Genomic DNA, 115,343 nt, shown 5'->3' with positions numbered 1-115,343 from the left:
TCAAATCGTTTCGCTTCTCATCCGTGTTGTCATACGCCCCTAAATAAATGGTTTTCACACGAACTTGACGCAGTAATCCTAGCAGTCCACCGACGTGATCGTGATCAGCATGTGTCACGATGAGACCGTCGATTTCTGCTTCTCCTCGTGTGAATAAAAAGGGCGCGACGATATGACCACCCGGATCAAACGGACGAAGCAGTGGATGCGTCGTTTGCTGATAAACACCACCTGTGTCTACGACGAACGTCTCTCCTGCTTTCTCAAGTACGATACTATCCCCTTGCCCGACATCTAAAAACGTGATTTGTTCAGGTACGTGCCACTCCGTGTAACCCCATGCCGTAAGCAAAAGGACCAATGGGAGAGCATGCCCCCACCATCTCCGTTCAGCAATGAACCAAGCGATTCCCGTTCCGACAACGACGATTGTCAAGACGATCGGAGAAAATGTTGGAACGGCAACCATTGCTAACGGCAGATGTTCCGCTAGCTGTAATGCTTGGTCCATCCATTGAATCGCGTACTGATGCGCAATCTGAAACGTCGAACTGAGCGGTAAAAATGGAAGCGTCGCAAGGAGGAACGATCCTGGCAGAATCACCCACTCAATCCAGCTACCAATTAATAAATTCAACAACGGAGACCAGATTGAAACCGTTGTTTGTTCAATCCCCTGTAAAAACAAAAGGGTTCCGAATTGTGCCCACGCACTGATAAGTAGCCAGTTCCAAGGACGACGAACCGAACCCATGAGTCGTCTCGACAGCACAAGAAACAGCGTCAGTCCGACCGTCAATTGAAATCCGATATCGTAAATGACAGTTGGTTGAATCGCTAATTGAAAAGCCGCGACCCCCGCAATGACCTCGACCGGATCTAACGGTTTGTGGAAACGACGACCGAGCAACAGAATGATCGCGACGAGCACAGCCCGAGTGACTGGAGGACTCCACTCCGTCAACCATCCGTAAATCGGCAGTAAAATCAGAACGATATCAAGTCGTTTTTCTTTTGTCATCCTGATTTTTCGTAAGACGTACAGCAGACTAAACACTAAAAAAGCGATATGTGATCCTGAGATGACGATCGCATGTAATAAGCCGAATTTCTTAAACCGTTCGAGCGTCACTTGATCCATTAATCGATCCTCACCAAATACAAGTGCTTCGACGTAGAATGCTTGCTTTTGTGGTAACAAGTCTTCTATCCGTTTCAACCATGCTTCACGTACCCGTCTTCCTTCTGCCGCATATCCAAGTGTCGGATGACAGGAATCAAACGAACGTACTTCCCACTTTCCAGCGTAACGATTCGTATGCATGAATTGCAGTTCGTCAAAACCTCCCGCATTCGATTGTTGACGGACATCGAGCGGTTCCGTATCGACGTGACAGGAGTAACCAATTCGTTCGTATCCTGTCTCATCTTCTGCAATCGTTGCCGTCAATAGAATCGATTGACCGTTGCTCTCCGCCTCATAGCGAATTCGATCCCCATTACGCTTACCTGATAAGATGTCAACAGACGAGACGTCGTGCGGTTCAGGTGACAGATGACACATTCCGATGAATAGACAACTCAGAATGAACAAAAAGAAAAGACGACCGATTGAAAAAGACCATGACTTCATGACAGTAAATAGCATCAGCGTCACTAACCACCAGATCGATTCTTTAATGGCGACAATGAGTCAGAGAACGAACAGCGCATGAAGTGGCATCAGTAGACGATCAGGTAGGATTTAAGCGATTCTAACGTCTTTTCCCCAAAGCCCTTCACATCTCCGAGTGATTCATACGTCGCAAATCCCCCCTTCTCCTCACGATAGGCTAAGATCGCTTCTGCTTTGGCAGGACCGATTCCCGGAACCTCCATCAACTGTTCCACCGTTGCCGCATTGAGGTCAATCAGTCCTTTTGGTATCTCTGCTTTTGAGCGTTTCGTTGGTTTCGGCTGATCTTTCGTCTTTTTTACCGGCACGATGACTTCCTGTCCATCAATGAGACGTGCCGCGAGATTCATTTGTCGAATGTCAGCTTTCTCAGTCGTCTTTGCTTTTTCGATTGCATCCTTCACTCGATCACCGAGGTGAAATTGATAGGGTCCAGGTGCTTCTACCGCCCCTTTCACATCGACCATGATGAGTTTGTCACGAATCGAGGTATCTTTTTCTGCTGGCTCTGCTTTTGCCTCTTGTTGTTTATCCGTTAAGGACGGTTGATCGACCATCGCTTCATTCGAACAAGAGGGTAATGGTACGAACAATAAAATGATGAGTAGCAGGACGACGACGAGACCTGCGATCTGTTGCAAACGTGGAACGGTCAAGACGAATCCCTCCTTTTTCCACGACTCTAACAGGTCGCTACGGACTTCAGGAAACGAAGGAATACGTACTAACCACTCTTTTACAACATGATACGGTGTGTTATGTCGGATAAAGGTCATATCATCCATACCGTTACTTTGAATTAGCATCTGTTTGACGAACAAAAAATCCGTCTTCTTTAAGCAACACGAACGTGTATCGCTTAAAGAAGACGGATGAGATCACTTTTACATTTTTTCAGCAACGAAGAAAATCCGCTCGGCTGTCTCAGAAGGAGCATCCGGTCCAAAATCGCCTGTGACCGCAAGAACCCGGAATCCGGCGTCGCGTAACCACGTCACGTACTGTGCTGGAGGATACGTCCGCTGATGATGCGTTTCATCGACACGCTCATAGCGACCGTCCTCTTCCTCGATGAAGAAAGTCAGTTCATGGACGACAGAAAGCGGTGCTTCACCAGGATCCGCGAACCAGATATACGAACTTTGCTCCGCATGTGTCGCATATGTCTTTCCATTGAACAATGTTTCCATCTTGTATGGAGAGTGTGTATCAAATAAGAGACGTCCACCCTCTTTGAGGATTGCTGCTACATGTGTAAACGTCTGTTTGACATCCTCTTCCGTCCGGAGATAGTTCAAGGAGTCGCATAGGATCGTCGCGGCATCGACAGGTGTCGGCAATTCGATTTCGCGCATGTCTTGCGCCCAGAATTGAATGTGTAATCCCTCTTCCATCGCTTTTTCCTGCGCGACTTCGAGCATCTCTTCCGATAAATCGATTCCGAGCATCTTATAGTGTGCCGCTAATGCAAGCGTCGCCGTACCCGTTCCACATCCGATATCAGCAATCGTACTGCCAGTCGGAACGTATGCTTTGACCCAGTCGACCCATTGATCGTACGGGACGTCTTGCATCAATTCATCATAGATGTAGGCGAACTGTTCGTATGCCATTAGTTGACCTCGACTTCAACCTTTGGAGCATCTGCCCAGAGTTTTTCGAGATTATAGTAATCACGATCGTCACGGTGGAAGACGTGAACGACGACGTTTTCAAGATCCGCTAACACCCAACGTGCCGCATCGAATCCTTCGAGACGTTTGATCGGCAGGTTATGTTCGTGCGCGACTTCTTTGAGTTCACGTGCGATTGCCTGTACTTGTTTTTCTGAATTCCCTTCACAGATGACGAAGTAGTCGGCAACTGGTGAGATGCTCGACATATTCAGGACGACGATATCTTCAGCGCGTTTATCGTCGATGGCATTTACGATTAATTGTAATTCTTGTTCGACTGTCATAGGACGGTCCCCTTTCGTTTGGCCGCGACGAAGGCATTATAAGTCTCAATCGTTCGCGGAAAGATGATGGCTTGTTTTTTACATAAAAAATGAATCGTCTGACTGAGTGTTGCAATGACGGCGTCCGTCAAATCCTGCTCCGCTACTTCACGAAGCGCTTCGACACCTGGATAACTGCGATTTGGTTCAATCGCATCCGCGACGAAGATGATTTGATCGAGCAACGGCATATCGGGTGCCCCCGTCGTATGATTTGCGATGGCCTGATAAATTACATCTGAATCAAGACCAAGTTCTCGACGGACAAGCTCCGCACCTACTGGCGCATGAAGCAGTTCGTCATCGTAATCGAGTAAAACACGTTGATTCAATTCAACGGCAATCGAACGCATCTCATTCGTATCGCGGTATTTCGCATAATCATGAAGCATAGCAGCAAGTGTTGCTTCTTCTTCGTCAACACCATATTTAAGAGCTAAGTGTCGCGCTGTTTCGACGACACCTAATGTATGCACATAGCGTCGCTCAGGCAACGTACGCTCAATGATTTGACGTGCTTCTTCAAGGCGCATATAGATTCCACTCCTCAATCCGTTGTCGAACGGCTTCCGGTACAAGGTAGCGAATGCTCCGTCCGCGCGCGACCCGTTGCCGGATATCCGTCGAAGAAATTTCTAGCAATGGCATATCGACCGCTTTCACACGGGCACCGCGCGGAATCAGATACCGACTGCCTGGTCGAGCGACGGCACCAAAGACGACTTCCTTGTATAACCGTTCGGCTTGATACCACGTATCGAGACTCACGAGTGAGTCTGCTCCAACGAGAAACAGAAACTCATGCTCCGGGTACCGGTGCTTGAGTGCACGAATCGTATCATACGTATAAGAAGGCTCTTCGCGCTCAAACTCGATTGCTGAGACGGAAAAAGCAGGATTCAATGCAATTGCTTCTTCTACAAGGCGTAAACGCTTGGTTGCGTCTGTGACTGTACGTTGTTTATGCGGTGGCACATTCGCTGGTACGAACCAGACCGCATCGAGTTCGAGTTGTTCCTGCGCTTGTTCGGCAATCAGGAGATGACCGATATGCGGAGGATCGAACGTTCCGCCCATCAGTCCGATTTTCATCGTGGCAATTCGAGCGTCTTGTTCTCTTTTGATTCTTTATAGAGAACGATGACTTTTCCGATGACTTGAACGAGTTCAGCATTCGTTCCTGCGACGAGTTCTTGTGCGACATCCTTTGGTGCGTCCGCACAATTTTGCAATACTTGTACTTTCAAGAGTTCCCGTTTTTCGAGCGCATCCATCAAATCAGCGCACATCGCTTCGCCGACTCCATTTTTACCGACTTGGAAAATCGGGTTTAAGTCATGAGCTGTCGCGCGTAAAAAACGTTTTTGTTTACCTGTTAACATGATTAAAATTCCTCCAATTGCTTTCGTATCACCTGCTCGCCAAGTGCAAGATCAGGCGCTTGTCCGGTGAAGCGTTCAAATGCTTCAGCCGCTTGTAAGACGAACATCGGGACGCCGTCAAGTGTGTCGAGACCTTTTTCGGTCGCTTCACGCAATAGACGGGTCGGCGTCGGTCGATAAATAATATCACAAATCAAGGCGTGCGTCTCCGTCAATTCGATCGGACGTGCCTCGATATGTGGCGCCATCCCGACAGAAGTCGTATTGATGATGACGTCGTAACTCGTTAAATCAAATGTTTCTTGCCATGGTAGAACGGTTGCTCCGAATTCATCGGCAACTGCCTTAGAGCGTTCTTCTGTACGATTCGTGATCGTCACATCTCCGGGCAACGCAGCAATGATGCCTCGCGCCGCACCGCCCGCACCAAGAACGAGCGTCTTTTGAAATGACGGACGACGTTCTATCAATGCGCGGACGAATCCGATTCCATCTGTATTCGCACCAATCAACTGCCCATCCTGCCGATATACCGTATTCACGGCGCCTGCTTTTTGAGCTGCCGGCTCTAGCCGATCCAGATACGGGATAATTGCTGTTTTATGTGGAATCGTCACATTGATTCCGTCTAGCTGATGTGTGCGTAATTTCGTAATGATTTGCGGCAATTGCTGCTCCGTTACATCGATGAGGTCATAACAGCCGAAAAGCCCAGCCGCTTCCAGCCAAGCTGTATGCAGCTCAGGTGAAAGTGAATGGGCAATCGGATGACCGATGACGGCAAAGCGCATCAGACGAGCGCCTCACGTAAGGATACAGCGACACCTTTCGGGGCATAAGCAGCGACACGTCCACCTTTTCCGTGAACCGCAACCCACCCGAGTCCACTGAAGACGATATCCGTCTTCATGTTGTCGCGGAGGCTGAATTCATGACGGACAAGCGGCGGTAGCATCTCCCGCGTCTTTTCGTTTGGCGGAGACAACAGCTCACCGTTGTGGTTCGCGTATAAATCGTCTGCTTTTTCAAGCTTCGTCCGGTGAACTTTCAATTCGTTCGACATGTAGATGACGAATGAACGCTTGTTCCCTTCCATATAGTCCAATCGTGCAAGACCTCCGAAGAAGAGTGTCTGTTGCGGATGGATTTGGAAGACTTGTGGCTTGATCTCTTTTTTCGGTGTGATCAGCTTCAAGTCCTTTGCATCAACATAGTGAGCCATCTGGTGATGATTGATGATCCCCGGTGTATCATACAGGTTACAGTTATCGTCGAGTGGAATGTCGATCAAGTCTAGTGTCGTTCCTGGGAAGTGACTGACCGTGATGACGGCTTCATCTTCTTCACCGAAGCGTTTGATGACTTGGTTGATCAGTGTCGATTTCCCGACGTTCGTACAACCAACGACATAGACGTCGCGACCTTTTCGATAATAATCGATTTTTTCAGCGAGTTCATCGACTCCGTGCCCTTTTTTCGCACTGATCAGATGAACGTCGACTGGACGTAATCCAAGTTCTTTCGATGCTTGACGCATCCAGTTCATGAGGCGGTTCGGGTTGAGTGACTTCGGTAATAAATCGGCTTTGTTCCCGACGAGTAAGACATCGTTTTTACCGACGAACCGATGTAAGCCCGGTAACCAACTTCCATTAAAATCGAAGATATCAACGATTTTAACGACAAGTGCATCTTTTTGACCGATTCCGTCTAAGATTTTAACGAAATCATCGTCCGATAACGATACATCTTGAATTTGATTGTAGTGCTTTAATTTAAAGCAACGTTGGCAAATGACCATTTCACGATCAAGTGCAGATTTAGGTGCGTATCCTGGTGCTTTCGTGTCTTCCGTTTGAATGGCGACACCACAGCCAGCGCAGTGGATTTCTTCGATCATATTATGTTGAGCCGCATGCGGGAACGATATCCCTTCTCTTTTCACCGTAGCGCCCTGCTCGCTACTCCAAGAGCGTAACTTCCGACCTCTCGCCGTACATGTTGCGACTGCTGCCTTCCCTTTCATCTACCGATCTGACAGGGTTATTGTTGCTTATCCTGACGAAGTGTTTCGATCGGATGCTCCAGTGCAGAAGGATCTTCCTTGACGCGTTGTGTCAATTTATAGATTCCTTTGCGTTTCATCCGGCGGAAAATGACACGTTCCATCAGGCGATTGAATTTCGTGACGACACCGTCCGTCTTAACGACAGGTTGAACGTGGATGACTTCGATTCCAACGGAGTTTGCACCGAGTACATCCGTGAAAAGTTGGTCTCCTAAGAAGACAACTTCCTTCGCGTGATAACCGAATTCCGTCAATGCCCGTTTAAACCCGATAGGAAGCGGTTTTCGAGCAGGCGCAATATAATGCAATCCGAGTGGATCCGCAAACTTCTTGACGCGGTCTCCGTTATTGTTCGATACGATGATGACGTCGAAACCATATTGATTATTCACCATATCCAGCCAAGCAACCAATTCGTCTGGAGCATCTGCGATATTCCATGCGACGAGCGTATTATCAAGATCGGTCAAAATCGCTTTGACACCGTTTCGTTTGAGCATTTCAAGGTCGATATCGTAGATCGAAGCCACGAAATGTTTCGGATAAAGTCGTTTGAACAAGAATAAAACCTCCAGATAATGGTCTAGCTCTATAGTTAAGTTTAAGAAACAGTTATGCTCTTATCGTTCGATTATAGCACAATCAGGTAGTAAGAGCGACGCACAAAAGAAAACGGAAGGCGAACCTTCCGTTTTCTTAGTAATACCGAATCCACAAATAGAGTTGGGATAGAATCAACGTTACGATCGTGATCGGTGCTCCGTAAATCAAAAAGCGCATATAGGTGAATTTTTCACCTTGTCGTGTCGCGAGACCCGCGACAATGACGTTCGCCGATGCACCGATCAATGTTCCGTTACCACCGAGACAGGCACCGAGTGCGAGGGACCACCATAATACGTCCACTTTCGCATCTGCTGGTGATAATCCAATTCCAGCAGCTACATCATTGATGAGTGGAATCATCGTCGCAACGAACGGGATATTATCGATCGTCGCACTGGCGATACCAGACAACCAAAGTACAGCAGTCGCTGTCGTCTGAATGTCACCGCCTGTCAGATCAATCGTCTTTTCAGCAAGGTAGCGAATGATACCTGCTTCTTGAATCCCGCCGACGAGCACGAATAGTCCAGCGAAGAAGAAAATCGTCGTCCATTCAACACGAGCAAAGATTCCTTCTAGCTGATGATCGTTTTCAATCGTCAGCAACATCAGGATTGTCGCTCCAAGAATCGCGATCGCCGGTGCTTCGAGATGGAGTCCGATGCGATCAAGCACCGGATGCAGTACGAACAGCGCAATCGTACTGACGAGGACGATACTGCTTCGTGCGACCAATTTTCGACTGACGATATAACTCTTCTCATCGATTTCCATCAGTTTCTGCCGATCTTCCGCTTCAACATGTAGTTGCTTCCGGAAGACGAAGTAAAGAATGCCGATCGTTACGACCGTGATGACGAGGATGATTGGTGCGAGATTCACTAAAAAGGCATTGAACGTCAAGTGTGGATTCGCAGCACCAATCATGATGTTCGGTGGATCCCCAATCAACGTTGCTGTTCCACCGATATTCGCAAATAGGACTTCTGCGAGCAAGAATGGAAACGGCGCGATCTTCAGTATCTTCGTAATCGAAAACGTGATTGGAACGATCAATAGAACCGTCGTGACGTTATCAAGGAATGCAGATCCGAGTGCTGTCAATGCGGACAGTAAAACCAATACCTTGATCGGATCACCTTTTGTCGTCTTCGCAGCGCGGATCGCGATGTATTCGAACAAGCCAGATTGATTGGCAATCGTGACGAGAATCATCATCCCAATCAATAAGACGATTGTTCCCCACTCGATATATTCAAACAATGCAGTCTCGAGATCCACAATGCCGATGATGACCATCGCGAGCGCTCCAAGTAAGGCAACGATTGCTCGACTAATTTTTTCACTGATGATGAAGCCATAGGTCACTAAAAAAATAATGAGTGCGATATACGTTTGGACCTGCGTACTTCCGATTTCTGCTAATGCCAGTGCCGGCATGATTCATTCCTCCTAAATGTAAGGAGACGCCCATAACGGGCGCCTCGCTGTCATGAATGCCATTGTCCGAGGCGTTGCCCCATTAAAACCGGTCCAATCGCTTGGCTGTCTAACGTCAATGCATCTTTCGGACAAATCAGGACGACCGTCGAACCGAATGAGAAGTATCCAAACTCATCCCCGCGACGAAGGTCCTTCGACTCGTTCGTCCGAACGATCGAGTTAACGTTCAGTGCACCGACCATGACATGTTCAAGTGCATGTTTCCCTTGGACGATGCGCGTCACGCGACGGTAATTACGTGTCAACGGGCGAAGCGCATGTGTAAGACCAATCTCATTCACCGGTGCCGAATCGCGACCGAGCGTATAGCTCGTCCGGACTGTTCCATCCATCGGCACATGAACCCGGTGATAGTTTTGCGGACTTAAGTAAAAGATCATCACACGTCCACCAACATATTGCTGTGCTTCATGATGGGAACCGAGTAACTCGGATACCGTATACGATTGTCCTTTGACAGTAAAGCGGCTATCAGCCGTCAAATCGTCAACGACAGACAATACACCGTCACACGGACTGACGAATGCACCTTCTGCTTGATCGATCGGTCGCATTTCCGGTTTGACATGACGAATGAAAACGTCATGTAAACTCGAATACGCTTCTAAATTCTGAGTCGCTTCTGTCATATTTAAATCGTATGCCTGAACGAACGGACGGATGAACGGACGACTGATACGGCTCATCGCAAACCGTTTCAGTTGTTTAGCAACAAGCGGGTGTCCATTTAATTCGAACACGCGAGAGTAAAACCATTTTTTAATCATTGAGATCACCAGATGATTCTTCTTTTGAGTCCTTTACGTCTTTTCCAGCGAAGAACTCTTTATAGCTGTCTTCTGTTTGTTCACCTGCTACGCGTCCGACTTCCTTACCGTCTTTAAAGTGAACGACCGTCGGTGTACCCTCGATGCCAAACGTGTCCCAAGCCGACTGTTCGACAGCAAGATCGATCTGTTCGAATGGAATGTCTTGTTTTTCACCAAGCGGAACGAGATATGGTTTTACTTTTTCACAGTGGACGCATCCCGTTTGATAGAAATACGTATAGAATTCATCACCGGATTTCACTTTATCTGCGACTTGTGTAGCCGTTAGATTGCCATTCTTCGATGCAGAATCTTCTCGATCCGTGAAGACGAGCAGTAACCCCCCAACCAATACGATCAAGGCGATGACTCCCGCTGTAATCCAGTTTGCTTTGGATTGCGGTTTTTTCGTGTTTTTTCGTTTCGACTTCTTTGACACGTCTATCCCTCCGTCATTCTGGTATTAGCCATTTTTTCTGAATCATTATAGCATGACCATTCGCAAGAATCGTATCGATTTGCAAAGCGTCATCAATCAGTAACAGATCCGCTCTTTCTCCAACCGCGATTCGCCCGCCCGGTATACCATATGCATCCGCGACATGCCGCGTAATCGTCGCGATTGCCTGATCAAAAGCAACACCCTGCTCCACTGCATCGCGTACGGCTTGCATCAAGGAAGAGGGTTTTCCTGTATCAATTCGCACTAATCGACCTGCCTCATCAAACGCCGGAAGACTTGCGCCAGCATCGCTCGACATCGTGATCTGCTCGAGTGGAATTCCCGCTGCTAAAGCACGGGCGACAGCCTGTCCTGCTGGAATCTCGCCTTCCGCAATGAAAGTTTCCGTCGTACACGTCGTGAAATCGATCCGTCCTCCTCGTTTCGCCCAGCCAAGTCCCGCTTCAAAGATTCGTTCACTTCGGTTGATATGCGTCGGAAGGAATTGTCCGATGGGGAGGTCCGTCGTATCAATCACCTCATGTAACAGATCGAGCCCTTGTTTCCCGTCTCCGATATGGACGTTCATCGTTCCCGACACTCCTTTGACCATGCCGGCAATTCGGGCTTCTGACGCTAATCGCGCGAGTTCATGAGCCGTCGGTTGTGTCGATCGGTGATCGTTGATGGCAATCTCTCCGATGCCAATCACTTCATTGATGAGGACGATATCATGTCCTGTCGATTGCGTCAGGAAGACCGGCGGAACCATATAACTTCCGCTTAATAGAAAGGGACGGATACCAGATGCAGCATATCCCCGTATATGTGCCAGTAGATCGATTCCAGTTCGCGTCCAGCCGTCCGTTCCGAGCAATCCGACAACCGTCGTGACACCACCTTCGAATATGTCACGAACAGTCAGCGGAGCCGTTCGTGTGGCAAATCCCCCTTCTCCTCCTCCACCGATCGGATGTAAGTGTCCATCGATGAATCCGGGGACTAGCCGTTTGCCGCGACCATCAATCCGGTGCGTAATCAGTGCTTCATCTATGGTGTAGGAACCGATTCCGATGATCTGGTTTCCTGCGATGTAGACATTTTGCGGCATCTCTTGCCACAGAACCTGTTCGATGACGATCATCAATCATTCCTCCTTAAGACAAAAAGCGAGCCTATCGCCCATATGACGACATCTCGCTTTTCCTTATTCTGCCTTAGTCCCTTGACCAAGACCTAAATCTTCATTGACGGCATCGAGTGCGAAGACGACAAGTGAAGTGACGACAGACATAGCTGTCGCGAATCCGAAGCTATACGTTACTGCATCAACTGCCGATACGATGAACACAGCCGTGTTCACGAGTAAGAATGACCAAAAGAATGTAACGAGAAAACGCATGATTTCCCCTCCGTTTCCATAACGTACTATAGAGTTATCCTACGATTTGTAGTATACCATTTTTTAATCCAAGCAACAGCTTTTCTCTAATTTTTTCAAGCGCTTTCTTTTCCTTGAAAAACTTAATCGTTTCATACGAAGGACAATCGCTTCATATGCTACAGTAGAATTAACGAAAAGAAAGCGGAGGATTTCATTATGACCCGTCACTTAATTGCTGTCGATCTCGACGGCACCCTTTTAAAAGATGATAAGACAATCAGCGCTGCGAATATCGCTGCGCTCCAGCGTGCGCGTGCGAACGGTCACGAAGTCGTCATCGCAACTGGACGACCATTTCGTCACGCCAGGAAATATTACGAACAGCTCGGTTTGACGACACCGATCGTTAATTTTAACGGTGGTCTCGTTCATCACCCGCAAGATAATCACTTTGAAGTCCAGCATCATCCGATTCCATTAAAAACTGTTCAACATATTTTAGAATCCGTCGCTGAGACGAAAACACAAAATATTGTCTGCGAAGTCACGGATCATGTCTATTTTCAATATGACCCAGTCGGCATTTACGAATTTTATACCGACCATGCCTTATCTGTCACGACCGGAGATTTACGAAAGCTGCTTCTTCACGAACCGACGTCTCTCTTGATTCACGCCAAAGGAGAACACGTCGACGAGATCCGCTCCGAACTATCTGGTATCCATGCTGAGACGGTACTCAATCGTCAATGGGTGAAGCCTGAATTCATGGTCGAAGTGATGCGAAAAGGTACAAGCAAAGCGGTCGGTCTTGCTCATATCGCACACCACCTTGGAATTGATTCGCGACAGATCGTTGCGTTCGGTGATGAGGAAAACGATTTAGAGATGATCGAGTATGCTGGACATGGTGTCGCGATGGGTAATGCCATCCCCGCGCTGAAGCATCTGGCAAACGGCACGACGAAGCGAAATGAGGATGACGGGATCGCGTATTACTTGAGACACGTTCTTGGACTCGCATGATAACAGATAAAAGGCACTTGCTGCATATCGCAGAGCAAGTGCCTTTTTCATTATCCTTTTCGGAAGTATCCGACGACCGAGTCCGTTGCGACGACGTTGATGAATACTGTCTCGTCCGCTTCCCGGCAAATTCGTTCAATGTCCCGCAATTCGTGACGCTCGATGACCATCATCAACGTCGCTTTTTCAGCTCGCGAATACGTTCCAATCGAAGGAATTTGCGTGATTCCTCGGATGATATGCTGATGCAAAGCCGTCGTGATGTCATCCGCATGATTCGTGACGATGAAGATCGTCAGGCGCTGATTGCTCGTATGAATCTCATCGACGACCTTAGACGTCACGTAGATGAAGACGATCGTGTATAAAGCAGTCGACCAACCGAACAATGCGCCTGCTAATAATGCGATTAAGAAATTCAAGACGAACAGATACAAGCCGACACTACGATCGGAGAAACGAGCAAAGATGAGGGCAACGATATCGAAACCACCTGTCGAAGCACCGAACTTAATCGTTATACCGGTACCGATCGCAAGCAAGACCCCTCCAAACACTGCATTCAGTGTTTGATCACCTGGTATGACAGCATATTGAGGAATAAGACCAATGAAAATCGTCGTTGCCAATACCGAAACCAACGTAATGATTGTAAAACTCCGACCTAACATGATCCATGCGAGCACGATCAAAGGGATGTTCAACGCCAAGAACCAGACGTTTTCACCAAACGCAAATGCTGTATTTTGAAGGACTTGCGTCAAGATTTGGGCAAGTCCTGTAAATCCAGTCGAATAGACCCCACTCGGAATCAAAAACCAGTTCATGGCAACGGCAATGACGAATCCCCCAATCGAAGCCACGATCACTTTTAACATACTTTCCTTTACTACTGCTGTCACACGCCGTTCTCCTCTCATTCATAACTATCTTGAAACACTTTAGCACATTCAAATGTCGTCGGATAGTCAAGATTTCCAAAGATTGATGTTCTTTTTCATGATGGCGTTTTCATTTGTGACAAAGGTGTCCTGCTTCTTGTTACACACAAAAAAAAGAACCGACTCAAAAATCGGTTCTTTTTTCTCTCTTATACTGTCATCGAAGCAGGAACTGTAATCTGTCCTCCTGCCGGAACTTCAACAGTTGTTCCATGAACGTTTAAGCTGAATGCTTCGCCTTCTGTTTGGGCGATTTCGACGGCATTCGGCTGTACATGGACATGGATATGATGACCGCGCCATTGCATCCGGAACGTATAGCTCGTCCAGCCTTTTGGCAACATCGGCTTGAAGGATAACGTATCGTTCGCCACCCGTAATCCAGCGAATCCGTGGACGATCGACATCCATGATCCAACCATCGACGTGATGTGTAACCCGTCTTCCGTATCATTGTTGTAGTTATCGAGGTCAAGTCGTGCTGAGCGTTGGTACAGTTCGACCGCTTTTTCCTCATAACCGACTTCCGCCGCAATGATTGAGTAGATACATGGTGATAATGACGATTCATGAACCGTGCGTGGTTCATAGAAATCGAAGTTCGCTTTTTTCTCTTCTACACTGAAGCGATCCGTCAAGAAGTAAAGACCTTGTAAGACATCTGCTTGTTTAATGAAGACAGAGCGAAGGATCCGGTCCCATGACCAATTCTGGTTTAGCGGAAGATGTTTTGGATCGAGGTCAGCGACCAAGATTTGTTCCTTATCCATGAAGCCATCCTGTTGCATGAAGATTCCAGGGGCTGCCTCATCTTTTGGATAATACATCTTCGCGTCGATATCTGCCCACTTCGCCAGCTCCTCATCCGTCAACGCTAATTGATGCATGAGTTCTTGCAGACGTTCTGGCTCTTCTTTTGCCAAATGACGGTGGACGGTCTGCGTATATTCGAGACACCATGCCGCAATCAGGTTCGTATACCAGTTGTTGTTGACGTTGTTCTCGTATTCGTTTGGTCCCGTCACGCCAAGAATCATGTAAACGTCCTTATGCGCGACGTAATTGACACGACTTGCCCAGTAGCGGGAAATCTCGACTAACACTTCAAATCCGTATTGTCCGAGGTACGACGTGTCTCCCGTGTAGTTCGTGTAATTATAAATCGCATGCGCGATTGCACCGTTCCGGTGAATTTCTTCATGTGTGATTTCCCACTCGTTGTGGCACTCTTCTCCGTTCATCGTTACCATCGGATAAAGTGCACCCTTCATTCCGACATTCTTATCCGCATTTTCTTTCGCTTGCGGTAATTGATTGTGACGATACTTGAGTAAATTCCAAGCAACTTCCGGTTTCGACGTCGCAAGGTAGAAGTTCAAGCAGTACGCTTCTGTATCCCAATACGTCGCACCACCATACTTCTCGCCCGTGAATCCTTTTGGTCCGATATTCAGGCGTGAATCTTCACCTGTGTAGGTCTGGAACATATGGAAGATGTTGAAACGAATCCCTTGCTGTGCCTCGACATCTCCTTCAATTTTCACGTCCGCTTCTTCCCAGTGGTGCAACCAAGCTGCTTCATGTGTCGCAAGCAATGGTTCAAAGCCTGATTCGAATGCGACGTGAACACGTTTCATCGCTTGCTCCAGTAGCGCATCGATGTCATGGTCGCGATTCGTTACGAGTGCGACGAATTTTTCGACTGTGACACCCTCACCTACTGCGGCTTGTTTCGTGAAACGATTCGCGACGTACTGCGTATTGCCATCGACGACCTCACACCGTGCGCCTTCGACGTCCGTGATCATCGCTGCCGTCACATGCCAATCGAGCTTTTTCGTTTTTGATATGACATAACCAAACCGTTCTTCAATTCCGTGTTCGACAGGAAGCCAGAACTTCTCGTCATAGTTCGAGTCTTCATTTTCAACATCTGCATCGAGATACGATTCAATGACGATTTCTGCTTCAAAATTGACAGGCGTCACCGTATATTGCAAGGCAGCGATTTCTTTATCAACGATCGAGAAGAAACGCTTGGATTCGACTTTCGTTTCCTCTACCCCATTCTTCAATAGCATCGTCCGTGTCAACACACCGTGTTGCATATCAAGTTCGCGTTTGAAGTCGATGACTTCCCACGTGTTCAAATCGACAGCTTTTCCGTTGACGGATACTTTCAATCCCATGATATTGACAGCATTGAGTACTTTCGCAAAGTACTCTGGATAACCGTTTTTCCACCAGCCGACACGTGTCTTATCCGGATAGTAAACACCTGCGACATACATGCCTTGATGCGTGTCCCCTGTGTACTCTTCTTCAAACGTCCCGCGCATTCCCATATGACCGTTTCCGATCGATGTCATCGATTCTGCCAATCGATTATCTTCTGGATGAAAACCAAGCTCTGTAATTTTCCACTCATTGACCTCAAAAAGTCGTTTCATCGTCAAGTCGCTCCTTTTTATGCTACGCATGTCGGTCACCCTGATCATGTAAGCGTTTCATCTATACTATACATTCTTTATTGTACACATAAAAAGCATCAATGCAATCGTTTGCACGAAAATAAATTTCTTTTTCTGCAACCGCTTCCTTTTACTAGAAATCGATATCCATTTGAATCAAAAAAAGTCTATTTTCAAACCAATCGGCTTAAAAATAGACTGTCATTTCATGCTTCAGATTTTCCGCCACAAGACTGACGAACGACGAGATAATGCGGAACGATGACGCGTTTCCCATAAGGGGTCGCATCTTCATTGATTTGTTCAATCAAACAATTCGTCGCTTCAAAACCAAGTCCAAAAATATTGATTTCAACAGAAGTCAACGGTGGGCTTGAGAATTCTGCGATGAACAAGTTATTGAAACTGACGACGGCCATTTGATCCGGCACACCAATCCCCATCTCATTCAGTGTACTCATGACACCAAGTGCCATCATATCGTCACTAACGACGACAGCCGTCGGCGGATGTTCAAGCGACATCAGTCGCTTGACTGCCTCGGCTCCTCCTGTCGTCATGAATGGTGCACTGACGATGTAGGATTCTTGAATCGGAATGCCCTCTTCCATGAGAGCCGTCTTGTAGCCACCGACACGCTCTTGCGTCACAGCTAGGTCCTGTGCGCCTCCTACGAATGCGATACACTCATGCCCAAGTTGATGCAAGTACTTCGTCACTTCGCGACCGGCTAGATAATTATCCGTATCGACATACGTGACATGTGATGAATCACTGAATGGTTTTCCGACGACAACGAACGGAAACTTCGAGTCTTGTAGAAATTGAACGACTTTGTCATCCGTACGGGAATACAGTACGACGACACCATCGACACGACGGCCCTGAACCATCGAGACGACACCTTCATATACTTCTTCTTCCGAGACACCTGTCGTCATATAGAGCGAATATCCATTTTGATGCGCTTTTGTACTGATTCCTCGAATGACCTCCGAAAAGAACGGGTTTTGTAGCGTTTTTGTTGCAGCACTTGGCATGACGAGACCGATCGCTTGTGTCGTTCGATTCGCTAGACTGCGAGCATGAACGTTCGGATAATATCCGAGCTCATCCATCGCCTGGCGCACCCGTTCCTTCGTCTTTTGACTGATGCGTGAACTATTCGCAATGACGCGTGATACCGTCGAGGGTGCGACATTCGCTTCCCGTGCTACATCCTTGATTGTTACCTGCATCCCCTTCACCTCACATTTCCCCTAGTTAAGTATTTTATTTTGTTTGACGTTGCATGCGTTTACGGTGAACGAGAAGAAGTATGAGCGCTAAAATCGGAGCGATCGCACCAATGGCAATGATCGACCACCAGTTGACTTGTGACTTTTCGATGACATAGCTATTCGCACTATTTGCATCAAGTGTGATCTCATAGGCGTCACCATCTTGACGCACCAAGTCTGAGAATAAAAGTCCTCTTAAACGCTGGTCATCACCGATTTCTTTCGCAGACACGCGTAAGCTCGTCTTTTTTTCTCCAAGATTGATCGCGTAAACGACTTGTTGTTGTTTCGTCTCCCGTGAGTAGACTGCCATATGATCGGTTTTTGCGATCAAGCGTTGCTTCCCTGTTGCAAACGCTGGGTAATCCTGACGCATCTCGTTCAACGTTTTTACGTACTGTTGCATCTTCTTGTTTTGATCAAATGTCATCATCATCCGGTTTCCAGGATCCTCGCCACCTGGCATCGCTACCTCTGTTCCTTGGTAAACAATCGGCATCCCCGGGGCAGCATAGAGTGCGAACAGCGCCAACCGAAGCTGCCGCTCCTCTTCGTCTGCTCCACCAATCTTTGCTTCCGTGATGAAGCGTTTGACATCATGATTATCAATGAAGGTTGCAAGTCCCTTGGCATTCGGATTAAACGTAGTATCTCGATTATAAACTGAATCGAGCTCTTCCGCTGAACCATTTTTGCGGGCAAACTGATCCTTGACTCCATAATAAAACGGGAAGTTCGTCACGGAATCAAAACCTAATTTCGAATAGGACGCGATTTTTCGCGGATCTCCATCGAATACTTCAGCCAACAAGAATAAGTCTGGATGCTTTTCTTTGACTGCTGGGATAAACGTTTCCCAAAATGAGGCTGGCACATGGCGAACTGTATCGAGCCGGTATCCGTCTATACCCGTTTCATCGACCCAGTAGTTCGCGACATCAACTAAATAATCGACGACTTCTGGATTTTCCGTATTGAAGTCCGGTAAATCGAACAGCCAGTTATTCTCGACTTCCGACGGGTTATTCCAATTCATGATCGGTTGATTTTTATGGAACCACTCCGGTTTTTCTTTCACCATCGGATGATTTGGTCCTAAATGATTGACGACAAGATCAAGGACGACCTTGATATCCCGTTTATGCGCTTCTTTGACGAGACGTTTAAACTCTTCCTTTGTTCCGAAGTGCGGATCAATCTCGTAATAATCATCCGTCCAGTATCCATGATAACCGTTCGGACGGTTCTTAAAGATCGGCGTTAACCAAATCGAAGTGAATCCCTTTTCCTTGATGTAATCGAGACGTTTCGTCACGCCTGCTAAATCGCCACCTTGGAACGCTTTTGGATTTTCAGGATCCGCCTCTTTATCATTACTCGGATCGCCATTCTCGAACCGGTCGACCATGATGAAATACATTCGTTCTTTTTCCCAACCTGCTGCTTCACCCGTCATCGGTTGAAGCCCGATAGACAAGAGAAGCGGCAAGAGGAGAAGCATTATGCCTCGTCTCATGCCGCTGATTTCCCCCTTATGATTATCCTTTTGTTCCACCAGCCGTCAATCCAGACACGAAGAAGCGCTGGAATGCGAAGAAGAGAAGAACGATTGGAACTGCTGATAATACGGCACCTGCCGCAAATAACGTGAAGTTATTGTCGAACTGCTCCGACACCATGTTGTACAACCCGACCGCAAGTGTCTGTTTCTCAGGAGAACGCAGGACGAGCGATGCTAAAATGAAGTCGTTGAATGGTGCCATGAAGTTGAACAACGCGATGACGGCGACCATCGGTTTTGCGAGCGGTAAGATGATTTGCCAGAAGATTCGTAAGTGACCGGCACCATCCATCCGTGCCGCCTCATCGAGTTCTTTTGGAATCGTATCAAAATATCCTTTTGCAAGATACGTATTCATTGGAATCGCTCCACCCGAGTAGAGTAGGATAAGCGCCAGATGCGTATCAAACAATTCTAACATATTAAGCAAGACATAAATCGCAATAATGGCAACGAATTGCGGTACCATCTGCAACACGAGGAACAAGATCAGTGAATTTTTCCGACCGACGAAGCGATAGCGTGAAAAAATGTATCCTGTTAACGTGATTAGAGCGACGGAGACGACCATCGTGATGACGGCAATCTTGATTGTGTTTAAATACCACATGCCATAATCCGTTTTTGATGGATCGAACAAATCGAAGTAGTGAATCAAAGTCGGATTACTTGGGAAGATATCCGATGTAATACTTTTCCCTGGGTTAAGTGAAGTACCAACGACCCAAAGGAGTGGATAGACGATAATGATGGAGGCGACCGTCAAAATGAGATATGACAACGCCATGTTGATTCGGTTTTGTTTTCTCATATTAGATCATATCCTCATCTTTGAATGATTTTGAACGCTTGAACTGAATGACGGCAATCGTCATGATGAAGAACGACAACACAAGCGTGATCGCTGCTGCGAATCCATACTGCGGGTTCGCACCAAGCGACAATTTGTAAATCCACGAAATCAAGATATCCGTTCCACCAGCCGATTGACCTGGTACTGCCGGTCCACCGTTGTTGAAGAGATAGATGATATTGAAGTTATTGAAGTTGAACGTATACTGCGTGATCAAGATCGGTGCTGTTGCGAAAAGAATCATCGGCAATGTGATCAAGCGGAACTTCTCTCCTGCTGTCGCTCCGTCGATTGTTGCTGCCTCATAAAGATCTTCTGGTATCGACTGCAAGATTCCCGTCGTCAGTGTCATGATGTATGGGAAACCTAACCACCACTGAATCCCGATCAAAGCAAGCTTCGTATACGTCGGATCTGTCATCCAGTCGACACCGTCAGTAAGACCGATCGCTGGTAACAATGTCGTATTGAAGACACCGAATGTCTCATTGAACATCGAGCGGAAGATCAAAATCGTGATGAAGGCTGGTACTGCCCATGACAGGATCAAGATGGAACGGAAGAACCGCTTTCCTTTGAGTCCTTTTTGGTTCAGCAAGACTGCAAGTCCGATACCGATCGCGATGACACCTGTCGTCGAAGCGACGGTCCAGACAAGCGTCCAACCAAGAACGCTGACGAATGTATCGCGGAAAATATCAACCGTAAAGATATTCAAGAAGTTTTGAATCCCGATCCAGTCGACCAGCTTTGCTGGAGGCGAGTTGTTGAACTTATAGTTCGTAAAAGCAATTAAGAAAGTAAAGATCAACGGTAAGACGACTGTGAACACTAAAAGTACTAACGAAGGAATCAACATCGCATACGGGAATCCATTATCGCGGAAGTTCCGTAGTTGCATCTTCAAGGAAGGTACTTCGAGGTTCATGTCGCGCAACTTACCGATTCGATACGCATCGATAAAGTTCCAGACGTAAATGGCGATACCAAAGACAAGTAAAATCAAGGCAATGATGCCCTCGACCATTAGAAAGATCGAGTGATCCCCCCTTACGCCTGGTACCTCACCGAGTGTAATCAAGCCCCAGATCGCTCCGCGATCGCCAGGACCATTTCCGGCTCCTTTGAAGAACAGTTCAAAGTTGACGAGAAAATATGATAGTACGACGACAAAAAATGTCGCGCCTTTAAGGAATTGTTTATTGTATAGTTGTCCTACTCCTGGAATGATCGACATCAGCGCCGCAATCGTGCGGTGGTTCGTCTTTTTTTCAGGCGTTGGATTCGTCGGGTGTGGTGTTGCAATCGCAGCCATCGTCCGTTCTCCTTTCCAAAGGTCATGTCTGACCTCAGGCTTCTCTTCCAACCATAAAGATGAGGGGGAATCCAAGATCCCCCTCTCTTTATCTCTTTTTCATGGATTCACGCGTTCCATTTACGCTTATTGATTGTTAGCTTCGATTTGTTGCTTGATTTGTTTGACAGCATCATCAGCTGATTTTTGTGCGTCTTGTTTGTTTGTTGCAACAAGCTGGAGTGCTGCTGCCATTGGTTCCCAAACTTGACCCATCTCAGCGATGTTCGGCATTGGCACACCGTTTTGTGATTGTGCGAAGACTGCTGCTGCGACTTCGTTATCCTTGATTGCTGCATCTTCTTGAAGCGCAGTGACTGGTGGGATCTCATTGTATTTTTCGAACATTGCTTTCGCGTTCTCTTCACCAGTGAGTGATGCCAAGAACTTCTCAGCCCACTCTGCATTTTCCGAGTATGCTGAAATCGCGTATGTTTTTACACCAACGAATGTTTTAATCGGCTCACCGTTTGGAAGTTTCGGAAGAGCTGAAGCTCCGAGGTTGATGCCTTTTTCTTTATAGCTCGCAACTGCCCATGGACCGTTCATGACAGCAACAGCTTTTTTATCGCCGAAGAGTTGGTCAAGTGCTTGACCACCGCCACCACCGATAAGACCTTTCGGGAAGAGACCTTCTTTGTACCACTTGCCGATGTAATCCATACCTTCGACAGCACCTTTGTTGTTCAAGCCGATATCTGCTGGATCCAATTTGCCACCGTTGTCTTTGAAGACATATCCGCCGTAGCCACCAATTGGACCGTGTGCGAAGTAGAAGTTATCCCAAAGCGCGAGGAATCCGTATTTGCCGTCTTTCTTTTGCTCTGTTGAGATCTTGTACAGATCGTCCATTGAAGCTGGTGCTTCTTTTAATTCATCTTTATTGAAGAGGAGGATTGGTGTTTCAACTGCTTTCGGATATCCGTAGACTTTACCGTCAAACGTTACTGCTGATTTCGCTGTATCGATGAATGGCTCAAGTGCTTTTTCGCCATCCTTGAGCTCTGCGATCAAGCCTTGGTCAACGACTGTACCGATTTGGTCGTGTGGAAGAAGCATGATATCCGGTCCTTTACCTGCTGGTCCGTCAAGTGCTACTTTCTTCTGCTGATCTGTCATCTTAACTTCTTTGACTTCAACTTTGACGCCTTCTTTTTCTTCGAACGCTTTAGCTGCTGCTTTAGTCGTTTCAGCTTTTTCAGTGTCTTCCCAGATGACGATCTTGCTTGGTTTTTTACTACCTGAATCTGAAGATGATGATTCAGAGTCTGATCCACCGCCACATGCTGCAAGTGCACCGATTGCCATGACAGATACAGAGAGACCTGCTACGAATTTTTTCATTTCCATGATTGAAATTTCCTCCCCAAGTTAACTTATGAATGATAAGTTTTAATGCACAACGTTTGCATAAAGGCACAACCATTTTCTCATGATAACAACCGAGTGGTTGTAAGCGTTTTATGAAAACGTTTGCATCACCTTTACATTTTTATTATACAATCTAAAATCCTTTTGACAAGTCCTTTTATTCAATTATTTTCTTACATTTCAAAAACTTTTTATTTTTGATTTCATTATTTGAATCAAATGCTAGATAGAATAAGTGCATAAAAAGAAAACGTTTTCATTTTTATTGTTTGCACAACATGATGCAAACGATTGCATCATACTCTCGACTTTTATCAGGAATCCTTGATTTCACGGGATTGGAATTGACTTTAAGAAAGCGCTTTACTATTCTTAGGTCGAAGACATAATCAATATGATGCAAGCGATTGCGTTAAGGAGTGACTGCCATGTTCAAAGAAGCTGTGTTTCACCGTGCGATGTCTCCGTTCGTCTATAAATATGATGAGCGAACAATCCACATCCGTTTACAAACGAAAAAAAATGACGTTGATCGCGTCGATTTGATATGGGGCGATCCATACGATTGGCATACTGAAAATCCGGATGCTGCCGATTGGAACTTCGATCCCTCAAAATCAAACTACTGGAATACATTTGAAACACCGATGAAGCGAAGTGGATCAGATGAGTTATACGATTATTGGTTCATCGATGTCGTACCTCCCTTCCGTCGTCTACGATATGGTTTCCGTCTCCATGACGGTTCAACGAGTCATGTATTCACGGAACGTGGATGGTTCGACGAAAAACCGCTCGATGATACTGGCTACTATTTCTGCGTTCCTTTTCTTAATGCAGTCGACGTATTCACTGCACCAGATTGGGTCCAGGATACGGTTTGGTATCAAATCTTCCCAGATCGCTTCGCAAATGGCGATACGACGAATGATCCAGCTGGTACACTCCCATGGAATAGTACAGCACCGACGACGACGAATCTTTTCGGTGGAGATTTCCAAGGGGTCATCGATCACATCGATTATCTCGTTGAACTTGGTATCACTGGTATTTACTTCTGCCCGATCTTCTTGGCGAAATCGAATCATAAATATGACACAATCGATTACTTAGAAATTGATCCACAGTTCGGTACGAAAGAGAAATTCAAGGAAATGGTCGATTTGTTACACGCACATGGCATTCGTATCATGCTAGATGCCGTTTTCAATCATGCCGGCTTCCACCACAAAGCATTCGCTGATATTCGTGAACATGGTAGTCGTTCCACCTATAAAGAATGGTTCCATCTGCGCGATTTCCCACTCGTGACCGAGCCGCTACCGAACTACGATACATTTGCTTTTGTACCTGAGATGCCAAAATTCAATACCGAGAACGATGAAGTAAAATCATACTTACTCCATGTCGCCCGCTACTGGGTCGAAGAATTCGGAATCGATGGCTGGCGACTCGACGTCGCCAACGAGGTCGATCACGCATTTTGGCGTGATTTCCGTCAAGTCGTCAAGGAAGTCAACCCTGACACGTATATCCTTGGTGAAATTTGGCATGACTCACAGGAATGGTTGCTCGGTGACCAGTTTGACGCCGTCATGAACTATCCATTTACGAATGCCGCTTTGAACTTCTTTGCCTTAGATAAGACTAAAGCAAGCTCGTATGCGAACGATATGTCGCATGTGTTGTTCTCAAACACGATGAATGTCAATGAAGTGACCTTCAATCTAATCGGATCACACGATACACCGCGTGCGTTGACACGTGCTGGGAATAACAAACAGAAGCTTCGTCTTCTCTTGTTATCGATGTTGACGTTCTCGGGTAGTCCCGTCATCTATTATGGTGATGAGATCGGTCTCGATGGCGATCAAGATCCAGGCTGCCGAAAATGTATGCCGTGGGATCCAGAGGAGCAGGATCAGGAGTTATTCGCCTATACACGACACTTGCTACAGCTTCGAAAGCAACATAAGACGCTTGCGAACAAAGGACATATCTCTTTCGTTCACGCGAATGATGAGACGAATACAATCATCATGCGTCGCATGAGCCCGGAAGGATTATATTATATCTACTTCAACAATTCAGATGCTCCCGTTTCGTTGACCGCTCCACAAGCTGGTCGGGGGCTTGATTTATTGACGAACACGCACCAGCAGACGCTTGATGTCTCTCTCCCTGCGTATTCTGGAACGATCGTTCAAGTCTTATAACCATTTAAAAGCCTGTACACTCACCTTCTGAAAAAGAAGTTTTGTGTCCAGGCTTTTTTCTGTATCCGTTCTCCAGGAGAGAAACGAGTTAATGAATGCCAGCGAATTAGGGTATAGGGTACAGAAAGGAGGACATCCTCCATGGAAATTTTCTTTTACGCCGGTCTCATCCTCATCGGCTTATTTACGATCAGTTATTTGAGTGAACGATTCCATGTTCCGAGTATTCTGGCCTTCATCTTGATCGGAATCGTCCTTGGATTTTATTATGACCCTCCCGAAGAGCTGAAACTCGGAGGAGAAGCGGGCATCATCGTCCTGTTCTTTTTACTTGGTCTAAAATTTTCAGTGGCGGACTTGCTGATTCAGCTCCGTTCCATTTGGAAAGCAGGAGTCATCGATATTCTACTTTCGTTTGGTGGGACTATCCTGTTGACCCTATCGTTTGGCTTTTCAGTCGCCGAATCGTTTTTGATTGGCTGTGTCTTATATGCGACGAGTTCTTCGATTTCTGCTCGGCTGCTCGATCGGGAACCGGATAAACATCAGGATGTGAATCGCTTCGTGCTGTCCTTACTCGTCTTCGAAGATTTGATGGCACCAATCCTACTGACGACGGCCCCGTTCGTTTTAGGGACTGAGACGTTCTCGGTAGTAAAAATCAGCATCATCTTTCTCGGATTTGGCTTCTTCTTCATTGCTTTAATCATCATGACGTTATTCATCCGAAGACGGAAACGTCTCGTCGATTCACTCTACCGTCATCCTGATGCCGGCATCGGAATCATCGGGTTAATCTTGTTATTTTCCGGTATCGGTATCTTATTCGGATTGTCAGAAGTACTTGGCGCCTTCATCATCGGTATTCTGTTAACCGAACTGGATGAGACGCGTTATCTTAGACGACTAGTCACTCCGTTCCAAGACTTATTATTACCATTGTTCTTTATCATGTTCGGAATGTCATTCGAGTTGACTGACGGATTACCGATTGATCTATTTTTCTTCGCTCTTGTCATTTGGGGAGTCGTCTCTAAATTCTTAGTCGGTTACCTCGGCGGAAGGTCCTTTGGTTTATCGAATTATCATGCGATCGAATCTGGCTTTTGTCTGGGTCCACGTGGTGAATTTTCGATACTTTTCATCACGCTCGCTAGTGGTGCATTCGTGACGTTGACCGGGATATACATTTTTGTTTCTGCTTTTCTTGGAATTCTACTATTCCGTATCTCTACAGGATTGACGAACCGTACACATGCGACCGCACGAAAAATCAAAAAGAAATTGAATTAAAAAGACGTCGGCGCATCGTGCGTTTCCGACGTCTTTCTTCTATAAAGTATGCTTGATTCATCGTCCGACAAAAACAGGGCGTTTTTTTTCGATGAAGGATTCAACAGCATGGCGATGGTCTTCCGTTTTTCCAGCACGTGACTGATAGATGATTTCTTGAGCAAGCATTTCCTCCAGGTTATTTTCATAACTCGCTGCTTGCAGCTGCTTGATGTACCCGATCACTTTTGTCGGACGATCTGCCAGCTGACGAGCAAACGCTGTGACCTCTTCTACAAATTTCTCTGATTCGATACTTCGTGTTGCTAGGTTGAGCGAAACGGCTTCTTCTGCTGAAATCGTGTCACCGAGTAACGCAAGCTCCGTTGCTTTTGCCGCACCGATTAGCCGGGGTAAGAAATACGGCGCTCCTGCATCCGGGACAAGACCGATATTGATGAATCCGAGCGACAATTTCGCTTCAGCGTGGACGAGCCGGAAATCGCAGGCAAGCGTCAATGACAAACCGGCACCTGCCGCTACACCATTGATGGCAGCGATCGTCGGTTTTTTCGATTTAGCGAGTGCCCGAACGACAGGATGATAATACTGTTGTAGATATTCACCGTGATCGAGCTCAGGCGAGACGGTTTTCAAATCTTGTCCTGCACAAAAACCACGTCCTTCACCAGTCAAGACGATGACACGTACTTCCTCATCCTGATTCGCTTCTTCTAGAGCGTCTGCCAACTCTTCTAGTAAATTCGACGTTAATGCATTCAGTTGTTTGGGTCGAGCTAGCGTTAGCGTTGCGATTTGATCCTTGACGACATAATGCATTTCTCGTTTCATCGGATTCCCCTACCTTTAAAAAATGAATGATTGTTCATTATGATATATTCGTGATATTTTATGAAAATCCTTTTAAATCTCTTTTTTTTCGATGAAAGACAAAAAACCCTCTTTCATTATGAAAATCGAAGGCGTATAGTTTCAAAAAGATAAAGAAACACTATTCGTTTTATGAAACAAAGGGGATTTATTTATGAAAACAGTCAAGCAACCAAGCTTATTCCACATTACGTGGCCATTATTCATTGAGATTGCATTGCATATGAGCCTCGGGATCATTGCAACGTTGATTTTAAGTTATTACTCGGATAGCGCTGCTGCAGCAGTCGGTGTATCCAATCAAATTTTGAATATCTTCATTATTCTCTTTAACATCACCTCGGTCGGTGCAACGATCATCATTGGTCAGTACCTCGGTGCAAGAAAGACGCAAAACGCTCGTCAAACGGCTCGTTCTGCTTTTGCGATTAACTTGTATACCGGTCTCATCGTTTCTCTGACCGTCGTGTTGTTCGGAAGACAACTTCTTGGATTTTTCTCGTTAGAAGGAGAGACGCTCGTCTATGGCGAAACGTTCATTAAGATCGTTGGTCTATTCCTTTTCTTAGAAGCCATCTCATTGACACTGGGTGCGATTCTCCGGAGTCATGGATTCACTAAAAATGCTATGTACGTCACGCTACTCATGAATTTCGTTAGTGCTTTTGGTAACGTCATCGCTGTTCTTGGACTCTTCGGCATTCCCGTTCTCGGTGTTGCTGGTGTCGCTTGGTCGATTGTCGTCGCCCGGACAATCGCTGTCCTTGTGTTGTTCTTTGTCGTTTACCGCAAACTTTCTTTACGTTTTACAGTAAAAGACTTGATTCATTTTAATCGTGAAGATGTGAAACGAATCATGAACATCGGAATCCCATCTGCTGGTGAAGGGATCTCCTATCAATTCTCACAACTCATCATCACAGGATTCATCGCAACAATTGGTGAAGCAGCGTTGTCTGCTCGTGTTTATGTATCAAACATCACGATGCTTTGTTTCCTATTCACGCTTGCCATCGCTCAAGGAACGCAGTTACTCGTCGCACGCCAAGTTGGTGCGCAACAATTTGAACAAGCATATGGACGTGCTGTGAAAACATTGAAGATTGCTGTTTTCGCAAGCTTTATCTCAGCTGTCGCTCTTGCTTCATTCGGTTCATCGATTCTATCAGTGTTCACATCGAGTCCTGAAATCATTGCAATCGGTATCCCACTACTCTGGGCAAGCGTCATTCTTGAACCAGGTCGCGCGATGAACATCGTGCTCATGGGAACTCTTAAATCGGCAGGAGATGTTCGTTTCCCTGTCGCCATCGGTATTCTATCGATGTGGGGAATCGCGGTCGTCCTCAGTTATACGCTTGGTCTTGGTTTCGGTCTTGGATTACTTGGAATCTGGATTGCCTTCTCTGCTGACGAATGGTTCCGTGGCATTTTCGCCATGAAGCGTTGGCATGGACGGAAATGGGTCCAATACTCACTCGTCAAAGGAGAAACACATGAGCAAAACGAACGTCGAGAGGCTTCTGAAGCAGTCTAAGATTGACTTCGAATCCCTCAATTATCCTGTTGATCTTGATGATTTATCTGCTGAAGCCGTCGCTAGAAAGATTAATTACCCCCTTTCGACCATTTTTAAAACCCTTGTTTTGAAAATGGTCGAAAATAAATATGTCTTCGTCGTCATTTCGGGGGAAGAAGAACTCTCTCTAAAGGCAGCGGCTAAAGCATTGCATTCGAAAAAAGTCGCGCTTGTTCCGATGAAGGAGTTAGAAGGCCTGACTGGCTATATTCGAGGCGGTGTCTCTGCAATCGGTGCTAAGAAGAATTTTCAGGTTCTCTTATCGGATCGTGCTATCCATGAACCATTCATCATCATATCCGCTGGAAAACGTGGACATCAAGTTCGGTTGAATCCTCATGATTTTTTATCTTTCACTCAGGGGATTCTCTTTACGAACGGCTGAATTCCATCTCCTAATTATGGTATGATGAGTAGTATCGATGAAGTGGCAGGAGGAATCATTTTGTGGAAAGATCGTGTTCGTAATTCAATACCCAACCTATTTACGTTCGGAAATCTGTATTGTGGTTTTTTAGCCATCGTCATGGCAGCAAAAGGTGATTTTCAAAATGCCACCTTACTAATCGTCATCGCGATGATGCTTGATAGTCTGGATGGACGTCTTGCTCGGATGCTTGGTGTAGCAGGCGACTTCGGAAAAGAACTGGACTCATTAGCAGATATCGTGACATTCGGTGTCGCACCTGCAATGATGGCCTACTATACGTATTTCTATGAATTCGGAGAAGTTGGTTTACTAATCTCTGCTCTGTTCCCGTTGTTTGGCGCATTTCGTCTTGCTCGGTTTAATTTATCGGCAACGAATGTGGCATCTGCTTATTTTTCAGGTGTACCGATTACAGCGGCAGGTGGTATTTTGGCCGTCGTCACGTTGTTTAGCGGACGAATGAACGACTTGATGGTCCCACTCGTTTTTACAGGTCTTGCCTTCTTGATGGTCAGTCGTGTCAAGATTCCAAGTTTTAAAGACATTCCCGTTCCGCGCCATACGTTCGTCATCACCTTTACGTTGCTATACGTGACGTATGTCATGATTGCGCGTAGCAATGAGTGGTCTACGTTTTGGTTCGTTGCTGTTCCGTTGTATATCGCGTTTCTCCTTTTCTCGTTCATCAAAAAGAAGAAGCAAAAACAACATTCAAACGGATTATGATAGGAAGTGGTTCGGTTTCTCTTACGAGAAGCCGGACCACTTTTTTTATAAGACCGCTTCTCCCTCGCTCGTTTTCAAGATATATGGGTATACTTATGACAGAAGCTATTTTGGAAATGGAGGAATGTCACGCATGGAGCAGTTTCATAAACGTCTTTGGATTTTCTTTTCGATTTGGTTCACCATCGGCTTGATCTTAGTCGGTTTTTCGTTACTTCCCCCTTGGCTCGAGTGGGCCAATGCCGTCTTTTTATTCGCTTCCGGCTTATACGCAGCTCTCTATTTTTGGCATGTCTTACCGAAGGGGCGTCTTGTCATCCCCTTTATCTTCTTTGGTTCGATCATCATTGAGTCAATTGGGGTCCATACCGGTTGGCCGTTCGGAACATATCGTTACGAGTCGGATTTCGGTGTCCAATTATTAGGTGTACCGATTACAATCGGGGCTGCATGGCTATCGGTCATGGGGGCGAGTCTCGCTTTCTCCCGTTTGTTCTCGTTTCGCTATAGTACATTGATTCTCGTTCCATTGTTTGCCGTCTGGCTCGATTTAGCGATCGATCCTGTTGCTGCTAACGTGAAATCGTATTGGCTTTGGCAAGACGGTGGCTGGTATTACGATATTCCGACACAGAATTTCTTCGGGTGGTATGGAACGGCGCTCGTCTTTTCCTTTTTCATCAATCGATATCAAGTCAAGGCGACGGATGCCGCACTCGAACAAAACAATCAGTATCTCTTTTTGATGTTGCACACTTTATTCGGTGTAACAGCAGGAGTTGCTGGTCTCTATGGCGTCACTTTGGTCAGCTTAAGTGCATTCATCGTCTATTTCATTGTGAAACGAGGGGTTATCGTTGAAAGAAGCAAACAAAAGCAAATTAGCTGAATCCGTATTTCATACGTATGTCGATCATGCTTTGATCCGACGTCATTTCCACCGTGTCTTATATCGAGCAGACGATTTACCTGTCCCGGGTCTCATGCTTGCTACACACAGTTCTTGGTGGGACGGTATGATTCTTTTTCATTTGGATCAGACCTGTTTCCATCACGACCCCTATGTCATGATTGATCAAGCAGGGCTTGCTCGTTTCCCGTTTTTCTCCCGTCTCGGAGCATTCTCTGTTGACCGGACATCATTCGCTGATATCAAGACAAGCCTTCATTATGCAAAAGAACGACTTCAAAATGGCAGCAGCGTCTGGATGTTTCCTCAAGGCGAAGAACGTCATCAAGAGGACCGTCCGCTTCGCTTAGCAAGTGGTGCCACACATTTGACGCGTCATACGGATCACGTGTCTCTCGTCGCCTTTTATTATTCATATGGTCATGAACAGCAACCGGACGTCTATATCCGGACGCGTCGCTTTCATCCATTACCTGACGAACGGTCAAGTGCTCAGGCAAAACGACTGACAGCAGAACTAACTGATTTATACGACGACATTCGAGCAGATGCAATTGCGGAACGTGTTGATTTGTATCGCTGTATCTCTACCCGAAGGGAACCACTTCCTGCACGAACGGAGCGCTGGTTACGGGCACTCCGCTCATGAGTTGGTTCTTTCTCTTCTTCGCTCTAGCTGTCTGTCTCTATACATGGATCAATTTAGCTTTTCTACCACGATTAACGGATCCCGTTCAACCAGATAGTCTAGCAATCTGTATCCCGTTACGGAATGAGGAACGTAATGTACGAAAATTATTAGACGCATTAGAACCTGCTCTGACACCAGGGATGCACGTTTACTTATATGAAGACCGCTCGACCGATCGGACGCGTGAGTTATTGCTCGATCGGATTGGTCAAGACGACCGTTTTACAGTGATTGATGGTCTTCCCTTACCAGCAGGCTGGGCAGGAAAGGTTCATGCATGTCATCAACTCGCGAAACGAACGACAGAGGACTATCTGTTATTTCTCGATGCTGATGTAACACTGACACCTGATGCGATTTGTCGCTTATACGGAACGTTACGAACAGAACGAGCCGTTTTCCTTTCCGGTTTCCCGTCCTTTCCTGTACCGACGTTTCTCGGAAAGTGTTTGATTCCAATGCAACATGTTCTTATCGCGCAACATCTTCCGATTCCGTTTCGCAAAGTGAAGCATCCAGCTTTTGCTGCAGCCAACGGCATGGTCGTTCTCGTCGAACGACACGCGTATGACCAAGTCGGTGGACATGAAAGCATCCAATCGGCTCTCGTTGACGATTTAGAACTTTGTCGTACGTTTAAACGACATGGGTTGACGACGACGCTCGTCGAAGTCGCCCCAGCAGTCTCTTGTGATATGTACGCCACGAACGAAGAAGTCTGGCAAGGTTTTCTAAAGAATGTCTTTCGTGGGATGAACGATTCTTATATCGTCGGATCATACTTTCTACTCTTTTACTTGGTTCAAGCAAGTGTCCTACCTTATCTCATCCTCCACCCATCCTGGCAGATGGGTTTCGCACTGATTCTTCTTTATTTAGCACGATTCCGGATCGATCGTGCGGCACGAATCCGACATGTTTGGTGGCTCCATCCACTGGCGGTATTCCTTTATGTCATCTTGCTAGCAAGTGCGATGATTCGAAGCTTTAGGAAACGGGAAATCACATGGAAGGGTAGGACCTATTCATAAGGAGGAATCAGTAGCATGAAACATATAGCTGTCATCGGAGCCGGTCTTGGTGGACTCAGCGCTGCTATCTCATTAGCAGCAAAAGGATTTCGCGTCACGGTCATCGAGCGCAATACACATATCGGCGGCAAAATGATGCCGATCGTCACAGAAGGACATCGCTTCGATTTTGGTCCGAACACGATCACGATGCCGGAAGTTTTTCAGTCTGTCATTCTTGAATCCGGTGCGGATCCCGATGAGTACTTTACATTCACGAAACTTGAGCGTCATACGGTCAATCACTTTTCCGACGGAAGAACATTAACATTCTCGTCTGGACGCGAAGCGATGCGGACAGAAGTAGATCGTTTCACGAACGGTCAGTTGGCGAAGAACGATATTACAGGTTACCAAGAAGAAGTGGCGAAGTTGCATACGATCGCAAAACAACAATTCTTTACGAATATTGATTCGTATATCCGCCCCTCCCTCTGGCGAGACATGTTGAAAGTGCATCCCTTTCAAAACCTTCATGGGTTGCATAAGCACTACTTTAAGGATAAAGGGTTAATTCAGGCACTCGATCGTTATGCGACGTATATCGGGAGTAGTCCGTATCAAACACCCGCTACCTTCAGTTTAATCGCTCATTTAGAACTAAATGACGGTGTCTACTTCACAAATGGCGGTAATACAGCAATCGCAGAAGGGTTCGCCCGACGTGCAAAAGAACTAGGTGTCGTCTTCCGTCTTGGCGATGAAGTGACACAGATCGAAGTCGTCGATGGACAAGCAACGGAAATTGAATTGAATCACTTGGAATATCTACCGGTTGACTTCGTCGTCATGAACGGTGATTTGTTGACACAATATCCACGTCTGATCTCAGAAACGGCACGACCTGATTTTAAAAATCCGACACCTGCTCAAGTCGAACCGTCGATTTCTGCCTATGTTCGATGTATCGGTCTCTCACGTCGGATCGAAGGGCTGGCTCATCATAACGTCTTCTTCTCTTCAGATTACGAAGCTGAGTTCAAGGCACTCTTTGATGAAAAACGTTACGCTGAGGAGCCGACGATCTATATCTCGAATTCTTCCGTCACAGCACCAGAAATGGGACAAGCGGGTGATAACTTATTCGTGCTCGTCAATGCACCTGCAACGGATACTGGACATGCGATTGATTTTGATACGTATGATCAACTGATCAATCAACGATTGCAGTCCTTTGGGATTGATATTTCGTCCGATGTCGTCTTCGAGCAACGGGTCACGCCACAGGATATCGAACAAACCTTCTTTGCCTATCACGGCTCATTGTACGGCTTGTCATCCAATGGCATCCGGTCGTCTTTCCTCCGTCCGAGCAACCGTTCAAAGAATGTTCACAATTTGTTTTTTGCCGGTGGATCAACGCATCCTGGTGGTGGTAGTCCAATGGTGACGCTTTCAGGAAAACTAGCAAGTGAACGAATCGTCTCTGCTGTCGCCGCTACCCTGTGAAAGTTATGTGAATTGCATATCAATCACTTGTACGGACAACTAAGATTTGATACGATTACTTCGAGTTCAAGAGGTAGTGATTGACCCCACATCCTCAATCAAGCGCAAGGTGACTTCCCCGAGTCAAGAGCGTTGAAGAACTTACTTTTTCTAACCAGCGAAATCAAATGGGACCCACCCATTTCATCACGTGACTCATCGTGTGTCCATTCGCATGACTTACGACGTTCCCCCTTAGATCGTCTCATCCGTTTGGTCCACAGATAGCTCGATAAAGAAAAGACCATCCCCGTGGTCGAAACAGACCTATCTCGTAGTCCAGATGTTCGCTCTGGTGTAGAAGTAATCTGAGACTCCCCGGTCTCAGACCATAGAAAAAAGACCTTGGTCCCCGCCAAGGTCTTTTTTCTATGGTCATGTATTAAATCGTAGCAAGTAACTTCATTTTTTGCCAACGGCTGACGTATGCCCGTTTTGTAAAGACGTCATAGTGATTATCCCGCGCTGCATCGAGTATACCACGGTACAGGAAGGCAGCAGCCTTAAGAGCACGCCGACTCTCTCGTGGATACCGTTCAAACGATGGAATCGCCGCGTCATACAGATGCTCTGCTCGAAGTGCAACCTCTTCCCAGAGACCGATGAAGTCTCCTGAAGGACGACCAGCGAGTAACGACTCCGCTGTGACACCGTATGTCTCCATCCATGAATGAGGCAAGTAGATACGGCCGCGTTTTGCATCTTCACCAACATCTCGTAAAATATTCGTTAATTGCATCGCGATTCCAAGATCGATAGCAGACTTACGGAGATCAGGCTGTTGCGGTGCAAGGATGGGCAACAACATCAAACCGACCGTACTCGCTACGTAGTAGCTGTATTGCTCTGTCTCTTCAAGCGTCTGATAACGATTTTTCTCGATATCCCAACGCATCCCTTCCGCGAGCTCAAGGAATGGTGTCTCATCCATTTCATAACGTTCAAATACGTCTGCCAACGCAATCCATAACGGTTTATCTAATACTTCGCCATCACGGAATCGTTTGAATTCATTCAAGAAAGCTAGTAAACTCTCTTTCGGCGTATCCGACTCATCGACGGTATCATCGAGGAACCGGCAAAATGTATAGATGGCATAAACAGCTTGTCGATCTGCTTTTGGTAAGAGTGAAAAGGCTTTATAGAACGTCTTAGATCCGGACTGAATGACTTCCTCACATTTGATATACGCGTTCTGGATCGTCACTGAATTCATGTTTCCACCCCATCTCTTGTTCCATTCGGTTTACGAGTATCGTTGCGCCCATCATGACGACTGGTACTCCTCCACACGGATGCACCGATGCACCGACGGCATATAATCGATCGATATCCGGATACGGTTTTGCCTGTGTCTTTAAGGCAGCCGATTGGCGAATCGTCGGCGCAATCCCAAAACTACCTCCCTGATATAATCCAAAGGCCTGTGCATCATTCGGTGTACGAATCTTCATTTCTTGTATCTTTTCCCGGAATCCCGGATGATGATGCTCGATTTTTTCAAGTACAGTCTCAATGAAGTCTACTTCTTCATAATCTTCTACACCATAGCCTCGCGGAGAAGGAATTAATGAGTAGACGACACTATCGTCTGTTCCTGTTAAACTACGGTCAATCCGACTCGGATGGAACAGATAGACTGCCGGATGTTCTGGTAATCGTCCTTTTTTAAAGATATTCGTCATGAGCGGTTCCAAGTCGTTTGGCATCAAAAAGCGATGCACCGGTAAATCGACTTTCCCTTTCATCTTGAAATACAGCAGTAGCGTACCGCCTGAAGGCGTATAGGTCTTAGGTTGTTTACCTTCTACAAGACGTTCCATCAATGGAAACTCTCCGTTTAATACGATTTGATCGAATGCTTCCTGTGTGCCATCTTGTAAGACGATTTCCTTCGCCTGTCCTTGGTCGATGACGATTCGTTCAACGGGTGCTTCGAAGACGAATCGGACACCACGTTCGACTAATGTGTCGTACATGCGTTCAGCAAGCGAGAAATAGCCACCTTTTACATACCAGACACCTTCTGCTTGTTCCCGGTACGGAATCAAACCGTAAATCGATGGTGTTGTATAAGGGTTTCCGCCGATATAAAATGTCGGAAAACTGTATGCCATGCGCAAATATTTACTCTTGAAGTATCGCTTCAAATGGTCATGTGCAGTCTCTAGAGCATGCATCTGTAATAATGGACGCATCATGTCTGGGTGCAACAACTCCGTCTTCCGACGATAACCACGTTCTAAAAATTTCGATACACTCGTCTCATAATCCTTTTCTTTTTGATGCATGAATTCATAAAATCCACGACCTTCACCGAATTGACGTTCGATCGCGATCGCTTGATCCACGACATCGGCTACTTTCGTAACGACCGTACCATCGTCGAAGTGAAGGTCATACAATGGATCGACCCGTTCAAGTTCTACTCCCGTAACTCCGGCTTCTGCCAACTGCTCTTTTAACTTGCCTGGCATCAGAACGATCGTCGGACCTTCATCGATGCGGCCACCCGATTCAAAATCGACGGATCGTAATCGACCACCGACATGCGCTTCTTTTTCAAAAATCGTAATCTCGACTCCAGGATGTCTTGCTGTCAGCAAAAGCGCTGCATGCAGTGTACCGACACCGGCTCCTACGAATCCTATCTTCATGTCCGCACCCCTTCTTTTTTGAGCACGAGTTCTGCCGTAATACGCGCGGATTCGAAAATCGTCGGTAATCCGCTACCCGGATGTGTGCCACCTCCGACGAGATACAGATGATCGAGCTCTTCAAATTGATTATGCGGTCGGAAATACATCATCTGTGTCAACTGATGACCGAGATTGAATGTCGCGCCTTGATGGATCCCCATCGCTTCCCAGTCGTCTGGCGTGAACATCTCTTCGACTTCGATTGCCGCTTCAATCCCTTGATATGGTGAACGCGTTTCAAGAGCGTCCAGAACACGGCGACGTAGCTTTGGTCCTTCGATCGACCAATCAAGTTCCGAGTAATTGTTCGGTACCGGCACTAGGACATACATAGCAGACTTGCCTTCAGGTGCTAGCGTTGAATCAATCACGGATGGATTTTGGACATAGAATGAAAAGTCATCCGACAATTCTAAAGTCTGCGTCATCTCGCGAACGTTTTTTTCATAATCCTCTGCAAAGTAAATCGTATGGTGTGGTGCATCGAACGTCCGGTTGACACCAAGGTATAACATGAACGTCGAACACGAGAATTTTTTGCGGTCAATTTTTGGTCGGGACCATTTTTTCAAAATCCCTTCCGGCACCAGATGATTCATCGCATGTGCGAAATCGGCACCGATGATGACTTCATCGAATAACTCATGTTGACCTGACTCGAGGATGACTCCTTCGACAGCTTTTCCGTTTAAAATCAATTGTTCGACGCCCGCACCCAACTGTACGGTTCCGCCTAGCTCCTCAATCGCACATTGCATTGCAAGCGGTACTTGATGCATCCCACCAATCGGATGGTGGACACCGTAAGCATGTTCCATGTAAGACAAGATCGAAAAACCACCCGGACATTCCCAAGCTGACATGCCTAAGTATTTCGCTTGGAATGTAAAGGAATACTTCAATTCTTCGCTCGTGAAGTAATCGGATAAAACATCATAAAGCGATCGTCCGAGCGATAGGCGTGGAAGTGCCGTTAAGACACGCGGTGATAAGTAATCCGTCAGCCGATCGTGACGTGTCTGTAAGATTGGCATGAGTTTTCCAAGCTTAAGTGCTTGCTCTGCCATGAATCGATCGTACCCTTCCCCGTTTCCAGGAAATTGCCGTTCGATTGCCTCTTTCATCCGGTCCCGATCCGTCGTCATCGTAAACTCCTCTGTTCCGCCTTTGAAATAGAGTGTATACATCGGATCAAGCGCCTTTAAATCTAAATAATCTTCTAATCGTAAACCGGCTTCGTGAAAAACGTTTTCTAAAATATGCGGCATATTAAGGAATGTTGGTCCTCGATCGAACGTATAGTCACCTAGCTTGACGGCAGAAGTTCGTCCACCGACTTGCGTTTGTTTTTCGTAAACGGTGACATCTACTCCTTTTCCTGCTAATAACAAGGCACATGCAAGTCCCCCAGGTCCTGCTCCTATCACTGCTACGCGTCGCTTCACCCAAATCTCTCCTTTTTATCTCTCATCGTTTCAACTATTATACTAAGCACATAGTGAAAGCAACAAATTTGAACTGTCTTCTAACTGTAAAAACGCCAGACTTCGCTTAGGAAGTGGCGTTTGCAGTGACGATATACCAGGCACCTTCTTTTAAGAATGGTGTGATCGAAATGTTTTCAAACCCAGCTTTCGTTAGATCTTCTTTCAATTCTTCCTTACTTGGTAATGGATACAGATTCTCATGCAACGTCATGAAGGCATTGAATGCTGCTGAGAAAGGTGCACCATGTGAACTGTCACGTAATGGTGTGACGAGAATGACTGTTCCATCATCCTTGACGAAACGACGAACTCCTTTTAATAGTGCAAGGCGTTCCGGTTGCGGGAAGTAATACAAAATATTATTCATCATGACACCGTCATATGTCTCTTTCACATCAAACGTTTTAATGTCTCCAACGACAAAATCAATCTCTCCGCTCGTATCTCGTCGTTTTGCTTCTGCGATGACGGATTCTTCAATATCGATTCCGGCAAGTCGTAAGTCCGGCAATGCCTCATGGATTTTACGGAGATACCCACCATAAGCACAACCAATATCAAGTAGTGAGGTCAGATTACGACTCCGAATGATATGGCGTACTGCTGGGAAAGCAACAGTCTCAACGAGAGCTGAAGTTTCAGCTACGATGTCTCCATGTTCCTCTCCATTAAAAGTCTTTTGTTGACCCTCTTCTAAAAATTGAGGATAAGAGAATAGTGCTGGCAAGTGCAACTCCATCATTTCCGATAACATGAATCCGATACTCCGATCGTCTGATTGAGAGAGTTCCGGAAGAACATGGCGAGTCGCTGTATAGCGTAAATCTTTTTTCTTCAAGTGACCGACTGCAACGCCGACTTCGAACCAGCGGGATAACGCTTCCTGTGTCAGCGGACGCTGCATCCGTAGCTGTGCCTCTGCTTGTGTTGCTCCTGTTTGAAGAGCATCGAATAATCCATATTTATAACCGATATACCCATGCCAAAGTGGTAACACCGGTTCTGCGCGTTTCATCCATTTTCGTGCTCGGAAAACTTTCGTCCATTCCTTCAACTGTGCCACAAGCGTTCCCCTCTCTACTGTTTAATACATCCCTTTTCCCAAATAACAACCACTTGTAAACAAAAATTACTAACGAACATGACAAAAAGAGTCCTTTTCAACCTATGAGGTCGAAAAGGACTCTTTGATCCCGCATGAACTTAGAAGAATTTCATACCGTATGGGAGTGAATAGCCTAGGAATACTGTCACAAGGACGAGCACGATGAATCCGATGACGAAACCGGAATAAGCTTTTCCTTTTTTAAGTCGAACAAGTGTCAACTCTCCGAAGATGAGCGACAATAAGCCAAGTGTAATCTTCGCATGGTAGAGTGGGTCTGGATTTTCAGACATCCCCATAATTTTGATGTACAGATAAAGACCTGTCGCGAACGTCAATAAGAGCAACAGACGGAACGCCATATGAATCCCTTTTGCAGCTTTTTTGTTGTTCTTGTACATCGAAAAAGCGACGAAGAACGTAACCAATAAAAGTACCCAAAGTAAGACGTGTGTGTGAACGAATGCTGTGATTGGCATTTCATTTCCTCCTTTCTTTTCCTATTTCATCGTATCTGATTTCAGGACGAACACCTAGTGTTATTTTGTTGATATATGGTTTTTTCAGGAGATTGTCACATGTGTAGACTGGACAAGTGGGAATTTGACGGTAAAAAGACTACCTTCCTTCACGACTGACTCGACATGAATTTCTCCACCATGACCCGTGACGATTTCCTTACAGATAGCTAGTCCTAGACCAGTCCCACCAATTTTTCGACTATCCGAGTTATCGACGCGATAGAACTTTTCGAATAGACGACTCAGCGATTGTTCTGGAATCCCGATTCCCTCATCTCGAACTTGAAGAATGACTTGATCAAGTGATGTCGTGAGTACGACATCGATCGCACCACCAGATGGTGAATATTTCACCGCATTATTCAATAAATTATTGAGCAACTGTCTGATTTTTTCTTCGTCTGCTTCAATGACAGGCAACTGATTTCCCTCGTGACGGAACGTAATCCGATGAGCCTGTGTCGAAGCCGCATAAAATTGTGTCGTTTCTTCAGCAATCGTATAGATGTTCACGGATGCTTTTTTATACGATTGTGTGCCCGACTCCATGCGCTGGACATCTAAGAAATCATTGACGAGATTCGCAAGACGTTCCGTTTCGGAATGGATCGTCCGCAAATATCGATCTTGGCGCGACTCTTCGATGTCTCGGTTGAGCATGAGTTCTGTAAATCCGTAAATCGAAGAGAGTGGCGTCCGAAGTTCATGAGAGACAGTTGAAACGAGTTCTGATTTCAAACGATCCATTTCAGTCTCTTTCGTCACATCACGCATGACGAGCATCGTTCCTTTATGTACGTGATGGATGTGGATCACCTCGACATAAAATTGAATGAATACCGTTTCGTTTCGAATCGAGAACTGTAAACTATCAGTCGGTAATTCTCCACGCAGAACTGCATCAACATAACGTCTAAAGACTTCTGGTTCGTCGACGACGGATCGAATGACTTCTAAGCACGTTTGCAATGTCTCCTGTTCAGTCTGGACATCGTAACGCAACTCCGGGAATAAATCGTATAATGGTCGATTGACGAAGACCTCTTCTTTACCCGGTTCAAGATAGATGACGGCCTCTCGAATCGAATCGAGAATCCGCTCCGTCTTCGTTTTCTCTTTCGTCATCTCGTCAAACAGCCGCATCCGTAAAAGCGATAGCGATAATTGGCGGGAGAAGGACATGACATCACGCATCTGTTCGTTCGTAAACTGATCGCGGTAACGGACAAGGTAGATGTACGCAATGATGTCATCTGCAGTGGGGTCGAGAATCGGTACAGCTGTTTCGTACATATAGTACGGATATGGCAATGGATGATTGCTTGCGACTTGTTTAGAAGAATGAACAGGTGACTTTAGTGACTCAGCTCGTTTTAAGAGAGACGCATCGTTTTGAAGCAGCTGTTCTGCCAATTCATCCGTCATTCCATACGTAACGACAGAATAACTATCTTCTTCATCAACAAATACTAATGCACCAATCTCAGAATCCGTGATCGTGACGAGCTTCTCGATGATTTCCGGATAAGCAGTCAACGACTCACGCGCCGCGAGCGTTTCTGTCAAATCATTCCGATACTGCAGATGTTGCTCATTCCGCATCGTCAGCTCTAATGCTTCTTCGAGTTCTTCTTGCTGTGCTTGTAATTCTTCCTGCTGTGCTTGCAATTCTTCCTGTTGCGCTTGTAATTCTTCATTTTTCGCTAATAAATGCTGCTTGTTCTCGGAAATTGAACTTGCCATCTGATTGAAGGATAACGCCAGAATTCCGATTTCATCTTTACGATTCGGTACTTTGACGCTCGAAACATCTTCACCGTTCGCAAGCCGTTGACTGTTCTTGACGAGAGATAATAATTCCATCGTGATGCGGCGGATAAACGGATAAATAAAGAAAATCAAGACGGCAAGTAAGACGACGATATTCGCTAACCAAATCAGCTGTGTCGTCCGGATTTCCCGTTCCAGTTGGTCACTCGTCCGTTGTGCCCAATCCTCTAAAAATTCACGATAACCGCCGAGTGCTAGCTCGCTCTTATTGATTTCCGAGAGTACATCAATGTTTCCTTGAGCATCTAATTGAATCTTACCTTCAGCTAATAATCGCTGACCAAGTGGCAGTTCAGCAAGTGTTGTTCCTTTTAAGAAGGATTCCGTGACATCTCCAGATTCTTTCGCTTCGACATACGATTGAATAAGCGGCAAAATCGCATCGAAATAATAACCATACAATTCTCTCGAGGACTGGGCGAATGCCTTTCCTTGATCATAAATCGCATTTTTTTCGAACCATTCTGTTTGCTGATCAATCTTATCTTGTTGAGCCATGACTTGATTGTATAGATCACCATTCCCCATCAAGGCATAACCGCGCATGTTGAACTGGACATCCTGCCACTCTTCCCATAAAGCACCCGCACGTGCACTCCGGTCACGGATATCTTCTAATTTCGCCCGAGTCGCCTGCAGTTTCGTATCGGTGTAGTTGTAGACGATCAATGATGAAATCATCAATGTAGCTAATACGACATAAAAGGAGGCCATGAGTTGACGTCCGATTTTTCGATTAATCCACTTGGTGATCACTCAGTATTCCTCCCACGACATCAATCAGTTCTAACGGACTAAAGGGCTTCGAGAAAAAGTAATTCGCTCCGATTTCTTCTGCTCGTTCGCGGTCTGATTGTTGACTTTTAGCCGTCAACATCATGATTTTTAAGTGTTGCTTATCTGGATGTTGTCGGACTTTTTCGATGACTTCAATCCCTGTCATTCCAGGCATCATGTAATCGAGTAAAACGAGATCATACTCAGCGTTCATGATTTTTTGATACGCTTCGTCACCGTCCGTCGCTTCGTCAATCGTATATCCTTCATCTTCTAGTGTATCGAGTACTAACATGCGTAAGACATCTTCGTCTTCTGCTAATAAAATACGCGCCATCTATTAAAACCTCCCAAAATTATCCATCATCAAAGTGACATATCTTCTTTATTTTACACAGTTCCTTCACAATAAGAAACGGAAATCACTTCAGAAACTGATTTTACCTCCTTCTTCTTCATCCCTCTTTCGACCCATACTAAAACCTCCCTCATCTCTACCTAAAGTAGGAGGATGAGGAAGGTCTCAGTAATTTAAATTAAATCAATCGTTTCTTCTAAAGCAAACGCATAGATGACCTTGCGTGAAATTCGAATATGAAGAATCGCTTCTAACGCTTCTTGATACAGATTCAACTGAGTTGCGTACCGATCCCGTAACACATCAGCAGGTGTCTGTCCGACTTCTGTCGTGACGATTTGATCCGATTTATAATCGAGCAAGATATATGACTCCCCATCCTGAATCAAACAGTCGACGATTCCTTGCATGACTGCGTCATCCACTGGACCTGTCCAGTCTTTCCGGAAACGCGATGCCCCGATCTTATATGTGAACGGCAACTCCCGATAGACGTGGTTCGTCCGTAATCGTTCGCTGAACAATTGTCCGATTTCAGAGTCGAGGAACCCTTGTAACTGTGCTGTCGCTTCCCGCATCGTCGTCGCTTCAATCGGCGTAATGCGTTCCGTTGCTTCCCACTGATCAATTTGTTGCGAAATCGATTCGTCCGGTTCATACAATTGCATCGCTAAGTGTAAGACCGTCCCTCGTTCCGCTCCACTTAAAACAGGTCCGAGGAATTGCGGCGTTCGGTAATACGTCGTCTGGCGATATGTCGTTTCGAATGCTGCACGTTCGAGCTGTTCCGCCCGCTTCAGTTCCGTGACGGTCTGTTTTGCTGCCGTCTCTATCGCAAGTGCATGCGGATACTGATATGAAAATGCCGCTTCGACGATTTCTTTGACTTGCGAATTAATCGGCACATCGATTTTTTCAAGCTTCTGGACGTGTTCAAGTTGCTCCACGAGTGTTGAGATTTCTTGATACGGTGCTAACTCCTCTAACGACATCACACGAAGCGACCAATCCGTCTCATCCGGACGTAGTAAACCACTGCGTAAGACTGCCGGAACGACCCATTCCGCATAACTCTTCGCTTGGCGCCGGTCATTTTCAGGTAGTAAGACTTCATCTGGTGGCGTCATCTGCCAAGTCGTCATTTGATTTTCTAAGTCCTTGACTGTTCCGACGAGAATCAACTTTTCCTTCGCTCGAGTCATCGCAACATACAAGACGCGCATCTCTTCTGCCTTCATCTCTCGATCCATTTCCCGGCGGATGACTTCTTTTAAGAGTGTCCCAGATCGCAAACGACGAATCGGATCAATCGCATCCAGGGCAATACCATACGTCTTATGCAACTGAATCGCCTGCATTTGATCCTGTTTGTTGAATTGCTTCGTCAATTGGCTGACGATCGTCACGGGGAACTCGAGTCCTTTTGATTGGTGGATTGTCATGATGCGAACGACGTCCTCGTCTTCTCCAAGCGAACGGGCTTCTGCGAAGTCTTCTCCTCGTTCAATTAATCGATTGATCAGACGAAGGAAACGATAGAGACCACGATAACCGGACGTCTCATATTGCTTCGCTCGCTCATATAAAGCGTTTAAGTTGGCTTGACGACTTTTGCCTCCGGCGAGACAGCCGACGTATTCAAAATAGCCGGTCTGATCAAAGAGCGATCGAATGAAGGCAGGTAGGGCACTCCCACGCGCTTCAGTTCGCCATGATTGAATCTGACGGATGATTTCATCCATTCGAATTCCGAGTGATGATTCCTCTGCCGCCATTGCGAGCGCTGCCTCATAAAAGCTTCCTTCTTTTTGTTTTGCTCGAATCCGTCCTAAATCTCGATCTGCCACCCCAAAAATCGGCGATCGTAACAGACTCGCGAATGGGATGTCTTGAAGCGGATTATCGATCGTCTTGAGCAATGCCATCATGATTTGAATTTCCGTCGCTTGGAAGTATCCGCCCGTCGTATCCGCATAGACCGGAATCTCATACTGTTCGAGCACTTCGACAAGCGCTTGGACACGCTTACCACGCGACCGTGCTAAGACGACGATATCGCGGTATTCACACGTTCGGAATCGGTTCGCTTTCGCATCGTAAATCAGATGTGGATGCTTCGAATCAACGAGTTCTAAAATTCGCGTTGCAATTGCTCGTGCTTCAACCTCTTCCTTTTCACTATCAAGTGGATCAATCAAAAGTAATTCAGGTGCCACTTGCTCCGATTCGAGATAACTCAGATTCCCAAGTCGAAGGTGCGCGGCTTCATCGTAATCAATCTCCCCGACCGTCTCATCCATCACTTGGCGGAAGATTTGATTCGTTCCATCCAGCACCTCAAGACGACTCCGAAAGTTTTTTGTTAAATCGATTCGTGTTCCAACGTCGGTCTGTTGGAATCGTTTGAATTTCTCAAGGAACAATCCTGGCTCTGCATGACGAAATTTATAGATGGATTGTTTGACATCACCGACCATGAATAGATTTCCTGTCGCCTCATCCGTTTTCGAGACCAATTGGATGATGCGTTCCTGAACCTCGTTCGTATCTTGATATTCGTCGACCAGTACTTCAACGAAGCGTTCCTTCAGAAGTTTTGCCACGTCTGACGGGTGTCCTTCGTCCGTCAAAATCTCTAATGCAAAATGTTCAAGATCCGAAAAATCGACGATACCACGTTGTTGTTTCGCTTCGAGATAATCGCTTGCAAATTGACGTACGAGTGTCACGATCGTCTCCACGTGTCGAAGCTGCGACCGCAAGTCCTCCAAGTAATCAACACCAGTCTTTTGGACGAACAGCTCTTTCATTTTCTTGAACTCCGCTACGAGTCGCGTCCGCTCTGCTTGAAACGGTTTGATTCCTTCATCCCCGCGTGGACTCTTCCAGCGACCGAACTCTACTGCTTGAAAAGCAAGCGCAACCATCGACCAGTGGCGTGCCGACGTCTCAAGCGAGGTAAAAGGAGCAATGTCCTGAAGCATCATCTGTCCCATTTCCGTATAACCAGACTGCTCCAGCTCAAAAGCAAGTTCTCGGTAACGTCCTAATACATTCGAGAGACTTTCCCACTCTAATTCGACTAGTCGTTGCATGAGTGGAGAATCATCCGGGTCAATCGGCTGATCGTACTGACTGATTAAATGTGCATAAAAAGCTTCCGGATCCGGTAAGGAACGGGAAAACCGATAGAGATTCGAAATCAGTGTCAGCATCGCTTGATCATCGCGATCTGACGTATAACTATCAATCAAATCATAGAATCCCGGGTCCTCAGAAGCATAAAAGGACTCAAAGACCGCTTCTAAGACATCGTCTTGCAATAACAGTAATTCAGATTCATCGGCAATTCGAAACGCAGGATCTAAACCAATCCGGTAATAATTCTCGCGCAGAATCGACAAACAGAACGAATGAATCGTTGTAATTTGTGCCCGGTTCATCAATTGACGCTGTTTTTTCAAATACAAATCATCAGGTGCCTCTTTGATGCGCTGGTCCATGACCTCGATGACCCGCGTCTTCATCTCACGTGCTGCCGCATTCGTAAAGGTAGCGACGAGAATCCGATCAGCCGACAGCTCATCTTCGGGATCAATCAATCGTTGCGTCAGCCGTTCAACGAGGACCGCTGTCTTCCCTGATCCCGCTGCCGCTGAGACGAGGATATGTCCACCTCTAGCTGAAATGGCTTGTTGTTGTTCTTCCGTCCAACGCACGCTCATTCTTCTTCCTCCTTCAACCGTTCCAGTACCTCTTTTTCAGACATCGGTTTTAATGGGCGATACTGATTCCCAAGCGATTCATCGAACTGACAGACTGAACGATACTCACAAAAACTACACGGTGTCCGTTCCTGATAATCGAATGGATTGATGGCGATATCCCCATCATAGATATCTTGACTGCTGTCTTTTAATGCCTCCCATGCATGATCCATCAGCGCTGATAAATCTTCCTCTTGTACGACACCTTTCGTCTGCGTCTTATGCAGTCCGTTTTTTGTGAATGTCACTTTGACGAGCGGTGATTTTTTTCGTTCATCGTACGCAATATGATCCATCGCTCGTAGTACCTCGTCATTCTCGAGAATGACGCCTTGCATTTGATAGGACTCGAGTAACAGTTGGTTGCGCTCTTCTTCGTCAGCCGATAAATCGCCCCGTAACATCGGGTTTTTGACGTGGAAATATAACGCACCAGCTGGTTTTGCCTGCCGCTGATAGAGCAACTCCGACTGCTCCACGACCGTCTTCAAATACAACAACATCTGAATCGCAAGCCCATAATAGATTTCCGCAAAATCCAGTCCTCGAGCACTCGATTTGTAATCAATGATTCGAACGTATAGCTGATCACCGATCGTCGCCTGATCAATCCGGTCGATGCGACCCGTGAATTCAATTTCTGTTCCATCCGGTAACGTAAAGCGTAATGGTGGGAACGTCGCGTTCCCAAAACTGATTTCAAATAAGTCGGGTTCAAAATCTGTTCGTTTTGCTTGTTCAACAAGCATTTTAGCTGTTTGCTCCACGACATCCGTCAATTTTTTCTTGATATACCCGAACCGACTCGAACTCATCAAAATCGCATTCTGAATTTCCGGTGTCACCTTTTCGACAGCTTCCTTCGCAAGTGTCCCGCACGTCTCGCCATCGACCTCTCGCCAGTGTCGTCCGGAAGCTTTAATACTGAGCGACAGATCATTTAATGCACCGTGGAACAGATTTCCGATGTCTGGTGCTTCAAATTTATACAGCTTTCGCTCGCGTAAGCGAAGTCCGTATCGGGCAAAATGCTTATACGAGCAGGCGTTATAGGTCTCAAAACGCGAAACGCTCGCTTGCAGTGAATCACCATATAAACGATGCGCCAACCCTTCCGGCAAGGCTTCCGCTTTATTTTGATAGAACAAGGCACTCGAGAATAACCCCATCCGTTCACGTCCCTGTCCATTTTCGAGAAGCGTGTTGTACACTTCGAACCAAATCGGTTGAATCGGATAACGTCGTTGAAGACGCCGGAGTTCAATCGCTGTCGCTGCTGCCGCGCGATATGGACTCGTCACAAAATCAAGTTGTTCTTGCGGTGCGTGTTCCCCAGCTTCTGCAAAGTGTGTTTTGATCGGACGATCGAGCAACAGTTGTCGCTTTAATTGTTTGGTGATCGCTGCCGGCTGAAGCGCCTTTCCTTCTTCATCGACAAGTGCGTAACTGACATACAAGGCTTCACTTGGAGCCATCATCCCTTGATACAGGTAAAACAGCTCATCATCAAACACATCAAGAGACGCTTTCCCAACCGGAATACCATGTTCATGTAAAAAGTCATGATCATTTTCGGACAGTAACTTTGATTGATTTTGAACGAACGGAATCAGACCATCATTCGCTCCCAGTAAAAAGACGACTTTTACTCGTTGTAATCGTCCACGGACATAGTCCGTCGCGATCACTTGATCGAGCGATGGCGGAACAAGTGCAAAACGAAGGCTCTCAAGTCCTGTCTCGACCATCTGAACGAACAGCTCCGTCGATAACGTATGCTCAGGCGCAGCAGCTTCTAGCTGTTCGAATAGATGAAGTATCGCTTCGTATACTTGATCATGTTCTCGGGCAACAAGTAACTGATCCTGCTCTAGTGCCTGCTTACGCCATTCCATTAAACGCTCTGCAATTTTTTGTTCTTCGAGGAATTGATAAAGACCTTTCGTATACGCGCTCATCGTCTTCGCCTGCTTTAACCTACGGTGCAACGGTTCAATCAAGTCGACGACGAATGTTCGTAAATGGTTCAGTTCTTCTTCTTGCGCAAGCTCCTCTTCCGTTAAGCGAACTTCCTCTGCTAAGCGTCGCTTTAATTGCCACGGTTGTTGCCACATCGATCCTTTGATGCCGCGTTCGAGCACGAACGTCTCGAAACGATCGAGCGCTAGACGCGCATCTTCTGCGGGAATCGGCAAGAGCTCCGTCTTCAGTAAACGAAAGACTGTTTCTTCCCGATAACCTGATGTCACGATGTCTAAAGCGGATTGAATCAAGTCAACAAGCGGATGATGAACCATCGACTCACGTTGATCCAAGAAATATGGAACATCATACATGTGGAAGGCTCGTTCCAAGTGATCCGCATACGGCTCAAGATGTCGCACGACGAATGCCATCTCATGAAAGCGATACCCTTTTTGTCGAACGAGTTGAATCGCTTTCCGCACGGCTGATTCTGCTTCAACTTGACGGTTAACTGCAGCTGTCATCTGAAAGCCGTCAATGTCATGATCGACAGGAGGATATCCCGGCTTCAACAAGGCCTGCTCCAAATGTCGTAGCCCTTCTGATTGAAACTTGATTGGTTGATCATACAAGATTTCTTCGTATGGAATCGACAGCTCCTGCATTTGACCGATCAACTGCATGTAGCATCGCTGAGACACACCAAAAGAAGTTTGTTTCGCATAAGGATCCGTTGCGTCCATTGTAAAACTAATATGCATTTCAGCCACTTGTTGCATCAAGGCGAGTAAAACTTGTTGTTCCTGGAGCGAAAATTCATAAAATCCGTCGACGATGATCGTCGCTTGATCAAGTCGCGCTTTGGGAAGTAATTCGAGTAACGTCGTATAGTAATCGTCTGCATGGAGTGCTTTATCGACAATTCGTTCCGTAAAGCGCTCATAAATCAACGCAAGGTCGTTTAATTTCGGTGACCGTTCGAGAGAGCGATCACTCACTTGACGCAACATGTCTGGCTCAATCAACGAACGTTTAAACGACGCAATGAGCTCATCAAGTCCTTGGAAAAATCCTGGCATGTTTTTAGTTCGTTTAAAAATCTTCAGTTCGTCTTCTGATTCCTCAACGACCTGTCGCAGTAATAGCTGTGTCCCCGTCTCATCAAGAAATGGAATCGCTTGATTCCCGTAATCGCGTAAAATATGAAACGCAAAGCGCCGTAGACTCATGACCTCAAGACGAACAAGACCTGCTATCCGTTCATCTGTCGCAATCCGCCGCTCCATTTCAAATGACATCTGATCTGGAACGATGAAATACATCTTCTCCCCTAATGGTCGTTGCTCGAGTTCTTGTACGACGCGCTCGATCAATTGTGTCGTTTTCCCACTACCGGCACGACCAATATGCATATGGTTCATCAAGAAAACCTCCTCCTCGTTTTTCTTTACTCTTAGTATCTCACAAACAAGAACAAATGTACTGTTTTTGGCGCATGTCTTCTACGTATAAATTTGCTATAATCAGGACACATCCTATGTAAGGCAGGTGATGCTCCTTGTCACTTTACGAAACCATCGGAGGCGAGCATGTACTCACATCCTTGGTTCGCTCGTTCTATCATCAAGTCTACCATGATTCACTGTTGCGACCGTTGTTCCCTGACGATCGACAACGTGTCGAACAGGCACAACTCGTCTTCTTGACCCAATTGACAGGGGGACCGCGCGACCCGGATCAACCGCCGGCGAGTTTAGCGATGATTCACCGGTTATTACCGATTCAAAAAGAACATGCCATCCGTTGGTTGGAACTGATGGAAGTAGCTGCTCTTGATACAATTCCAAATGAAGAAGCACGACTTCAACTACTCGATCGATTACGAATTGGCGCGATGAATGTACTACGCGTTTGTGAAGCACACCAGATGGACTGAGGGATTTTTCTTTCTCATCTGTCCATTTCCATGTAAAATAATAAATGGAGGCGATAAAACATGACGGAAGAACAAGAACAACGACCTGAACTCGTAAAGAATGCGATCGAGCAAGCCGAAGCATCGACGAACGAGGATGACACGCTCGAGGAAGAGCAAACCGAAGAACAAAAAAAATTGGATCACATCAAAGGTCTCGTAACCCTTGAACGCGGATCTGATTACTATCGTGTCGTTTTTTATGACGACCATAAACACTTGATTTTCAAGGAACTCGATTACGACCGTGTCGACTTCGTAGGTCGTTTCTACAATGATAGCTTTGATCCGACAAACTTGACGGAACTAGAAGAAATCGCAGAAAAAGCACTCTCGACTTCTTTACGAAAACGATTCTTGTAATGCATGAAATAAGCCGTCCTCCGATTGGAGAACGGCTTATTTTTATTGATCAGATTGTTTTTTCTTCCGACGAAGGACGTAAGCAAGGACCCCACCTGCGACAGCGATCCCTGTTGCCGCTAAGATCGGTAATAAGACCTTTTTGTTAGATGCTAGTTTTTGTTTGACTTGCTCTAGGCGCGACTCATTCGTCTCCTTCAAGGCGATAGATGTCCGACGGTTCATCGTGACGTGTTTCGCAGCATCCGTCACGACGATGCGTTTCGTGACCCAACGGCGATTTCCAGCATCATCGACGACCAATTGTCGTGCCCGTTTAATTCCTTTGATTCGTTTACCCGGTGTATTTTCCGGACGTACGATGCGGGAACTGATAAAGCGTCTGCCTCCAGTCGCACCAAATCCAGGCTGTAGTTTTCGGCGATTTAACCATTCGTATGATTCATTCATCGTGTCGCGGTAAAAGTTACCGCTTCACCTCCCTATGATTTCTCTCTCTACTGTTTCTCCTTACGTAAGTAAGATTCCTGTTATGTGTTTCCACTTTTCACCGATTCTTAAACTCCGGCAATTGAAAACGACGTTGCATTTCATACGCCAGTTCCAGCGTTTTAATCCGTTGTCGCTCGATGCTGTATGCCGAGGCATCCGTATCGATACATTGCCCGGTCTGAAATTCGACTTGTACTTTTCCCGATTTTTTCTGAACAGTCTTCATCTGTTTAAAATTAATCCAAATACATTCTGCCTTTTCTTTTGCGGTCGTTGGAAAGAAAATCGTCTGTGCTTGCCAATCCACTAAAACAGGTGTCTTTCGGTTCGGACCAAGAATATGCCGCGCTGCTTCAATTCTTCCACGCATCGACGAACCAAAATACAAACAGGATTCTTCAATTAATTTAATCGGATGACCATCTAAAATGCTCTCAGAATGTTCCTTGATAACGAGTGTCTGCGGCTCTCCGTACTGACCATATTGCGGGATCAAGGCTAACGTTTCTTCCGTAACTGGGTATGACATATTCTTCGCTCCCTTCCTGGACTACATTGGTTATATCAAATAATCAGTTATGTTGTTTAGTCCTGCTAGTTATTTCCTAATGAAAAAAACGAGATCCAAAGATCCCGTTTTTAATATTTCTCTGTCTTACTTTCATTTTGATTCTCCATTTGTTCGATGAAGTGCCTTGGAAAATTAAAAATCACACAAACTTTTCCGACTCCATTTCCCGCAGAGCGATTCTCGATTGCGACCGTCCCGTCATGACGCTCGACGATCCGTTTGACAATATAAAGACCTAAACCGAACTTCCCTTCCTTACCACGTGAGAATTGATGGAACAGTGGTGAGGAGGCGTCAAGCGGTGGTCCATCATTTTCGATTTCAATATGAACATGATCCGATGTTCCGGACAATCGGATATCGATTCGTGTTTCGGCATAACGAATCGCATTGTCCATGACATTTTCGAGCGCAACACGCAACTGCTCTCCTTCACCAAGAACGATTCCTGCTTCCCCACTGACATGCCACTCGAGTGACTTCGTCCCGGAAAAGCGATTTTTCAACAGATGCACCATCCGGTCGATGTCAACATTGTCCCACGTCGAACGATCGAGCTCGAAATAGTCGAGCTTCGTGACGTAGAGTAAAGCCGCGACTTTTTTCTCTAATCGTTCCGCTTCTTCATCAATGACGGATACGGATCCGGTCAAATCACCATCAGGATAAATCCCGTCTGAGATAGACTGGGCATAACTTCGGATGACCATGATCGGCGTCTTCAAATCATGGGAGATGTTTTGAAGTAATGATTTTTGTGCCTTATCTTGTTTTTCAAGATCCATTCGCATCGCATCGACCGATCGTGCGAGTCGTCCAATCTCATCCCCACGGTCAAGCGGAAGTGGTGTGTCCCACTTTTGAGCCGCAATTTTCCCAACCGCTCCCTCGATCTCAACGAGTGGATGTGTCAAACGTCGCGCTAACCAAAAGGCAATGAATAACGTAAAGATACTCCCAATGATGACGACGAATCCGATTTTCGAGAACAACTGTGTAATCAGTTCTTGCCGATACGCATCCCAAACATAAGAGACACGATAATAGGTTTCGCCGCTAACCTCGATTTTTCGAATACTGTAATAGACGTCTTCTTTATCAAGACGAGTTGTATACTTTGCTGTAACGGTCTTTTGATCAATTGCATCACGGTACATCTGATTGATCAGTTGTTGTGGCGCTCCACCGTAGTAGAGTTTGCCGTTTTTAGAAAGGAGTAAGATGTTAACAGAACGAGACTCCTGTTTTCGGCGGTCGAATTCGATCGGATTATCCTGTAACATCTCGATGACAGAAGCATCTTTCGAGAAGAAGACTTCACTATTCTCAAGTGTCGCATAGACCTGTTCATCGATGAAATTTCCAATCGATGAACGGATGACCAGGAGAATGACCGCAGAAAGCGTGACGATGACGAGCAGAAACATCGCCCAAATCTGGAATCCGAGACTGCGGTTTTTCATGCAGACACCAAGCGATAACCGATGCCGTAAATCGTTTCGAGCTCAAGCTTCGATAATTTTTTACGGACGCGACGAACGAGATCATCGACGACTCGGTCTGAACCGAAATAATCGTCACCCCAGACGCTGACAAGAATCTGCTCGCGTGACATCGGCGTCCCGATTTGTGTAGCGAATAAAATCAACAAATCGTACTCTTTCGACGTCAAATCGATTTCTTGACCATTCTCTTCGATGATTCGTTTCTCTGGATAAATCATATAATCGCCGTATTGGATGACACCACTCTTTGGTGTCGCATACGTTCGTGCCAAAATCTTTTTGACGCGGATGACGAGTTCTCGCGGAAGGAATGGTTTTGCGATGTAATCGTCTGATCCCATCTCAAGACCAATGATTTTATCGATGTCCTCATCCCGAGCCGAGATGAAGATGACAGGTGTCGTCTCATCATGTGCCTTGATCCGTTTAATCAATTGAAAACCATCCATATCCGGTAGCATGATGTCTAAAATCCATAAGTCAGGCTTTTCAACGATGGCAGAGGCCGCTGCCTCACCAGACGTAAATGATTTCACTTGCCATCCTTCTTGCTCCAAATATTTCACGAGTACACGGTTCAAGTTCACTTCATCATCAACTAAATAGATTGTATGCATGGCTCTCACTCCTCGACTAATGTGCTTTGTTTCAGTGTATCAAAGGAATTCCGCAAAATTATGGGAGAGTGGATAATAATTCAAAAAAACCTTTCTTTTCAAAAGAAAAGAAAGGCGAAGTCATAAATTTTCTATTATTTGACGAGACGGAGCGCTGGATACGCTACTTGCTCGTTCTTTGAAGTCACAGGTGTTGCCTGTTGACGACGTTCCATTTTTACGACGTGCGTCAAAAATCCAACGCCGCCTCCTAGCAATACCGTTACACCCGTCATTAATAGAATCTCCATTTTCTTCGCCACCTTTTCCATCGCAATTGATAATCAGTATCATCCTCAAACTGACTATATCATGCTCAAACGAAAATGAGAAGCGTTCTCATGAAATTAATCGTCTAAAAACTTTTGTTGTTCCAGTTCATGGCGTTTTCGAATGATTTCCTTCCAATCAAATTGTCCTTGTTCGAGTCCATTGATTAAAATTTCAGCAGTTCCGACATTCGTCGCAAGCGGCAAATCGTATACGTCACATAATCGAATGAGTGCCGAGACGTCCGGCTCATGCGGTTGGGCCGTCAGTGGATCGCGTAAAAAAATCACGATATCGATTTTTCCTTGTGCTACCAGCGCTCCGATTTCCTGATCTCCGCCAAGCGGACCTGACTTACAGCGATGGACGTGCAGATCGGTTGCTTCCATGATCCGTTGTCCGGTTGTTCCTGTCGCGTATAATGTATTTTTCTTAAAGAATGCGGCGTAAGCCCGTGTAAAGCCCATCATCTCATCCTTTTTCTCATCATGTGCAATCAAAGCGATATTCATTCGTATCCCCTCCTTCTTGTCTATGCACAGAAAAAGAACTTCAGAAACCTGAAGTTCTTGAGACAGTCATGAATTCGTCGGTTGTTTCTTCAACACGGTCCGTAAAATCTTCCCGGTCGTATTACGAGGTAATTGATCGATGAACTCAATCTGTGTCGGACATTTATATTTCGCGAGTGATGTAGCACAGAACGCCTGCGTTTCCTCTTCCGTCATCGTCTCACGAGCAACAACGAATGCTTTGACAGCTTCGCCCATCTCCTCATCCGGTATGCCGATGACGGCGGCTTCGATGACGTTCGGATGCTGATAGAGGACTTCTTCGACTTCACGCGGGTAGACATTGTACCCACCGACGATGATCATATCTTTTTTGCGATCGACGATATAGAAATACCCGTCTTCATCTCGACGAGCCAAATCACCCGTATATAACCAGCCATCGCGTAACGTCGCTTGCGACTCTTCCGGCATCTTGTAATAACCGGTCATGACGTTTGGTCCCCGAACGATCAATTCTCCGACTTGACCATCTGGTAATTCTTGTCCGAGTTCATCGACGACTTTGTTTTCGACATCGACGATCGATGTTCCAATCGAGCCTGGTTTTTGAACACCATTGACCGGATTGAAACAAGTGACGGGTGATGCTTCCGATAAACCATATCCTTCGAGGATATGACATTGGAATGTTCGATCAAATGCTTCAAGAAGCGGCACTGGAAGACTCGCTCCCCCTGAGACGAACAAACGTGTTGATTCAAAATAGGTCGCATATTCCGGATGAGCCTTCACGGTTTGCAGTAAAAAATTATACATCGTCGGTACACCCGCAAAAATCGTCACCTGTTCTTTTTTCGCTAACTCAAACGTCTCTTGTGGTGAAAAACGTGAAGCAATGATGATTGACGCTCCATGTGCGAGTGACGCATTGACGACGACCGTCAAACAAAAGACATGGAACATCGGTAATACGGCAAGTGTCCGGTCGTTACTGGATACATGTAGATAATCCCCAATCGAGCGCGCATTCGACGTCAGATTACGGTGGGATAACATCGCACCTTTTGGTTTTCCTGTCGTTCCACTCGTATAAAGAATGACAGCGATGTCGTCCAGTTCATTCGTCACTTCGGTCAAGGGATGTTCGATTTCGAGCCAGCGATCGAGCGTGATGAACGTCACTTGTTGATGTGTTTCGTTTGGTCCTTCCTGATCCGCGTAAGGAACAGAGACGACAATCTTGAGATTCGGTAAATGCACGAGACGATCTTTTGCAGCTTCGACGAGTGGTGCAATGCCTAAAATCCCCTTCACATCACCGTTCATCAGGATATACCCGATTTCATCCGGTGTATATGTAGGGTTGATTGGAATCGCGATTGCCCCTTGTTTCATGATGGCGTAATATGCCACTAGGAATGCTGGGCTATTCCCTAAAATCAGCGCGACATGATCATCTTTTCGGATTCCGTTCGCTTCGAGTGCGCCGGCTGCCCGATGAAACTTCTCGACAAATTCACGATAGCTGACTTGCGTGTCCTCAAACACATACGCCGTTGAATCCGGATGTGTTCGAGCGGTTTCTTCGACGGATTGAATCAATCCAAGCATGAGCAAAATTCCCCTTTCGAATGAATGACTATTCATTTTTTACGTAAAAAAAATCCATACGTAGTCAAAAGCGACCGTATGGATAGTGTAACACTTTTTGGAAACGTTTTCACAGAGTTTCTTTTTAACCGTTGACGATGACGCCACCATTCAAGTGAAGGACTTGTCCTGTCATATAACTTGAATCGTTACACGCGAGGAAAACATATGCTGATGCCATCTCAGCCGGCTGCCCTGGGCGATCCATCGGTGTATTTTTCCCGAATGTCTTGACTGATTCATGCGGGAACGTTTCCGTGATGAGCGGCGTCCAGATCGGACCCGGTGCGACAGCATTGACACGAATGCCTTCCTTCGCTAAGTTCATCGAAAGACTTCGTGTGAAGCTGACGATTGCACCCTTCGTCGCAGAATAGTCAATCAAAAGCGCGTTTCCTTCGTATGCCGTCGACGATGTCGTATTGATGATGGCAGAACCGAGTGAAAGGTGCGGGAGCGCGGCACGGGCAAGACGCATCATTCCGAAGATATTCGTCTTGAACGTCTTTTCCATCGACTCGTCTGTGATGTCCTTCAGACTATCTTCTGGTTTTTGCATACTCGCATTGTTGACGATGATATCTAAGCGACCGAAACGATCGATTGTTTTTTGGACGAGTGTTTCACAGTAATCTGCATCTCCGATATCCCCTTTAGAAAGTAGGACTTCGCCGCCTAATTCCTCAAGTCGTGCTTTTGTTTCTTCCGCTCCTTCTTGATCACCGTAGAAGGCGATGACGACTTTTGCTCCTTCTCGGACATAAGCAATTGAGACAGCACGCCCGATTCCAGAGTTGCCGCCCGTGACGATCGCGACTTTTCCTTCTAATTTTCCTGCTGCCTTATAATCATCACGCTCATAATATGGTAACGGCTGTTCATCCTCCGTTTTTGGTAATCCTTCTGAAATCCGTTCAAAATCAATAAAGTCCGTCAACGAACCTTCTAAAAAATTATCTTTATTATAGCCCATGAAAAAAACTCCCCCTATGCAGTTGATAGAAGGAGTTTTCCCATAAAGACTTACGCTAAAACGTCTAGCACTTCATCTAGTTCGACAGCGCCGAAGTATTTTTTCAATTCGTACCGACCGAGCACTTCGCGAAGAGACGCGCGATCATAGCGTGAACCTTCGAGCGCCCGCGCAATTTCTTCTGCATCCTCGACACCAAAGAAGTCGCCATAAATCTTCGCTTCTTCAATGATGCCTTTTTTGACGTTCAGCCGGAAATCAATCGTACCAATCGGGAAGCGTTTTTTATGAATGACATCAAATTTCGGCGATTTTCCGAAATTCCACTCCCAGTTGCCATAACGTTCTGCTGAGATGGCACGTACTTTATCCCAGTCCTCTTCGGTTAAGATATACCGTTCAATCTCTTTTCCTTCATAGATCGAAGCAAGGAGATGATCGACGAATTGTTCCATCGTCAGCGGTTCTGACAGGAATTCCGAGATATTCGCGACACGACTTCGGACCGATTTAATGCCTTTAGAGCGCATCTTTTCTTCACTGACGACAAGCGCATTGACGACTTCTTCGATGTTCGAATCGAGCATCAATGTACCGTGACTAAACATCCGTCCTTTCGTCGTGAACTGGGCATTCCCACTGATTTTCCGACTTCCGACATGAATATCGTTTCGTCCGGATAGCTCCGCTTCGACACCGAGTTTATGCAGCGCTTGTACGACTGGCTCCGTGAACTTTTTATAGTTGTTGAACGAATCACCGTCATCTTTTGTCAAGAAACTGAAGTTCAAGTTTCCTTCGTCATGATACACAGCGCCACCACCTGAAAGACGACGGACGACGTGGATCCCGTTTTCCTCGACATACTTCAAATTGACTTCTTCGTTCGTGTTCTGGTTTTTTCCGACGATGATCGATGGACCGTTGATATAAAACAAGAAATAGTCTTCTTCATTGACGTTCAGGTTGTTCAAGATGAATTCTTCGACAGCGAGATTGATTCGCGCATCGCGAATCTCAGGATGGAAGATGAATTTCATAAGGGTTTCGTGCTCCTTTGTGATGGAATCATAATGTGATCAGTTACAGCCGTCAACACCACACGCATCACCTTCAGCGATGACTTCAAGTGTTTGTTCTTGGCGGATCTTCGCGAAGACTTGTTCGAATGCTTCCACTGGTTGTGCGCCTGAAATCGCATATTTCCGGTCGAAGACGAAGAACGGTACACCACGAACTCCGAGTTGTTGTGCCATCGCTTCTTCTTCTCGAACATCTGTCGCCAGTTCTTCTGACGCAAGAAACGCTGTGACGTCTGCTTCAGCAAGTCCAGCATCTACTGCGATCCGTGTCAAAATGGCTGGGTCATTCAAATCTTCTCCATTCATGAAATACGCTGTAAACAAGGCTTCTGATACTGCATTCATCTTACCATGTTTTTTAGCGAATTGAGTCAGACGATGAGCCTCGAATGTATTGGCTGGGATGACACGATCCATCTCGTAGTACAAACCTTCCTGACGTGCCGTATCAACGACACCTTGCGACATATTCCGTGCTTGCTCGAGAGTCGTTCCATATTTTGACGCAAGAATTTCGTATAAGCCTTGTGTCGGTACTGCTGGTGCATCTGGATCGAGTTCAAAGCTCTTGAATTCGACCTCGACATCTAACTTTTCGTTCGCAATCGCTTGTTCTAAGCGACGCTTCCCAATATAACAAAACGGACATGCGTAATCCGACCATACTTCTACTTTCATCTGTGTTCTCTCCTTTTGTGTAATTTCATACATTAAGCATAGTCGCCTCTAGACAGAGTTGCAATCTTTCCGCCCGCGCCAATACGAATATGCAAAAAAGGAATCAAGATCATATTGATCTTGATTCCTTGATGAGTTAGAGAGCTTATTCTGTCACGAGTGCATGTGCTGCATCTTCGATTTCGATATCGAGTTCTTTCGTATAAGCATCTGTTTGTTCTGCTGTCCAGTTCAAGACAGATTTCATTTCTTCGATGACGGCATCTTTGTGCGCACGAGCCCAAGCGATGTCGAAGAAGACAGCACCTGTACGGCGGATGAAGAAGTCGATTGGACGAGCGACCATTTCATGTTCGATGCTGTAGTGGAGTTGTGCATAGACAGAACGTGGAAGAGCTGTCGTTGCTGCATCGAATGCTGCTGCATATTCCAGTACTTTCGGTAAGTTCGAACCGTAGCGTTTTGCTAGGAATTGAACTTCTTCTGTCGTTAGACCGTTCGTTGCTGTTTGAGCTTTTAAGAATTCAGCAAATCCTTTTGCTCCGCCGACGTGTCCACCAGACATTGGCATGTTTTTCGTCGAACAACGTGCATACGCGACGTTCTCTTCTTTTTTCAAAAGTTTAGCGACGAGATCAACGACGTGCTCACCCATTTTACGGTATCCAGTCAATTTCCCACCCGCAATCGTGATGAGACCTGACTCAGACTGCCATACTTCATCTTTACGAGAGATTTCAGAAGGGTCTTTTCCTTCTTCATAAATCAATGGACGTACACCAGCCCAGCTTGATTCAACGTCTTCTGCTGTCACTTTAACCTCTGGGAACATATAGTGAATCGCGTCTAAGACGTAGTCTTGGTCTTCGACTGTGAACTTCGGATGTGCAGTATCTTTATCGAAGAACGTATCTGTCGTACCAACGTATGCTTTTCCATTACGTGGAATCGCGAAGATCATCCGACCGTCTGGTGTATCGAAATAGACCGCTTGTTTAAGTGGGAATTTCGATTGATCGATGACGACGTGGACACCTTTTGTCAAACGAAGTTGTTTCCCGACTTTAGAGCCATCTTTTTCACGTAATTCATCAACCCATGGACCTGTCGCGTTGACGACTTTTTTCGCACGGATTTCATGTACGTCACCTGTCAAGAGGTCTGTCACACGCATGCCGACGACTTTTCCAGCATCGTAGATGATTTCTTCCGCTTTTGTATAGTTGACGACGCGTGCACCGTGTTCAACCGCTTCTTTCATAACTTCGATTGTTAGACGGGCGTCATCTGTACGGTACTCAACGTAATAACCGCCACCTTTGAGACCTTGTTGTTTGACGAGTGGTTCTTTCGCTAATGTTTCTTTCGCAGATAACATCGTACGCCATTCCGAACGTTTAACACCTGCTAAGAAGTCATAAACACGAAGACCGATTGACGTACTGAACGGTCCGAACGTACCGCCTTTGTGCATCGGAAGCAACATCCACTCTGGTGTCGTGACGTGTGGTCCGTTTTCGTAAACGATCGCACGTTCTTTACCGACTTCCGCGACCATTTGAACTTCGAATTGTTTTAAATAACGTAGACCACCATGGACTAATTTCGTTGAACGACTAGACGTACCGGACGCGAAATCCTGCATTTCGACGAGGCCAATCTTCATACCGCGTGACGCTGCATCGAGGGCAATCCCCGCACCTGTGATACCGCCACCTACGACGAGTAGATCGAGTTCTTCACGTGTTAATCGATTATAGACATCTGCACGGTTTTTGCTTGAGAATGGTTGGTTAGCCATGAATAGTTCCTCCTGTTTAGGTTCGAAAAAAAAAGAGACCACAACAAACACGCTGACTATGTCAACTGCTGCTGTGGTCTCTCCATATTCTCCGACCGATTTATTAACTTGACCTTACTATAACATACGTCACATCATTTGAACAACATCGTAGCTTGAACAGCTTTTTGCCATCCACCGTAGAGCGCATCCGTCTCTTCTTTTGCCATGCTCGGCTCGAAGCGACGTTCTTTTTTCCATTGCGTCGCAATTTGTTCACGGTTCTCAAAGAATCCAACAGCAAGACCTGCGAGGTACGCTGCACCTAATGCCGTCGTTTCATTGATTTCCGGACGCTCTACTGGTGCTTGGATGATATCACCTTGGAACTGCATCAAGAAGTCGTTTTTAACTGCTCCACCATCAACACGGAGCGTTTTCATCTCGATGCCTGAATCTTGCTCCATCGCAGATAGGACGTCGCGTGTCTGATAAGCGAGTGATTCAAGTGTCGCGCGGATGAAGTGTTCTTTTTCCGTACCACGTGTCAAACCGAAGACGGCACCACGAACGTCTGAATCCCAGTAAGGTGTACCAAGACCAACGAATGCTGGTACGACGTAGACACCGTCTGAAGACGTGACGCGTGTTGCGTATCCTTCTGATTCTTTGGCATCATCAATGAGACGTAATCCGTCACGTAACCATTGAATCGCAGATCCTGCGACGAAGATACTTCCTTCTAAAGCATACTCCACTTTTCCATCGACGCCCCACGCGATCGTCGTCAGCAATCCGTGATCTGATTTAACAGCCTCTTCCCCTGTGTTCATCAACATGAAGCAGCCTGTACCGTATGTGTTCTTCGCCATTCCTGTATCAAAACACGCTTGACCAAACAATGCGGCTTGCTGATCGCCCGCTGCTCCAGCAATCGGAACTGATTCTCCGAAGAAGTGATACCCTGCTGTCTCTGCGTACACTTCAGAAGATGGTCGTACTTCTGGAAGCATCGCTTTCGGGACATCTAAGATGTCGAGTAACTCGTCATCCCATTTTAATTCATGAATGTTATACATCAACGTACGACTTGCATTCGAATAGTCGGTCACATGTGCTTTTCCGCCGGATAATTTCCAGATGAGCCACGTATCGATCGTACCGAACAATAGTTCACCACGTTCAGCACGTTCCCGTGCTCCTTCGACATGATCTAAAATCCATTTGACTTTCGTACCAGAGAAATAAGCGTCAATCAATAGACCTGTCTTCTCACGGAAGAGCTCGGCATGACCGGCTGCTCGAAGCGCTTCACAGATTTCAGCCGTTTGTCTCGATTGCCACACGACTGCATTGTGAATCGGTTTCCCTGTTTCTTTTTCCCAGACGACAGCTGTTTCACGTTGGTTCGTGATTCCAATACCAGCAATCTGCGACGGCTTTACGTTCGCCTCCGTCAGACAAGTCGCCACGACAGCAAGGACACTTCCCCAAATCTCGTTTGCGTTGTGTTCGACCCAACCTGGTTTCGGAAAATACTGCGTGAATTCCTGTTGTGCTGAATGGACGATCTCGCCGGCACGATTAAACAGGATCGCACGTGTACTCGTCGTTCCCTGATCCAATGACAAAATGTAGTTCTCCATCTCTTCCCCATCCTTTTGTATCTAAATAAGTTAAGCTGACTTTGACTCCACTGACGTTGTTTTGTTCGGACGAACACCGAATCTATAGCATAAGCCTAATATGACGATTGTCACAAGTCCTACAATCCAAAAAGCCGGTGTATCTTTCCCTGTGAAGACCGAACGATAAAACAATCCGCCAAGACTTCCACCGAGAACTGGTCCGAGAACCGGAATCCAAGAGTACCCCCAGTTCGATGATCCTTTTCCATGAATCGGTAGGATGAAGTGGGCGATACGTGGACCAAGGTCCCGCGCCGGATTCATCGCATATCCTGTCGTTCCTCCGAATGACATACCGAGGCTGACGATCAAGAAACCGACGATCAATGGATTTAGACCATCTGAGAACTTATTTGCTCCGATTGATAACAACCCAATGACAAGCAAGAATGTCGCGATCATTTCACTCATTAGATTGGCAAATGTATGTGGAATCGCTGGTGACGTCGCAAAGACGCCGAGTTTCGTTGCTGGGTCTTTCGTCTCTGCCCAGTGTGGTAAGTAATGGACGAAAACAAGACTTGCACCAAGTATCCCGCCGGCAATTTGAGCGACGATATAGCCTGGTACGTCTGCCCATGCAAATGAACCGTCAAAGGCTAAACCAAGCGTTACTGCTGGGTTAAGGTGTGCTCCACTGAATTGACCGACGGCATACGCTGCAATCGCCACGGCAAAACCCCATGCAAACGTGATGACAATCCAACCTGCATCCTTCGCAAACGATTTCGTCAAACTAACGCCTGCACCAACACCGTTCCCAAGCGCGACAAGCAAAGCTGTGCCTAAAAATTCCGCTAAAATGGGTGACATATGTGTTCCTCCTTTTGGTTATGTGAAAAAAGCAACATAAAAAGGAGATCCACGTCAGTTCATACTTGAATGTTCTTCAAGCAGGACTCACACGTGAATCTCCCTTTTCTCCGTCACTTTGTATCAACTTGATATCACTATAACAATCAGTGAAAACGCTGTCAAATAATCCGAATGATTTTCCTCACAATCAACTTAAGAGCGTGGTTCAAAATGACGCCACAAGTCCTTATTCGATGTAGTGATACTTGAGGCACCTGCTTCAATCGCTTGTTCCACTTCCTCGACCGTATCGATGAGTCCACCGGCGAATACGAGACGCCCTGTCTTTTCTTTCACTTCTTGAATATACTTTGGCATTAACCCTGGTAACACTTCGATGTAATCAGGTTGCGTCCGTTCCATGAGTTGATAACTTTTTTCGAGTGAACTGGAATCAAGTAAGAACATGCGTTGCATCGTCTTGACCTTTTTTTGACGTGCTTTCAAGATGACGCTCGCCTTCGTCGAAATGACACCATACGGCTTCAATTCTTGGCAGACGTATTCTGTGGCATATTCATCATTTTTTAACCCTTGAACGAGATCCATGTGCAAAAACATTTTTTTGTCGTAACGATGCGCCATCTCATAGACCGCTTTTAAACGCGATACATGCATTTCGAGTAAGACCCCATATTCATATGGACTCTTCAGCATCTTTTCAAAGTCTTCTAATTTTCTAACGGAAGGCAGGATCTTCTGTCCAAAATATGTCATATGTTCTCCCCCTGATTCGTAATGTGTCCTAAGTATGTCGTGAAACATAAGGAATAGGCAATGCTCTTTTCATGAAAATAAGTGAAAAGAGCGCTACGATTAGGGTATAGCTTAACGAAACGATTTCTTTTCAGGAGGTGAACGCGCAGTCCTACCGTCTGTGCACGTCAATGAGTCAGCAAAAACGGATTGTCATCTATTTATTCTCTATTTTAATTAACGCCTTAGGAAACAGCTTCATGGTGACCGCCTCGATCGGGAGTGCACCTTGGACATCAGCGAGTGAAGCCGTTGCGACCATCTCCCCTTTAACTGTCGGACTAGCGATCATCGTCTTACATGTGCTCGCTTTGATTGCGGCACTCTCTCTTGGGAGTCGATTTAGTTGGTGGACGATCGTCCTCAGTTTCGCACTCGTCGTCCTGTTCGGCGCTGCGATTGATTTCTTCTTATCGATCCATCAATTGATTTATACACCACAGGGACTTTGGATGCGCGTTGTGTACATGTTGATCGGCATGCCATTGATTTCACTTGGACTCGCTCTCTATCTACAAATCGGATTCGTATTGATGCCACCGGATTACTTGATGAAGTCACTGATCAGTCGCTTTAAAAGTACCTCGCTCGGGGCAACAATCAGCCTCGGCATTCCTTTTTTGATTGCTTGTCTCTTTTCACTGATTGAACGCGAACTGATCGGCATCGGAGTCGGAACTTTCATTTTTCTCTTATTGAACGGTCCACTGATCGAATGGTTTCAGCGATTGTTCCCGATTACAGCACGTCCACCTAAACGGACAAGTTCTTGAATACTGTAAAAGAGCTGCTATTGATAGACAAATTCATCTATCAATAGCAGCTCTTTCATTTACGTATATGATTTTCTTTGGAAGACAAGAATCGATGCACCTAACAAGACGATGATATGAGCCAATACGAACAAGGCGGAGAACGTCAAAGTTGTTCCCATCGCTTCACTCGTACCATAGGTCATAGAATCCTTGAAATACATTGACCAGTCTAAATGCATGAATACGATCCACTTAGCGATTGCTGGTTTGAAACCAACCAGTAAGTTACCCGCAATGCTCGTAAAGAACTGTGCTAGTACGGTGAAGCCGATAATCATTCCAACAGAACGGAACAACAATGAGAAGAATAACGTCATGAATATTGTAAAAATCGGACTGACAACTTCGACGATCGTATCGCGGAACAGAATTGGATCTCCTGCCTCTGAAAACACAAATGAGCCTGCGTAGACGATCGCAGCGATGAACACGAATTGGAACAACATGATCAAGATCGAAAAGATAAGTTTCGAGAAATAAATCGTCATTCGGGAATACGGACTCATTAATAAGTGTTTCATCGTGTCATAACGTACTTCATTCCCGATGGCTTCTGCCGTGAAGACAATCGTGATGATTCCTAATAGAGATGTCAGTAAAAGGAACGTTGATGAATAATAATCATAACGTGTGAACTCAAAATCATTCGTCTTTGCAACGATGATAATACCAACTGCAATAACGACATATAGTGCTAAAACGATTTTCGCTTTTTTAGTCGTCCACCATTTCATCCATTCATTTTGTATGAGCGAAAGCATGTGAATCCCCCTCTTTTTTCGTTACTTGCAGGAATTGTTCCTCAAGCGTCAAACGTTTAACGGTCAGTTCATGTAAATCGGCAATCGGCACGACGAGTCGAGCGATAGCTGGACATTCACTTTCCGGTGCGGTGATAATAATTTTATTCTCGAGTACTTCTGATGGGTAGTTCGCGACGCGAAGGGCATCGAGTACCTCTGTCATCGCTTCTGCATTGACACGAAGAGCGATTTTCGCTCCAGTTTCATTACGAACGGACTCGACCGACTTGATGACACCCTGATCGATGATCGCATAACGATCACTGATTTGTTCCATCTCACTCAACATATGGCTTGAAATTAAAATCGCGATATCTTGCTCACGCGCCATTTGGCGTAAATATTCACGAAGCTCTGCAATTCCGGATGGATCCAGACCATTCGTCGGTTCATCTAAAATCAAGACGCGCGGGTTATGTAGCAAGGCACGAGCAATTCCGAGTCGTTGCTTCATTCCGAGTGAGTACTCTCCGACTTTTTTTGAAAGCTTTCCTTCAAGACCAACGAGTCGTGCTAGTGCATCATAATCCACTTGACCGAGTCCCGGAATGAGATTTTTTGCATGAACTAAGTTTTGTTTTCCTGTCAGATAAGGATAAAACGCTGGATTTTCAACGATTGCTCCGATTTGCGTCAGCGCTTTCGAACGCTCTTCTACGACATCAAATCCATTGACTGTGACTTTCCCTGCATCCTGCTCGAGTAGTCCCGTGATGATCCGAATCGTCGTCGTCTTCCCTGCTCCATTCGGTCCGAGGAAGCCGAACACTTCTCCTGGGGATACCTCAAAACTGACGTCTTTTAAAATTTGCTCTTTTCCGAGACGCTTTGAGATATTTTCAATCTTTAACATCTGCTCTTCCTCCTCATTCATATTTTGTCTATGCTATTAGTGTACGTGATTTTAAAGGATAAGTTTCATTTCTTACAAATATGTAATCTGATTCCAATTAAAAAGGCGTAACAACAGAAATTTTATATTAAAAATAAAGAATGGAGTCGCTAGATGATTCGCTTTGAACAAGTAACACATGATCACTTTCCGATCATCCAATCGTTGTACGCGAGCGTTCCTGCATATGCGCTCTTAGAAGAACGAGTGCTTCCGCTCTCTGATTCGACCTTACAGGAAGAGTTTTTAAATCCCGATACCGTATCGCTGATTGGGTATGTAGACGGAGAACCCGTCTTACTGATTGATTACCTACCGAAGCATCCAAAAGACGGTACACCTTGGATCGGTCTATTTTTACTGGATGCTTCTCAGCACGGTACGGGAACTAGCAGTCGGTTACTATCTGCTTTTTGTGATCAGTTTCTAAGTCAGGAACCTCACATTCATCTCGCGGTCTTACCCGATAATTTAAGAGCCCGTCGTTTTTGGGAAAAACACGAATTTCGATATGTACGAACGAGTATCTCGAACCGCGAACAACAGGTAGACGTCTACGTGTATGATGTAAGTAAAAAAAATGAAAACGCATGAATGGAGTATCGCACAATGTTCAGACTCTCACTTCGCTTTGATGTTTTGTTAGCGGGATTGATTTCCCTGCTATTTTTTAGCATGACGCTCGGATTAACTTTTTTCATTAGTCAACATGCAACAAACCGACTCCAATCGGAAGTCGGGATGAATCTGTCAACGACCGCTCACCAACTGTCTGATAAGCTTGATCATTACATGTGGTCACGTTATGCCGAAGTAAAATTGCTGGGTTCCTTATCAACTATTCAACAAACAGAACAAAAAGCAGAAACACGGCAGACACTCGAAGAGTTACAACGACAGATTCCTGACTTTTCTTGGATTGGTCGCTTAGATGCGAAAGGTAAAGTCGTTGCGTCAACGAATCAGATTCTTGAAGGAACATCGATCAAGGAACGCCCCGTCTTCCAACAAGCCTTGTCACAACCATTCATCGGCGATGTCCATGAAGCTGTTCTACTCGCAAAATTATTGCCAAACCCAAGCGGTGAACCGTTACAATTCGTCGATATTAGTACACCTTTGTACGATAAAGGGCGATTTTCTGGTGTCCTTGCGACACATCTCAGCTTCGAATGGGCAAAAGCGATCGAACAAAGTTTTCAGAGCGCCACGTCCTCTCTCCAACAAGTCGATGTCTTCATCATTAGTCAAGATCGAAAGACGATTTTACTTGGACCGAACGGATGGAGCGGTAAAACATTACCTGATAGCGTAACGCTGACTTCGAATGCTTCTGCGACCGCTTCTTGGCAAGGGAAAGAATTCGTCTCTGGTCAAAGTGCAAGCCGAGGTTACAAGGATTACGATGGACTAGGTTGGACGGTTCTCGTGCGTCAACCGACTTCGATTGCCTTCGCTGATGCCGACGCTTTACGTCAAACGATTTTTATCGCCGGATTGATTGCCTCTTTCATCACAGCCGTACTCGGCTGGATGTTAGCGAAGTTATTGACACGACCATTATTAAAAATCACACATGCCGCCCAACAGATGCAGGATGATCCCTCAAAATCACTCCCGAATCATCGTGGAATCCGAGAAATCGAGACACTGACGGATGCCTTACAACGACTGATTCATCGCTTGCTACATACCGAACAAGAGAAATTGACGTTTGAACGCTTGTCACAACGCGACAGCCTGACGGGTCTCGCGAACCGCAACGGTCTTGCTCAATACATCGAACAATTGCCTGCAGAAACGCATTCTATCTATCTTTGCCTTGATTTAGACGGCTTTAAAGCAGTCAATGATACGTATGGTCACGCGCTAGGTGATCTCCTGCTGATCGAGGTCAGTCAACGTCTCGAACAGTTGCTTCCACCTGGTGGATTCGTAGCTCGTCTGGGCGGCGATGAGTTCATCATCGTCTTGACGACTCAATCCTTAACAGAAGCACGATACTTAGGTGAACAATGGATCGCTCACGTCTCGATGCCGTATCACTTAGAAGAACAAACCGTCCACATCGGGATGAGTATCGGAGTCGCCGAACAGGTGACAGGAGAATCACTCGAACAAGTCATGCATCGCGCTGATTTAGCGCTCTATCGTTCGAAGCAAAATGGCAGAGGATGTATGTCCGTTCATTGACCATTCAGGACGGAGGATTGACAAGCGCAGCTCTCCTCCGTAAGGTGAACGAGAGAAGCGTATAATTTTTCAACGAGGAGCTGTCAACATGAATCAATGGACACGTGAAGCACGATACCGTCCCCTCTCGGATGTCGATCCGAGCGTTTACCAAGCGATGAAGGAAGAAGTTCGAACATCTCCTTGGCGATTTTCTTACCATATTCAACCTCCGACCGGACTTTTGAATGATCCGAACGGCTTCGTCTATCATGACGGTCTCTATCATTTGTTTTATCAATGGTTTCCACTCGGACCCGTACACGGGCTGAAGTACTGGTATCACATGACATCAAAAGATCTTGTACATTGGTTCGATGAAGGAGCTGCCTTGATCCCAAATGACGATCCTGATTCACACGGTGCTTATTCCGGTAGTGGCTTCATTAAAGATGATCAAGTGCACATCATGTACACCGGTAATAAACGGGATGCGGATTGGAATCGCCATACGAGCCAAATCGTCGGTCATCTCCGCTCGGATGGACGAATCGAAAAACATTTACCACCTGCTATTCCAAACGTTCCTGAAGGATATACGGAACATTTCCGTGATCCGAAAGTCTTCCAAGATGCATCGGGCATTTGGTACTGCATCATTGGTGCACAGCGTAGTGACTTGACGGGTTGTACTGTCATCTATCAGTCTCAAGATGCAGAGCACTGGACATTCCTCGGTGAGTTACAGACGAATTACTCGACATTCGGTTATATGTGGGAATGTCCTGATTATTTCGAGCTGGATGGAAAAGGGATCCTCCTCTTTAGCCCTCAAGGGATTGAACCAGATGGTCCGAACTATCAAAATATTTTCCAGTCCGGTTATTTCATCGGCGAACCGTTAGCTTTACCCGACTTAACATTCACACACGAATCGTTCCAAGAACTCGATTTCGGATTTGACTTCTACGCGCCACAAACAACTGAGGCGGCAGATGGTCGACGGATTCTTGTTGGTTGGATGGGGTTACCGGATATCAGTTATCCTTCTGACATCTATAACTGGGCACATGCTTTAACATTGCCACGTGAATTAACGATCGAACAGGGACGACTTCGTCAACGACCTGTCCGTGAACTGACACAGCTACGAAAAGAGACGCTGTTTGACGAAACGATTCTTTTCGAACAAGACGTGACAATTGCGGAAGCCGAGATTTTCGAGCTCGTGATGACAGACTTAAAACTGTCGTCGGACTCGTTCCGCTTCTCGATTCGTCAAGACGCCACTGAAGAAACCGTATTCCATTACGATGCTGTATCACGTCAATTTACGATCGATCGAAGCCGATCAGGTGCAGAAGTACCTGCTGAATCATTCGGCACTTCGCGATCGACGATTCTTGCGAAGGACTTGAATACATTACGTCTGTTCGTGGATCGTTCTTCGTTTGAACTTTTTCTAAATGACGGAGAAGCCGTTGCATCTGGACGGATTTTCCCGAAAACATCCAGTCGAGGTATTGTCTTCTCTGGTGAAGCAGGTGCGCATTTATCACTCTACGATTTATCTTAAATAAAAAAGCATTTTCCTGAATAGAATCAGGAAAATGCTTTTTTGCTTCAATGCTTCAATCGTGATTCTTTTTCTAGATCAAATGCAAGGATGTGCTGCTCTCCAATTGGACCCATGACGGACTGTAACGTATCAACGTATCCCGTTTTGAAATACAGTGATTTTGCAGCAATATTCTTTTTATTGACCGCTAGTGTGATCGCTGTGACTTCTGGAAAATGATGATGCACGAACTCTGGCAACTGCATCATTGCCTCTTTCGCATATCCTTGGTGCTGATGGCGTGCATCAATGGAAAAGGCACGTAACAGGACACTGTGTTCATGTGTTCGATGTGTTTTAGGGGGATTAAGATGAAGAATAAAAAATCCGACGACTAAATCGTCTTTTTTGATGACAACCGGGAATTTATCTGGATGGGCAACCGCATCTGCGACGACATCCGTCGGAAAAGAAGTAAACTGGACTTGTTCTTCCGGAAGAATGAACGCATCACATTGTTCATAATGTTCATTCGTATACATGTGTAATTTCACTACAGACATTCTCATTCCGCCTTCCCTCTTTGTACAGGACAAGAGAGTAATCTCTTACATCTATTCCCATTTTAATGTTTTTGTGTCCATTTGCCTAGTCATTTAGGATACTCGTCTTACATAACATCCAATAGGCTCTTGTCTCTTTATTCCACGGTTCTTCTTTCCGTAATCCAATCCTGACACTAAAAATGATACACTAGGGAAAGTTCGATTATTGGACGCGAAATAAATACGCTCGAGGTGAACTGTATCATGCATGAAAATTTTTTCGAACAGATGGAGCGATTGACCGGCATTCAACTGAATCCTGTCCAACAACAGGCAATCGAACATGACCATGGTCCGTTGCTGTTACTCGCCTCACCCGGCTCTGGAAAAACAACGACGCTTAATTTTAAGATTGCCTATTTGATTTTACAAAAAAAGATTGAACCACATCGTATTTTAGGGCTGACCTTCAGTAAGGCAGCAGCTCGCGAGATGGCGGATCGTTTTTATCATCTATTTCACGAATTAATTGGAACGACAGCGGCATTCTCGACGATTCATAGCTTTGCTTTTCAAGTCGTTCGGGATCATACATCCCAGCAACGTCTCTCCTATACGATCATTGAGGGACCAATGGATCAACAACATCCGAATGTGCCACATAAACGCATGTTACTCCGGCGTATTTTCCAGGAAATTAATCGGAGTGTCATTACAGACGACCAGATGGATGAGTTATTGCGGATGATTTCCTTCGTCAAGAACCGTCTTCTTTCTTTAAAGGAGATCAAGGCAGTACCGACGACGATCAAACATTTCCCTGATATCTATGTGGCATATGAACAATTCAAGTCGCGTGATCCCTTACATCCGTTACTCGACTTTGATGATATGTTGACGTATGCGAATACGATTTTGGAGCAAGACCGTCGTCTGTTGCAACATTATCAGCGACGCTTCGACTATATCCTAACGGATGAAAGTCAGGATACGTCGCTCGTCCAGCATCAATTGGTCGAGAAGTTAGCCTTACCGCATAACCGTCTTTGTGTCGTTGCAGATGATGATCAGACGCTATACAGTTGGCGTGGCGCGGATGCCTCTAAAATTTTGCACTTCAAAGATACGTATCCGAATGCGACGATTCTTTACATGGAACAAAATTATCGTTCGTCTCAAGACATCGTATCCGTCGCAAACCAATTCATTCAGCGCAATAAAGCACGTTATCCGAAACAGATGTTCACGGAGAACGCTGCTGTTCGTCCGATTATCTTAGAGACGTTACCAACTTACGAGGATCAGACCCGCTATCTGTTGAATCAACTACGGACAGAGACGAATTACCGCGAAGTAGCCATCTTATATCGCAACAATGCCTCATCGATCAATGTGATGAATGCTTTGGATCAAGCAAATATTCCGTTTTATATTAAGGATGTCGATCATAAATTCTTCAGTCATTGGATTTTGAAGGATATCTTAAACTTCATGACATTCGCACAAGATCCGACAGATATCGATGTGCTAGCAACTATTCATACGAAATTCGCCGGGTATATCTCAAAAGCGCAACTTTCTCAATTGCAACAGTTCGGTACGGGTGAATCTGTATTTGATCTACTCATAAACAAAATCGAGATGAAGTTTTATCAAAAGAAACAACTTCAACAAATGAAGCGCACATTCGCTTCCATCCAAACCGTTCGCCCCTCTGCCGCCCTCTCTCTGATTCGTCATGAACTGGGTTACGAAAAGAATTTGCGAAAAATGAGTGAGAGTCTCGGTTTTAGTCTCGATCACCTGCTTGAAACATTGAATACGATCGATAACATCGCAAGTGATGTACCGACACTACTCGCCTTTCGTGAACGGATCACGCATCTCGAACAATTGATGCGTGATGCGAAACAAAATAAAAATCAAAATGCTGTCACCCTTTCGACCTTTCACAGTGCGAAGGGACTTGAATTCGATCGCGTCTTCATGATTGATCTCGTTTCTGGGATTCTTCCATCAGCTGATACGATCAAGGCGTACAAGAATGGACAACTCGATGATATGGAAGAAGCTGCACGTTTGTTTTACGTCGGCATGACACGGGCGCGACACGAACTACATCTCCTGTCCTATCGTTTTAAATCGAAATCATTTGATGTCTCACCATTCGTCGAAGACGTCCATCGCCTCGTCACGCCTGATGCTGCAAAACGAAAAGTAGAGCGCAAGCGAACTGCTGTTACAGCGCGAGCTAGCGTTCCTCCACTTCCGATCACTGAGAACATGCGTGTCTCGCATACAGCATTTGGTCCCGGAACTGTCTTGCACCTGGTTGACGATGTGCTGGAAATTTCATTTGATCAAGGAATGAAAAAACAGCTTTCGTTACAAGTCTGCTCTGAAAATGCGTTACTCGAAATTTTATGATTCAGAATGGACCTGACTCAAAAAAAGAATGACGTGTCTTTTCACGCCCTTTCCTCAGGCAAGACACAAGCCAGTTTTCCTGCTTCATTCAAGCAGGAAAGCGGGTCTTGTTTGTCTCTGACAGCGCATAATGCGCTTTTTCCTGTAGGAGTGGCGTGTGACGCGCCATTCTTTTTGTTACGAGATAAAGGTGGCAGATTTTTATTCTGCCACCTTTATCTTTGTAGAGGCTGACTTTTGAGTCAGCCTTTGTTGTATCCGTTAATTTTTCGTCGATGACTCATTTTGATGAATCAAGGCATCTCTGATTTCTGTCAATAATTTTTCTTCTGTCGTTGGTACCGCTTCTTCTTCGACGACTTCTTCCTTCTTCCGGAATGAAGTGATTCCTTTGACAAAGATAAACAGTGCAAAGGCGATCAACAAGAACTCGATACTCGCTTGAAGAAATTGACCGTACTGCAACTCTGCATTTCCGACCATGACCGATAATCCTTTGACATCAATGCCCCCGATGATGATACCGATCAGTGGCATAAAGACGCTGTCGACGAGGGATTTGATGATCCCACTAAACGCAGCACCCAGAATAACCCCGACCGCTAAATCGATCACATTCCCTCGAAAGGCAAACTCCTTGAATGCCTTAAACATGAAACGTCCCCCTTACCAAGCGCGGGACGCCAACTGCTGAATCGCATATCCGACGCCGTGCTCGTCATTTGATTTCGTCACGTGATGGGCAATCGCTTTTGCCTCATCATGACCATTCCCCATCGCGATCGCCTTGCCGGCAACTTTGAACATTGGAAGATCATTCAGGTTATCACCGATGACAGCAACCTGTTCGATTGGCACACCGAGGTGGTCTGCGAGGATTTTAACTGCCGTTCCTTTATCGGCACCGACTGCCATGACTTCGATGTTATCGTGTCCTGACGACGTGACATAGACACCGTCGACCTTCTGCTCGATTTCCTGCCAGATTTTTTTCATTAATTCTTGATCAAACGAGAATGAGATGAATTTAAATACTTGTCCCGCTTGGTTACGGATATACGACCGGAATCCATCAATCATCTTGACGTCTTCGTGGACATAATAACGATCGTGGAAGAAATCAAGCACTTGTTTTGCCCGATCACTTTCTTCACTCAACTCTTTTAGAGAATCATAGGCTGCGTCGATCGTCGCTCCTTGTGCTGTCACGAGTCCTCGATCACAGAACATCTCGAAGAAAACTTCATATTGACTGATGATACCGTAAATTTGCTGTGCTTGTTCCGTCGTCAACGTCGTCGCACTTAACTCTTCTCCATCTACGGTCATCACACGTGCCCCGTTTGAAGCAATGATCGGACAGTGGATTCCTGCTGCATCTGTTAATTCTTTTGCATTTAAGTAGTTACGTCCTGTCGCGATTGCAAATTCGACACCTTGTTCGCGTGCCGCTTCAATTGCCTGAATCGTCTCCGGTTCAATTCGTTGCTTGCCCGAAAGAACGGTTCCGTCCATGTCTGATACGAGTAGCTTGATTGGATTTGCCATCGTCTTCACTCTCCTCTTTTTCTATTTCCATACCACTATACCATTTTTCACATTTTGACTGGTCGTAAACGCGGTTTACAAAATCGGTGACAACAAACGCGAAATACTTTCCTTGAATTTGATCGTTCTTGAACGCGCGGCATACGACTCGACTGTCATGAGCTTTGATACCTCACAATCAGTGAGGAAGAGACGTTCTAGTTCAATCGCTATTGCCTGATCATAGACGATCGTGTTCATTTCAAAGTTCAACCGAAAACTTCGCGCATCGATATTCGTCGTCCCGACTGAAGCAATCTCGCCATCAACGACGATCGTCTTCGCATGTAAAAATCCAGGTTCATACGTGTAGACTTTAGCTCCGTACGATAACAACTCTCCTACAGCAGCAGTCGTTGCCCAGTAAACGAATGGGTGGTCCGGTTTGTTCGGAATCATGATACGGACTTCCACTCCGGACAGAAGGGCTGCCTTACATGCATCTAAATAACTCGTGTCTGGAATGAAATAAGGCGATTGGATATAAATTGTCCGTTTTGCTTCGTTGATCATCTTGATCAATGCAAGCTTCAAATACTCTGAACGGGAATCCGGACCCGATGTGACGATTTGCATCGGTAATATATCCTGAATCCTATGCGTTCCATAGTAAAACAAAGATTTTTCCGTATAGACGTCACTTGCTTGGTTCCAGTCGAGAATAAAGCGGTCGAGTTGATCATGAACGACGTCACCTTCCAAGCGAAAATGTGTATCCCGCCAGTAGCCGAACTTTTCATCGATCCCGAGATATTCCGTACCAACGTTGAACCCACCAATATAGCCGATTCGACCGTCGATGATACAGGATTTACGGTGATTCCGGTTGTTCAATCGAAAATTAACGAATCCAATCGTCGACGGGAAAAAGGCAAACACTTCTCCTCCGTGCGCGAGTAACTCCTTGAAATCCGTCCGTTTGAGACTCCGTGATCCGACAGCATCATACAATAGACGGACTTTGATCCCACGACGGGCACAATCGGTCAATGTATCGATCAACGCTAATCCGAGACGATCTTTCTGAATGATGTAATATTGGATGTTCACTTCATGCTCAGCCTGGCGGATATCTTGAATCATCCGATTGAATTTTTGCTCGCCATCCGAAAGAATCTGCAATTGATTCGAGAGACTGAGCAGGGAACCGTTCGACATTAAGTTCATCCGAATCATATCCCGATGTTTTTGAATCATCGGGTGCCGTCCCATCGTGACAAGTTCTTTTTTCTGTAAGGCAATCCGTCTATCCTGTTCCAGTTGTTCTTCATCCGTGACACGATAAAAATTCGTTTTTTTCAACAGTCTTCCGAAAAACAGATAGACGAGAAACCCAACGAGCGGAACGAAATACAAGATGAATACCCATGCCCACGTCGCACCAATATCGCGCCGCTCAAGAAAAATAACCGTCAGGACAGCCAAGATATTCATGATAAGCAATCCGTAGACGATGATGATCGTGAACGTACTCCATACTTCCACCATACGATTCCCTCCCGCTTCAACGGTATTCTTCAATTTTGATTCCTCTGTCTCTTATTCCCGTTTCCTTCCGTGTCATTCTTCTGAAGACAAAAAAACCTTTTTGAAGCACGGATAGCTTCAAAAAGGTTTAGGTGTGTCATGATTCTTTACATGGTTCCGGTTGTTGTAACGCCATTTGTTCAAGCGTCGCTTTGACACCTGCTACACAGTCTGGCAAACCAACACCATCATAGGCGAGTCCGGCTAAATGAATGTGTGGATAGTGAGAAGCGACGATTTCTCGCACTTCTTGAATCCGCTGTGCATGTCCTACCGTATAGGCCGGTAAGCCGTCTAAGAGACGACTGATGACGACACGTTCCGGTTGCAATGGACGACCACAGATGTTTTCAAGATCTTCTAAGACGACGCGTTCAATCATTTCGTCTGTTTCACGAACGAGTGCATCTTTTCCGGGGCGTCCGATGAAGGCACGGAGCACGGTATGATTCGGTGCTGCATGATTCCACTTTTGATCAATCGCCGTGCATGCTGTAATTGAATACGGCGCCCGACGGTTGACGATGAATCCCGTTCCATCAATCGGTAACGCTGTTTCCTTATCGAAAATCAACGTGACCGTCGCCGTCGAGTGTGTTGAAAGGTTCGCAAGCCCTGGAAGCGTCGCATCTGGTAACAGGGACACGACTTGGCGATGCGGAATCGTCAACAAAATATCATCAGCATATTCTGGACCATGATCCGTTTCGAGACGATACCGCCCGTCTTCTTCCCGTTCGATGGAGCGAAGTGGTGTCTCTAGACGAATCTCTGTCCGTTCGAGCACCTCTTCTAAACGCTCGACGAGAGACTCGAGTCCAGTAGCAAGTGATAGGAATTGACCTGTCGCTTTGAGCGCCGGACCTTGTTGTTGATCAAGCGGACGCATGAGGCGCATCCCTTCGAACAAGCTTCCAGCCTTTTGCTCATTCGCAACGAATTGCGGGTAGGTCGCGAACGTACTCATCCGGTCGATATCACCCGCATAGATGCCTGAAAGAAGCGGTTCGATCAACTTCTCGACGAGCGCATCTCCAAGACGCGGACGCAGGTATTCCCCTAATGGGATGTCTGTTTCCGGAATCGTCAAATTAGGAGCAGGGTGAAGCAAGCGTTCTGTCACCTCTGCCTTTTCTTCTTCCGTCAGTAGAGACGTCTCTGCGAATAACTCTAAATCGGTCGGGATGCCCATGACGGCACCTTTTGGAATCGGGTGGAGACCGCGCGCATCCAAGATATACGCTTGCGACGTGTTATTGCGAACGAGTTGCTCCCCTAATCCGATCTCTTCGATGAGATCCGTCAACACGTGTTTCCGTGCGACGTATGAATCCGGTCCCCGCTCGATCGTCAATCCTTCGTCCCGATATGTCGCCACCTTACCACCGAGACGACCCTCTGCCTCGAGTAACGTGATGTTCATCTCTGGAAACTGCTTCTCTGCATAATAGGCGGCTGCAAGTCCTGATATACCACCGCCCACGATGACGAGACGTTTACTGGACATAACTACCCACCTGTTTCGCGACGGCTTCCGTGACAGCTTTCATGAAAGCTGGATCCGCGTTTGGCATGACAGGTCGCGCATAGTGAATTCCGAGTTCGTCGCAGACGACTTTACACTCGTAATCATTATCGAACAATACTTCTAGGTGATCGGCAACGAAACCAACGGGTACGTAGACGAATGCTTCATATCCTTTTTCTTCGTAGACGTCACGTGTCAAATCCTGAACATCTGGTCCAAGCCATGGTTCTGGCGTTTGTCCAGCCGATTGCCAGCCTGTGATCATATGCGGTACACCAGCACGTTGCGCGATCAATTCGGCTGTTTCCTTCAATTGCTCTGGGTATGGATCACCGTTTGCAATGATTTTCTCAGGTAGACTGTGTGCTGAAACGACGAGAACGGCTTTCTCTTCAGGTACTGGTAAAGCGTCGAACGTCTTGCGGATTTCTTTCCCCCACCAATCGAGAAACGCTTCTTCTTTGTACCACGATTCGACGGATGCGAGACGAATACCATGTTGGTCCGCGACTTCCTTCGCACGACCGTTATATGAACGGATACTGAACGTTGAATAGTGTGGTGCTAATACGACCGTGACCGCTTCCGTAATGCCGTCTTTTGCCATTTGTTCGACAGCATCCTCAACGAATGGTTCGATGTGTTTCAGACCAAGATAGAGTTTGAACTCGATTTCACCAGCATATTTCTCAGACAGTTGACGGTGTAGCTCTTCAGCCTGATCAATCGTGACTTGTGCGAGTGGTGAGACACCACCGATAGCTTCGTAACGTTCCGTCAACTCTGCCAATGCTTCTGGAGACGGTTTGCGCCCGCGACGGATGTGCGTATAATAACGCTCGATATCTTCTGGTTTATATGGCGTACCGTACGCCATAACAAGTAGTCCTAACGTCTTCATTTTCCTACCTCCATTTTTTCTTTCGAATAATCATGGATAAATGCAGTCAAACGTTTCAATACTTCTGGATCGACTTCCGGGAAGATGCCGTGACCGAGGTTAAAGATAAATCCTGGTTGCTTCATTCCCATGTCGAGAATTTCCTTCGTTTTTGCTTCAAGGATATCCCACGGTGCTAGCAGATAAGACGGGTCGAGGTTTCCTTGGACAGGTTTCGTCAATCCACGCTCACGTGCTTCGTCAATCGACAAACGCCAATCAAGTCCGACGACGTCTAACGGTAAACTGTGCCATTCTTCTGCCAAGTGACTCGCTCCTACACCGAACATGATCATCGGCACGCCTGTATCTTTTAATTCCGTGAAAATGTGTTCCATCGTTGGCTTGATGTAACGGACATAATCTTTCCGGCTTGTCGTTCCGACCCATGAATCAAAGATTTGGAACGCTTGGATTCCTGCATCCACTTGTGACTTGATGTAATCGATGACCATGTCACCTAGTTTCTCCATTAAGGCATGCCATACCTCAGGTTGTCCATACATCAATGCTTTCGTTTTATGGTATCCCTTCGAAGGACCACCTTCAATCATATAGCTCGCAAGCGTGAATGGTGCCCCGGAAAAACCAATCAACGGTACTTCGAGTCGTTCTCGTAACAAACGAATCGTTTCATAGATATATGGAATATCTTCACGGTTGAATGGTTGTAATGCTTCGACATCTGCCATCGTGCGAATCGGGTTCGCGATGACTGGACCGATACCACTCTTGATTTCGACGTCAACGCCCATCGATGGAAGTGGCGTCATGATGTCTTTATACAGAATCGCTGCATCGACCCCTAATTGTTTTACAGGTAGTTCTGTCACATATGCGCCTAGTTCCGAGTCATGTGTGATCTCGAAAAGCGTCCGCGTCTTCTTGATTTCACGATATTCCGCTTGATAACGACCTGCTTGTCGCATGTACCAGACGGGAACGTGATCAATCTGCTCGCCACGGATCGCCCGCAAAAACGTATCATTGAATTTCTTCATCATAACTACCCCTTTATACTCGTTCTAACGCCCCAAAAAAACGTACGATAAGTTTGTGAACACAGAAACATTATATCTGAAATTAAGAAGTCTGTGCCAATAAATCGTTTACAAAATGACAGTTCTGTTACCAGTTCATGAAATGTTCACTGTTTCTTGTAAAGACCGAACGCAGCGTTTAACTGACCGCGGATCAAGTCTGAACGTTGCTGTTCCGTTACCTTACGTTCTTTTTCTCGAATTTCGTGCGTACGCCAGCCATCCTCGATTTTTTCCGCGACTTCGACGAGTCGCTCGACATCCGTAAACGAATATTTTCGTGTTTTTCCATTTGTCCGTTCTGGAAAGATCAACTTCCGTTCCTCATAGTAACGAATCTGACGTTCTGACAAGCCGGTCAATTCACAGACGATTCCGATCGACATCACCTTTTTTTCACGGTAGTTCATCTTCGTCACTCCTTTCCACAAAAATACCATGTCAGATTTTCTGACACAACACGTTTCTTTGAAAGTATTTCCGTCTAAAGTAAACACATACTTTAAATGGATAAAGGAGGAACGACAATGAAACTGGAACAATTCGCTATCTCAGTCGATACGTTTTATGTCTTATTCGCAGCACTGCTCGTCTTTACGATGCAAATCGGATTCTTACTTCTAGAAACAGGGATGTTACGGGCGAAGAACGCGGGGCACGTCGCCGTCAAACAAATCATCAGCTTCTCGGTTGCCGCTCTCGCCTTTTGGGCCATCGGATTCGGATTGACGTTCGGTGATGGCAATTCTATCATCGGAACGGAAGGATTCTTTTTACAAGGAGGATTCAGCAGTCTTGATTGGTCGAACATCACGATTGATGTGAAGTTCCTCTTCCAACTCTCATTCGTCGCTGTCTCCCTCGCGATCGCTTGGGGCGGATTCGCAGAACGTGCTAAATTATCCGTCTACCTGTTGTTCGGAACGTTTTTCGTTGCTATCATCTATCCGATCATTGCACGTTCCGTTTGGGCAGGTGGATTCCTTGGTTCGCTCGGGATGCAAGACTTCGCTGGATCAACGGTCGTTCACTTACAAGGTGGGATTGCTGCACTCGTTGCTGCTTTACTGCTCAAGAAACGAATCGGTGCTGAAAAAACACCGTTACTCGGACACAACGTCATCTACTCTGTCGTTGGTGCCTTCATCCTCTGGTTATGTTGGTTCGGCTTCAATGCTGGTTCGACACTAACGATTGCCGATGGATTCTTTAGTTACGTTGCCTTGACGACGTTACTTGCGACTGCAGCAGGTGCCCTCGGTGCTCTTGCCATCTCATTCTGGCACCGTCGTGTCGCAGATATCCCTTCAATCATCAACGGTGTCTTAGCTGCACTCGTTGCCATCACAGCAGCCTGTGCCTTCGTCGAACCGTGGGCAGCTGTCGTCATCGGTTTCCTCGCTGGTGTGATCACATATGGAACGAGCATTCTTCTCGCAAGCCGTGTCGATGATCCATTATGTGCCTTCTCCGTTCATGGCGTCGCTGGTATCTGGGGTACACTCGCCACTGGATTCTTCGCTTCACCACGACTCGTTGAAATCACAGGGATCGGACAAGCTGGTCTCTTCTATGGTGGCGGTTTTACGCAACTCGGTGTTCAAGCACTTGGTGTCGTCTTTGCCGTCGTCATCGTCAGTGTCTTGAGTTATGCATTCTTAAAAGTTCTCGACCTTACGATTGGTCTTCGGATCACACGCGAAGATGAACTCCGCGGACTGGACGTTGCGGAACATGGTCAATCTTCTTACGATCTCCCTGCTCCTGTCAGCAAAGAATTGCGTATGGTCGAAGAAGAAGATTTCTCAAACGAACGCGTCAATTAACAATTAGTAAAGTACAAGAGCCTACACGATGGATTCATCGCGTAGGCTCTTTCTTGTTTATTATTTTCGAGCGTAGTATTCACCAATCACAAGCGCCAAGGCTGCCCCACCAACGACATAGATGGATCCGCTTAAAAAGAATCCAAGTAGCGTCAAGACGATGCATTGACTGATTGCTGCGAAGCGGATGATTTTCCGTTTCGCCTGTACAGCATTTCCAAACGGTAATAGACGAGTCAATAGATGTTGGTCCACTGCCTTCGTGAACGGTGCTAGTTGAAAGCTTGTCAATCCTGCAAACGCAGGGATTGCAAGCGCAACGAACAACTCGTTGCCACTCGCTAACCACATGAACACAGCCCCGATCAGCGTCAAACGAACAATCAATCCGATCCCGTCTCCACTCCGGATGAACTGTTTGACATACAAGTAATCGAATGTCGTTTGAGCTCGATATGGAATCCGCTCGACCATGTTACTCAAGAGACGACGGCGTTTATACGTTGCCGATAAATGCGGCACATCGACGAACCAGTTCGCTAGTCGATAAAAACGATCACGCGATTCCTGTTCGAGCGCAATCCATTCGCGTAGAGGAAGATGGTCCTGACGCTTTAAATGGAGTACGACCATTAAGAGAAGTGCGACGACAATTGTCATCCACGCCATATCGATGATGACGAGTAGCGCCGCTCCGAACGCATACAGTAACACCGTCCGATGTGCGATGCCTTCAAGCTTTGATAAATTCGCAGCAGCTCCGAACAAAGCAAGCGCTACCCCAAGTAAAACAAGTTCAAGTGGTGTCGTCTGTTCCGTTCGAACATAGAGAACAACGACAGCTAAAAACGGAATCACGGCACGGATGATACCAAAGACCGCATTGTACGCTCGTACTTGTTGCATGAAACTTGATAACTTCGCTAACACCGGTAATAGAAACACTTGGTCCGCCTCAACGAGAAACGTCCGACTCGTCCGATAGAGCGGTAAAATCAGAAACAAGGCTGCCATGACGAATCGACCTGGAAACGATGGATCGAGTTGGTCGAGGAAACGTCCGTAGACGACTAAACCGTACAAAATAACGAAGTAAACGGTAAATAACAGTCCGCCATTCGCCATGTACCTTGTATATTTCACCGTTTCCGTCATCGCCGCCTGGTAGCGTTCCTTCCATAAGGACTGGCTGTTCATAGTTCCGCCTCCTCGATCGCGGCAACGTACAGATCATCCAGCGTTCCATCTTGCAGTCCATATCGTGCGCGTAAAGCAGTTGTCGTTCCCTCTGCTGCAATGTGCCCCTCATGTAAGAGCACGAATCGGTTACAGTGACGCTCGGCTGTCTCAAGAATATGCGTCGACATTAAGATCCCCTTACCGTCCTGCTTCAGTTCACTAAAAATCTGAAGTAACTCTCGGATTGCCAGTGGATCAAGTCCAACGAACGGTTCATCGACGATCAACAGTTCACTGCCTGTGACGAGTGCACATAAAATCATCGCTTTTTGCTTCATCCCTTTTGAGAAGACACTTGGAAACCATTCGAGTTGCTTCGTCATTCGAAGTCGTTCAGCATAATGTTGCGCGCGTTCTGTCGCGATTGCTTCTTCGACGTCATATCCTTGCGCCATCAGACGAAGGTGCTCCCGTAACGTCAGTTGTTCATATAACATCGGCTGCTCCGGAATATACGCCACTTGGCGACGATACTCGGTTTCGTTCGTCGTTAAATCCAATCCATTGATTCGAACCGATCCCGTCTTGACCGGTAAAAGACCAAGGATATGCTTGATCGTCGTTGATTTTCCGGCACCGTTCAACCCAATTAGACCGACGAGTTCACCTCGGTCGACTTCGATATTGATGTCATGCAGAACGGTTTTTGATCCGTATCCTCCTGACAAATCTTTAATGTCTAATAACATATCTGCCACTCCCTTTAGGCTCATCGTAAAGTAGACTCGCTTCGTTTTTCTAGCGTAACGCCTAGTTTTTTAAAATATAATGTTTTAATACTTGTTTTTTCGGCAATTACTCTAAGTGTAATCGTTACATCAATATATGAAAACGATTTACATGTAAATTGAAAGTGAAATCAATGAATCGTCTATTCATTCTCTATCAAGTGGTCTAATCGTCTAGTCATTTAAAGAATGAACTAAAGAATGAACGATTTCAGATTTTTTCATTTTCGCACGTGTTTATAACTGCCTGAAAACAGGTAAAACTAATATGTAGAGGAGATGTTTAGAAATGGGTTTCTTATGGGCACTCATCATTGGTGGTCTCATCGGTTGGATCGCAAGTTTAATTATCGGGAAAGATGTGCCGGGTGGCATCATCGGTAACATCATCGCTGGTTTCATCGGTTCGATGATCGGTCAAGCCATCTTTGGTTCAATGGGACCAAAAATCGCTGGTTTCGCAGTCATTCCGGCTATTCTCGGAGCAGTCATCTTGATCTTCATCGTCTCACTTATTCTCCGGGCAGTACGTAAGTAATCATATATCTTAAATTGAAAAGGAGTGTTTTAAATGGGATTCTTATGGGCATTAATCGTCGGTGGTATTATTGGTTGGTTAGCAAGCTTGATTTTAGGTAAAGATGTTCCAGGTGGTATCATTGGTAACATCATCGCTGGTTTCGTTGGTGCATTGATTGGTCAAGCATTATTCGGAAACTGGGGTCCAATGGTTGCTGGATTCGCAATCGTACCTGCTTTACTCGGAGCTATCATTCTTATCCTCATCGTATCGTTCATTCTCCGTGCGGTGAATAAACGATAACCAAAAATCCTCGGACGTTCTGTCCGAGGATTTTTTTAGTCTTTTAATTGTAACCACATACCGTCCTCTCGCTCGACGACTCGTTTTTCTGCTCGTAAGTTCAACCATTCGAACACACCTTCGAGAAAACTAGACGGATATTCCCAAACGGTACCGACTTGCTCGCGCTTCTTTCGTTCTGGTTTTCCAGCGATGGCTTCTAACTCATCTGGAGTCTTATTTAATCGGATTAGCAATTCTTCCACCTGCCCCGATTGATAGGTCACTTCATATCCATCGTATCGTGCTCGATTGGCAACGGTCGAATCAGGCGTGCCGAACGTATTCTCGAACGAGTCACGCGAACGTCCGAGATAGCCAGTCATCGTATCGATACTTTTTCCAGTCCGGGCTTTCACTTCCGTCTCAAGTAACGTTTTGATATCGACTGCATATTCGTTCGAAACGGTCGTATTGAATCGATCAGCCAATTTAAAGTCGACTGTCGCGTTCGGTTCATCTCCGAGTTGTACAGTCTTTGATTCCTGGACGGTCTGTCCGGATTGTTCCGCACTTGCTTGAACATCGTACTCTCCAGGAGATCGCTTGAGTTCAAGGGATTTCTGATCAATCGTCCCGACTTCTTCTCCATCTAATGAAATCTTCGTTCCCGGTAAATCACTTGAAACGGTTAACCGCTGAGGATTCACATCGAGAGAGTACCGGTCATACCAAAGCCATCCATCTTCTTCTTGAAGCGAAAACAGATGTGTCTTCACTTGCTTCCCTGCGCCTTGATCCTGTTTGACTTGTGCGATGACCCGGTCCGTCCGTTCTGAGTCAGCCGTCAACCAATTAACGAGTCGCGTCGCTTCACTCATCGGTAGTGACTTACCATTCATCGTGACGAGTTGTTGGAATCTACGCTGATCCTTTTCCTTTAACAAGGTAGCAAGACGCTCGTCTGTTTTCTCCATTCTCGCCGCTTCTTGCATGTTACGTCCAAACCAAAAGGCAACGAATAAGAAAAGACCGACGATGATGACGCTACCGACGAGCAGGCGCCGTTTTCGTTTTTTTTGTGCCGTCGTGGCTACTCGTGATGCCATGCAATTCGCTCCTTCCTTCAGTAGCTGTATGTTTCTAAGTGTATCGGGTTCAATTTGACTGTCAATCGTGCGGAAGTCGGAAACTTTCCGTATACTAATATTATCTTACCCAAGGGAGTGAACGTTCCATGCAAAAAGAGTCATGTATCTTCTGTAAAATTGCTCGCAAAGAAGTCCCTGGTCATATCGTATTCGAGAACGAACAAGTTCTCGCTTTCCTTGACCTGTCACAAGTGACGAAAGGACATACGCTCGTCATCCCAAAACAACATGCCGATAATTTGTATGATCTCTCTCCTGAACAAGCACAAGACGTATTTGCGACGATCCCGCAAATCAGTCGTGCGCTTCAACAAGAGACAGAGGCAGCTGGCATGAATCTCTTATCGAATACAGGAAAAGTAGCGGGTCAATCGGTCTCTCACTTCCACCTGCACCTCATTCCGCGTCACGATAAACAAGACGGTTTCGGTGCAAAATGGGAAGTTCATAATGACGATTACACGGCAGAGGAATTAGCTGAACTCGCTAACTCGATCGCTTCTCGCATCTAAGTCTGTTCTTTTTCTTCTATTCTTAGAAAAATATTGCCGAAATAGGTTTCTTTCATTCGATTTTCGGTAAAATAATATGAAACAAATATTTTAATATTAAAAAGGAGGTTCAATATGTCGAAGCGTCCCGCCCGTAACTGGGTCGCTTTTGGTGCTACGCTAACACTTGTGACTTTTTACGGTCTGAAGGCGCTTCGCCAAGGTACGAAAAGCGACTCTTCGAACGGTCATCAACGTCGAAATTCTTATTCTACAATCGTAACGAATGTGCAGGATTTGACCCAGGAGGGCAAGAACTTAGTAGAGACAGCAAAAGCGTCTGGTATGCACTTCAAAGAAGAAGTCATGCAGAGCGTCTCGGAATACCAAACGGAAGTCCAAGCATCGCTCACGAAGATCCAGTCTCTCGCTGATGAAGCGAAACAGGAAGCAGACCAGCTTTCTCCACAAAAGTAAGATCCGTTGCTTCGATTTGTTTTTGTATAGTTTGCATTTTGCGCGTTTGAGCCATTGTCACCTTTCGAAAGGATGAGTCAGATATGGAACACGAAAAGTTATATCCTGGACAAGAGGCTTTGTTGTATAGCCACAAGATTGTCCAGTTAAGCAAAGCACTATGGAAAACGGTAGAAAAAGATTGGCAAAATTGGATCAAGCCCTTTGATCTGAACATCAATGAACATCATATCTTGTGGATTTCGCACGCGCTAGGCGGTGCCTCGATTTCAGAGATCGCGAAATATGGTGTCATGCACGTCTCGACGGCATTCAACTTCTCGAAGAAGTTAGAAGACCGCGGATTGTTGACGTTCTCGAAAAAGGAAACAGATAAACGAAATACCTACGTCCAGTTGACACCAGAGGGCGAATCACTCTTGCTTGAGACGATTCAAGCGTTCCGCCCTGAAGAAAACGGTGTCTTCCGTGCATCACTTCCTCTTCAGGAATTGTACGGGAAGTTCCCGGAATTAACGGACATTTCTGCGATCGTACGTCGCTTGTATGGCGACAGCTTCATGGACATATTCGCTGAGACATCAAAGATGATCACAGAAGAAGCAGATCGTCGCCCTCAAGATCCAGTCATGGACTCAATCAAAAAAGCATAACCTTACCAAAAGCGTTTTAGCCTCTAGCTAGAATGCTTTTTTAGGTCTTTTTTCCTCATGACAAGGACATTACTACTATGTCTCAAGAGCGTTATTTCCCTCACAATTTCCCATAAAAATTATCCTCAACCGACTACTTGGATGTGATAGCATGGAAAAGAGCAAGTATCTCTTGGCATGACAAGATACAGCTGTCAACCAGACGAGAATATGATATGATAAAACGGTTGAAATAAATGGTAAATTAGGGGTGTATGTATGAAAAAGAAATTGTTAGGCGCAGCAGCAGTCGCAAGTGTATTTACGTTAGCAGCATGTGGATCAAATGACGAAGCCGTCATCAATTACAAAGGTGGCGAAGTCAACAAGGCTGACGTCCAAGAAGAAGCATACGAAAAAGCTGGTGCTCAAATCGCTTTCCAGCAAACAATGAACAAATTGCTTGAGAAGAAATACGGCAAAGAAGTCACGGATAAAGAAGTCGAAGCAGAAGTCAAGAAGACAAAAGACCAGTTCCCGGATAAAGAGCAGTTCAATACAACATTGAAATCTGCTGGAATCAAGAACGAAAAAGAATTCGAGACAGTTCTTCGCACACAAATGCTCTTAACGGAAGCAAAATCTGCGAAATCAAAAGTAACAGATAAAGAAATCCAAGAGCGTTTTGACCAAGAAAAAGTCGAAGTCAAAGCAAGCCATATCCTCGTTGCGAAAGAGTCAGAAGCAAAAGACATCAAAAAACAATTGGATGACGGCGCGGACTTCGCGAAACTGGCAAAAGAGAAATCAACAGATACAGGTAGCGGTGCAAAAGGTGGAGACCTTGGATACTTCACAAAAGGTAAAATGGTCAAGGAATTCGAAGATTATGCGTTCAAGGATGGCGTTGAAGGTAAAATCTCCGATCCAATTAAAACACAATTCGGTTACCACATCATCAAAGTAGTCGATCGTAAAGAAAAGAAAGACTTTACGCTTGATAAAGAAAAAGCACGCATCAAAAAAGCACTTGCTGAAGAAAAAGCAGCACAAGTCAACCCGAACGATATCTACCGTTCACTCATGAAAGAATACGATGTTAAAATCGAAAACAAAGACTTCAAGGATGCTTTTGATTTAGATAAACAAGAACAACAACAAATGCAACAACAAATGATGCAACAACAACAGCAGTAATCAAAAAAGGAAGCCTTTGGGGCTTCCTTTTTTCGTGTCGTTTTTCATTCATATGAGCGATAGTTAACGAACCGTCCGGATTGGTGCCCGTTCGTATTGTTTCGGCAAGGCGACCGTATCTCCTAGTTCGGCTGCCGCATGATAGACCCAATAAGGTTGGCGAAGTAGTTCACGTGCGAGCAGGACGATATCTGCTCGACCGTTACGGATGATTTCTTCTGCATGGGCAGCTGTCGTAATCAATCCAACCGCGCCTGTTGCAATACCCGTCTCTCGTTTCAACTCTTCTGCATAGCTCACTTGATAGCCTGGATACACTTCCGGTACGGCATTAGCGACGACAGCCCCTGAACTGCAATCGAGTAGATCGATGTGACGTGCAGCTAGTTCTTTCGCGAGTGGAATATAATCCGTCGCCGTCATTCCCCCTGTTGCGTGATCGGCTGCTGAAATCCGGACCCAGATCGAGAGCTTGGAAACGGCTTGAATGCCATCAATGATCTCTAGCAACAAGCGCATCCGATTTTCAACCGATCCACCGTATTGGTCCTCACGAACGTTTGATAACGGAGAGAGGAACGTGTTCAGTAAGTAACCATGAGCCCCATGAATTTCAATGAAATCATACCCTGCTCGTTCCGCACGCAGTGCTGCATCGATGAACTGTTGTTTGATCGTCGCGATTTCCTCAAGCGTTAATGCTCGTGGATGTGTATACGTATCATCAAACGGTAAAGCACTCGGTGCAACGGGTGGTTCTGCCGTCGTACTTTTGCGCCCGGCATGGGCCAGTTGAATGCCTGCTTTTGCACCCGCTGCTTTGACTTGCTCTGCGATCCGTTGTAAGCCTTCGATATGAGCATCTGACCAAATTCCAAGATCACCGGCTGAAATGCGACCGTCTGGCGTAACAGCACTCGCTTCTAAGATGACGCCACCGACACCACCCATCGCACGGGTTGCATAGTGCGTGACATGCCAATCCGTAACGAGTCCATCTTCTTTTGCACTGTACATACACATCGGCGCCATGATGACCCGATTTCGGAATGTCAACGTTCCGAGTTGAACCGTATCAAACAACTTCGTCTTCATCTTTTCTCCCCCTTATAGCTTCGGACGGTAAAAAGCACGATTATCTAGTGCGAATGATCGTTCCGAGAACTGTCCTGGCTCGACATATTCAAGGAGACGATCCATCATCGTCATCCGTGCATCAAGGTTATCGATCAAGAACAAAACTTCTGCCTCGCGCATCTGTGGTGCGACAGCAGAACCCCATTCCGGTCGTCCGTGATGACTTAAGACGAGATGTTGCAAGACCGTCAGTACTTCTGCGTCAATTTGTAATTCTGCTCCGACTTTTTCAAGTTCCGCTACCATCATCGTAATATGACCGACGAGTTTACCAGGCAACGTATATTCCGGTGCAACCGGATCGGATAACTCCTTGATTTTCGCATAATCGTGCAGAATGATGCCACTGATTAGCACGTCACGGTTTAAGGTCGGATAGAGTTGAGCGATTTGATCCGCTAGACGCAACATCGAAAGGACGTGGTATGACAGCCCCGAGTAAAAAGCATGATGGTTCTTGACCGCTGCCGGATGCGTGAAGTAAGCGTCGAATCGCGAAGTAATCAAATGTTTAACGAGCTTTTTCATATCACTGTTCTGAATCGATTCTACGAACGCGAGGACTTCCGTCTCGATTTGCTCTCGCGGAATCGGTGCGGATTGGACATAGTCCTCGACATTCGTCTCCTCTAGAACCGTGATTTGTTTGAGCTTGAGTTGTGTCCGCCCTCGATAGTCCATGACTTCTCCAGCAGCATGGACGATTGATTTCGGCGCATATTTTTCAAGATCACTCGTATCCCACATCTTCGTCTCGATTTCGCCTGTCTTATCCGTCAAGATGAGCGTCAAGTATGGTTTCCCATTCGCTGCAATTCCTTTGACCGCTTGCTTGATCATCGCTCGTTGATCGAGCGTTTCTCCAACTGCTAATTTACCAATTCCTTTCATACTTGAAACACGTCCTTTATCTGTAAAATAGGTGTCTTTTTTATATTCCATTGACTACACTTAAGGCATATACTATTTCATTCTACTATATGGGAGTCATGAACATGGAACTGGAACCTCAATTTAATTGGTCTCGCTATCTCGATTTAGCTGACTATGAACAAACCTTTCCGACGGCTGCCGTCGATCAATCCGAAATGGACTGGGTGACGCAGCTGCGATCGAAAGACATGAACTTCACCCGCTCGGAAAAAGGGGTTCTCTATGGCGCTGTCGTCACCTGGCAAAATCCTGTCGACAAAAGTGACCGCCGCTCGATTTGCTTTTATGTAACGAAAGAAAAACTGATCACGATTGGATTGTCGGATTCAATCGTGTCCCTGGTCGCTCCCTATTCTCCCGCGCATCCATTCGCAGCCTTTTATACGATTCTTGCTTTACAGCTGAACACGTATTTTGCCGGTATCGATCAGTTTGAGACGGAACTATTCTCAAGACAAGATGAACTACGTGGCAGCATCAATGAAGATTCGCTCGATAGCATCTTCGCTTTACGCGACACGATCGAGAACTGGTCCGATTTAATCGTTCCGTTTCAAGAGCTCGTCATGGCTGGTGAAGAATCATTTCTCGACGAGGACGCGTATCTCGAGGATCTCTCGTTGAAACTAGCTACGAAACGTGTCCGCCGTCTGTTGATGCTCATTGAACATTATCAAAAAGACATTGAGGTCCTGCTCGACTTATCGACGACCGTCTCGAACTTCCGTGGAAACGAAATCATGAAGGCATTAACAATCTTTACTGCCGTCGCGACACCAACGATGGCTCTCGGTGCGATTTGGGGGATGAACTTTAAAATCATGCCGGAATTAGAATGGAAATACGGTTACGCCCTATCCCTTGGTCTAATTTTTCTCTCGACCGGTGGCATCTTCTACTGGATGCGCTGGCGTGGATGGTTAGGCGCTCTTGTTCGGATGCCAAAGAACAGTCGACCAAAAAAATAGATATCAGAACATAAGTTCGTTATACTAATTGTATCATATCTACTGAAAGGAGACGCTTGTACGATGGAACGAAAAATCATTCATATTGATATGGACGCCTTTTACGCTTCCGTCGAGCAACGCGATCGTCCTCGATTAAAAGGTGTTCCCGTCGTCGTCGGTGGACCGCCTCATGCACGTGGTGTCGTAGCGACCTGTTCCTATGAAGCACGGAAATACGGTATCCATAGCGCGATGCCGTCAAGACGTGCCTTCCAGCTCTGCCCCCGTGCGGTCTTCATTCGTCCCCGCTTTGACGTCTACCGAGCTGTCAGTGCGCAAATCATGGCGCTTTTTCGAGAAGTGACACCGCTCGTCGAGCCTCTCTCGCTTGATGAAGCGTATCTTGACGTCACGGAAAATTATTTTGATCAAAAAAGTGCGACCTATATCGCGCAATATGTTCTTCAGCAAATTAAAGAACGGACAGGTCTGACGGCCTCTGCTGGTGTTTCGAACTCTAAGCTCGTCGCGAAGGTCGCATCCGGATACGAGAAACCGAACGGGATGACGGTAGTTCCTCCAGAGGACGTCCTCAGTTTCTTGTCTCCATTAAAAATTGGAGATTTACACGGCGTCGGAAAAGTCACGGAACAAGCGTTACGAAAACAAGGAATTGAAACCGTCGCAGATGTCCAAGCAATGCCGGTCGAACAATTACGAGCATTGCTCGGACGCGATCGCGGAACGGAACTGCATGCGATGGCACACGGGATCGACGAGCGTCCGGTTCGTCCGGAACGCGAGCGAAAATCGATTGGTTCTGAGACGACCTTCGAAGAAGATACGGAGGATATCGATACGATATTCGAGACGTTGATTCGAGAATCAAAATCCGTCATTGCGAGTCTTCAAAAAAAAGAACTCGTTTGCCGGACGATCACGATCAAGTGGAAGACCGATACATTCCAGTCACGTTCGAAACGGCATACATTTTCAGAAGAAACGGCGGACGAAGAACGCTTACTTGAGGAAACAACGAAATTGTTCAATGGTATCACCTTCGACGGACCGATCCGCTTAATTGGTATGACGGTCAGTCACCTGACTACTCCTCCCGCTGCGCGACAGTTGACGTGGCAAGACTTAGACCTGCGCTTGTAAAATGAATAGCTATTCATTATACTAAGTACAAGACCGATCAGACAAGGGAGGAACAAGTATGCAGTATACGATTACAGTCTTTTCAGACCGTGGTGAAACGTTACTCGATGACGTTTTTGAAGCAGAAGCAGATGGACAGGCACGAGAAGAAGGGATTCGGCGTCTCAATGAGAGTGGGTACGCTCATCATGCAGCTCGTGTCACACGTTCAGGTCGTTTGATTCATTTCGAGCGCGCTTACTTGCCACGGATCGTCCCTACTTCATCTTGAGCTATACAAAAAAGGAAGACGGCCATAATGGCGCGTCTTCCTTTTTGATGACTTATTGAACGTCGTCTTGTTGCTCCATCATTGGCGCGTAGAGTTCTTCTAACGGCTTCATGATGATTTGTGTGACTTCCGTCAGAATCGTGTGCATCCGTTGCTCTTCTTGCATCAGCTGACTGATTAATGGGTTGTTTTGGACTTCAAGCATCTTTGTTTGGGCAGACGCCATATCGTCTGGTGTGATTTCTTCACCTTGCATCTGCTTTTGTTGTAATTCGAGTTGGATGTTACGGAACGATGCAAACAATTCGTTTGATTCCGGATCCGCGTTAACTTGCGTGTACAAATCTTTTAATGTCGTGTACTCCGAAGTCTCACGTAATGCACGCTCCAGTGTGTACGCGTGATCATATAAGTTTGTTTCTGCCATGAGTAAAACCTCCAATTTGTTTAGACGAGATAAAGCCCCGCCTGTATCAATCCAATTAAACCACCTAACAACCCTCCAAGCCAAGTGATAGCCCGGAATTCTCGCTTGGAAATCGATAAGACGATTTCCTCGAGATACGCAGTATCCAGCAAACCGACCTCTTCTCGAACAATCGTTTCGAGATCAAGCGTTTGTAGAATTTGCCCGATTTGATTCGTCGTCCGTTCGAATAGATGATCGATGACGACAGGGACATGTTGCTCGAGTAATTGTGACTCGAGGGGATTCAACCAGACGCGTAATGGTGTAGCAAGCATCGATTCAATCGGTAAACGCGCCAAGACTTGTTCTTTGACGGTCTGTCGAATCCGTGACTCCGTCTCTTCTGTCATATAAGACGACAGTGGACGATCTAGTCCCTTTTGCCATTCCTGACGTAATAAGGCAAGGATGAACTGAGACGTCGACTCTGATTGAAGTACCCGTTTCAGCTCCGGCTGAATCATATCAACGACGTTGACGTTCGCGAGCAACATCCCGAACATCCCACCTCCGAGACGCTGTTGGATGAAACGAGCAACCGTTTCCTCGAGTTGTAGACGCCCTTCTGGTCCATCAAAATATTCCTCTGCTTGGTGCAATACGGATGTGACGAGTCTTGGCATGACCTCTTCGATTTTTTGTTCTCCGGCTTCCCCGATCAACTCGCGCACGGACTGCTCACGCCATTTACCCATGAGGAATGAAAACTCCTGCTCCAAGTGATAACTGATTTTCCCTTGAATCCGTTGTTTGGGTTCATCGATGAATCGACTAATCCACGCTTCCGTCGTCTCTTCTGAACGTGTCCATTTCATGACTTCATGTTCGACGAGCCGTGTGACAGCTCCACGAACAGCTGGTGATGCGAGACGTTTCCCGATCCCTTCTGGCGTCAAGAGATGCTTGACGACCGTCCGTCCGAGATTCGCTGCTAGTTCATCTCGCCGTTTAGGAATCAGACCCGGCGTAAACGGCACGCGAAATTTTCCGATGTATTTCGGTTCAAGTGGTCGAAATAACATCCGAATCGCTAGATGATTCGTGACTGCGCCAATCAGGGCCCCAATGACAATGATTCCGACAAGTTTCAATACGAGTAAAAACGTATCTGACATAAGTTATCATTCCTTCCGATTTTCGACTTATGGTAAAGTCGAGATAGTTATGTACGATTTAGGAGTGATGCCATGTGTTACGACAACTGATGACTGTATTCAATGACCAGCTTACGACCGATCCGAATGTTTATTGCCAGGAACAGTATAGCGTATATCGCCTTGAAGATGGACTCTGTTTTGGAATCAAGGCGACTGCCATCTCTGACCGCGAACAACAACTGCTTGATGTATTCGCTGAACGCATCATCACGACGTCGCGGTCTGATATCGATCTATGGCGAGAGCGTATCCAATCTGCTCATGCCCTCGAAGATCAGTCGTTCCGACTTGTCCATTTTTTGTTCAATCCAACCGATGAACGGACAAGTGAAGAAATTCAACAATTGCTCTCCTCTTTCTTTTCGCAGACGAGCATCCTTATTCCTTTTAGCACACACCGCTTCACGGTCGTTGAACGCGAAGAGTTTGTCATCGAGTCCGAACTATCCGATTTATTTTTTGCATTACAATCTGATTTTGTACTCGACGGTAAGGTATTGCTTGGTCAACAACGTGCTGCAGGTGATATCGCCGTTCAGTTCCAACTCGAACAAGCAGCGCTTGCTTTCGTTCCTTCGATGCAAATCGAACGTTTCTTGCCTGCCATGATCCGTCTTGCAAGTCTAGATGACCGGCACCGCGCGACACTCGTCGATCAGTTCATCCGTTTACTCGAGCCAGAGTCTCGTGAGACGATCCTTGCTTTTTGTCGAGCTAATTTGAACGTCTCCCTGACAGCAAAACATCTATTCTTACATCGAAATAGCCTCCAGTATCGACTCGACCGGTTGACGGAGCAGACTGGAATCGATGTTCGCTCATTTGAAGGCGCTACTTTCCTCTATACCTTACTTCTTGTAGCATGATGCCTAATTGAAAACGTTTGCATTTAGTCAGGTTGTCCATAGGCAGACTCCCTGACTTCTTTTATACTAAATCTTGTAAGCGTTATTATTTCATCATTTACATTAGGGGGAACTACACATGGCTGAAATTCGTCTTGAACATATCGATAAAATCTACTCAGGTGATGCAAAAGCGGTTGATGACTTCAACCTCCACATTAAAGATAAAGAATTCATCGTCTTCGTCGGACCATCAGGTTGCGGTAAATCAACGACGCTCCGGATGATTGCTGGACTTGAAGAAATCTCAGGTGGGGATTTCATCATCGACGGCAAACGCATGAACGATGTAGCGCCAAAAGATCGCGATATCGCGATGGTCTTCCAAAACTACGCGCTGTATCCACACATGAACGTCTTCGATAACATGGCGTTCGGATTAAAGCTTCGGAAGTTCCCAAAAGATGAAATCAAGCAACGCGTCGATAACGCAGCTCGTATCCTCGGTCTTGAAGAATACCTCGAGCGGAAGCCAAAAGCACTCTCTGGTGGTCAGCGTCAACGGGTAGCGATTGGTCGCGCCATCGTTCGTGATGCTAAAGTCTTCTTGATGGATGAGCCGCTCTCGAACTTAGATGCTAAATTGCGTGTACAAATGCGTAAGGAAATCATTCAGCTACACAAACGTCTTGAGACGACGACGATTTACGTTACGCACGATCAGACGGAAGCGATGACGCTTGCGACACGAATCGTCATCATGAAAGCGGGTATCATTCAACAAGTCGGTACGCCGAAAGAAGTCTATGATCACCCAGATAACATGTTCGTTGCCGGATTCATCGGTTCACCATCGATGAACTTCTTGACAGGTAAATTAGCGGAAGACGGTCTCTTCCACGTTTCAGGAACAGAAGAGAAGTTCGAAGTACCAGAAGGAAAAATGAAAGTTCTCCGCGACCGTGGTTACACGAACAAGGATCTCGTCCTCGGAATTCGTCCAGAGGACATCCATGCGGAATTGATCTACCAAGACACGAAAACAGCACACCGCTTCCCAGCACATATCGAAGTATCCGAATTGATGGGTGCAGAGTCTTACCTCTACTCAAAAGTCGGACAACAAGCGTTCACGGCACGTGTTGATTCACGCTCACACGTCGAGATGGGATCGCAGCTTGATCTCTTCTTCGATATGACAAAAGCACACTTCTTCGACTCTGCGACGGAAGCAACGATCCGTTAATCGCATCATCGATCAGTTACGATGTTTCAGACTGTCCTTTTAAGGGCAGTCTTTTTTATTGACAGACGTTCCTGTAACTTTGTATGATACTGCTTGTAGCTTAAAATTAATCCTATTCGAAAACTAGGAATTGAAATCATTCATTTATAAAGGAGAGAGCGCTATGAAACACGGTTTGAAATTAGCTGTAGCAGCATTATCGACAGCGGGGGTGCTTGCAGCATGCGGCGCTTCGAACGACAACGCAGGTTCTGATAAAGAGTCAAAAGTCATTACAGTCGGTACAGAAGCAACGTACCCACCTTTCACGTATAAAGAAAAAGGAAAATTGACAGGTTATGACGTAGACGTCATGAACGAAGTCGCAAAACGTGCCGGCTATAAAGTCGATTACAAAGCGATGGACTTCAAAGGACTCATCCCAGCACTCGATTCAAAACGAATCGATGTCATCGCGAACCAAATGGGAATCACGCCTGAGCGCCAAGAAAAATACGCTTTCTCTGATGCGTATACGGTCTCTGGTTCAACGATCATCGTCAACAATAAAACGAACGACATCAAAACACTCGACGACTTAAAAGGAAAGACAGTCGGTTCGACACAAGGTTCACTTTACGCGAAGACGGCTGAAGAAGCTGGCGCGAAAGTGAAATACTACAAAGGTGCGAACCAAGTCTTAAAAGATCTTGAAGCAGGTCGTGTTGATGCTGCTATGAACGATCGTCTCTTCGTTTTGACGGAGCTGAAGAAAGCAGGCTATAAAGTCAAAGCGGTCGGTGAGACGTTCGACAAGAACGAATCAGGCTTCATGATGGCAAAAAACAGCAAGTATACAGAAGACTTCAATAAAGCACTCTCTGAGATGCAAGAAGACGGCACTCTTGCAAAAATCGGTGAGAAGTATTTCAACGAGGATATCAGTAAGTGAGTGAATTACTAACGATCGTCCGGGATAACTCGGACGTCTACGCAAAGGCGATTGGTACGACCCTTCTAGCAAGTGGTCTCGCCATCGTCTTTGCGCTTATTCTCGGGTTGATTCTTGCCGTCATGCGTGATAGCCGTCTTGCCGTCTTTAGCGGTTTTGCACGTTTATACGTCTCCTTCTTCCGAGGAACACCATTGCTGTTACAAATCCTGATCTTATACAATGGTCTCGTTGTCCTTCAATTGACTGGATTCCAAGCTCTCGCTTTCGGCTTATCGCTTCACTTTTCTGCGTATATCTCAGAATCGTTCCGCGCTGCTATCTCCTCTGTCGATCGTGGACAATGGGAAGCCGCTGATTCGCTCGGTATTCCGCGCCGTAAGACATTCAAGGATGTCATCTTGCCGCAAGCACTATCTCGGGCGATTCCACCGCTTTCGAACTCTGTCATCGATATCATCAAATCGACATCACTCGGTACGATTGTTGCTGTCGAAGAATTGACGTATGTCTCTGACCAGATTTCAGCAACGACGTATCTCGTCATGCCGTTGCTGCTATTCTCAGCTGCGATTTACTGGATCATGTCAACGCTCATTCAAAGTGTTCAACATCGCTTGGAGGCACGATTCAGCATTCCAGAATGAATTTTCCACACTTGGAACCGTCAGGATTTCAAGTGTGTTTTTTTTAGATTTTTTTAGGTTTAGCACTAGGCAATCCGGGAATAATCAAGTATACTAATAAAAATCAGAATTATCTGACAACTTACAAAGGAGCGTGGCCGAGATGAAACAAGTAATTGAAGCTTTCCGTAGACAAGATGCAGAGCAGCGAATTCCAGTGCTACGTCTCGAAATCGATTATGAGCTCAGTACGCTCTTCGATGCGATTCAAGCCAATGACCAAGCTGCCATGTCAGCAAGTAAAGATCGTTTAGATAAATACCGTCAGGAGATGCTTCGCTTAGAAGCTTAACCTCATAGATCCCCCATCTCTCCTCCCCCTTGAGATGGGCCTTTTTTTGTTACTTTTTGACATATGTTCTATACGTAAGCGAAAGAAAGGATCGCTTCCGGATGATATATCGGAAACGATCCTCTCACTTTATTTCGCTAACGGACAATTTACGCATTGATCCGCTTCTATCTCAAAATTAATTAATCGACGTCACGACCACGTGACGCCTTCAAAATCTCAAACCACTGTTCGCGTGTCAACGACAATTTCGTCGAACGAACCGCAGATTCGATGCGTTCAATCTTACCAGAACCAACGATTGGCATGATACGTGCTGGATGTTTGAGCAACCATGCATATGCGACTTCGTCGATTTCTTCTGCCCCGATCGTCTCTGCGATCTCAGCTAATTTTTCGCGTAACGGTGCATATTGCTCGTCCTTGAAGAGACGACCGCCCGCAAGCGGACTCCATGCCATCAACGGCATCTCATTTTCATGACAGAGATCAACGGATCCGTCTTCGAAATGTTTCAGTTCCGAAACCGACAACTCGAGTTGGTTCGTCACGAGCATGAATGGTAAGCGCGACTGAATGAGACTTTGTTGCGCAGGTGTATGGTTCGAGAGACCGAATGTCCGTACCTTTCCTGCGTCCTTCAACTCTACGAACGCTTCAGCAATCTCGTTCGGGTCCATCAACGGATCTGGACGGTGAATCAACAACGTATCCACGTACTCGACACCGAGTTCTTGAAGAGAACGGTTGACTTGTTTGATGATATGCTCTTTCGTCGTATCGTAGAATGACAACGACTGATCCGAGAAATGATTCCCTTTCATCTTGATGCCCGTCTTCGTAACGATCTCCATTCGGTCACGTAACTCCGGTTTTAAAGCAAGCGCTTCTCCGAATAAGCGTTCATTCGTGTAATCGCCATAGATATCTGCGTGATCAAACGTCGTAATTCCTAAAGCAAGACATGCTTCGATCAATTCAAGCCGCTCTTCTTTCGTCATCTCCCATTCATTCAATCGCCATAAGCCGTGAATGATGCGTGAGAATGATAAATCTTCTGTTAGTTGAATCCGTTCCATCTATCTTCCACTCCCCTATCATATAAACTCTATCTTGTTTACTGTACCCCAAAATGGTACCGGTTGCACGGATTTCACTTTTTGATGCTCTCAGACAAAAAACAGGACCCCGTCGATGACGTGATCCTGCATGGGACTTATTGAATTTGTTCGACTTCTTGCATGACTTCATCTTCGATTTGCTGACGTTTCCGTGTCGTCTCAGCAGCATCTGGTGACGTGACGCTGAAGTAGAATTTGATTTTTGGTTCCGTACCCGATGGACGAAGGCAGAACCATGATCCATCGCTAAGCGTAAACTTCAGTACGTTGGATTTTGGCAGGTTGATCGGTGAAGGTTGATGTGTCTTCAAATCGTGGGCGATGCTCGCATCATAGTCCTCGAATAAGACGACCTGTTCTCCAGCCACTTGTTTTGGCGGATTCTCACGGAACGTATCCATGATACGCCCGATCTGTGCCACGCCATCCTTCCCTTTGAGTGTCAGAGAGCGGAGTGACTCTTCAAAGTACCCGAACTGCTCGTAAATCGCCTGTAATGCCTCATAGAGCGTCCGTCCTTCTTTTTTATGGTACGCAGCCATCTCAGCGGCTAACAAGCACGCTTGGACGGCATCCTTGTCTCGGCAGAAGTCACCGATAAGGTAACCATAGCTCTCCTCGTATCCGAAGAGATACTCATATTGACCCGATGCGTTATATTGTTTGATTTTTTCCCCGATGAACTTAAAGCCTGTCAATGTATTCTCGACATGGAGATCATAATGACGTGCAATCAACGCGCCGAGTTCCGACGTAACGATCGTCTTCGCGACGAATCCGTTCGCTGGCAGTGTTCCTTGCGCCGCTTTTTGTGAAAGGATGTAGTCGAGCAATAACGCTCCCGTCTGATTCCCTGTCAGGACTGTCCATTCTCCGTCTGCATCACGTGTTGCGACTCCGACACGGTCAGCATCGGGATCCGTCGCAATCAAGATGTCGGCATCTGTCCGGTCACCATATTCGATCGCCAGTTTAAAGGCAGCATGTTCTTCCGGGTTCGGTGACGTCACGGTCGGGAACGCACCGTCTGGTTCTGCTTGCTCCTTAACAACTATCACGTGTTCGAATCCATACCGTTTCAAGCCTTCTGTTACCGGCACAAGACCTGTTCCGTGAAGTGGTGTGAAGACGATTTTAAGTGGATTCGCTAATTCCGATTGAATCGAAGGTAAGACACGAATCGTTTGTAATTTTTCTTGATACGCCTCGTCGAGCTCTTCTCCGACACGGACGATCAAACCGTTCGCGCGAAGGACTTCTTCTTGCTCCAGTTCAATCGATAGCTCATCTTCGATTTGGCTGACGTACGAAACGAGTTCATCTGCTTCTTTTGGCGGAAGTTGTCCACCGTCATCCCCATATACTTTATAGCCATTGTACTCTGGTGGGTTGTGACTCGCCGTGATGACGATCCCGCCCGCCGCTTGTAAAGACCGAACCGCAAACGAAAGTTCCGGTGTCGGACGTAGACCGTCGAACAGATACGCTTTGATGCCGTTACTTGCGAGCGTCCGTGCCGCCTCTAACGCAAATTCTGGTGAGAAATGGCGTGAATCGTGTGCGATGACGATTCCTTTTGCTGCCGCTTCTTCCCCCGACGCCTTAATGAATGCTGCGAACCCTTGTGATGCTTTTCGGACCGTATATACGTTCATCCGGTTCGTTCCGACACCGATTTCCCCACGCATACCACCTGTTCCAAATTCGAGTTCTTTATAAAATGCTTCTTCAGCTGCTTTTTCATCCGTTGCTAACGTGACTAACTCTTCTTTTAATGCGCTATCTAAATCAGCGAACTGATCCCATTTTTGATAGGTTTCTTTCCATGACATGGTAAATCGACTCCTTTTTGAATGAGGGTAAGACTTGCGATGAAGCGATACCTTTCATATGATTAACACTAGAAAGGGTAAGGTGATGAGGCATGTTTCCTACGATTCAAATGGCAGATCTTCAACAGCTCGTCCGAACGGATCAGATTCGCTGGTTTGACTGCCGATATGACTTGCAACAACCTGAATATGGACGGAATGCTTTCTTGGAACAACACGTCGAAGGTGCACAGCACCTGGATTTAACGACTGACCTTTCCGGTCCCATCGATGAGGTCGGTGGTCGGCATCCGCTTCCTTCAAAAGAAGCGTGGCAACACACACTGGAACAGCATGGTGTAACACCAGAAGACTTCGTCGTCTTGTACGACGATGGTTTTCCGTATGCCGCTCGTGCCTGGTGGTTGTTTAAATGGATCGGACATGAGCGTGTCGTCGTCCTTGAGGGCGGATTCTCCTCTTACCTAGCGTTCGATCTTCCGGTCACGGACGACGTTCCTACTTATGAACCGTCTCAGTACACGCCTCGTTTTCAAGATGAGATGCTTGTCTCGTTCGAAGAGTTGAAAGATCAGCTGACAGAAACAATGGTCATCGATTCCCGTGCACCCGATCGATACCGTGGAGAAATCGAACCACTCGATCACGTCGCCGGTCACATTCCAGGTGCCGTGAATTGTTTCTTCGAACAAGCACTCTCACCAGATGGTCGCTTACGGGACGCGGAAGATTTGAAAGAACTGTACGCCGACATCCTACCGGTCAAAACCCCTATCCTCTATTGTGGAAGTGGTGTGACAGCGTGTGTCAATGTCATCGCTCTCCATTCACTCGGGAAAACCGATGTCCGGCTTTACGCCGGCTCTTATAGTGATTGGGTCAGCCGTGGTGAAGATGTCTCCCGTTCGTAAGCATCAGACACTGACAGAAACATCTGTCAGTGTCTTTTTGTTCAGAGTTGAATCGGTTTGATGTTCCAGATCGCATTCGCATACTCTTTAATCGTTCGGTCACTTGAGAACACACCTGACCGTGCAATATTAAGAATGACGCGTTTATACCATTCTTCTGGTTGCTGATACATCCGATCGATTCGTTCTTGCGCTTGTTGGTAGGATAAGAAATCTTTTAAAATTAAATATTCATCATTATACGTCAATAATGAATCATAAATCGCTTGGAACTCACCTGGAGCAAATAATGTTCCATCGACGAGACTATCGATGATTCGTCGAAGCTCGGGTTGGGCACTGTATTGATCGTATGCACTGTAACCACCGTACTGCTTATAATTCATGACTTCCTGCGGTGTTAAGCCGAAGATGAAGATGTTCGCATCCCCGACCTCGTCTCGAATTTCGATGTTCGCTCCGTCGAGCGTTCCGATTGTCAGTGCACCATTCATCATGAACTTCATGTTGCCGGTTCCAGAGGCTTCATAACTTGCAGTCGAAATCTGTTCACTGACGTCACTTGCCGGGAAGATTTTCTCAGCAAGCGATACACGATAGTTTTCTAGGAAGACGACTTTCAAGTATGGACTGACGTCTGGATCCTGATTGATCAAGCGAGCTAACGCATTGATATAACGAATGACTTCTTTTGCATAATGATAGCCTGGCGCCGCCTTTGCACCAAAGATGAATGTCCGCGGTGTCATCGTGAAGGAACGGTCTTCCTTCAGACGATAGTAAAGTGAATGAATGTGTAACGCATTCAAGAGTTGACGTTTGTACGCATGCAATCGCTTGACTTGAACATCAAAAATCGAGGTCGGATCCACGACGATCCCGGTTTCTTTTTCAATGAGCAACGCTAATTCTTCTTTACGCTGAAGTTTGATCTCGGCGATGTCCTTCTGTAATGCTGCATCCTCTGCCCATTTCGTCAACTTTTGCAAATCGGACGGATGCTGAATCCAACTATCCCCGATTGCTTCTGTCACACGATTTGCCAGTGCTGGATTCGATGAGAGGAACCAGCGACGATGTGTAATTCCGTTCGTCTTATTATTAAAGCGAAGCGGAAACATCTCATAAAATAGTCGCATCTCGCGCTGCTTCAGAATCTCAGTATGAATCTGAGCGACACCATTCGTCGAATGCGTGCCGACGACAGCCAGATTCGCCATGTTGATCCGGTCATCCGCGATGATGGCGATATCTCGCATATGCGCTTCCATGTGTGGATAGTTTGCAAGCACATCCTTACAGAAGCGTCGGTTGATTTCCTCGATGATGAGGTAGATGCGCGGTAACAAGCGACGGAACAAATCGATCGGCCAGCGCTCGAGTGCTTCTGACAGTAACGTGTGGTTCGTAAACGACATGACACTCTTCGTGATCCGCCATGCTTCTTCCCATCCAAATCCTTCTTCATCGACAAGAATCCGCATCAACTCCGGAATCGCGACGACCGGATGTGTATCGTTGATATGGATAGCGATATGGTTGCCGAGTTGCTTCAATGAATGATTTCGCTTTTTAAAGGACGTCAAGATACTCCGTAATCCGGCAGAGACAAAGAAGTATTGTTGCTTCAAACGCAACTCTTTTCCTTCATACGTCGTATCATCCGGATACAGAAACTCTGAAATCGTCTGAATCGATTGTTTATGTGCCAGTAAATCTTTATAGTTCCCACGGTATTGGCTAAGTAATTCATCATCATCAAGTGGGGACTCAGCACTCCAGAGTCGCAGGTTATTGACGACCTTGTTTTGATAGCCGACGATCGGCATATCGTACGGAACAGCACGGACGATTTCAGCCGGCTCATGATGGACACGATATCCATCACCGACTTCTTCGAGCCAGACATGTCCACCGAATGGAACATCGACCGCTTTATCAGAACGTCTGATTTCCCACATGTTCCCGTTCTTCAGCCAGTTATCCGGTAATTCGACTTGATAACCATCAATGATTTTTTGCTTAAACAGACCGTACTGATACCGGATCCCGTTCCCGTGTCCAGGCAGACCCAGCGCAGCCAGGGAATCGAGGAAACACGCCGCGAGACGACCGAGCCCTCCGTTCCCAAGTCCAGGTTCCGGCTCTTCTTCTGTCAAATCACTGAGCTGATATCCGAGTTCGTCAAGTCCCCGTTCCACATCCTTTAAGACATCAAGACTCAATAGGTTGTTATGCAGGAAACGTCCGAGTAAAAACTCGAGTGAAAAGTAATAGACTTGCTTACTTTTTTTATGGATATACGTTTCCTTCGTCCGTAACCAGTCGGTCGTGACCGTCTCACGTACCAGATAGGCAAGTGTCTGATAGATATCGTTTTCTGTTGCTTCCGTTATGGCTTTGCCATGCATCGAAACGAATCGTTCCGTAAACCTCTCCTTGAACTTCTCTTTATCTTTGAACATGACGTAACCCCTTTTCCCAGTGATACGATCAAGTGGCGGACGGTGCAATCAAACGATATAAAGCCAAGTATTCGTCGGCTGAACGCAACCAACTGAAGTCCTCATTCATCGCTGTCTCAATCAAATGCTTAAAGACTGGTCGATCATGATACACCTCAATCGTACGTTTAATCGCTTCTAAAAACTCATGTGCATTATAATTCGCGAACGAGAATCCATTTCCTTCTAACGTGAACTGATTGAACGGTTTAACCGTATCACGGAGCCCACCTGTTTCCCGAACGACCGGTAAACAGCCATACTTCATCGAAATCAACTGACTGAGACCACACGGTTCAAAACGCGAAGGCATCAAGAAAGCATCACTTCCTGCATAGATCCGTTGTGCGAGACCAACGTCAAATCCGATATAAGAAGCGATTTTGTCTGGACGAATCGATGTCGCATGATGGAACAACCCTTCATATTCCGCTTCACCCGATCCGAGAATGATGAACTGCGCATCGAGTTCGAACAAGTCTGGTAAGATATGCGCGAGTAAATCGATTCCCTTTTGGTCGACAAGACGAGAAACGAAACCGAACAGTGGTACGTCCGGATTGATCGGGAGACCTAGTTCCTCTTGTAAGGCAGCCTTGTTTTTTGCTTTTCCTTCCGTGACGGTATCAACGGAATACGTCTCAACGAGATGCGTATCATGCGCAGGATCAAATTGACGATAGTCGATTCCGTTCAAGATTCCACGCACGTCGACAGCGCGATGTTGCAAGACCGGCTCAAGTGTCTCACCGTAATACGGATCCATGATTTCATCACGGTACGATGGACTGACTGTCGTGATTTGATTGGAGTGGACAAGTCCTGCCTTCATGTAATTGACGAGACCGTTATGAGCGATCCCATCCGCTGTGAAATGTTCATGACTCAAACCAAGTAAGTCACCGAGCACTTCTTCCGGGAAGACACCCTGGTACTGTAAGTTGTGGATCGTAAAGACCGTTTTAATATCTTGATAGCGCTCAAGATGCTGATAATGGATGCGTAAGAACGCTGGAATCACACCTGTTTGCCAATCGTGACAATGGATGACGTCCGGTACTTCCTTTCGATCCAGATGTTGAATCATCTCAAGGACAGCACGTGAGAAATACGCAAACCGTTCCGCATCATCGTAATGTCCATAAATGACGCCATCCCGTTTGAAGTAGTACTCATTATCGATGAAATAGAACGTCACACCATCTTGTTTCAATCGGAGGACAGCACCAAATTGCTGGCGCCAGCCGACCGGTACGATGAAGTCGAATAAAAACTCCATCTCTGATTTGTATTGCTCCTTGATTTGACCGTAATTGGGTAAGACGACCGAAACGTCCGCCCCTTCCTCAGCAAGCGCTAAAGGGAGCGAGCCGACGACGTCAGCTAGCCCCCCTGTCTTGATGAAGGGTGTCGCTTCCGTGGCAGCAAACCATACCTTCATGAATGACATCTCCTTTAAACGATTGTTTGTTTTTTGATGACGATTGGTTCTTCTGCCGTTCCGCGGATGACTTGACCGCGTTTGACGGTGACTTCTTTATCGAGAATCGCGTACTCAACGACCGCGCCCTCTTCAATGACTGATTTTTGCATGATGATCGAATTCTTGACACGAGCGTGTTTACCGACTTTGACACCACGGAACAAGATGCTGTCCGTCGTCGTTCCTTCTAATTTACAGCCGTTCGCGACAAGTGAATTCTTGATGTCAGAACCCGGTAGATAACGTGTCGGTGGCTCATGCTTGATTTTCGTATAGACGTGCTGGAAGTCATTGATTGCTCCCCATTGTTCAAGCAACAGCATGCTCTCACGATAGTATGAACGAAGCGAGTGAATGACTTGTGATGTACCACTGTACTCATAACCGTGCACGTGTAGACGGTTCAGTTGCGAACGAATGATACTCTGAAGTAAATCGTACTCACCACGAGCAATCGCTTCATCAATTAAACGAACAAAGAGATTTTTCGATAGAACGACCGTCTCCATGTAGAACGTCTCATCCGTCGGCTGGAATCCGCGTGATCCAATCGCTGTCACGCGATTCTGTTCACCAAAACGGATCGGACGGCAGTATTTACAAGGCAGCTCACGCTTCGTATAGACGACCGTGATGTCCGCATTCGATTCTTTATGTTCGCGTAACACATCTCGATAATCTACTGCGGATAAGATGTTTGAACCAGAAATGACGACATAGTTTTCCTTACTGCGAAGGAAGAAGTCACGGTGGAGATGGAAGTTCGATAAATCTCCACGGAACTCGTTCGCATCTTGTGACAATGCAGGTGGGAAGATATAGAGTCCACCGTTTGAACGGTCAAGATCCCACTCTTTACCCGATCCAAGATGGTCCATCATGCCACGATATTTCTCGAGCGTAAAAATCCCGATGTTCGCGATATCGTTTTGTACCATGTTCGTTAATGTAAAATCGATCAACCGATAACGTCCTGCAAATGGAACTGCCGCTAAGTTACGATGTTCCGTCAATTCCTTGAAAAAGCCTTCTTCTCCGCTTAAATTGATGACACCTAATAAATCGACCTTCATCCGAATATCCCCCTTATTGAATCGCTTCTTTGATGACTTCGTTCTTCTTGACGATGCTGTCTGCTTCGATGACGAAAACTTCTCCGTCTGGAGAACCAATCGTTGCACCATCTTCTACGATCACGCCATCTGCTAAGATCGCCCGGTGAATCGTGACGTCTCGTCCGATTTTGACGTTCGGGAAGATGACCGAGTCTTTGACGAGTGATCCTTCTGCTACATCGACACCATAGAAGAGAACCGAATGATTGATTTCTCCTTCGATGTGGCATCCTTCGTTGATGATCGATGTCTCGACTGTCGCAGCATTCCCGATATATTGTGGTTGCTGATTTGGGTTGACCGAATAGACTTTCCAAGAAGGATCATATAAATCAAATTCTGGTTCTGCCGTCAATAAGTCCATATTCGCTTCCCAAAGGGATTGAATCGTTCCGACATCTTTCCAGTACCCTTTGAATTTATACGCACGGATGTTCAAATTTTCAAAGAGCATGTTCGGAATGATGTTCTTACCGAAGTCGAAGCTTGATTCCGCATCCCCTGCATCTTGAATCAAATGACGCTTCAATACATCCCAGTTAAAGACGTAAATCCCCATCGATGCGAGATTTGATTTCGGATTCTCAGGCTTTTCTTCGAATTCATTGATTCGGAGGTCATCGTCTGTATTCAGGATTCCGAACCGTGGTGCTTCTTCCCATGGCACTTCACGTACGGAAATCGTGACATCAGCTCCACCAAGTCGGTGCTCTTCAATCATTTGTTCATAATCCATTTTGTAGATATGGTCGCCTGATAGGACGAGTACATAGTCAGGGTCGAATTGATTGATATAACTCATATTGCGATAAATGGCATTCGCCGTTCCTTCATACCAGTTCTTTCCGTTCTGCGCTTGATAAGGAGGTAGAATCGTTAAACCACCGTTCCGTCGATCTAAATCCCACGCACTCCCGATGCCGAGATAACGATTTAATTCAAGTGGTTCATATTGCGTCAATACACCGACTGTATCGATTCCTGAATTCGTGCAGTTCGATAATGGGAAATCAATGATCCGATACTTTCCTCCAAATGCGACAGCTGGTTTTGCAGTATGTTTCGTCAAAGCTCCCAGACGTTTCCCTTCTCCGCCTGCAAGTAACATCGCAACGACATTCTTTTTAGCCATTTCGTCCCCTCCATTTATGCTCTTTTTTTCAGACCTAACCACTTTCAAAAAATCCACAGATACTTCTATATACCCAATCTTTTCTCTTTTTAATATAACATTCCTGCAAATAGGTTTATTAAAATACAAAAATCGAAAAAAAATCTACTGATTTCTCCATAAAAGACCGATAATAGGAATGAAATGGCTTTTTGAAAGGAGTTCTCATGCGAATTACTACAGGATATCTTGTCTTACTTGGGCTTGCGACGATGCTTCTATTTTCCTTATTTTCAATAAAAGATGAGTTGAAAACAGCACGTACACTTTTTTTCTGGGCCGATGAACAGACAACACGACATCCATTGACCTCCTACCAACCGATTACTGTCACGTATGAAAATAAACGTGTTGAGCTCTATGACGGGTTACGGCGGGATGACTTGACGCCTCAAACATTGCCTAAAAAAGTCGAGCAAGCGTTTGTGGCAATCGAAGATCAACGATTTTATCAACATGACGGATATGACATCACGGGAATCTTGCGTGCGTTCACAAAAAACCAGTCGGATTCCAAGTCGCAAGGTGGCAGTACGATCACACAACAACTAGCAAGAATGACGTATCTGTCAAACGAAAAAACATATACTAGAAAAATAAAAGAGCTACTAATTGCAATCTCTTTAGAACAGAAATACTCAAAAAAAGATTTGATAACGGCTTATGTCAATCAAGCCTATTTCGCGAATAATATTTATGGCATCGAACTTGCCGCAAAATCGTATTTCAATAAGCCGGCACGCGAGTTGAATTGGTCAGAAGTCAGCTTTTTGACAGCGATTCCGAATAATCCTTCTCTTTATGACCCGCTACGTTTTCCTGAAAATACAAAAAAGCGCCAGCAACGAATCGTTCAAGCGTTAATACGTGATCGTGTACTGACGAAAGATTTTGCTATTTCTCGTGTGTCGCCTCGCTCCTATAAACCGCGTATTCCTTATCCGGACTATATCGATGCCACCGTTCAGGCTGCTGTTCGGATGACCGCTCAAAAAAAAGGTTGGAGTGAGAAGCGTGCTGCAGAATATCTGCATCAACAAGGGGCGGTCATCTCGACATATCTCGACTCGGCAGAACAACGACGGGCTAAAGAAGCTCTTCGCAATCTACCCAACCCGATTGAGGGTGCTTATGTTGGCATCGACGGACAAACACACGGAGTCACCGCTCTTGTCGGCTATAAATCCGAATTGACTGGTCAATTCAACCGGGCTGTACAATCCTACCGACAGCCTGGTTCAGCCATCAAACCGTTACTTGTCTACGGTCCTTATCTCGAGAAGACGAAAGCCCGATTGTCCAGTACGCTAGACGGTAGTCCAGTCTGTATCGGTGGATACTGCCCTTCAAATAGTGGGAATCGAATCCTTGGACGAGTGACGATTGCCGACGCAATTGCCTATTCCTACAATACACCAGCGATTCGCGCGTTCGCGGTCTCCTTCCGGGAAGGATTGAAGTCCATCCGTCCGTTTCAGTTCAGTCAATGGACACGGGAAGATGATGCGTTTACGAGTGCTCTAGGCGGTTTACAGTACGGGATCAGTCCATATGAACTGACAAATGCCTATACCGTATTCGTTAATGATGGACTCTATCGACCGGCGTCGATGATTAAAAGTATTACGCTTAAGAATGGAACGGTCGAACGACCACAAGAAAAGGAACAACGGATTTGGTCCAGTCAGACGAACCGGGAATTACGGGCTGGTTTGAAAAATGTCATGACGTATGGAACGGGACGCAAAGGATTTGACTCCTCTGCTCGTTATATTGGAGGAAAAACAGGAACAACGAACGACAATAAGGATATGTGGTTCGTTGGCATCAAAAATCAACATATCGGAGGGATTTGGCTAGGGGCAGATCGCCCGCGTCCTTTCCCTGTCGAAGCGAATGCAACGCTACAGGTTAAGACGTGGGCAACGATTTTACGCCCTTGAGTCAACTTGGAAATAAAATTGCTTCCCCGAAGGAATTAAATAAAGTCAAACCGACCCATGATAGACCAGCAAGTAGAACGCCCCAGGCTAAGAAGGAGAAGATGATCAATCCGACGGCTCCTGCCGCACTCGTCATCTTACTGATTTGTACTGTATAAAAGATAAAATAGATGAGGAAGGACGCAAGCAACACGATTCCGACGTGCAAGAAGGACGTCATGAAGGCAAAGCTGACACAACCTCCGATAAGTAACAGAATACTACCCGGACGTAACATGCCGAGTGTCGTCCCCTCTTGTTCCTTGATGAAAAAGGCGAAACCGAGTTGATTGATCGTATCCGATAATAACTTCAATGAACTGAAGATCATGAAATAGACGATCAAAAAGCCGAGCCAAACGACGAGCTTCGTATCGCGCGCCGTCAAGAGTTGCAGTAGTTCATCGTACACACCAACTTGATCGAGCCAATGTAATGCGAGTTCCGTCGTTGCAATTGCAAGGGATGTACTAAATAACAAGATGCTGATCAGCGGGGCATAACTTAACAGGTAAACATTCGTACGCATGTGGAGTCTCCATTCATAGAAAATTCATATGTAGCACACAATTTCACTTACAGGTATACTATAATAGATTATATCGGTTCAAGAGACTGAAGGGGGAAACAAAAATGGCATTTATCTTAATGGTCGGCGTAAGTCTTGCGTTTTTGACAGCAATCTTCACTGCAGGCTACAACAAAAAACCTGAAGGTAACGAATAATTCATAAAAGCTCCCTCCTGAATCAGGATGGAGCTTTTGCTTTATAGAAGACCTGCATATCCTTGCTGACGCAATGCTTCATAGACGATGATCGCTGCCGTGTTCGAGACGTTCAGTGAACGAACGAGGTTCGATTGAGGTAGACGGATACAACGCTCCGCGTTCGCATCGATGACTTCAAGCGGCAATCCTTTTGTTTCCCGACCAAAGACAAAGAAATAATCCTGTTCGACGTCCGATAAGTCGATCTGGCTCGGGTACTGTTCTCCATATTTCGTAATATAGTAGAAAATCCCCTCCGGATGCTTCTCCCACAGTTCTTCTAACGAATCATGATAACGGACATCGACGAATTCCCAGTAATCGAGACCCGCACGTTTAAGCTGCTTATCGTCCGTCGAGAAGCCGAGCGGTCGGATCAAGTGAAGGACGGAATGCGTCGCTGCACATGTTCGTGAAATATTTCCTGTGTTTTGAGGAATCTCCGGTTGATACATAACGACATGAATAGCCATGGTTTAATTCTCTCCTATCTCATGCGCTAAAAGCGCTTCTTTATGGGCAATCCCACTTGCAAAACCCGTCAGTTTACCAGTCGCCCCGATGACACGGTGACACGGATAAATTAGCGCGATCGGATTCCGGTTCAAGGCACCGCCAACAGCTCGTGCTGCCTTTGGTTTCCCAATTATTCGAGCCAGTTCACCGTAACTGATCGTTTGACCAAACGGAACGGTTCGTAAAGCGTGCAATACTTGCTCTGCAAATGGTGTGACACGCAACTGACAAGGAAGTGCATCAAGCGCTTGTCGATCGCCTACTGCGTAACGATCAAACGCCATGCGCCAAGCTTTCGGTAATTCACCGTCGTCGGTTTCTTCTTGCAAATAGGTTCGAGCACGCTCTTCATTCAATCCAAAATCAAGATACACGATGTGCTCTTTTTCCCATGCGACGAGCAATGTACCAAATTCATAAGTGAGCTGTTGAAATGGCATCTGCTTCCCCCCACTCCTCAAGTAATCGTTGTCCTTCGGTTTGCACATCTACTGCAATATCGGCTAAAAGACGTGATTCGATGTACGACTTCTCATCAATTCCGCCAATCCGACCGACTGCCCAGAGTGCAAGTGCCCGCATGTCTTCACGGGCATCGTTTTCCGTCATTAACCGTAACGCTTCAATCGCACTCTTATCTCGATAATGGACGAGCGCACAAATCGCATTACGCTGAATCGGCTTCTTTCCACGCCATGCGCCAGACAACGTACCGAACCGGCTCTTGAACTCACGGTTACTCATGGATAAGAGTGGAACTAAGAGCGGTTTGACTTGTTCTGGATCCGGCTGCAGTTCAGCGTGATGTGTCGCATTTTTCTTCCGGTTATACGGACATACTTGCTGACACGTATCACAACCGTATAGACGGTTCCCAAGCGCCATTCGGAATGGTTCTGGTAGTAATGTTTTCGTCTGCGTCAAAAACGAGATGCATCGTTTAGCGTCGATGACACCAGGTTCAACAAGCGCATCCGTTGGACAAGCGTCGATACACTTATTGCATGTCCCGCATAATTCTTCGACTGGCTGATCCGGCGGTAGGACGATATCTGTAATCAGTTCACCAAGATAGAGATAGGATCCGTGCTCCTCACTGATGATCGAGCAGTTTTTCCCACTGAATCCGATACCTGCTCGTTCTGCTACTGCACGATCGACGAGTTCTCCTGTATCGACCATCGAGCGCGTCCTTGCACCTGGACTCAATTCTTGAATTTTTTCTTCAAGTAACGTCAAACGTTGGCGCAACGCCTGGTGATAATCGAGTCCCCAGGACGATCGACAAAAGATTCCTCGTCGCTCCCCTTCCTTACCACGAGGCGCATTTTTGAGAGTACTTGGATACGCGACCGCAATGGCAATGATCGAAGCGGCATCTTCAACGAGTAGAGACGGTGTCGTTCGAAGATCGAGATCGGGTTCTTCAAAACCAGAAGCGAATCCTTTTTCTTGTTGCGCTTGCAAGCGACGTTTTAATACAAGAAATGGATCAGCCGTCGTCACCTTCAATTCATCGATCCCAATCTCTGCTGCGTACTCTTGTAAAGCTAATTTCAATTGTACACCATCCATCACGATCTACTCCTTTCCTCGTTAAAATCCCATTCCTAAACAAAAAGAGCAAGGTGTCAGCGAAAACGACACATTGCTCTTTTTTGGTAAGCGGGTGAAGGGAATCGAACCCTCGTCATCAGCTTGGAAGGCTGAGGTTTTACCATTAAACTACACCCGCATGATCAGGTGAAACATCAGATTGTGTAAAAAGTATAAAGCGGGTGAAGGGAATCGAACCCTCGTCATCAGCTTGGAAGGCTGAGGTTTTACCATTAAACTACACCCGCAAGATACCGGTGGTCGGAATCGAACCGACACTCCAAAGGAACACGATTTTGAGTCGTGCGCGTCTACCAGTTCCGCCACACCGGCACAATCTCTTGCAAAACTATTTAATTGAGAAATAGTTGGAGGCGCCAGTCAGAATCGAACTGACGATAAAGGAGTTGCAGTCCTCTGCCTTACCACTTGGCTATGGCGCCACTCATTGGAGCGGAAGACGGGATTCGAACCCGCGACCCCGACCTTGGCAAGGTCGTATTCTACCACTGAACTACTTCCGCTTGAAAAGCTGGGCTGGAAGGGATCGAACCTTCGCGTGCTGGAATCAAAATCCAGTGCCTTACCACTTGGCTACAGCCCAATAATAAGAGGGCGACTGATGGGAATTGAACCCACGAATGCCGGAATCACAATCCGGTGCGTTAACCACTTCGCCACAATCGCCATGGTAAACAGGGGCAGCAGGAATCGAACCCGCGCTGACGGTTTTGGAGACCGTAGTTCTACCGCTAAACTATGCCCCTATGGTGGTGGGGGGGGGCGGATTCGAACCGCCGAACCCGAGGGAGCGGATTTACAGTCCGCCGCGTTTAGCCACTTCGCTACCCCCCCACAAATGGGAAAATCATGTTGTTAATAAAGATGGTGGCTTTGGACGGAATCGAACCGCCGACACAAGGATTTTCAGTCCTTTGCTCTACCAACTGAGCTACAAAGCCTTAACAATGGCGGTCCTGACGGGATTCGAACCCGCGATCTCCTGCGTGACAGGCAGGCATGTTAACCGCTACACCACAGGACCGTATGTAATTGCGGGGGCCGGATTTGAACCGACGACCTTTGGGTTATGAGCCCAACGAGCTACCAGACTGCTCCACCCCGCGACGCTATAAATGGTGACCCGTACGGGATTCGAACCCGTGTTACCGCCGTGAAAGGGCGGTGTCTTAACCGCTTGACCAACGGGCCATAATAAATTGAAAGTGATGATGGCGGAGAGCAAGGGATTCGAACCCTTGAGACGCTTTTGACGCCTACACGATTTCCAATCGTGCTCCTTCGGCCACTCGGACAGCTCTCCATTGTACGTGGTGAAGAAGTAATAAATGGCTCCGCAAGTAGGATTTGAACCTACGACCTACCGGTTAACAGCCGGTTGCTCTACCGCTGAGCTATTGCGGAACGATCGCCTGGCAGCGTCCTATCCTCACAGGGGGAAGCCCCCAACTACTTTCGGCGTTCAAGTGCTTAACTTCCGTGTTCGGCATGGGAACGGGTGTGACCACTTGGCTATCGCCACCAGACATTTATTATCTTAACATTATGTTCG

At 46.2% G+C, this 115,343-nt stretch carries 107 protein-coding genes, 15 tRNA genes and 1 rRNA gene (1 of these 123 running past the window's edge); 34 read left to right on the top strand and 89 right to left on the bottom strand.

Going from position 1 to position 115,343, the window contains the following annotated elements; genetic code table 11:
• The 15 genes from N179_RS00610 to N179_RS00540 all read right to left on the bottom strand — a co-directional run.
• On the bottom strand, positions 1–1,648 hold the 5' portion of the coding sequence (locus N179_RS00610; protein WP_244150193.1) for a DNA internalization-related competence protein ComEC/Rec2. 440 nt of this gene lie to the left of the window's left edge; the window shows 1,648 of its 2,088 coding nt (coding positions 1–1,648); the start codon lies at positions 1,646–1,648; its stop codon lies off the left edge, out of view.
• 74 nt (positions 1,649–1,722) lie between these two features.
• Complete coding sequence (locus N179_RS00605; protein ID WP_075642617.1) at positions 1,723–2,331, bottom strand: helix-hairpin-helix domain-containing protein; 609 nt, start codon at positions 2,329–2,331, stop codon at positions 1,723–1,725.
• Positions 2,332–2,559: 228 nt separating this feature from the next.
• The gene (locus tag N179_RS00600; protein WP_055966955.1) at positions 2,560–3,288 is read right to left on the bottom strand and encodes a class I SAM-dependent DNA methyltransferase; all 729 of its coding nucleotides are present in this window, start codon (positions 3,286–3,288) and stop codon (positions 2,560–2,562) included.
• Entirely contained in the window at positions 3,288–3,635 is a 348-nt protein-coding gene (gene rsfS, locus N179_RS00595) for a ribosome silencing factor (RefSeq protein WP_023467427.1), read from the bottom strand. The genes N179_RS00600 and rsfS overlap by 1 nt, the downstream gene beginning before the upstream one ends.
• A complete protein-coding gene (yqeK, locus tag N179_RS00590; RefSeq protein ID WP_075642003.1) occupies positions 3,632–4,207 on the bottom strand; it encodes a bis(5'-nucleosyl)-tetraphosphatase (symmetrical) YqeK in 576 nt (191 codons plus the stop codon). The genes rsfS and yqeK overlap by 4 nt, the downstream gene beginning before the upstream one ends.
• On the bottom strand, positions 4,197–4,766 hold the full coding sequence (gene nadD, locus N179_RS00585) for a nicotinate-nucleotide adenylyltransferase (protein WP_023467425.1): 570 nt from the start codon (positions 4,764–4,766) through the stop codon (positions 4,197–4,199). Before nadD ends, yqeK begins: the two co-directional genes overlap by 11 nt.
• On the bottom strand, positions 4,763–5,056 hold the full coding sequence (gene yhbY / locus N179_RS00580; protein ID WP_023467424.1) for a ribosome assembly RNA-binding protein YhbY: 294 nt from the start codon (positions 5,054–5,056) through the stop codon (positions 4,763–4,765). The genes nadD and yhbY overlap by 4 nt, the downstream gene beginning before the upstream one ends.
• A 2-nt stretch (positions 5,057–5,058) precedes the next feature.
• Positions 5,059–5,847, bottom strand: a complete 789-nt coding sequence (gene aroE, locus N179_RS00575; protein ID WP_035398421.1) for a shikimate dehydrogenase — start codon at positions 5,845–5,847, stop codon at positions 5,059–5,061.
• Positions 5,847–6,956 carry a ribosome biogenesis GTPase YqeH gene (gene yqeH, locus N179_RS00570; protein WP_023467421.1) on the bottom strand — a complete coding sequence of 370 codons (1,110 nt, stop codon included), beginning with the start codon at positions 6,954–6,956 and terminating at the stop codon, positions 5,847–5,849. The genes aroE and yqeH overlap by 1 nt, the downstream gene beginning before the upstream one ends.
• 143 nt (positions 6,957–7,099) lie before the next feature.
• A complete protein-coding gene (locus N179_RS00565) occupies positions 7,100–7,684 on the bottom strand; it encodes a YqeG family HAD IIIA-type phosphatase (protein ID WP_023467420.1) in 585 nt (194 codons plus the stop codon).
• Positions 7,685–7,820: 136 nt separating this feature from the next.
• Positions 7,821–9,170 (bottom strand): ArsB/NhaD family transporter, encoded by a 1,350-nt coding sequence (locus tag N179_RS00560; protein ID WP_023467419.1) that lies wholly within the window; start codon positions 9,168–9,170, stop codon positions 7,821–7,823.
• 50 nt (positions 9,171–9,220) lie between these two features.
• A complete protein-coding gene (locus N179_RS00555) occupies positions 9,221–10,000 on the bottom strand; it encodes a phosphatidylserine decarboxylase (protein ID WP_051353617.1) in 780 nt (259 codons plus the stop codon).
• Positions 9,993–10,481, bottom strand: a complete 489-nt coding sequence (locus N179_RS00550) for a thioredoxin family protein (RefSeq protein ID WP_023467417.1) — start codon at positions 10,479–10,481, stop codon at positions 9,993–9,995. Before N179_RS00550 ends, N179_RS00555 begins: the two co-directional genes overlap by 8 nt.
• Before the next feature lie 13 nt (positions 10,482–10,494).
• Entirely contained in the window at positions 10,495–11,628 is a 1,134-nt protein-coding gene (gene iadA, locus N179_RS00545; protein ID WP_058712896.1) for a beta-aspartyl-peptidase, read from the bottom strand.
• A gap of 63 nt (positions 11,629–11,691) precedes the next feature.
• Positions 11,692–11,886 (bottom strand): YjzD family protein, encoded by a 195-nt coding sequence (locus N179_RS00540; protein WP_023467415.1) that lies wholly within the window; start codon positions 11,884–11,886, stop codon positions 11,692–11,694.
• 198 nt (positions 11,887–12,084) lie between these two features.
• On the opposite strand from N179_RS00540, the gene N179_RS00535 reads away from it, so the two are divergent.
• Positions 12,085–12,894, top strand: a complete 810-nt coding sequence (locus N179_RS00535; protein ID WP_023467414.1) for a Cof-type HAD-IIB family hydrolase — start codon at positions 12,085–12,087, stop codon at positions 12,892–12,894.
• Between the two features lie 50 nt (positions 12,895–12,944).
• Here the strand turns inward: N179_RS00535 and N179_RS00530 are convergent, their stop codons facing one another.
• The 7 genes from N179_RS00530 to N179_RS00500 all read right to left on the bottom strand — a co-directional run bounded on the left by N179_RS00530 (position 12,945) and on the right by N179_RS00500 (position 22,698).
• Positions 12,945–13,796, bottom strand: a complete 852-nt coding sequence (locus N179_RS00530; protein ID WP_023467413.1) for a YitT family protein — start codon at positions 13,794–13,796, stop codon at positions 12,945–12,947.
• 188 nt (positions 13,797–13,984) lie between these two features.
• Complete coding sequence (locus tag N179_RS00525) at positions 13,985–16,285, bottom strand: glycoside hydrolase family 65 protein (RefSeq protein ID WP_075642002.1); 2,301 nt, start codon at positions 16,283–16,285, stop codon at positions 13,985–13,987.
• A 227-nt stretch (positions 16,286–16,512) separates the two neighbouring features.
• Positions 16,513–17,544, bottom strand: a complete 1,032-nt coding sequence (locus N179_RS00520; protein WP_035398727.1) for a LacI family DNA-binding transcriptional regulator — start codon at positions 17,542–17,544, stop codon at positions 16,513–16,515.
• Positions 17,545–17,578: 34 nt separating this feature from the next.
• Complete coding sequence (locus N179_RS00515; protein WP_035398431.1) at positions 17,579–19,102, bottom strand: alpha-amylase family glycosyl hydrolase; 1,524 nt, start codon at positions 19,100–19,102, stop codon at positions 17,579–17,581.
• Positions 19,103–19,124: 22 nt separating this feature from the next.
• Positions 19,125–19,958 (bottom strand): sugar ABC transporter permease, encoded by an 834-nt coding sequence (locus tag N179_RS00510; RefSeq protein ID WP_023467409.1) that lies wholly within the window; start codon positions 19,956–19,958, stop codon positions 19,125–19,127.
• Between the two features lies 1 nt (position 19,959).
• Positions 19,960–21,315 (bottom strand): carbohydrate ABC transporter permease, encoded by a 1,356-nt coding sequence (locus tag N179_RS00505; RefSeq protein ID WP_023467408.1) that lies wholly within the window; start codon positions 21,313–21,315, stop codon positions 19,960–19,962.
• A 126-nt stretch (positions 21,316–21,441) separates the two neighbouring features.
• A complete protein-coding gene (locus N179_RS00500) occupies positions 21,442–22,698 on the bottom strand; it encodes an extracellular solute-binding protein (protein ID WP_174316741.1) in 1,257 nt (418 codons plus the stop codon).
• 455 nt (positions 22,699–23,153) lie between these two features.
• On the opposite strand from N179_RS00500, the gene N179_RS00495 reads away from it, so the two are divergent.
• The gene (locus tag N179_RS00495) at positions 23,154–24,941 is read left to right on the top strand and encodes a glycoside hydrolase family 13 protein (protein ID WP_075642001.1); all 1,788 of its coding nucleotides are present in this window, start codon (positions 23,154–23,156) and stop codon (positions 24,939–24,941) included.
• Between the two features lie 141 nt (positions 24,942–25,082).
• A complete protein-coding gene (locus N179_RS00490; RefSeq protein WP_075642000.1) occupies positions 25,083–26,234 on the top strand; it encodes a cation:proton antiporter in 1,152 nt (383 codons plus the stop codon).
• 57 nt (positions 26,235–26,291) lie between these two features.
• Here N179_RS00490 and N179_RS00485 read toward each other — a convergent pair whose 3' ends face one another.
• Positions 26,292–27,065 carry an enoyl-CoA hydratase/isomerase family protein gene (locus N179_RS00485; protein WP_035398437.1) on the bottom strand — a complete coding sequence of 258 codons (774 nt, stop codon included), beginning with the start codon at positions 27,063–27,065 and terminating at the stop codon, positions 26,292–26,294.
• 193 nt (positions 27,066–27,258) lie between these two features.
• On the opposite strand from N179_RS00485, the gene N179_RS00480 reads away from it, so the two are divergent.
• The 7 genes from N179_RS00480 (at position 27,259) to N179_RS00450 (ending at position 33,959) form a co-directional block, all read left to right on the top strand.
• Positions 27,259–28,641 (top strand): MATE family efflux transporter, encoded by a 1,383-nt coding sequence (locus tag N179_RS00480; RefSeq protein WP_055966974.1) that lies wholly within the window; start codon positions 27,259–27,261, stop codon positions 28,639–28,641.
• A complete protein-coding gene (locus N179_RS00475; protein WP_023467402.1) occupies positions 28,601–29,068 on the top strand; it encodes an aminoacyl-tRNA deacylase in 468 nt (155 codons plus the stop codon). The genes N179_RS00480 and N179_RS00475 overlap by 41 nt, the downstream gene beginning before the upstream one ends.
• A gap of 21 nt (positions 29,069–29,089) precedes the next feature.
• On the top strand, positions 29,090–29,839 hold the full coding sequence (gene pssA, locus N179_RS00470; protein ID WP_208610323.1) for a CDP-diacylglycerol--serine O-phosphatidyltransferase: 750 nt from the start codon (positions 29,090–29,092) through the stop codon (positions 29,837–29,839).
• Positions 29,840–29,972: 133 nt separating this feature from the next.
• On the top strand, positions 29,973–30,728 hold the full coding sequence (locus N179_RS00465; RefSeq protein ID WP_023467400.1) for a carotenoid biosynthesis protein: 756 nt from the start codon (positions 29,973–29,975) through the stop codon (positions 30,726–30,728).
• Positions 30,697–31,398, top strand: a complete 702-nt coding sequence (locus tag N179_RS00460) for a lysophospholipid acyltransferase family protein (RefSeq protein ID WP_023467399.1) — start codon at positions 30,697–30,699, stop codon at positions 31,396–31,398. The genes N179_RS00465 and N179_RS00460 overlap by 32 nt, the downstream gene beginning before the upstream one ends.
• The gene (locus N179_RS00455) at positions 31,395–32,471 is read left to right on the top strand and encodes a glycosyltransferase family 2 protein (protein ID WP_055966981.1); all 1,077 of its coding nucleotides are present in this window, start codon (positions 31,395–31,397) and stop codon (positions 32,469–32,471) included. Before N179_RS00460 ends, N179_RS00455 begins: the two co-directional genes overlap by 4 nt.
• Before the next feature lie 15 nt (positions 32,472–32,486).
• Entirely contained in the window at positions 32,487–33,959 is a 1,473-nt protein-coding gene (locus tag N179_RS00450; RefSeq protein WP_035398446.1) for a phytoene desaturase family protein, read from the top strand.
• Between the two features lie 421 nt (positions 33,960–34,380).
• On the opposite strand, the gene N179_RS00445 is transcribed toward N179_RS00450, so the two are convergent.
• The 9 genes from N179_RS00445 to addB form a co-directional block, all read right to left on the bottom strand.
• Complete coding sequence (locus N179_RS00445) at positions 34,381–35,214, bottom strand: phytoene/squalene synthase family protein (RefSeq protein WP_055966987.1); 834 nt, start codon at positions 35,212–35,214, stop codon at positions 34,381–34,383.
• Positions 35,174–36,655 (bottom strand): phytoene desaturase family protein, encoded by a 1,482-nt coding sequence (locus N179_RS00440; protein ID WP_023467395.1) that lies wholly within the window; start codon positions 36,653–36,655, stop codon positions 35,174–35,176. The genes N179_RS00445 and N179_RS00440 overlap by 41 nt, the downstream gene beginning before the upstream one ends.
• Complete coding sequence (locus N179_RS00435; RefSeq protein WP_075641998.1) at positions 36,652–38,142, bottom strand: phytoene desaturase family protein; 1,491 nt, start codon at positions 38,140–38,142, stop codon at positions 36,652–36,654. Before N179_RS00435 ends, N179_RS00440 begins: the two co-directional genes overlap by 4 nt.
• A gap of 106 nt (positions 38,143–38,248) precedes the next feature.
• A complete protein-coding gene (locus tag N179_RS00430) occupies positions 38,249–39,247 on the bottom strand; it encodes a class I SAM-dependent methyltransferase (protein WP_023467393.1) in 999 nt (332 codons plus the stop codon).
• A gap of 140 nt (positions 39,248–39,387) precedes the next feature.
• Positions 39,388–39,768, bottom strand: a complete 381-nt coding sequence (locus N179_RS00425; RefSeq protein WP_023467392.1) for a DUF1516 family protein — start codon at positions 39,766–39,768, stop codon at positions 39,388–39,390.
• Between the two features lie 84 nt (positions 39,769–39,852).
• Positions 39,853–42,396 carry a HAMP domain-containing sensor histidine kinase gene (locus N179_RS00420; RefSeq protein ID WP_083639871.1) on the bottom strand — a complete coding sequence of 848 codons (2,544 nt, stop codon included), beginning with the start codon at positions 42,394–42,396 and terminating at the stop codon, positions 39,853–39,855.
• A complete protein-coding gene (locus N179_RS00415) occupies positions 42,377–42,754 on the bottom strand; it encodes a response regulator (protein ID WP_023467390.1) in 378 nt (125 codons plus the stop codon). The genes N179_RS00420 and N179_RS00415 overlap by 20 nt, the downstream gene beginning before the upstream one ends.
• A 194-nt stretch (positions 42,755–42,948) precedes the next feature.
• Positions 42,949–46,500, bottom strand: a complete 3,552-nt coding sequence (addA, locus tag N179_RS00410) for a helicase-exonuclease AddAB subunit AddA (protein WP_075641997.1) — start codon at positions 46,498–46,500, stop codon at positions 42,949–42,951.
• Positions 46,497–49,928, bottom strand: coding sequence for a helicase-exonuclease AddAB subunit AddB (addB, locus tag N179_RS00405; RefSeq protein WP_075641996.1), 3,432 nt, complete (start codon positions 49,926–49,928; stop codon positions 46,497–46,499). Before addB ends, addA begins: the two co-directional genes overlap by 4 nt.
• 137 nt (positions 49,929–50,065) lie before the next feature.
• Here addB and N179_RS00400 point away from each other — a divergent pair, with 137 nt between their 5' ends.
• Entirely contained in the window at positions 50,066–50,443 is a 378-nt protein-coding gene (locus N179_RS00400; RefSeq protein ID WP_035398458.1) for a truncated hemoglobin, read from the top strand.
• Positions 50,444–50,503: 60 nt separating this feature from the next.
• Positions 50,504–50,845: a hypothetical protein gene (locus N179_RS00395; RefSeq protein WP_023467386.1), complete on the top strand. Its 342-nt coding sequence runs from the start codon at positions 50,504–50,506 to the stop codon at positions 50,843–50,845.
• A gap of 42 nt (positions 50,846–50,887) precedes the next feature.
• Here N179_RS00395 and N179_RS00390 read toward each other — a convergent pair whose 3' ends face one another.
• The 14 genes from N179_RS00390 to N179_RS00330 all read right to left on the bottom strand — a co-directional run bounded on the left by N179_RS00390 (position 50,888) and on the right by N179_RS00330 (position 64,277).
• Positions 50,888–51,295 (bottom strand): hypothetical protein, encoded by a 408-nt coding sequence (locus N179_RS00390; RefSeq protein WP_023467385.1) that lies wholly within the window; start codon positions 51,293–51,295, stop codon positions 50,888–50,890.
• A 97-nt stretch (positions 51,296–51,392) separates the two neighbouring features.
• Positions 51,393–51,866, bottom strand: coding sequence for a competence protein ComK (locus N179_RS00385; protein ID WP_035398461.1), 474 nt, complete (start codon positions 51,864–51,866; stop codon positions 51,393–51,395).
• 110 nt (positions 51,867–51,976) lie between these two features.
• Entirely contained in the window at positions 51,977–53,371 is a 1,395-nt protein-coding gene (locus N179_RS00380) for a HAMP domain-containing sensor histidine kinase (RefSeq protein WP_023467382.1), read from the bottom strand.
• Positions 53,368–54,030, bottom strand: coding sequence for a response regulator transcription factor (locus N179_RS00375; protein WP_023467381.1), 663 nt, complete (start codon positions 54,028–54,030; stop codon positions 53,368–53,370). Before N179_RS00375 ends, N179_RS00380 begins: the two co-directional genes overlap by 4 nt.
• A gap of 134 nt (positions 54,031–54,164) precedes the next feature.
• Positions 54,165–54,320 carry a hypothetical protein gene (locus tag N179_RS17010; protein ID WP_023467380.1) on the bottom strand — a complete coding sequence of 52 codons (156 nt, stop codon included), beginning with the start codon at positions 54,318–54,320 and terminating at the stop codon, positions 54,165–54,167.
• A 96-nt stretch (positions 54,321–54,416) separates the two neighbouring features.
• Positions 54,417–54,851 (bottom strand): methylglyoxal synthase, encoded by a 435-nt coding sequence (gene mgsA / locus N179_RS00370; protein ID WP_023467379.1) that lies wholly within the window; start codon positions 54,849–54,851, stop codon positions 54,417–54,419.
• 66 nt (positions 54,852–54,917) lie between these two features.
• Complete coding sequence (locus tag N179_RS00365; RefSeq protein WP_075641995.1) at positions 54,918–56,465, bottom strand: fatty acid--CoA ligase family protein; 1,548 nt, start codon at positions 56,463–56,465, stop codon at positions 54,918–54,920.
• 124 nt (positions 56,466–56,589) lie between these two features.
• The gene (locus N179_RS00360) at positions 56,590–57,477 is read right to left on the bottom strand and encodes an SDR family oxidoreductase (protein ID WP_023467377.1); all 888 of its coding nucleotides are present in this window, start codon (positions 57,475–57,477) and stop codon (positions 56,590–56,592) included.
• Positions 57,478–57,527: 50 nt separating this feature from the next.
• Positions 57,528–58,517: a lipoate--protein ligase gene (gene lplA, locus N179_RS00355; protein WP_023467375.1), complete on the bottom strand. Its 990-nt coding sequence runs from the start codon at positions 58,515–58,517 to the stop codon at positions 57,528–57,530.
• Positions 58,518–58,556: 39 nt separating this feature from the next.
• Positions 58,557–59,237, bottom strand: coding sequence for a DsbA family oxidoreductase (locus tag N179_RS00350; protein ID WP_075641994.1), 681 nt, complete (start codon positions 59,235–59,237; stop codon positions 58,557–58,559).
• 145 nt (positions 59,238–59,382) lie between these two features.
• Positions 59,383–61,038, bottom strand: a complete 1,656-nt coding sequence (locus N179_RS00345) for a glycerol-3-phosphate dehydrogenase/oxidase (RefSeq protein WP_075641993.1) — start codon at positions 61,036–61,038, stop codon at positions 59,383–59,385.
• 134 nt (positions 61,039–61,172) lie between these two features.
• Complete coding sequence (gene glpK / locus N179_RS00340; RefSeq protein WP_023467372.1) at positions 61,173–62,663, bottom strand: glycerol kinase GlpK; 1,491 nt, start codon at positions 62,661–62,663, stop codon at positions 61,173–61,175.
• A 30-nt stretch (positions 62,664–62,693) separates the two neighbouring features.
• Positions 62,694–63,518: an MIP/aquaporin family protein gene (locus N179_RS00335; protein ID WP_023467371.1), complete on the bottom strand. Its 825-nt coding sequence runs from the start codon at positions 63,516–63,518 to the stop codon at positions 62,694–62,696.
• 195 nt (positions 63,519–63,713) lie between these two features.
• A complete protein-coding gene (locus N179_RS00330; protein ID WP_023467370.1) occupies positions 63,714–64,277 on the bottom strand; it encodes a glycerol-3-phosphate responsive antiterminator in 564 nt (187 codons plus the stop codon).
• A 170-nt stretch (positions 64,278–64,447) separates the two neighbouring features.
• On the opposite strand from N179_RS00330, the gene N179_RS00325 reads away from it, so the two are divergent.
• Positions 64,448–65,089: a DUF6198 family protein gene (locus tag N179_RS00325; protein WP_075641992.1), complete on the top strand. Its 642-nt coding sequence runs from the start codon at positions 64,448–64,450 to the stop codon at positions 65,087–65,089.
• Between the two features lie 59 nt (positions 65,090–65,148).
• Here N179_RS00325 and N179_RS00320 read toward each other — a convergent pair whose 3' ends face one another.
• Both N179_RS00320 and N179_RS00315 read right to left on the bottom strand, forming a co-directional pair.
• Entirely contained in the window at positions 65,149–65,892 is a 744-nt protein-coding gene (locus tag N179_RS00320) for an ABC transporter permease (RefSeq protein WP_075641991.1), read from the bottom strand.
• On the bottom strand, positions 65,870–66,787 hold the full coding sequence (locus N179_RS00315; RefSeq protein WP_023467367.1) for an ABC transporter ATP-binding protein: 918 nt from the start codon (positions 66,785–66,787) through the stop codon (positions 65,870–65,872). Before N179_RS00315 ends, N179_RS00320 begins: the two co-directional genes overlap by 23 nt.
• 153 nt (positions 66,788–66,940) lie before the next feature.
• Between N179_RS00315 and N179_RS00310 the strand changes: the two genes are divergently transcribed.
• The 3 genes from N179_RS00310 to N179_RS00300 all read left to right on the top strand — a co-directional run bounded on the left by N179_RS00310 (position 66,941) and on the right by N179_RS00300 (position 70,574).
• Entirely contained in the window at positions 66,941–67,420 is a 480-nt protein-coding gene (locus N179_RS00310; RefSeq protein ID WP_055967011.1) for a GNAT family N-acetyltransferase, read from the top strand.
• 15 nt (positions 67,421–67,435) lie between these two features.
• Complete coding sequence (locus N179_RS00305) at positions 67,436–69,019, top strand: sensor domain-containing diguanylate cyclase (RefSeq protein ID WP_075641990.1); 1,584 nt, start codon at positions 67,436–67,438, stop codon at positions 69,017–69,019.
• Between the two features lie 88 nt (positions 69,020–69,107).
• Positions 69,108–70,574, top strand: coding sequence for a glycoside hydrolase family 32 protein (locus N179_RS00300; protein WP_075641989.1), 1,467 nt, complete (start codon positions 69,108–69,110; stop codon positions 70,572–70,574).
• 47 nt (positions 70,575–70,621) lie between these two features.
• On the opposite strand, the gene N179_RS00295 is transcribed toward N179_RS00300, so the two are convergent.
• Positions 70,622–71,119, bottom strand: a complete 498-nt coding sequence (locus tag N179_RS00295; protein ID WP_075641988.1) for a GNAT family N-acetyltransferase — start codon at positions 71,117–71,119, stop codon at positions 70,622–70,624.
• Positions 71,120–71,365: 246 nt separating this feature from the next.
• Between N179_RS00295 and N179_RS00290 the strand changes: the two genes are divergently transcribed.
• Entirely contained in the window at positions 71,366–73,528 is a 2,163-nt protein-coding gene (locus tag N179_RS00290; RefSeq protein WP_075641987.1) for an ATP-dependent helicase, read from the top strand.
• A 261-nt stretch (positions 73,529–73,789) separates the two neighbouring features.
• On the opposite strand, the gene mscL is transcribed toward N179_RS00290, so the two are convergent.
• From mscL to N179_RS00255, 7 genes are all read right to left on the bottom strand, one after another.
• On the bottom strand, positions 73,790–74,182 hold the full coding sequence (gene mscL, locus N179_RS00285) for a large-conductance mechanosensitive channel protein MscL (protein ID WP_023467359.1): 393 nt from the start codon (positions 74,180–74,182) through the stop codon (positions 73,790–73,792).
• 12 nt (positions 74,183–74,194) lie between these two features.
• On the bottom strand, positions 74,195–75,076 hold the full coding sequence (locus N179_RS00280) for a Cof-type HAD-IIB family hydrolase (protein ID WP_023467358.1): 882 nt from the start codon (positions 75,074–75,076) through the stop codon (positions 74,195–74,197).
• A gap of 75 nt (positions 75,077–75,151) precedes the next feature.
• A complete protein-coding gene (gene cls, locus N179_RS00275; RefSeq protein WP_075641986.1) occupies positions 75,152–76,603 on the bottom strand; it encodes a cardiolipin synthase in 1,452 nt (483 codons plus the stop codon).
• Between the two features lie 136 nt (positions 76,604–76,739).
• Positions 76,740–78,149 carry a protoporphyrinogen oxidase gene (gene hemG / locus N179_RS00270; RefSeq protein WP_075641985.1) on the bottom strand — a complete coding sequence of 470 codons (1,410 nt, stop codon included), beginning with the start codon at positions 78,147–78,149 and terminating at the stop codon, positions 76,740–76,742.
• Positions 78,139–79,071, bottom strand: coding sequence for a ferrochelatase (gene hemH, locus N179_RS00265; protein ID WP_023467355.1), 933 nt, complete (start codon positions 79,069–79,071; stop codon positions 78,139–78,141). Before hemH ends, hemG begins: the two co-directional genes overlap by 11 nt.
• On the bottom strand, positions 79,068–80,114 hold the full coding sequence (gene hemE / locus N179_RS00260) for a uroporphyrinogen decarboxylase (protein ID WP_075641984.1): 1,047 nt from the start codon (positions 80,112–80,114) through the stop codon (positions 79,068–79,070). Before hemE ends, hemH begins: the two co-directional genes overlap by 4 nt.
• 143 nt (positions 80,115–80,257) lie before the next feature.
• Positions 80,258–80,560: a MerR family transcriptional regulator gene (locus tag N179_RS00255; RefSeq protein WP_023467353.1), complete on the bottom strand. Its 303-nt coding sequence runs from the start codon at positions 80,558–80,560 to the stop codon at positions 80,258–80,260.
• A gap of 117 nt (positions 80,561–80,677) precedes the next feature.
• On the opposite strand from N179_RS00255, the gene N179_RS00250 reads away from it, so the two are divergent.
• Positions 80,678–81,976 carry an ammonium transporter gene (locus N179_RS00250; RefSeq protein ID WP_075641983.1) on the top strand — a complete coding sequence of 433 codons (1,299 nt, stop codon included), beginning with the start codon at positions 80,678–80,680 and terminating at the stop codon, positions 81,974–81,976.
• Positions 81,977–82,036: 60 nt separating this feature from the next.
• Here N179_RS00250 and N179_RS00245 read toward each other — a convergent pair whose 3' ends face one another.
• On the bottom strand, positions 82,037–83,173 hold the full coding sequence (locus N179_RS00245) for an ABC transporter permease (RefSeq protein WP_035398479.1): 1,137 nt from the start codon (positions 83,171–83,173) through the stop codon (positions 82,037–82,039).
• A complete protein-coding gene (locus N179_RS00240) occupies positions 83,170–83,904 on the bottom strand; it encodes an ABC transporter ATP-binding protein (protein ID WP_075641982.1) in 735 nt (244 codons plus the stop codon). Before N179_RS00240 ends, N179_RS00245 begins: the two co-directional genes overlap by 4 nt.
• A gap of 328 nt (positions 83,905–84,232) precedes the next feature.
• On the opposite strand from N179_RS00240, the gene N179_RS00235 reads away from it, so the two are divergent.
• Positions 84,233–84,481: a GlsB/YeaQ/YmgE family stress response membrane protein gene (locus N179_RS00235; RefSeq protein WP_023467349.1), complete on the top strand. Its 249-nt coding sequence runs from the start codon at positions 84,233–84,235 to the stop codon at positions 84,479–84,481.
• Positions 84,482–84,514: 33 nt separating this feature from the next.
• Positions 84,515–84,766 (top strand): GlsB/YeaQ/YmgE family stress response membrane protein, encoded by a 252-nt coding sequence (locus N179_RS00230; protein WP_023467348.1) that lies wholly within the window; start codon positions 84,515–84,517, stop codon positions 84,764–84,766.
• Positions 84,767–84,801: 35 nt separating this feature from the next.
• On the opposite strand, the gene N179_RS00225 is transcribed toward N179_RS00230, so the two are convergent.
• On the bottom strand, positions 84,802–85,854 hold the full coding sequence (locus N179_RS00225) for a TcaA second domain-containing protein (protein WP_075641981.1): 1,053 nt from the start codon (positions 85,852–85,854) through the stop codon (positions 84,802–84,804).
• A gap of 128 nt (positions 85,855–85,982) precedes the next feature.
• Here N179_RS00225 and N179_RS00220 point away from each other — a divergent pair, with 128 nt between their 5' ends.
• The 4 genes from N179_RS00220 to N179_RS00205 all read left to right on the top strand — a co-directional run bounded on the left by N179_RS00220 (position 85,983) and on the right by N179_RS00205 (position 88,693).
• Positions 85,983–86,408 carry an HIT family protein gene (locus N179_RS00220; protein ID WP_023467346.1) on the top strand — a complete coding sequence of 142 codons (426 nt, stop codon included), beginning with the start codon at positions 85,983–85,985 and terminating at the stop codon, positions 86,406–86,408.
• Between the two features lie 114 nt (positions 86,409–86,522).
• A complete protein-coding gene (locus tag N179_RS00215) occupies positions 86,523–86,864 on the top strand; it encodes a hypothetical protein (protein ID WP_023467345.1) in 342 nt (113 codons plus the stop codon).
• Between the two features lie 83 nt (positions 86,865–86,947).
• On the top strand, positions 86,948–87,517 hold the full coding sequence (locus N179_RS00210) for an HTH-type transcriptional regulator Hpr (protein WP_023467344.1): 570 nt from the start codon (positions 86,948–86,950) through the stop codon (positions 87,515–87,517).
• A gap of 258 nt (positions 87,518–87,775) precedes the next feature.
• Positions 87,776–88,693, top strand: coding sequence for a peptidylprolyl isomerase (locus tag N179_RS00205; RefSeq protein WP_023467343.1), 918 nt, complete (start codon positions 87,776–87,778; stop codon positions 88,691–88,693).
• Positions 88,694–88,756: 63 nt separating this feature from the next.
• Here the strand turns inward: N179_RS00205 and namA are convergent, their stop codons facing one another.
• Both namA and N179_RS00195 read right to left on the bottom strand, forming a co-directional pair.
• Positions 88,757–89,788: an NADPH dehydrogenase NamA gene (gene namA / locus N179_RS00200; protein ID WP_075641980.1), complete on the bottom strand. Its 1,032-nt coding sequence runs from the start codon at positions 89,786–89,788 to the stop codon at positions 88,757–88,759.
• Positions 89,789–89,800: 12 nt separating this feature from the next.
• Positions 89,801–90,721: an HD domain-containing protein gene (locus N179_RS00195; protein WP_029340932.1), complete on the bottom strand. Its 921-nt coding sequence runs from the start codon at positions 90,719–90,721 to the stop codon at positions 89,801–89,803.
• A 104-nt stretch (positions 90,722–90,825) separates the two neighbouring features.
• On the opposite strand from N179_RS00195, the gene N179_RS00190 reads away from it, so the two are divergent.
• The 3 genes from N179_RS00190 (at position 90,826) to N179_RS00180 (ending at position 93,145) form a co-directional block, all read left to right on the top strand.
• On the top strand, positions 90,826–91,731 hold the full coding sequence (locus N179_RS00190) for a magnesium transporter CorA family protein (RefSeq protein WP_023467340.1): 906 nt from the start codon (positions 90,826–90,828) through the stop codon (positions 91,729–91,731).
• 63 nt (positions 91,732–91,794) lie between these two features.
• Positions 91,795–92,874, top strand: a complete 1,080-nt coding sequence (dinB, locus tag N179_RS00185) for a DNA polymerase IV (RefSeq protein ID WP_023467339.1) — start codon at positions 91,795–91,797, stop codon at positions 92,872–92,874.
• 58 nt (positions 92,875–92,932) lie between these two features.
• Complete coding sequence (locus tag N179_RS00180; protein WP_023467338.1) at positions 92,933–93,145, top strand: YhzD family protein; 213 nt, start codon at positions 92,933–92,935, stop codon at positions 93,143–93,145.
• 52 nt (positions 93,146–93,197) lie between these two features.
• Here N179_RS00180 and N179_RS00175 read toward each other — a convergent pair whose 3' ends face one another.
• Both N179_RS00175 and N179_RS00170 read right to left on the bottom strand, forming a co-directional pair.
• The gene (locus tag N179_RS00175) at positions 93,198–93,572 is read right to left on the bottom strand and encodes a YlbF/YmcA family competence regulator (protein WP_075641979.1); all 375 of its coding nucleotides are present in this window, start codon (positions 93,570–93,572) and stop codon (positions 93,198–93,200) included.
• A 20-nt stretch (positions 93,573–93,592) separates the two neighbouring features.
• Positions 93,593–94,729 (bottom strand): DUF445 domain-containing protein, encoded by a 1,137-nt coding sequence (locus N179_RS00170; RefSeq protein ID WP_023467336.1) that lies wholly within the window; start codon positions 94,727–94,729, stop codon positions 93,593–93,595.
• Positions 94,730–94,803: 74 nt separating this feature from the next.
• On the opposite strand from N179_RS00170, the gene N179_RS00165 reads away from it, so the two are divergent.
• The 5 genes from N179_RS00165 to N179_RS00145 all read left to right on the top strand — a co-directional run bounded on the left by N179_RS00165 (position 94,804) and on the right by N179_RS00145 (position 98,771).
• Positions 94,804–95,637 carry a PucR family transcriptional regulator gene (locus N179_RS00165; RefSeq protein WP_023467335.1) on the top strand — a complete coding sequence of 278 codons (834 nt, stop codon included), beginning with the start codon at positions 94,804–94,806 and terminating at the stop codon, positions 95,635–95,637.
• Positions 95,638–95,755: 118 nt separating this feature from the next.
• Positions 95,756–96,862 carry an ABC transporter ATP-binding protein gene (locus tag N179_RS00160; protein ID WP_023467334.1) on the top strand — a complete coding sequence of 369 codons (1,107 nt, stop codon included), beginning with the start codon at positions 95,756–95,758 and terminating at the stop codon, positions 96,860–96,862.
• Between the two features lie 163 nt (positions 96,863–97,025).
• Positions 97,026–97,793 (top strand): transporter substrate-binding domain-containing protein, encoded by a 768-nt coding sequence (locus tag N179_RS00155; protein WP_023467333.1) that lies wholly within the window; start codon positions 97,026–97,028, stop codon positions 97,791–97,793.
• Positions 97,790–98,440 (top strand): amino acid ABC transporter permease, encoded by a 651-nt coding sequence (locus N179_RS00150; RefSeq protein ID WP_023467332.1) that lies wholly within the window; start codon positions 97,790–97,792, stop codon positions 98,438–98,440. Before N179_RS00155 ends, N179_RS00150 begins: the two co-directional genes overlap by 4 nt.
• A 142-nt stretch (positions 98,441–98,582) precedes the next feature.
• Positions 98,583–98,771 carry a hypothetical protein gene (locus N179_RS00145; protein ID WP_023467331.1) on the top strand — a complete coding sequence of 63 codons (189 nt, stop codon included), beginning with the start codon at positions 98,583–98,585 and terminating at the stop codon, positions 98,769–98,771.
• Positions 98,772–98,953: 182 nt separating this feature from the next.
• Here N179_RS00145 and N179_RS00140 read toward each other — a convergent pair whose 3' ends face one another.
• Together N179_RS00140 and N179_RS00135 are read right to left on the bottom strand one after the other, a co-directional pair.
• On the bottom strand, positions 98,954–99,850 hold the full coding sequence (locus N179_RS00140; protein WP_058265034.1) for an aldo/keto reductase: 897 nt from the start codon (positions 99,848–99,850) through the stop codon (positions 98,954–98,956).
• A 137-nt stretch (positions 99,851–99,987) separates the two neighbouring features.
• Positions 99,988–101,724, bottom strand: coding sequence for a phospho-sugar mutase (locus tag N179_RS00135; protein ID WP_058714000.1), 1,737 nt, complete (start codon positions 101,722–101,724; stop codon positions 99,988–99,990).
• Between the two features lie 92 nt (positions 101,725–101,816).
• On the opposite strand from N179_RS00135, the gene N179_RS00130 reads away from it, so the two are divergent.
• Entirely contained in the window at positions 101,817–102,635 is an 819-nt protein-coding gene (locus N179_RS00130) for a sulfurtransferase (RefSeq protein ID WP_075641978.1), read from the top strand.
• A gap of 41 nt (positions 102,636–102,676) precedes the next feature.
• On the opposite strand, the gene N179_RS00125 is transcribed toward N179_RS00130, so the two are convergent.
• From N179_RS00125 to N179_RS00110, 4 genes are read right to left on the bottom strand one after another with little or no spacing between them, the layout of a single operon-like run.
• The gene (locus N179_RS00125; RefSeq protein WP_075641977.1) at positions 102,677–105,100 is read right to left on the bottom strand and encodes a glycogen/starch/alpha-glucan phosphorylase; all 2,424 of its coding nucleotides are present in this window, start codon (positions 105,098–105,100) and stop codon (positions 102,677–102,679) included.
• Between the two features lie 28 nt (positions 105,101–105,128).
• Entirely contained in the window at positions 105,129–106,580 is a 1,452-nt protein-coding gene (gene glgA, locus N179_RS00120) for a glycogen synthase GlgA (protein WP_075641976.1), read from the bottom strand.
• A 14-nt stretch (positions 106,581–106,594) separates the two neighbouring features.
• Positions 106,595–107,695 (bottom strand): glucose-1-phosphate adenylyltransferase subunit GlgD, encoded by a 1,101-nt coding sequence (gene glgD / locus N179_RS00115; RefSeq protein WP_075641975.1) that lies wholly within the window; start codon positions 107,693–107,695, stop codon positions 106,595–106,597.
• A gap of 13 nt (positions 107,696–107,708) precedes the next feature.
• Complete coding sequence (locus N179_RS00110) at positions 107,709–108,869, bottom strand: glucose-1-phosphate adenylyltransferase (RefSeq protein ID WP_075641974.1); 1,161 nt, start codon at positions 108,867–108,869, stop codon at positions 107,709–107,711.
• 206 nt (positions 108,870–109,075) lie between these two features.
• Here N179_RS00110 and N179_RS00105 point away from each other — a divergent pair, with 206 nt between their 5' ends.
• On the top strand, positions 109,076–110,851 hold the full coding sequence (locus N179_RS00105; RefSeq protein WP_075641973.1) for a transglycosylase domain-containing protein: 1,776 nt from the start codon (positions 109,076–109,078) through the stop codon (positions 110,849–110,851).
• A 1-nt stretch (position 110,852) separates the two neighbouring features.
• On the opposite strand, the gene N179_RS00100 is transcribed toward N179_RS00105, so the two are convergent.
• The 20 genes from N179_RS00100 to rrf form a co-directional block, all read right to left on the bottom strand.
• Positions 110,853–111,419: a DUF5366 family protein gene (locus N179_RS00100; RefSeq protein WP_023467322.1), complete on the bottom strand. Its 567-nt coding sequence runs from the start codon at positions 111,417–111,419 to the stop codon at positions 110,853–110,855.
• Between the two features lie 238 nt (positions 111,420–111,657).
• Positions 111,658–112,131, bottom strand: a complete 474-nt coding sequence (gene trmL / locus N179_RS00095; protein ID WP_023467320.1) for a tRNA (uridine(34)/cytosine(34)/5-carboxymethylaminomethyluridine(34)-2'-O)-methyltransferase TrmL — start codon at positions 112,129–112,131, stop codon at positions 111,658–111,660.
• Positions 112,132–112,134: 3 nt separating this feature from the next.
• Entirely contained in the window at positions 112,135–112,614 is a 480-nt protein-coding gene (locus tag N179_RS17195) for a methylated-DNA--[protein]-cysteine S-methyltransferase (RefSeq protein WP_075641972.1), read from the bottom strand.
• Positions 112,589–113,749: a tRNA epoxyqueuosine(34) reductase QueG gene (gene queG / locus N179_RS00085; protein ID WP_075641971.1), complete on the bottom strand. Its 1,161-nt coding sequence runs from the start codon at positions 113,747–113,749 to the stop codon at positions 112,589–112,591. The genes N179_RS17195 and queG overlap by 26 nt, the downstream gene beginning before the upstream one ends.
• 89 nt (positions 113,750–113,838) lie before the next feature.
• Positions 113,839–113,909 (bottom strand) — tRNA-Gly (locus N179_RS00080).
• A gap of 38 nt (positions 113,910–113,947) precedes the next feature.
• Positions 113,948–114,018, bottom strand: a tRNA-Gly gene (locus N179_RS00075).
• 4 nt (positions 114,019–114,022) lie between these two features.
• Positions 114,023–114,103, bottom strand: a tRNA-Leu gene (locus tag N179_RS00070).
• Between the two features lie 36 nt (positions 114,104–114,139).
• Positions 114,140–114,213: transfer RNA gene (locus N179_RS00065), tRNA-Cys, on the bottom strand.
• Between the two features lie 6 nt (positions 114,214–114,219).
• Positions 114,220–114,294: transfer RNA gene (locus tag N179_RS00060), tRNA-Gly, on the bottom strand.
• 8 nt (positions 114,295–114,302) lie between these two features.
• Positions 114,303–114,374 (bottom strand) — tRNA-Gln (locus N179_RS00055).
• Positions 114,375–114,384: 10 nt separating this feature from the next.
• Positions 114,385–114,457: transfer RNA gene (locus N179_RS00050), tRNA-His, on the bottom strand.
• A gap of 9 nt (positions 114,458–114,466) precedes the next feature.
• Positions 114,467–114,537 (bottom strand) — tRNA-Trp (locus tag N179_RS00045).
• A gap of 4 nt (positions 114,538–114,541) precedes the next feature.
• Positions 114,542–114,625 (bottom strand) — tRNA-Tyr (locus N179_RS00040).
• A 31-nt stretch (positions 114,626–114,656) separates the two neighbouring features.
• A tRNA-Phe gene (locus N179_RS00035) sits at positions 114,657–114,732 on the bottom strand.
• 7 nt (positions 114,733–114,739) lie between these two features.
• Positions 114,740–114,815 (bottom strand) — tRNA-Asp (locus N179_RS00030).
• An 8-nt stretch (positions 114,816–114,823) separates the two neighbouring features.
• Positions 114,824–114,897 (bottom strand) — tRNA-Met (locus N179_RS00025).
• A gap of 10 nt (positions 114,898–114,907) precedes the next feature.
• A tRNA-Glu gene (locus N179_RS00020) sits at positions 114,908–114,982 on the bottom strand.
• Positions 114,983–115,003: 21 nt separating this feature from the next.
• Positions 115,004–115,094: transfer RNA gene (locus N179_RS00015), tRNA-Ser, on the bottom strand.
• A 26-nt stretch (positions 115,095–115,120) separates the two neighbouring features.
• Positions 115,121–115,195 (bottom strand) — tRNA-Asn (locus N179_RS00010).
• Between the two features lie 6 nt (positions 115,196–115,201).
• Positions 115,202–115,317 (bottom strand): 5S ribosomal RNA (gene rrf / locus N179_RS00005).
• Positions 115,318–115,343: the final 26 nt, after the last annotated feature.

Source organism: Exiguobacterium indicum HHS 31, from assembly GCF_001939065.1.
GTDB classification, from domain to species: Bacteria; Bacillota; Bacilli; order Exiguobacteriales; family Exiguobacteriaceae; genus Exiguobacterium_A; species Exiguobacterium_A indicum.
The sequence above is the reverse complement of the archived record's forward strand: the minus strand, read 5'-3'. Positions and strand labels throughout refer to the sequence as shown.

Bases quoted from the DNA above. Each gene is read 5' to 3' on its own strand.
- N179_RS00600 (WP_055966955.1), bottom strand. From the start codon at position 3,288: ATGGCATACGAACAGTTCGCCTACATCTATGATGAATTGATGCAAGAC.
- rsfS (WP_023467427.1), bottom strand. From the start codon at position 3,635: ATGACAGTCGAACAAGAATTACAATTAATCGTAAATGCCATCGACGAT.
- yqeK (WP_075642003.1), bottom strand. From the start codon at position 4,207: ATGCGCCTTGAAGAAGCACGTCAAATCATTGAGCGTACGTTGCCTGAG.
- nadD (WP_023467425.1), bottom strand. From the start codon at position 4,766: ATGAAAATCGGACTGATGGGCGGAACGTTCGATCCTCCGCATATCGGT.
- yhbY (WP_023467424.1), bottom strand. From the start codon at position 5,056: ATGTTAACAGGTAAACAAAAACGTTTTTTACGCGCGACAGCTCATGAC.
- aroE (WP_035398421.1), bottom strand. From the start codon at position 5,847: ATGCGCTTTGCCGTCATCGGTCATCCGATTGCCCATTCACTTTCACCT.
- yqeH (WP_023467421.1), bottom strand. From the start codon at position 6,956: ATGATCGAAGAAATCCACTGCGCTGGCTGTGGTGTCGCCATTCAAACG.
- N179_RS00560 (WP_023467419.1), bottom strand. From the start codon at position 9,170: ATGCCGGCACTGGCATTAGCAGAAATCGGAAGTACGCAGGTCCAAACG.
- N179_RS00555 (WP_051353617.1), bottom strand. From the start codon at position 10,000: ATGATTAAAAAATGGTTTTACTCTCGCGTGTTCGAATTAAATGGACAC.
- iadA (WP_058712896.1), bottom strand. From the start codon at position 11,628: ATGATCGTCATCGAACAGGTTCTGTGGCAAGAGATGCCGCAAAATGTC.
- N179_RS00540 (WP_023467415.1), bottom strand. From the start codon at position 11,886: ATGCGTTTTCTCGTTACATTCTTTTGGTCATTCTTACTCGTGAACACG.
- N179_RS00535 (WP_023467414.1), top strand. From the start codon at position 12,085: ATGACCCGTCACTTAATTGCTGTCGATCTCGACGGCACCCTTTTAAAA.
- N179_RS00525 (WP_075642002.1), bottom strand. From the start codon at position 16,285: ATGAAACGACTTTTTGAGGTCAATGAGTGGAAAATTACAGAGCTTGGT.
- N179_RS00520 (WP_035398727.1), bottom strand. From the start codon at position 17,544: ATGCAGGTAACAATCAAGGATGTAGCACGGGAAGCGAATGTCGCACCC.
- N179_RS00515 (WP_035398431.1), bottom strand. From the start codon at position 19,102: ATGAGACGAGGCATAATGCTTCTCCTCTTGCCGCTTCTCTTGTCTATC.
- N179_RS00510 (WP_023467409.1), bottom strand. From the start codon at position 19,958: ATGAGAAAACAAAACCGAATCAACATGGCGTTGTCATATCTCATTTTG.
- N179_RS00505 (WP_023467408.1), bottom strand. From the start codon at position 21,315: ATGGCTGCGATTGCAACACCACACCCGACGAATCCAACGCCTGAAAAA.
- N179_RS00500 (WP_174316741.1), bottom strand. From the start codon at position 22,698: ATGAAAAAATTCGTAGCAGGTCTCTCTGTATCTGTCATGGCAATCGGT.
- N179_RS00495 (WP_075642001.1), top strand. From the start codon at position 23,154: ATGTTCAAAGAAGCTGTGTTTCACCGTGCGATGTCTCCGTTCGTCTAT.
- N179_RS00490 (WP_075642000.1), top strand. From the start codon at position 25,083: ATGGAAATTTTCTTTTACGCCGGTCTCATCCTCATCGGCTTATTTACG.
- N179_RS00485 (WP_035398437.1), bottom strand. From the start codon at position 27,065: ATGAAACGAGAAATGCATTATGTCGTCAAGGATCAAATCGCAACGCTA.
- N179_RS00480 (WP_055966974.1), top strand. From the start codon at position 27,259: ATGAAAACAGTCAAGCAACCAAGCTTATTCCACATTACGTGGCCATTA.
- N179_RS00475 (WP_023467402.1), top strand. From the start codon at position 28,601: ATGAGCAAAACGAACGTCGAGAGGCTTCTGAAGCAGTCTAAGATTGAC.
- pssA (WP_208610323.1), top strand. From the start codon at position 29,090: ATGATGAGTAGTATCGATGAAGTGGCAGGAGGAATCATTTTGTGGAAA.
- N179_RS00465 (WP_023467400.1), top strand. From the start codon at position 29,973: ATGGAGCAGTTTCATAAACGTCTTTGGATTTTCTTTTCGATTTGGTTC.
- N179_RS00455 (WP_055966981.1), top strand. From the start codon at position 31,395: ATGAGTTGGTTCTTTCTCTTCTTCGCTCTAGCTGTCTGTCTCTATACA.
- N179_RS00450 (WP_035398446.1), top strand. From the start codon at position 32,487: ATGAAACATATAGCTGTCATCGGAGCCGGTCTTGGTGGACTCAGCGCT.
- N179_RS00445 (WP_055966987.1), bottom strand. From the start codon at position 35,214: ATGAATTCAGTGACGATCCAGAACGCGTATATCAAATGTGAGGAAGTC.
- N179_RS00440 (WP_023467395.1), bottom strand. From the start codon at position 36,655: ATGAAGATAGGATTCGTAGGAGCCGGTGTCGGTACACTGCATGCAGCG.
- N179_RS00425 (WP_023467392.1), bottom strand. From the start codon at position 39,768: ATGCCAATCACAGCATTCGTTCACACACACGTCTTACTTTGGGTACTT.
- N179_RS00415 (WP_023467390.1), bottom strand. From the start codon at position 42,754: ATGGCGCGTATTTTATTAGCAGAAGACGAAGATGTCTTACGCATGTTA.
- addA (WP_075641997.1), bottom strand. From the start codon at position 46,500: ATGAGCGTGCGTTGGACGGAAGAACAACAACAAGCCATTTCAGCTAGA.
- addB (WP_075641996.1), bottom strand. From the start codon at position 49,928: ATGAACCATATGCATATTGGTCGTGCCGGTAGTGGGAAAACGACACAA.
- N179_RS00395 (WP_023467386.1), top strand. From the start codon at position 50,504: ATGACGGAAGAACAAGAACAACGACCTGAACTCGTAAAGAATGCGATC.
- N179_RS00390 (WP_023467385.1), bottom strand. From the start codon at position 51,295: ATGAATGAATCATACGAATGGTTAAATCGCCGAAAACTACAGCCTGGA.
- N179_RS00385 (WP_035398461.1), bottom strand. From the start codon at position 51,866: ATGTCATACCCAGTTACGGAAGAAACGTTAGCCTTGATCCCGCAATAT.
- N179_RS00380 (WP_023467382.1), bottom strand. From the start codon at position 53,371: ATGAAAAACCGCAGTCTCGGATTCCAGATTTGGGCGATGTTTCTGCTC.
- N179_RS00375 (WP_023467381.1), bottom strand. From the start codon at position 54,030: ATGCATACAATCTATTTAGTTGATGATGAAGTGAACTTGAACCGTGTA.
- N179_RS17010 (WP_023467380.1), bottom strand. From the start codon at position 54,320: ATGGAGATTCTATTAATGACGGGTGTAACGGTATTGCTAGGAGGCGGC.
- mgsA (WP_023467379.1), bottom strand. From the start codon at position 54,851: ATGAATATCGCTTTGATTGCACATGATGAGAAAAAGGATGAGATGATG.
- N179_RS00365 (WP_075641995.1), bottom strand. From the start codon at position 56,465: ATGCTTGGATTGATTCAATCCGTCGAAGAAACCGCTCGAACACATCCG.
- N179_RS00360 (WP_023467377.1), bottom strand. From the start codon at position 57,477: ATGGGCTATAATAAAGATAATTTTTTAGAAGGTTCGTTGACGGACTTT.
- lplA (WP_023467375.1), bottom strand. From the start codon at position 58,517: ATGAAATTCATCTTCCATCCTGAGATTCGCGATGCGCGAATCAATCTC.
- N179_RS00350 (WP_075641994.1), bottom strand. From the start codon at position 59,237: ATGAAAGTAGAAGTATGGTCGGATTACGCATGTCCGTTTTGTTATATT.
- N179_RS00345 (WP_075641993.1), bottom strand. From the start codon at position 61,038: ATGGCTAACCAACCATTCTCAAGCAAAAACCGTGCAGATGTCTATAAT.
- glpK (WP_023467372.1), bottom strand. From the start codon at position 62,663: ATGGAGAACTACATTTTGTCATTGGATCAGGGAACGACGAGTACACGT.
- N179_RS00335 (WP_023467371.1), bottom strand. From the start codon at position 63,518: ATGTCACCCATTTTAGCGGAATTTTTAGGCACAGCTTTGCTTGTCGCG.
- N179_RS00330 (WP_023467370.1), bottom strand. From the start codon at position 64,277: ATGACATATTTTGGACAGAAGATCCTGCCTTCCGTTAGAAAATTAGAA.
- N179_RS00325 (WP_075641992.1), top strand. From the start codon at position 64,448: ATGAGTCAGCAAAAACGGATTGTCATCTATTTATTCTCTATTTTAATT.
- N179_RS00320 (WP_075641991.1), bottom strand. From the start codon at position 65,892: ATGCTTTCGCTCATACAAAATGAATGGATGAAATGGTGGACGACTAAA.
- N179_RS00315 (WP_023467367.1), bottom strand. From the start codon at position 66,787: ATGTTAAAGATTGAAAATATCTCAAAGCGTCTCGGAAAAGAGCAAATT.
- N179_RS00310 (WP_055967011.1), top strand. From the start codon at position 66,941: ATGATTCGCTTTGAACAAGTAACACATGATCACTTTCCGATCATCCAA.
- N179_RS00305 (WP_075641990.1), top strand. From the start codon at position 67,436: ATGTTCAGACTCTCACTTCGCTTTGATGTTTTGTTAGCGGGATTGATT.
- N179_RS00300 (WP_075641989.1), top strand. From the start codon at position 69,108: ATGAATCAATGGACACGTGAAGCACGATACCGTCCCCTCTCGGATGTC.
- N179_RS00295 (WP_075641988.1), bottom strand. From the start codon at position 71,119: ATGTCTGTAGTGAAATTACACATGTATACGAATGAACATTATGAACAA.
- N179_RS00290 (WP_075641987.1), top strand. From the start codon at position 71,366: ATGCATGAAAATTTTTTCGAACAGATGGAGCGATTGACCGGCATTCAA.
- mscL (WP_023467359.1), bottom strand. From the start codon at position 74,182: ATGTTTAAGGCATTCAAGGAGTTTGCCTTTCGAGGGAATGTGATCGAT.
- N179_RS00280 (WP_023467358.1), bottom strand. From the start codon at position 75,076: ATGGCAAATCCAATCAAGCTACTCGTATCAGACATGGACGGAACCGTT.
- cls (WP_075641986.1), bottom strand. From the start codon at position 76,603: ATGGTGGAAGTATGGAGTACGTTCACGATCATCATCGTCTACGGATTG.
- hemG (WP_075641985.1), bottom strand. From the start codon at position 78,149: ATGTCCAGTAAACGTCTCGTCATCGTGGGCGGTGGTATATCAGGACTT.
- hemH (WP_023467355.1), bottom strand. From the start codon at position 79,071: ATGAAGACGTTAGGACTACTTGTTATGGCGTACGGTACGCCATATAAA.
- hemE (WP_075641984.1), bottom strand. From the start codon at position 80,114: ATGATGAAGAAATTCAATGATACGTTTTTGCGGGCGATCCGTGGCGAG.
- N179_RS00255 (WP_023467353.1), bottom strand. From the start codon at position 80,560: ATGAACTACCGTGAAAAAAAGGTGATGTCGATCGGAATCGTCTGTGAA.
- N179_RS00250 (WP_075641983.1), top strand. From the start codon at position 80,678: ATGAAACTGGAACAATTCGCTATCTCAGTCGATACGTTTTATGTCTTA.
- N179_RS00245 (WP_035398479.1), bottom strand. From the start codon at position 83,173: ATGAACAGCCAGTCCTTATGGAAGGAACGCTACCAGGCGGCGATGACG.
- N179_RS00240 (WP_075641982.1), bottom strand. From the start codon at position 83,904: ATGTTATTAGACATTAAAGATTTGTCAGGAGGATACGGATCAAAAACC.
- N179_RS00235 (WP_023467349.1), top strand. From the start codon at position 84,233: ATGGGTTTCTTATGGGCACTCATCATTGGTGGTCTCATCGGTTGGATC.
- N179_RS00230 (WP_023467348.1), top strand. From the start codon at position 84,515: ATGGGATTCTTATGGGCATTAATCGTCGGTGGTATTATTGGTTGGTTA.
- N179_RS00225 (WP_075641981.1), bottom strand. From the start codon at position 85,854: ATGGCATCACGAGTAGCCACGACGGCACAAAAAAAACGAAAACGGCGC.
- N179_RS00220 (WP_023467346.1), top strand. From the start codon at position 85,983: ATGCAAAAAGAGTCATGTATCTTCTGTAAAATTGCTCGCAAAGAAGTC.
- N179_RS00215 (WP_023467345.1), top strand. From the start codon at position 86,523: ATGTCGAAGCGTCCCGCCCGTAACTGGGTCGCTTTTGGTGCTACGCTA.
- N179_RS00210 (WP_023467344.1), top strand. From the start codon at position 86,948: ATGGAACACGAAAAGTTATATCCTGGACAAGAGGCTTTGTTGTATAGC.
- N179_RS00205 (WP_023467343.1), top strand. From the start codon at position 87,776: ATGAAAAAGAAATTGTTAGGCGCAGCAGCAGTCGCAAGTGTATTTACG.
- namA (WP_075641980.1), bottom strand. From the start codon at position 89,788: ATGAAGACGAAGTTGTTTGATACGGTTCAACTCGGAACGTTGACATTC.
- N179_RS00195 (WP_029340932.1), bottom strand. From the start codon at position 90,721: ATGAAAGGAATTGGTAAATTAGCAGTTGGAGAAACGCTCGATCAACGA.
- N179_RS00190 (WP_023467340.1), top strand. From the start codon at position 90,826: ATGGAACTGGAACCTCAATTTAATTGGTCTCGCTATCTCGATTTAGCT.
- dinB (WP_023467339.1), top strand. From the start codon at position 91,795: ATGGAACGAAAAATCATTCATATTGATATGGACGCCTTTTACGCTTCC.
- N179_RS00180 (WP_023467338.1), top strand. From the start codon at position 92,933: ATGCAGTATACGATTACAGTCTTTTCAGACCGTGGTGAAACGTTACTC.
- N179_RS00175 (WP_075641979.1), bottom strand. From the start codon at position 93,572: ATGGCAGAAACAAACTTATATGATCACGCGTACACACTGGAGCGTGCA.
- N179_RS00170 (WP_023467336.1), bottom strand. From the start codon at position 94,729: ATGTCAGATACGTTTTTACTCGTATTGAAACTTGTCGGAATCATTGTC.
- N179_RS00160 (WP_023467334.1), top strand. From the start codon at position 95,756: ATGGCTGAAATTCGTCTTGAACATATCGATAAAATCTACTCAGGTGAT.
- N179_RS00155 (WP_023467333.1), top strand. From the start codon at position 97,026: ATGAAACACGGTTTGAAATTAGCTGTAGCAGCATTATCGACAGCGGGG.
- N179_RS00145 (WP_023467331.1), top strand. From the start codon at position 98,583: ATGAAACAAGTAATTGAAGCTTTCCGTAGACAAGATGCAGAGCAGCGA.
- N179_RS00140 (WP_058265034.1), bottom strand. From the start codon at position 99,850: ATGGAACGGATTCAACTAACAGAAGATTTATCATTCTCACGCATCATT.
- N179_RS00135 (WP_058714000.1), bottom strand. From the start codon at position 101,724: ATGTCATGGAAAGAAACCTATCAAAAATGGGATCAGTTCGCTGATTTA.
- N179_RS00130 (WP_075641978.1), top strand. From the start codon at position 101,817: ATGTTTCCTACGATTCAAATGGCAGATCTTCAACAGCTCGTCCGAACG.
- N179_RS00125 (WP_075641977.1), bottom strand. From the start codon at position 105,100: ATGTTCAAAGATAAAGAGAAGTTCAAGGAGAGGTTTACGGAACGATTC.
- glgA (WP_075641976.1), bottom strand. From the start codon at position 106,580: ATGAAGGTATGGTTTGCTGCCACGGAAGCGACACCCTTCATCAAGACA.
- glgD (WP_075641975.1), bottom strand. From the start codon at position 107,695: ATGAAGGTCGATTTATTAGGTGTCATCAATTTAAGCGGAGAAGAAGGC.
- N179_RS00110 (WP_075641974.1), bottom strand. From the start codon at position 108,869: ATGGCTAAAAAGAATGTCGTTGCGATGTTACTTGCAGGCGGAGAAGGG.
- N179_RS00105 (WP_075641973.1), top strand. From the start codon at position 109,076: ATGCGAATTACTACAGGATATCTTGTCTTACTTGGGCTTGCGACGATG.
- N179_RS00100 (WP_023467322.1), bottom strand. From the start codon at position 111,419: ATGCGTACGAATGTTTACCTGTTAAGTTATGCCCCGCTGATCAGCATC.
- trmL (WP_023467320.1), bottom strand. From the start codon at position 112,131: ATGGCTATTCATGTCGTTATGTATCAACCGGAGATTCCTCAAAACACA.
- N179_RS17195 (WP_075641972.1), bottom strand. From the start codon at position 112,614: ATGCCATTTCAACAGCTCACTTATGAATTTGGTACATTGCTCGTCGCA.
- queG (WP_075641971.1), bottom strand. From the start codon at position 113,749: ATGGATGGTGTACAATTGAAATTAGCTTTACAAGAGTACGCAGCAGAG.